This window comes from Paenibacillus sp. VCA1 (assembly GCF_031583795.1).
In the GTDB taxonomy this organism is placed as follows: Bacteria; Bacillota; Bacilli; order Paenibacillales; family Paenibacillaceae; genus Paenibacillus_AQ; species Paenibacillus_AQ albilobatus.
The window spans coordinates 175,515-290,857 of sequence record NZ_JAVLSX010000001.1 but is presented as its reverse complement, the minus strand read 5'-3'; the positions used below and the strand labels follow the sequence as shown (position 1 = coordinate 290,857).

Below are 115,343 nucleotides of genomic sequence, written 5' to 3'. Positions count from 1 at the left end.
CGAGCCGTTCAGATCGTACCGGTACAGGGAGGAGCTGTTTTTCTCGTCGAATTTGCCGACGTACAAGTCTCCGTCCGCTACGGTCGCGTAGGAGGATGCCTTCAGCTTGAAGCCTTTGTTCAGCTTCAGATGGCTGTTGTTTTTGGCGGCTGCGAGATCGCTCAATTTGTAGCGCAGCATGTTGTATTTCGAATCTTTGGCATCCGTGGAGGAAGCGACCCAAAGATACGTTTTGGATACGCCCATCCCGCCCACATGGCCGCTGTGGTATATGTTACCGGATTTTTTCTCGTCGGTCAGGTATACGTTTTTGACGAATTTCCCGGTGCTTGCGTCGACGACGGCGATCAGGCTGTCCTTCACGGCGCTGCTGTTTTTCTTATGGTAATAATACGAAATGAGGATCCAGTTTTTGGCCGGATAATAGGTCATGCCCTGCGGCACGTAATACGTATCGAGATTCGGGATCTTCGGTCCCTTCTTGAACACCTTGTGATAGTCCGGAAACGGATCCGAAGCGGCGGATGCTTGGCCGGGCTGCGCACCGAGCAGCGACGCGCCGGCAATGATGACCGCAGTCATGACGGCAACAAGTTTTCGAAGCAGCGACATAAGCTGCACCTCCTGCTTTTCATAATGGCTAAATGATATTTATTCCGTCCGCCCCAACATGATGCTGCTGCGGATGGCGGCAGGGCAGAACACCCCTTCTTATCATAAGCCGTTATTTCGGCCTGCAGAAGTGAAGCGGTCCCTATTTTTCGGGCAAGCGAAAGTCCCATTTCATCCGTTCCCCCTTAGGAAAAGGGTTATATCCTGCCCCCTCCAGCGGAAACGCCCGGGACTTTAGCCGCGGACCGGGCCGTGTCATACCGAACAAGCGCAGCCGTTCCTTCCAAACGCCTCTCTCCCAGCGCAGGTTCAAACGCATTACCGGGCGTTTTTCCCCGTCTCCTTCCATCGTGCCAGCAGCTCGGACCGGGCCATGGCTGCGACGTCAAACCGGTAGCTGGTCAGCAGTTCTTCGGCTTTGACGCCGGCCAGCAGCGTGTTGGGCTTGATGCCAGGGATCACCGGGAGGGAGTACGCCGCGTTCATGTATGCCGTTTGCGCGCTTTTGGAAAGCACGAAATCGGCGAGTTTTTTCGCCGCGGCTTTGTTGTCCCCGCTTTTGAGGATCGATACCGCCCCGATCTCCCACCCCGCCTGCGGCGGAATCGCGGAATGGATTGCATACCCGGAGCTGACGAAACGCAGCTGGTCGCCCAAAAAGCTGACGCCGGCCGCGACGTCTCCGACAGCCAAACGCTGCGCCGAAGAAATGCCCGAAAAGGTGGTCGAGGAGCTCTGCGACTTCAGCGCATGCATCAGCGCAACCGCCTCATCCGTCCCCCGCTGCTGCGCGAGCGAAGCGAGAAGCGTGTAGCCGGTACCGGACGTCTCCGGATCCGGGATTTCGATTTTCCCCTTCAGCTCCGGACGAAGCAAATCTTCGTAACGCTCGGGAAAGGGCAGCGGCGCTAGCTCGGGGTCTTCCTTCCATACCCGTTCATTGACGCCGATGGCGAGCGCCCCCATGTACATGCCGGTCCAATAACCTTCCTTGTCTTTGTAGGCGTCCGGGATCTTGTCGCTCATGCGCGGAGCATACCGCAGCAGCTTGCCGCTGCTTTTCAGCTGCTCGTGCAAATCGGCCGGTCCGCCAAGCACCACGTCGATCCCGGTTTTGTTCATCGTCAGCAGATGATAGCTGGCTTCGCCGCTGGACATCCGGATCACTTCGTAGGCTTGGCCCGTTTCCTTTTTGAATTTTTCGAGCAGCATGCGCCCTTCGTCCTCCTGGAAAATGACGTACACCTTCAGGGGCGGTTTGGCGGTTTTCCCAGGGTACCCCTTATACATCCATCCCGCGGCTAATACGATGATGGCGGCCAGAACCAAAAACATGCTCCCTTTTTTCATCCCCTCAACTCCCCCTCATGCCCTTACGCCTAAAACAACTTGAAACGAGAAATAGCCCCACAAAGTGGTGCTTTGGCTTCGAAGCCGATTCAGGTACTTTGCGGGGACCCCGGAAATTAAAAATTCGATATTAAAAAGGAAAACGACATTGTTTTCCTTTTTTATCCATGTCAAGATCGAAACGGATCGAATCTGCATGGGGTACAGGTTAAGCTTGATCCCCATCGTCAGGAATGATATGAATTTTGTCGGCCGCCGCCCCAAAAGCAACTTCGCCGTCGTAGGTCGTTTGCCCAACGTCGTAGGCGTCGATGATCCACTCTTTGCCTTCGTCATCCAAAATGAAATACCGCTCCTTCTCGCCCAGGAACATGGAGGATTTCACCTTGCCTTTCATCTGAAACGGATACCCTTCGGGCGGATTCAGCCGCAAAGACTCCGGCCGGATGCTGAGAACCGCCTTTTGGTTCGCAGTCCACGATTCGTCCGTCTTCAAAAGCGCCCGGCGCCCTTTGCCGTAAACGACGGCGGCTTGATCCCCTTCCTGACGTTCGATCGTCGCTTCGATGAAATTGGTGGTGCCGATAAAATCCGCGACGTACCGGGTACGCGGTTTGTAGTATATTTCATGCGGCGTGCCGTATTGATCGATTTTTCCTTTGTTAAACACGACGATATAATCGGACATCGACAACGCCTCAAGCTGGTCATGCGTCACGTAAATGACGGTCAAGCCAAGCTCCAGCTGAATATTGCGCAGCTCGACGCGAACCTCCTCGCGCAGCTTGGCATCGAGGTTGCTCAGCGGCTCGTCGAGCAGGATGATCGGCGAATTCATGACGAGCGCCCGCGCCATCGCCACGCGCTGCTGCTGGCCGCCCGACATTTCATGCGGATAACGCTGCTCCAGACCCGTCAGCTTCACCTGGGCCAAAGCCGCCTGCACCCGCTGCTGCACCTCCGCCTCCGGGCGTTTTTGCATGTCCAGCCCATACGCGACGTTGTCGAAAACGGTCATATGCGGGAACAGGGCGTATTCCTGGAACACCATCGGCGTTCCCCTTTTGTATGGGGGCAAGTCGTTCACCATTTTGCCGTCGATCCATACTTCTCCCTGGTCAACGGTGTAAAATCCGGCGATCGAACGCAAAAGCGTCGTTTTGCCGCAGCCGCTCGGGCCGAGAAAGGTAATGAATTTGCCGCGTTCGATTTGCAGATTGATATGCTTAAGGACGTGATTTTGTCCGAATACCTTGTTGACGTCTTTCAAATCAAGCAGTACCTGTGATTCCACTTTTGTCCACTCCCTGTTTTTCCAGTTTTGCCGCGGGCTCATGCAGCTTAGAAATCGAATATTTTTACCTTCGAGCGGAAAATCAGCTTGATGATGCCTAGCGTGCCAAGTGTCGCGCCCATAAGTCCGACCGCAACGGCCGCCGCCCAGTAGTAGGTCCCCGTCTCCGCATAGTTGAAGATCGACACGGCCGCAACCACCCATTTGGGGGTAATCAGAAAAATGATCGTGCTGAGCGTATTCATGTTTTTCATGAATGCGTACACGAAGTTGGCCACGATCGTTTTTTGCAGCATCGGGAAAATGATCGTTGTCAGCGTCTTGCGGCTGTTCGCCCCGAGATTGGTCGCCGCCTCCTCGATCGATTTGTCCACCTGCTTGAAGGAAGCGGTCAACCCGCGGTAGCCGACGGGCATTTGCTTCAGCAGCATCGCCATGACGATCAGGACGGCGGAACCCTGCAGCACGATCGGGCCTTTGCTGAAGGTAACGATGAGGGCCAGGCCGACGAACGTCCCCGGAAGCGCAATCGGCAGCACCGCGCTGAAATCGAGCAGCTTTTTGCCCGGAAACGGCTTGCGGACGACGATATAAGCGAGGACAAGCGCAAATGCCACCGCCAAAATCGCGCTCACGAGCGAAAGCACCAAGCTGTTCATGACCGCCGGACTGGAGGAGCTGAACACGACCTTCATCAAATGGTCCAGCGTAAACGTATTGTCGCGCCCGAAGTTTTTCGTGAAAGCAAACAACACCGTAATGGCGAACATCGAAATGATGAAAACCGAAATCAGAGCGTTAAAAATAAACAGCAGCACGTCGGTGCTCCGGGAGGTCGTGATCCGCTTCAGCCCGGAAACCGGCTTGCCGGTCACGGTCGAATAGGAACCCTTGGACAGCACTTTGTTTTGGACCCAAAAAACGAGCAGCGCCGGAACGACGAGAATGATCCCCATTACCGAAGCCAGGCCCGGCTCATTGTTGATGATCTCCCCGTAAATCTCGACCGCGAGCAGCGAATAGTTGCCGCCGATCAGCTTCGGGTTCCCGAAGTCGGCGAAGCAGTTGATCGCCACCAGCAAAAAAGCGTTGATGACGCCCGGCAGCGCCAGCTTGAACGTAATGGTCCGGAACAGCCGGAAACCTCTCGCGCCCAGGTTTTGGGCGGCAATTTCGAGATTCGGCGAAATGGAGCGGAGCACGCCCGTAATCGTCATGTATGCCAGCGGGAAATAGGAAATCGTCTGCACGATCCACAGCCCCGGCAGGCCGTATAAATCAAGCTCCACATGGAATACGGAGTTCATCCATTGCGATATCATGCCCCCGCGGCCGAACAACAGCAGAAACGCCAGACCGCTCATGACCGACGGCGCCAGCAGCGGAATAAACGCGATGATGCGGAAAAACTTTTTGCCCGCGATGTTGCTGTAATGAATGGCATACGCGTAAATAAAGCCGATCACCGTCGCCGTCACCGCGGACAGCGTAGAACTGACGACGGTATTCAGCAGCGCCCGGCCGTAGCGGGGTTTGCTGAAAAACGTGCCCCAGTTGTCGAAACCCGAGGTGAACACGACGACGATCAGCGGATAAATAACGAACAGAATCAATACGATAAAACTGGTCAACACCAAAACCAGGGAGGACGGATCCTTCAGGAGCCGGCTGAGCGACTCCCGGGTGCCTTTTTTCTCTTTCATGGGGTAGGGCTCCCACCTTTCTTCTGTCTATCCATGAAGGGGCAGCAATCACCCATGAAGGTGGTGCATGCCCCCGGCGGCTGTTCGATTATCTCAAGCTTTTTAAGGCGTTTTGCAGATCTTTGCGCTGCTCGGCCGCTTTCCAAAGATCGTATGCCGTATTGTACTTGGTCGTTTTGATGTCGATGCCGCCCTGCGGAATAGGCACGGAAGGTTTCACGGAGACGGCGTACGCGGACTGGGTGTACAGCTCGCCCGGCTCGTTCGTGAGCATGAAGTCCATCAGCTTTTTCGCGGCTTTCGTATTCGGTCCGCCCTTCACGATCGACAGGCCGCCCACCTCATATCCGGCTGCTTCCGGAACGATGCTGTGGATCGGGTTGCCCTGGTTTTTGATTTTGAGCTGGTCGCCCAGGAAAGTAACGCCGATCGTGTACTCTCCTTTGGCTGCTTTTTGGATCGGCTCGATGCCGGATTTCGGTCTTTCCTTCAGGTTCGGCAGAAGATCTCGCATGTAGTTCAGCATTTCGTCTTCTCCCCACACCTGCGCAAGCGATGCGACCGCCGTATACGCCGTGCCGGAGGTGGCCGGGTCGGACATGCCGATTTCGCCTTTGAATTTCGGATCGAGCAGGTCCTTGAACGTTTCCGGATACGGGTCGCTACCGTATTTCTCTTTCCAGCGTTCCTCGTTGATGCCGATCGCGACGGGATTCAGATAGAACCCGGTCCAGTAGCCGTCCTTGTCTTTCATGTTGTCCGGCACGTCGGAAGCGTTCGGCGAAACGTAAGCCTCCAGCGCTCCGGCCTTTCGCAGCACCTCATGCGAGTCGGCAGGTCCGCCCATCAGAAAATCCGCCTGCGGGTTCAGCATTTCGTTCTGCACGCGGGAAACCGCTTCGCCGCTCGGTAGTCGCAAAATGTCGTAATCGATGCCCGTTTCTTCCTTGAACTTATCCAAAATCTTTCGCGCTTCTTCCTCCTGGAAGATGGAGTAGACGGTAATTTTCTCTTTGCTTTTGCCGCCGAACACCCCTGCTTTGTATAAGAAAAATCCCCCGACCAAAATGACGATCGCCGCCATCACGATAATAAGCGAGCTATTGCTCTTCCTTCTGGACGCCATACTTCAAACCATCCCTTCACTATGTTCCTGAGGCAACGTTAAGTTTGAAATAGGCTCTTTGGTTCGTCTCATCCAGCAAATCGTACACCACCATGTAAGCGCTGTTAAAGCGGTCGATGTGAAGCCAATGCTTTTTCCCCTGCCCGGAAGCCTGCAGCGAGATGACGAAATGCCTGTCCGGCTGCCTCGTCAGTTCCTCGAAACGGCTGAAGTCGATGACGCGGGCGGCGGTGCGGATCTGCACCGTCAGTGCCGTGCGGTCCGCTTCGGACAGCCGCAGCATGACGCCGTTTTTCAGGGCGTAGACTTCATTGGCCGGATTTTCGACCGCCATGCCGATCGTGGACGGCGTAAATACCTTGTCGATCAGCATGCTTTGCAGCTTGCGAATGTTTGCGCTTACATTCAGCGAATTGACGGATACGTCCCCGAACCGGAACGCGCTCGTCTGCACCTGAAACGGAACATCCTCCTGATCCAGGTAAACGATGCTGCCGCTAAGCAGCAGGCGCGCATCCTTGACGGTGCGTTCCTCGCGGCCGGCGGTCAACAAAGCCGAAAACGCGGACTTCAGAGACAGCAGTTCCTTCGGATCGTCCAAAACGACCTTGCCGAGGCCCGGATAGTTCAAGTCGATCCGCATCGGGATGCCCGCAAAACGCTCCGATTGATCCTGCTGGGGCGAAAGCGTGCGGACCTCGTCCAGCGGAATCCGGAAGGTATAGGAGCAAATGCCGATCAGGATGCAGCCGATGACGGCTTGCACCAGAATGAGGCGGAACCATGAAAGCCCTTTCTTTTCCTCTGGCATTCACTTTAACCTCCTTTTTTCTCAGAAAAATTGAAACTTTGTATCAGTTTTGTAACAGCGTCATACCGGGCATCCGTTTGCTGAATGCGAGCTGCACCTCCGTTCCTTTGCCAAGACGGCTCTTCAGCTCCATTTCCCCGCCCTGAAGCTCCATCAGCTGCTTGCACAGCGGCAAACCAAGCCCATGCGAGTCCCTGGAAACCACGCGGTCCCGTTTTTCCTCCGGTGGAAGAAAAAGCGCCTCCTGATCCTGATCGGATATCCCTTTGCCGTTGTCGATGATGCAGACGAATCCGCGGTCTCCCTGCTCTTTCAGCTCGATATGCAGATGTTTGCATTCGCTGTGCCGGATGGCGTTGTCGATAATGTTGAACAGCACCTGCTGCGTCCGTTTCGGGTCCAGGAACACCTCGAAATGCGAACCCTTCACCGTCGTCGAAATCATCGATTTTTCCAGCGTCGGCTTCAAAATACGGAGGCTATCCGCGATCAGGGCGCCGAGGTCCGCTTTTTCCGGCCGGATGCGCCATGCTTCGTCGCCCTTCAGCGACGTTTGCAACAGCTCCTCCACCATGTTCAGCAGCTTGGTGCTTTCCTTGCGGATGTACTGGTTGCATTCCTGAATGTCCTCCATCCGCTGCATTTTGGAGATCAGTTCGGAGAATCCGATCACCGAGGTGAGCGGCGTTTTGAATTCATGCGTGATGTTGTCGTAAAAAGCCTTCTGCTTCCCCTGCTCGTAATGCAGCAGCTCGATATGATGCTGAAGCGCATGCGACATTTCGTTAAAGCTTGCGGCCAGCTCGCCGACCTCGTCGCGGGTGTTCGCCTCGATTTTGCTGCTGAAATCCCCGACCGAAACGCGTCTTAACGCCCGTTGCAGCGCATGCAAAGGTTTCATGAGGAACGAAGCGAAGGAATAGCTTGCAAGCAGCGAGAGCACGAGGCAGCCGGCCGCTGCTCCGATAAACCAGATGCGCATCTGCCGCAGCGTCTCGACGTTTTGGCTTAAATCGAGCAAATAACGGAAGCCGCCCACGATTTTGCCCTCATACCAAAATGGAGCGGAATACACAAGCGTCTGCATCCCTTCCTTTTCCGTAATGACCGTTGCGCTTTGACCCTGCAGCGCTGCCGCGATATCGCCCCGCTTAAGCAGATTGTCCTTGTCGCTGCTGCTCCCGACGATCGTCTCGTCCGGCGCAAACAGCTGCACCTGAAAATTGCTGTTGGCGGCGAGATGCGAAGCGATAAAAGGCGCATAGGCGCCCGAAAACAGCTGGTCCATGCTTATTTTTTTGTCGCTGACGATTTTGAGCGCCTCGATCCGGTGCAGGGCGAAATATTGGCTCAAGGTTTGCGTATCGCGCTCAATCATGCTTTTGTTCAGCGTGTAATTGACGACAAAATACATCGCCGCCAGCAGCATCACGATCGTGACGGCATGTTGAAGAAACATTTTGTTCCGCAGCCCCATCGCTATACCTCCAGCTTGTAGCCCGTGCCGTGGACGGTTGCCACCAGATGGTCATGCGGCTTCATTTTTTCCCTGAGGCGATTCACCATCATGTCGACGGAACGGGTATGGCCGTAATATTCGTAGCCCCACACGCGATCGAGCAGTTCCTCCCGCGTAAATACCTTTTTCGGATTCGTGCACAGCAGCCAGAGGAAATCGAACTCCTTGCTTGTAGTTTTCAACGGCTTGCCCGCGACCCGGCAGGAGCGCTCCCTCCGGTCGATTTCGATGCAGCCGATCGCGACCGTCTCGGACGGGGGCTGCGACGCCCGCATGCGGCGCATGACGGCTTTGATCCGCTCCACCAGCTCGCGCGTTTCGAACGGCTTCGTCAAATAATCGTCGGCGCCCAGCTGGAACCCGAGGATTTTATCATTCATTTCGTTTTTGGCCGTCAGCACGATGACGGGAATGCTGCGGTACTGCTGCTGAAGCAGCTGGAGCAATTCAAATCCCGACCGGTCCGGCAGCATCAAATCGAGCAAAACGAGATCCGTCCGCCCCTGCGCAAGAACATCCAGGCCTTCGGCGACGCTGCCGGCAATGGCCGGCCGATACCCCTCCACCTCCAGACTCAGCTTCAGCAGCATCTGGATGCTGGCATCGTCTTCGATGATTAAAATATTCACCGCTATGACCCTCCTCCCGCATACATATGGAGATTTTGCATTTTTCGACACCAGATGACTTATTTACAGTTCAACTTAGCTTAAATTGAGCGAGATGTAAATCGGGGTTTTTTGGGGCGTATCGGCATTTGATCTTAAATTACATTGTCACACATAGTAATATGTGATACATTGCAAATACGAGGTGAACGTAAATGGGAGAAAGCAGCATCAGCAGCGATCTGATCCGCGGCAACATCGATACGATCATTCTTCGGGTCTTATGCGAAGGCGACAATTATGGTTACGAAATCATCAAATCCATATCTAAATACAGCCAAGGGCAATATGAACTTAAAGAACCGTCGCTCTACACCAGCCTGAAGCGGCTGGAGTCCCAAGGGAATATCGCATCTTATTGGGGCGATGAAAGCCAGGGTGGACGCCGGAAATATTACACGATCACGACGCAGGGGCGAAAGACGTATCACCACAACGTAAACGCATGGAAAATGGGCAAAAAGTTGATCGATCAACTGATCGGATCCGGGGAGGGAGACGAATGAATCCTTTACGCGAGCATGTAGAGCAGTTATTTGCAGGGTATAAGCAGACTCGCCAGGTGCGCGAATTAAAGGAAGAGATTTTGGGCAATTTGGAAGCCAAGGTCGCCGATTTGACGGCGGAAGGAACGGAATACGGCGAGGCCGTAAAAGCAGCCAAAGCAGGCATGGTCAGCGTCGACGGTTTGATCGAAGGACAAATGCATTACGATGCGGCAAAATATCGGGAAGAACTGATGCAGACGGCGCTGCTGTACTGCCTGATCGCATGGATCGTCACCATCCCGATGCGCCTCGTCGGCGTCGCCGGTCAGCTCAGTTTGCTGCTGCCGCTGATCGCGCTCCTATTGGGCATCATCTACTTGATCGTCCGCGGTTCCGCTACGGGAGAAAACCGCCGGAACGAGACATGGGATCAAGCAGCGGCGGAACGCAGCCGGAAGCTGGCTTGGATCGTATGGGGAATTTTCGTTCTGGTTATGACGGCGTCCACGACCGCGCTTCATATGGGAAGCAATATTTGGTTCGGCAGACCGCTGCATATTTCGGGCCCGTACCAGTTTGGCGTTCTTGCGGCAAATTACGTCTGGCCTTTGGTCACGGTGATCGTTCCGCTGATCTTTAACGCTTCGGTCCGGCTTAAATATAAACACGGGGCAGGTGCCGGATATGTGGACTAAAAACAAAACGATCCTTCTGCTAGCTGCAGCAGGCATCCTGCTGTTCGGCACGGTTCAAGGCGTCATCCTGCCGAAATGGGAGCGGGACCGGCAGGCTTACGAAGCCGCTCAGCAAAACCCGCAGACCCATGATCTGCAAAGCATCGCAAAATATGAAACCAAATATATGGGAAACGCCAGCAACCTGTCCAATTTGATGCACTCGCTTCCCTTAAACGAAGTTCGAAGCACGTTTGAGCTGCACCCGGATACGCTGACGGCGGATATCGTCTATCATGCGAAAACGGCTGAAATCAATCAGGAACGTCTTGATCGTTCCCTGATTTACAACGCTACCGCAGCCTTTGCCTTGATCGGCAATCTGGGCGAAATCCGCTTCAAATTCGACGACCGGACGTATACGGCCAAACGGAGCGACCTTGAACATTGGTACGGCAAAAAACTGTCCTCCCTCACCGACTCACCGAAGATTTGGCAGCCTGTGGTGGAGCAGCCGCTTGACCATCCCGATTACGTCGAAAAAGGAATCGCCAGCTTGTTTACTATCCTATAGGGATAGGCATGATTCAGCAAGCTGCAGAAGACAATGGAGGAATTAAGCAGCAAGTGAGGCCGAGAAACAGATCGCTGCAGCCAAAGGAACAAAACACGGAAGCCCCTAGAGCTATTACTCGCAACAGTTAGATAGCTCTGGAGGCGTTTTGGCTTAGGAGTCCATTTTCGACACGTTGGACTGGTTGCGATTGACTTTGGCGAAAATGCCGGCCACGCGAACAATAATCATTGCACCAGCCATAAGAATGAAAATGGGTCCAAGCACTTCTAGGTCAAAGTGGTGCTGCATCGAGAAACGGTAGGCCTCTTTCCCATGATGCGTAACGAATTCAATTAAAACGATGCGAAAGATAAATACAAAGGCCAATATTGCAATACTTGCAGGGTTAGTGTAAACATAGGTTTTTCCGTTTGTTTGATCATATTCGGCACGGGACAGAAGGACCAGAACTAACCCGATCAGGGCGCCGAGTATGATCGAAGCCGCGAGCAGCAAGCCATTGTTGCCGCCTGTTGGCACATCTTTCAAATAAGTGGCAGCAAAGTAGCCGAGAATTGCAATGGGCAGCAGCGCTCGGATCCAGTTGAACGGTTTCCGTCCGAACGAACTGATCACAAGCACGCCGAAAATAGCGATTGTAGAAATCCAAAGACTTGTTGTCATAGGTTGCCTCCTGGTTTATTAGGTATGTTTCAATCATACCGTTTGCAAGAAGACGCCCGCGTCCATAAAGGGATTGATTCAAATGACGCCGTTTATCCATCTACAGGTGGATAAACGGCGCTGCTTAATAAAGGTACCACGAAAAAACGGAGAGAAACGGGTCTGATATGAGGGGCCGACCGGTTCGCAAGGGATTTTTTAAGAATTCCCTAATAAAAGGAATGTTTGTCTTCATGCCCGAATTATTTATATGATAGGGGCACCATATTTTTCAATTAAGGAGTTTATCCAATGTACGGAATTATGGCTGTTTCCGGCCTGTCCTTTCTGCTGGTGGCGGCGCTGATGCCGCTGTTGATCCGGGCGCTGCGCAGACTGCGGCTGACGCAGCCGATCCGCGCCGAGCTCCCCGCCGACCATCAGGCCAAACGCGGCACGCCGCTGATGGCGGGGCTTATCCTGCTCATCGGGGTAGTGACTTCGCTGCAGTTCCACCCGGTGCCGCTCATGCTGCTGCTGTGCGTGACGTTTTTGCTGTTCAGCTCGGTCGGTTTTCTGGATGATTTCAAAAAGGCCTTCTGGCAGGACCCTTCCGGCATCTCCGGCCGGACGAAGCTGGTGCTTCAATTCCTTTTTACGGGAGGCGTTTTGTATGTGCTGCTTCATTCGTTCGGCTTGACGAGCGACATCGCGTTATTTCAAGGGTACGAGCTTCACCTGCCGGTATACGTGTATGTGGCGGTCATACTGCTGTTTGTGGTCGGTTCCGCGAATGCCATCAATTTTACGGACGGGCTGGATGGGCTGCTGATCAATGTGTCCGTTCCGACGTATTTTTTCTTTTTCATGATTTCGGACAAACCTGAAGTGCAGACCTTTTCGCTTGTCATGATCGGCTGTCTGCTCGGACTTTTTCTTTACAACATTTATCCGGCAAGGGCGTTCATGGGCGATACGGGGTCGATGGCGATCGGCGGTTCCCTCTCCGTACTGGCCGTCATCGAGAAGGTCGAAATTTTGATTCCGATTTTGTTTTCCGTCTATTTGGCGGAACAGCTGTCGGTCATTTTGCAGGTATGGTACTATAAACGGACGAAGCTGCGGCTGTTCCGGATGACCCCGATCCACTTCCATTTCAGCCTGAAATACGGATGGAGCGAAAACAAAATCGTCATGATCTTCGGTTTCATTTCGTGGATATCGGTGCTGGTCTGCTGGCTGATCTGGAAATACCTCATGCATTAAGGCAAAATCTGCGTGCAAGGAAAAGATAGCTTTGAAATAAATACGAGTCTCCACGCGAAGAAAGGCCCGATGAGCTTCAACAGCTGATCGGGCCTTTAAACTATCGTTTCCTCTTCGATAGATTCTTAATACGTCCACCAGTTGCCGGACATCACGATCATCGAAAACAGTTTGATGCTATCTTCATAGTAGCCTTCGTTCGAGCTTCCGGCCGTTTTGGACCATACGGAGTTCAGCCAGCTTTGGTTGGCCGAGGACGTCATGGCGCTGACGCCGAAAGGAGCGTAAAACGCGCCGCTGTTGTAGGAGCCGACGACGCTACCGTTCAGCTTATAACCGTCTTTGATGCTGCTTGGATTGCTGCTTGCTTTGCCTTTGATCCAGGTGTTCATTTGGTTCAGCTGATTCAGCGCGCGGTTATCCCCTGACATCAGGTAGTCGGTCGTAATCCGCCATGGCGTGCGGCAGGAATTGTATTCGTAGTTCCCGTCATTGGCGCCTTCCAGGAAGTCTGCCGGAGCCGGCTTGTACGCTCCTCCGGACAACACCACGAAATCCGGAAGCAGGCCCGTCGACGAGCTGTAGTTGTTGTAAATCGAATTGATGATCGTGTAGGTTTTATCGATGACGTTGTTCCATCTCGAATCCCCGGTTGCGGCCTGGAAAGCCTTCATATGGTTCAGCATGAAATCCGAAGGGCGCGTCGCGTCTTTATATTTGCTGTCCGTCGCCCAATCGCCGAGACGCAAGGTCCATTGGGTTTGGTTGACGTCGCTTTGCATAATCGCGCCAATGATATTTTTGGCCGCCTGGAGATAGTTGATGCTGCCGCTGCTTCCCCACTGCTTGTCCGCAAGGAGCAGCGAATAAGCGATATCCATGTCGCCGTCGGTGGCTGAATCTGCGCCTTCGATGTTCTGGAAGCTGCTGTTTTGTTTCCACGCCATCAGATACGGATTGTTGTCGCTTGGATGTTCCTTGTAATATTTATAAAGTCCGTCAAAATAGGTCTGCGCATTGCTGTCGTACCCGGCCATCAACACGGTTGCCAGCATGCCGTAGCCATGGGCCTCGGACACCGTGTCGCCGTTGGACTGGTATTTCACGTAATATTTTCCGGTTCCGGCCGGCTTCAAATAAGCCGCTTTCCAGCTGTCCCACTTCGATTGGACGGCGCTGTCCATCGCGCTTTGCGTGACGTTGCTCGGTTTGATCGTACCGGATGTATATGTCGTATGCTGCGGAAACGGCTTGTTAGGAGATGCGAAAGCGAAACTTGCGGGAATCAAGAGAAAAGCGAGACAACTCATCATAACAGCTTTGCCGCGAAGCGAAAACTTTCCGTTTTTTCTCATTTTCCTTACTCTCCTTTAAAGTCGATTTTTGGATCCGTGACATAACCTTTATGCCGGATGACATTAGGCAGCATCTTGTTGGAAAGTAATAACGGTTACATCAAAAAAGCCTGTACAAACACCTCCTTTAAGTTAAAGCGCTTTAATTTTAGCGCCTATATTCATTTTAGATGCCATGCTAATATTTGTAAATAGTTCCAGAATAGATTGAATCGAAAGTCCTGATTCGACATGTTTCTAGAAAAACGTATATCGACATGCTTTCACGGAAGACAGACCGCATTTAGCAGAGGTTATTCCTTAGTTCATAAAATTGGTCAACTTCGCTGAAAACTTATAAATTCTATGATCTCCCAAAAAAAACCCGGGGCTAACGCCCCGGTCCTCTGCCCTCATGCGAAAAAACGCTTCTTCATCCACCGTCGCTGCTCACGTCCCCGGCGGGTTCTGCCCGCTGGAAAAAAACCTTGATGCTTTGTTACTCCACCAGCACCTGTTGAATGCCAATCCGCAGCGGTTCATGCCCGGCGATGATGCCCGCGGTTCCCCATGTAAACGGCTTGCCGTCCACGTCCGACACGCTTCCGCCAGCCTCCTCGATCAGCAAGGCACCGGCCATCCAGTCGTAAATTTCACGCCCGAATTCCCAATAAGCATCCATCCGGCCGCAGGCGACATATGCCATTTGGAGCGCGACGGACCCCAGCATGCGCACGGCCGTCGATTCGGGAAGCAGCTTGCCGAGGCTCCAGGAGGTGAAGCGGACGTTTTCCGGTTCGATGTCGACTTTGTTCGGCGGAGCCGTCAGCAGCAGCGCATCCGACAGGTTCGTTTTCCGCGCCACCCCGATCCGCTCTCCGTTCAGGAAAGCCCCTTGGCCCCGCAGCGCATGAAAAAACTCGTCCTGGTTCGCATCATATACAGCGGCAAAGACGGGAGCGCCGTCTTCGATCAGACATAAGGAGGTCGACCAGAACGCCAATCCTTGGTGCAGATGCACCGCGCCGTCGACTGGATCGAGCACCCAATAGGCCCCGCCGAATTCGGGATCGGCCTGTTTGCCGGCATCCAGCTCGGCTTCCGACCAGCGCACGCCGGGATAACGGGACTCCAAAGCCTTTCGAATCTCCCGTTCGGCCCAGCCGTTCGCTTCCACGAAACGTTCGGTCAGAAGCTCCCGGGTTTGCGGCGGCTGCTCGCGGTTGTATTTTTGCAAAAGAAGCTGCCCGGTGCGGGTTAAAACGTCACGAATTTCCTCGACATTCACTTGGATCATCAAAATGCATCTCCTTCGTTTTTTTGATGGTATTTATAAATACTACTATAAAATCCGCAAAAAAGTCGGAGCCGACCCTATGTGAGCAGCTCCCGGTAAGAGGAAACGATCTTTTCGTAATCCTTGCCGTAGTTTTCCTCCAATGCAGCACCAAAGTCCCGTTCGATCCGCTCGCCGATCAAATCATGGTAAAATCCGTTTTTCAAAAGCTCGATGATCGACGGATGGTCCGTTTCCAGCGCGGACAATTTGACGGTTTTGCCAAAGCTTCCGATCAGCGCTGCCTTGCCGTCGGCTAAAATGGAAAATTTCCTGGATATATGCTCTTCCCAATCCGCACTCCGCAGATGAGTGATGACTTCCTTCAGAGGGGTTTGAACCTCGCCGATCGTAATGACGATCACGCGAACGCCCCGCCCTTCGGCATCCAGCAGCGCTTCTTCCATCGCTTGAAAATCTTCGGACCACACATCCACGATCATGCTGTGCTCGCTGTTGGCGATCACCCTCTCCATAGCCTGCCGCAGCGCTTGCTCTCCCTTCCAGGAATAAAAGGACGCCGCTTTTTTCGGAGGCGCATCCAGCTCCTGCAGCAGCAGCCTGGAGGTTTGGTCGAAACGCGTCTTCATCGTGCGGATCAGCTGGGCGATCGGAACGGCATCGTACAAAACGGGCTCGGCCTCAATCGTGCGGCATACCCCTTTGTCCGTAAGCGCGCGCAAAGCGGCATAAACGTTGGTGCGGGATACGGATACCCGTTTAGCGACTTCATATCCGGAAATCTCCGGCTCTTCCAGCAAGGCCAAATAAATTCTCGCCTCCAAATCGGACAAGCCGATGCTTCGCAGTTCCTCGATCATGGGCTGATCTCCTTTCTTTGATTTCATAGTATTATTTATAAATACTACTCACGAAGACACAGCCTGTCAACTCGAAAAAAAAGAAACAACCCGGACCGGAAAGCCGGCAGCGGGCTGTTCTTCTTATATCAAGGATTTGGCCGCCGGCGTTAACCTCAGTTGACGCGGCTGCATCAAATACGCGCCTTCGATTCGCTCGGCATGCAGCCCGATCCGGTATTCGCCCGCTTCCGGAAAATGAAGCGTGCCTGCTTCGAATTCGCGGAAATCATACGGATCTCCGGTCGGCCTGACCTCTTGGCGGAGCGTTTGACCGGAAGGGGAAACCTCTAGCCGGAAAGAACCTCCTCCATCCCCGCCGCATCCGTAAACGAGACCTGCCGTAAACGAGCAGGGACTGGAAGTGCGTATGCTCCAGAACGCAAAATCCGCCGGGTCGGACCAATCCAGCAAGTTATCGCGGTTCTTTTTGCCTGTGTCGTAACGGAGCGTGGCGCCGGATATTTCGCTTTCAAAAACCCCCAGCTCATACATCCGCGGCGCTCCGGCGCCATCCGCCAGCAATCGGATGGGGTTCCCCCGAACCTCCTCCGCGCATAGGGCTGCCAGCACGGTCGGCTTTCCGTCCGCAATCTGCGGCTTATCGTCCAGAAATACGACGATATCCTGTGCGCCCTGGCGCCGGAAAGCCAAATCCTCCCCTCCTGCGAGGGGATAGATCCGTTCGACCCGGCTGAGCAGCCCGGGCACCACCAGCTGCCCGTCCACCGGCCAATCGTAGATGTGCAGGTACAACGTTTGGCCTTTTAAGGTGCATCTTCCCCAAGACGGTTTTGCAGTCGGAGACGCGCCCGCACCGTAAATGCCATCCCCGTTCACCCGCAGCCACTGTCCCACCTCCAGCAGGATGGACTCGGAGACCGGGTCCCACTCGCCCGTGGCCGTTGGTCCAACATTGATGACGAGGTTGCCGTTTTTGCTGACCACATCGACAATCTGGCGAATGATAACATCCGGCCGCTTCCAATTGGAGTCCGATTTTTTATATCCCCAGGAATCGTTCAGCGTGATGATGTTTTCCCAGTCGCGGCGGATCGTCCGCGTTTCGAGCTGATTGTCGGAGGTGTTGGCGTAATCCCCGAGCGGGCTTTTCCAGACGCGGCTGTTCACCAGGCAGTCCTGCTGCAGGGCGTGAACGGTGGTTAGGAACAATTCCCCCTGCTCCCGGGTCAGCTTGCCGCCGCAGTCGAACCACATCAGCCCGACCTTGCCGTATTCGGTCAGCATCTCGCGCACCTGCGGCAGCGATTTGCGGTGAAGATATTGGTCGAACCGGTAACGTTTGTCATCATCGTGAATCCAGCTCTCCACCTCGTCGTAGGCGCCGATATTGCCGGGATAGTCCCATGTGTTCCCCTGCGAGTCCGGGTCATGCCAATCCATGGCATGCGAATAATAAATGCCGAGAACCAGCCCTTCCTCGCGGCACGCTTCCGCCAATTCCCTCAAGGGGTCCCGCCCGAACGGGGTATGCCTCACGATGGAGTAGTCGGAGATTTTCGAGTCGTACATCGCAAACCCGTCATGATGTTTGGCGGTAAAAATGATATATCTCAGCCCGGCCTGCTTGGCGGTTCGCACCCATCTTCCCGCATCGAAAGCGGTCGGATTAAATTGCTCCGCCATTTCCTCGTAGGCCCGCACCGGAATGCGGGCGCGCAGCATAATATGCTCGCTGTAAGAAGCCTCGACTTCTTCTCCGTTCCACTCCCCGGCAGGCATCGCATAAGGCCCCCAATGAATGAACAGGCCAAGTCTGGCTTCGCGCCACCAAGCGATCCTTCGCTCATGGGCCTCGTCCCCGGTGTCCGCGCCGTCGTTCACGGCCTGCAGAGGATCATCCAGAAGATTTTCCTCGCGGACGGCCGATGGATGCTCGTGTCCCGTTTTGTTGATGTCCGTCTGATTCCCCATGGTTCTCCAGATCCCCTTTCCATGTCCCGTGTGTTCAATAGCCGATTCGGACAACCGTTACCAAAAACTGAGCTTGGAACCGCGCAGCCTGGATACGGCCTCCACGAAGAAATAATCCCCGTAAATGAGCGGCGTATCGATATGCACTCCGCCCGGCAGATTGGAGGTGCCCGACAAAATCAAACCTTCCTCGTCCTCACGATCCCAAGCGCCGTAACGCTCATCCAAAGCACGGACAAGCCGTCCGGCGGCGTCCAAATACGTTTGGCCTTCCCCGGCGGGGACATGCGCCGCGAGCTCGATCAGCCCGCAGGCGGCGCAGGCGCCGGCGGAGGTGTCGCGCGGGGTGTCGTCGTTCCGGGGCGCCCGGAAGTCCCAATGCGGGACGTAATCCTCCGGCAGATTGGCCAAAAAGAAATGCGCGGCCCGCTTGGCGCCGGTCAGAAACGCTTCGTTGCCGGTGTACTTATAAGAAAGCGCCATCCCGTATACCGTCCAGGCGCTGCCTCTCGCCCAGGCCGAATCCGCGGCATATCCCTGCCCGGCATCCGCGCCCAGCAGCTCCCCGGTTTCGGCGTCGAAGCGCAAAATGTGATAGCTCGATCCGTCCGGGCGCATGAAATGCTCGAGGACCGTTTCCGCATGCGCGGCGGCGATATGGCGAAAGCGCGGGTCGCCCGTCGTTTCCGACGCCCAGTACAATAGCGGCAGGTTCATCATCGTGTCGATGATCGACCAGCCTGCGCGGTTGACGTTTTCCGCGTCATGCCATGCCCGGATATACCGGCCCTTCAGGTTAAAGCGGCTCGCCAGCTGCGATGCCGCCATCAGCCCGCGCTGCCGGGAGCGCTCGTTCCCCGTGATGCGGTAATCGGCCACGGCGGACAGCAGCCAGATAAACCCTGAATCATGGTGCACCGCCAGCGCGTGCAGCGGTTCGTCCAGACGTTCCTCGCACCGCTCCGCGATGTCTCTGAATTCCGGTTGTCCGCCGTCCGCGGACAGCTGCCATAAAATGCCCGGCCAGAAGCCGGCCGTCCACCAGGATACGCGCATATCGTCGTATACGCCGTTTACGGAGGCATGCGGGCAACTGACGCCGATGCGGCGGCTGGTCCGACCTATTTTTACCCGAATCCGTTCCCACACGCCTTCCGCCCAGGCGTGGACGGAAGCGGGAATTTCCGCAGGTTGATGCGTATTTGCAGCGTTCTTCCGTAAAGTCTGTTCACTCATCGTGTACTCCTCCTCAAATTGCAGGCTCGGTTGATTCCGGCGGCAGGCAGGTCTGCCCGAACCGCCAGCCCGTTATACGGTAACGGCATCCCTGCCCTCCCGATTCCACGGTACCGGAAAAGCTCCCGTCCGCGGCTTTGGCCACCGTCACCTTCCGCCAGCATCCGCCGGTCCGTTCGTAATCAAAGGTTTCTCCGTCATCGTCGTACAGCAGGCTTTCGCCCGGTGCGGATCCAAAATGGATCAGCTCTACCGGAATGTCCCCTTCAGGCACATGGTCCAGGGCAGGCATCATCGGAATGACCGCACCCTCGCGCACAAAAAGCGGCAGGCGTTCCAGCGGGCACTCCGCGCGAATGACGCGCCCGCCTTCGCGGCGCACGCCGGTTTCGGCTTCATACCAAACGCCCTCCGGCAGCAGCACATCCCTTCCGGTTTCGCCCGCAAACATCGGCGCGACAAGCAGATCGCGCCCGATGCAAAACTGGTCATCCCATTCGCGCCTAAGCTGGGTTCCGTAGGCCCCCTCCGAAGTGTCGAGCACACCGAAAGCCCGGCTTGATCCTTTCGGGGAGCCGTCGTTTGCGGCTGCACCGTCCGTCTTTTCTCCGGCGGCAGATGCCGCGCTCTTCTTCGTTCGCTTTTCTTCGTCCAATACGAGCGGCATGGCCGGAAACGGCGGGATTCCCTTCGCCTCGTATTCGGCAAACACGGTGTATAGATAGGGCAGCAGGCGCATCCGCAAACGGATATAATGGCGGATCGTCGCCTCCGCTTCGGGATCGCTCCACGGCTTCACGCCGTCCCCCCAGGCGTTCAGCATCGCCAAAGGCGAGAAACAAACCGTCTGCATCCGCCGCACCCAATCTTCGGTGCCTTCGGTCCGGCGCACCTCCGGACTCCATAGCAGCCCGCAAAACGATGCATTGCACAGCGCTCTGACGAACTGCCTGTGATCGTACAAATCCGAATACAGCACGTACGGAAGCGGGGACGCGCCCGCGTTGGAGGCCCGCGCCAGCCCGTAAGTGCGCCGGTTATTTCTGCGGAAAATGCCGCTTGTCATGTCCTGCAGCAGCAACCCGTACAGCTGCCGCATCTGCTCCCCGTCATGTCCGGACGGAAAGGCGGCATGCGCCGGAAACATCCATGAATTGCGGGTTAGTTCGCTGCCGTCGCATTCGTCCAGCTTGTAGCCGGATATGCCGAGGCTGACATGCTCCCGTTCATGCTGGGCGGCGTACAGCTCCCGCGCGTTTTCCAGCGTATAGTCTGGGGCGAGGCCGCCCCAGACGGAATAATCGCCGGACAGCGCCTTCAGCCAGCCGTACAATCCCGATCGCGGCGATACGTAGGGATGCTCCCACAGATTGAGCCGGAACCCGGCCTGCCGCATGCGGGAAACGAATCCGGCCGGGTCCGGAAAACGGCCCGCATCCCATTCATACGTGACCGGGTAGCTTGCCGAATGCCAACCCGGCTCCAGCCCGATGACGTCGCAAGGAATGTCCCTTGCGCGAAATTCCATCGCCTCCCGCTCGACCTCTTCATCCCGGTACAACGTCGGGACGCGGTGCCAGAAGCCCAGCCCCCAGCGCGGGGGCAGCACGCCGCCGCCGCAGAACAGGTTGTAGCGCCGCACCGCATCCATCATGCCGGGACCGGCAAACAGATATACCGCCGCCCCTTCCGGCGGGAGCCGGATTTCCAGCCGGTCCGATACCGGCGTCGCTTTCCAGCCGCGATCCGTATTGCGGTCGCGGGCTTCGGACGCGGCGCTTTCGCGCTGCCGCAGCGTCGACCCGCAATACAAGGTGACGGCGCGCGCGGTGTCCACCAGCACGCCGTACCCCCGCCCGCTCACCAGGAAAGGGACGGGCGCATGCGTCTCCCCCGTATCCTGCCGGGGATCGCTGTTCACCCGCAGGTACCGGGTACGGCCGCGCTGATTCATCCGCATGAACTGCAGGCCGGCGCCGTACAGCTCCTCGCTTTGGTCGAGCGGAAACGACAGCAGGCTCCCGCCTGCTTTCAGCCCTGTGAATGCGATTTCCTCCCAATCTAGCGGAAGCGAAACATCCGGCATCTCGGTCATCGCTTCCGTTTTCGGCTTCCGGTTCATGCAGGTGAGCGGCGTCAGCCCCTCCGGACTGCCGATGGTCGTCTTCCATACGCCCGGCGCCGCCTGAATCCATTCCGTATGCTGCATCAGCTGTCCCTCCTACAGACCGCCCGGCGGATCTGCCGCAAGCGGTATCACCATATTCCATGTCTGCTGCGCATGACGGAAACCTCCCGGCCCGTCGGCGGTCGCCGCAAACAAATGCGTCGGCCTGCCGTCCTGAAAGAGCAGGAACGGCCGCTCGAAGCTGCCCATCACCCGCTTCCGTCCGTCATCCCATAAGATTTCCCGCGAATAAGCTTTAGGAGCATCGGCTAGCCGCCAATCCGTCCCGTTGTCCGACACGGCCAAAATGCCGCCGTGCTTTTCGCCGCAAAGATGGCCTTCCATGTCTTTGGCGATCATGGCATACCCGCTTTCGGTCCGCCACACGAACGGGTCTTCCACATGCACTTCAGGCGGAAACAACGGCTCCTCGCGGATGACGCGGTAAGGTCCCTCCGGCCCATCCGCCACCGCCGCGCCAAGCGTCATATTGCCGTACGTATGCCCTTCGTATTTCCGCGCTTTATAAATCAGGAGCACCGATCCGTCCTCTCTGATGCAAGGAGCCGGATTCGAAGTCAGGTAGCTGTCGAACTTGCCGGGGCGCACAGGCAAAATCGGAGCGTCAAGCCGCTTCCAAGGTCCGAACACGCTGTCCGATACGGCCAGGCCTACCCGTTTGTTCGCTCTCGCCGCGATCGCGCGGCAGTCGTCCAGTCCAATCGGTTCTTCGGGCGTCACTTCCGCAAACGGATGCGTCGACCCCATGTAGTAGAGAAAGTATTTGCCGCCATGTCGGATGATATGAGGATTATGCGTGCTGCGCCCGTCCCAATACTCCGCGCCCCTGGCGGGAAGCACCGTTTCGGCATAAAGATAAGGTCCCTCCGGCGTATCCGATACGGCTCTGACGACCTCCGAACGGAGCAGCCAGCCCGGATGCATCGGCAGCCAGCCGGGCCATCGGGAAGCAAACATATGATAGCGCCCGTCCTCGCCGCGTACGACCGATCCGCACCATACCCACCAGCCGTCCATCCGAAAGCCGCCGTTAAGCGGCGCGGGCAGCATCCGATCCATAAGCGAAAAATCCATCATGCTCCCTCCCGCCCCTTCAGGCCGTAACGCCTGGCCGCACTCCCATGCAGCCATTCCGCCGCGCAGTAAAGCGCAAATTCGCGGTCCATCCATCCCTTGGCTACCTGTTCATCCAAAAATCCCGCCAACAGCCGCTTCACGAGATGAATCTTTCCGTACGTCCATTCGATGCAGCGGGCATCGGATACGATCAGCGAGCTTTTGGCGGGAGCCAGCGCTTCGAGCCGATACTGCATGCTTTTCGTATAAGTGCTTGCCCGAAAGTTATACCACCACATCCCGCCGACGTGAACATTCGGGAAATTCCATGCCGCCTGCACGACGTCCAGGTTGCTCAACTCCGCGGCGGTGACCAGCTCAATCGGTATGGAGTATTTTTCAAAAAATCCGTACAACCGGACGACGCGGAGCGGATCATTTACCGGAGCCGCGGAAGTGCTGCCCCATCTGCGCTCCACGCCGAGAAACAGCTGCAAAAACATGCCGCGGCGCTCAAGCTCTGCGCACACTTCGTGCAAAAGCATAAACAGCACCTCGTCGGACCGGCTGTCTTCGCTGATTCGGTACGATTCATGCGCCGCCGCCTCAAATTCCGGGAGCGTGGTCATGATGCCGGGGCAGCCCATCTCCTGATATTCGCCCAACTGTTTGCGAACCTGTTCCTTCGCCAGCTCAAACGCTTCTTCCCGCCGATCCGACTGCAATATTTGTCCGACCCGCTTTGGCAGCCAGCCGTCGATCCGCGGAAACAGCAGCGCATCCTGCTCCATTCCTTCAAAGGAGGCATGCTGCGGATGATTGACGGCAAAACGGCGCACATGCAGCCGATCCGCCACGTTTTGCGCCCAGCCGGGACCTTTACGGTTTGCCTTGATCCGCGCATCCGCTTCCCGGACCGATGCCTCGCCCGTCAGCTCCACCTCGTACAAGTCCTTCAAAATCGTGGTGAACGCGATGTTCATCAGCGTGTTGCGCGAAGCATGGTAGGCCTTCAGGAAAGCCTCAATCCGCTTTCCCTCCGGCAAAGCTCCCGCCCCGGGCGGATAACCTGCGGTCTGAAGCTCGCGGTTCAGCCAGAAATAGTCGGCGATTTCCCAAAAGTCCTCCGCGCATAAACGGTCTCCCACCAGATGGGTATGCGTATCGATGACGTCCATCGCCATGATGTCGTCCAGCAAAGATGCCTCTTTCATCCGAAACCCTCCTTTGGTTGCCTGCTTGCTTTATCTTTTCGTCCTTAACGTCCTTCCACGATGGATTGCGGCAGCCGTGGCCGCTACCGGTGGCGCACTCCGTCCCGCACCCGCGACGCCCTTGCCTTAGACCGGCAAATGAATGCAATTCGGCCCGTTTCAACCGACAGGCGTCCCAAATGCGGCTGTAAGGATGACCGCCTTGCCGGCTTTAAGCAGCGACCGAACCTCCGGTTTCTGCTTCGGGCCCGAAGGAGCCTCCATTTTCACCGATTCCTGCCGTATCGTATCGTCCTCCGCTGCCTCACATCCCTCGGGCAAATCTATCGTCACGTGTTGATCGGCCTTTGCCGATAGCAGCTTTACCACCAGCATCTTTCGCTCCAGGTCCCAATCGATATCGACCTCAATTCCGCCGCAGGCCAGCAGCCCCTGCACGCGTCCCCTTCGCCATTTTGAAGGCAGCGCCGGAAGAATCTTCAGCCGCCCGGGCTCGGAATACAACAGCATTTCCTGCACCGCCGCCGTCCAGCCCATATTGGCATCCAGCTGCACCGGAGCCCAATCCATGGAGAGCCCGATCCCCATATGCCGCCAGTCGTTATGAAGCGTAAAAAAGTTGTTGATCACCGACGAGCGGCTCAGCAAATTGAGGCATTCCAGCGCCAAATCCCCCTCGCCCAGGCGGGCGTACAGATTTGCCATATGGGCAAGCGACCAGCCGGTCTGCTCTTTGATCCCGACGACCAGCCTTTTCCGGACAGCCGTCCAAAACGCCTCAAACAAAGCGGGGGCATTCTCCTTCGTAACCTCCTTGCCCGGAAACACCGGGTAAAGATGCGACTGATGGCGGTGATGGTATTCGTCATCGTATGCAGGGTGCATCCATTCCCGGATCGCGCCGTCTTCATTGACCTGGTAATCCGGAATCCGCCGCAGCAGTTCTTTCCACGCCGCAATTTCCCCCGGGTACAGTCCCTCGCTTTCGGCCCCGGCCACCAAACGGCCCAGCACCTCTTTGGCGATGGCAAAATCCATCGTTGCGTTCACCGTCGTCCCTTTCGGACCGCCGGCCCCGTTGCCGGGTTTGTTCTCCGGCGAATTGGACGGGCAGCTGAGCAGCCTGCCGTCCTCCCCGACCACAAAAAAGTCTTCATAAAACAAAGCGACTTCCCTTAAAAACGGCAGCGCCCGATTTCTAAGGAACTCCCGTTCCCCCGTATAAAGATAATAATCGTAATAATGCTGGGCGACCCAGCCCGCCGCACCCGTCCAATGAACGATATGCGGCGCGAGCGTTTTGATGAGCCCCGAATCCGGGGCCGTCGGCGCCGGGATAAAAATCCCCCTGCAGCCAAAGAGACGTTGAGCGTTCAAACGGAAGTCGTCCAGCAGCCGCTCCATGTAATCGAACACCGGCAGCAGCAGCTCCGGCATCCGGCCGCTCAGCGTCTGCCAATACATCATCTGCAAATTTTCATTGGCCATGTTGAACGCCCAAAAGCCCCGGTACTCGCCGCACCACAAGCCGTAGAGATGGCAAGGGCTGCCGCCTTCGCGGGAGCTCGAAATGAGCAGGTACCTGCCGTAAGCCCACATTTTTTCCAGTAAAGCTAGAGGCGCTTCGCCTTGATAGGTTTCAAGCAGCAGTTCTTCATTGGAACGATCGCGGCCTGCCGCATGCAAATCAAGCGTCATCCGGCCGAACAGCTCGCGATGTTCGCGGACATGCGCGGCCAGCAGCTCCCGGTAGCCTCTTTGCTCCGCCGCTAGCTCAGCTTTCAGCCTTGCCCATTCCGCCTCCCGGCTGCCGGAAACGAACATGCGCAGCAAAACAAGCACCTTCCCGGCGCCTTCGACCACCGCCTCTGCCTTATCGGCTATTAAGCTTTCCTCAGCCGGAATGACACGGGCCACGGCCCCGAAATCGCTGCCGTCATCGCTGCGGGCCGCGTACCATACATAAGAGCCGTCCGCCCCCGACTCCGCGTCCGTCGGCAGCGGCGCTTCGGGCCGGCCCGGCGGACGTTTAACATCGGCAGGATCATGCAGTCCGAGCGATAAGCCGACTTTTACGGCCGAAGGCTCTTCCGCCCGCAGCTCCATCACGACCATGTCATCGGAGCGGGATACGAACAGGGCCCGCTCGAAAGCGGCCCCCCTGTCCTGCCAGCGAACGGTGATTTCGCCGGTCTGCATATCCAGCTCGCGGGAATAATGTTTAAACCCTTCGCCGACTTCATAACGGATTGTCAGATCCCCCAGCGGAAGCGGAACGGCCATCACCGGATCATATCCCAGGTCTTGAAGCTCCTGAATCAGCATCGGCTCGGCCTCAGCCTCCCGGCCCGCCAGCATCAGCCGGCGCATTTCCGCAAGCCTGCCGCTGACGTCGGGCAGCTCCGGCGTGCGGCTCTGCCACCATAAGTCGCCATGCGTCAGCATGATGGTCTCTTGATGAACGCCTCCGTATACCGCCGCGCCGAGACGGCCGTTTCCGGCCGGAAGCGCTTCTCGCCATTTCGCCCCCCACCAGGAAGACGGGGTAAGGAGCTTCAGCCTCCATGCTTCCGCGGAACCCGTATCCATGCTGCACACCCCTTTCACCGCTTGCCGCGTTTGTTATTGTTTGCGGCTGGCTTGATTCAATATGCCGTCATTGTTTTTGAAGCGTTCGGTCGCTTCCTTAATGATTTCATTGCCGCCTTTTTGCTTATATTCCTCGATGACCTTCGGCCAATCGGAGATCGGCTCCTTGCCGTAAATCATTTTCACCATGTGGTCGATGATCAGCTTCGGCGCCTGGTCGGGGCGTTTGGATGCCAAATCCGGATATTGGCTGAAGGTTTCCAGGTCCGGCACGAAGCCGATGCCGCCGATGCCTTCGTGGGCCAGCGTTTCGTCCAGCGCCTTCAGCACGTCCGTTCCGCCCGGAAGCAGCTCGGTGCGCTCGCGGTTGATCGTTCCGTCGCCTACCCATCTGAGCATGGAACGGAAGCCTTGTTCGTCATTGCCTTGTTTATCCGTCGGCATCTTATAATCGATCTTGCCGTCTTTCTCGGTGTAGTTTTCCCCCTCGATGCCGAAGCTGAAAAATTTCACGGCCTCCGGCGTCTGCATCCAGTCGAACAGCTTGATGATGCGGATCGCTTTTTCCTTGCTGACCTTGCTGTTGATATACAGGGAGGTGTTGACCGAGCTGTATAGGCCGTAGCCTTTCAAGCCGTTGTCTCCTTCAGGAGACGGGATGATATCGACCTTCGCGTCCGGAACAACCTCCTGGATTTTGGTGCGGAAATCGAGCAATCCGGCCGCATTCGCCGTCCAAACGCCCGCATTTCCCGCCTGGATGTTCTCGGTGTACTGCGGCGGCTGAATCGTGGCAAAATCTTTCTGGATCAAGCCTTCGTCATACATCGTTTTATAAAAGTTGAGCGCTTTTTCCATGTTCTCGGCATTAAAGAACTTCGGAACGACCTCGCCGTCCTTCTCCATGAACTGGTAACCAAGCGCGTCGTAGGCTCCGAAGCCGATATCCGCGTATTTAAAGTTCTCGCGGGCTTGATACGGCGCCGGCACGCCCAGTTTTTTGAATGCGCGCAGAACGTTCAAGAGATCATCCATCGTTTTGGGAACCGGAAGACCCGTTTTTTCGAGCAGGTCGGTCCGAATAAACGTCGCGCGGCGGGAAGGGTTGCTCAGCCACGTCGGTACGCCGTAGATTTTTCCTTTGTAGCTGACTTCGTCCCAAGCTTCCTTCGGAACCGCTTTCATAATATTCGGCGCGTATTCCTTCAGCAGGTCATCGAGAGGCATAAACACCCCGGCTTCAATGGAACCCGACATCGATTTGTCCGTCGCGCCGCCGACGTTTTGCACCACGTCAGGGATATCTCCGCCCGCAAACATGATCGACATCTTCGAGTCGAAATCCTTGAGCGGGATCATCTGGATGTCTAGGTCGATGTTGGCCCTCTTTTCAAATTCCTTAACCCATTTGTCGTTGTTGATATCCTTTGAGCTTTCTGCATAACTGTTTCCACTTGTTGTCAGGGAGATCGAAAATTTGAGCGGCTTGGACTCGTCGGAAGCGTCTGCGGCGTTCGAGCCGCTATTTTTGCCGCAACCTGCGACGCCAACCGTCAGAAGCGCCGATGCCAAAACCAGGCTGATCCATTTCTTCATTAGACTTTTCCCCTTTCCGTTACTGTAGAGACATGCATTCTTTTCCTTGCTTATCCCATGATAAAACGAAAGCCGGGGCGCACCCATGGGGCGGATTATGCTGGTGGTGTGTTTTTTTAGGGTGAGTGTGACCGGCGAAGCGTTGAACATTTCCATGCAAAAAAACAGCCGGTCTCCCGGCTGTCCATTTCTTTCGTTCATTCCATCATCCAACCCGCCATGCGTTCCCATCAGACCGGTTTGGAGGCAGCAAAGCTTCCTCTCCGGCAGCAGCGTCCCTTTCCTGGGCGGCCGCCGCCGTACGCGGCATGCGCATGATCATTTTCGTGCCGCGCCCCGGGCTGCTTTCCACGCTAAGCCCGTATTCCTCGCCGAATACAAGCTGGATGCGCCGGTGCACGTTGGCAACGCCGATGTTGCCATGGATCTGCCCTTCCCCGCCGCCGTCGGCCAGCCGGTTTTCGCGCAGCTTGGCGCGCAGCTCCTCAAGACGTTCCGGCGCCATGCCGCAGCCGTTGTCCTCGACGCTGACCCAAAAGCAGTCCTCCTCCTCGCCCGCATCGATCGCAATCGTATGATGGTCTTCGATCCCGCCGCGGAACGCATGCTGAAACACGTTTTCCACCAGTGGCTGCAGCGTTAAGCGGACCATTTTCCTCAGCAAAAGATCGGGCGCGACCCGCAAGTCGATTTCGAACGCCCGCCCGATGCGGTGGTTGATGATCACCATAAAAAACATAACGTGCTTCAGCTCGTTGGCGACCGTAATTTCCTCCAGATGGGTCCTCACCGAATAATGCAGCATATAGGAAAGCGCCCCGACGATTTCGGAAATTTCCTCCGAGTCCTGAATGACGGCGTAACAGACGACCGTTTCCAGCGTGTTGTACAAAAAATGCGGATTGATTTGCAGCTGCAGCGACTGGAATTCCGCCTTTTGCCGTTCGGCCTGCATCTCCTTGTTTTTCAGCTCGGACTGATACACGATATCCACCAGCTCCGACAGCCGGTTGACCATCAGATTGTACCGGATGATCAGCTCCGTAATTTCGTCGTGCCGTTTCGGGAGGGGAATGAACTCCCAATTCCCTTTTTCGGTTTGGCTCATCCCTTTCATCAGCCGCCGGATCGGATTCGTGATCGCCCTTCCGAAGCGGTTCGCCAGAAACAGCGCGCACAGGAACGTGATTCCCGCCACGATGAAGATAAGCGTGCGCGTCGTTTCGAGCGGCTTTACCAGTTGACTGTCGGGAATGGACACGACCAGATTCCAGTCGGAATAATCGGCCTTGCGGCTGATATAAGCCCGCTTCTCGCCTTCCGCCGCGCTGTGGAACATCGCAACCCCCGCTTGGGAGATTTGGTCCGCCAAGCCTGCGGGGAGCACCTTTCCGGTTTTCTTCGGATCGGCATGGTATTGAATCCGGCCCCCATTATCGACGATAAAAAAATAACTGTCCGTCCCGAGGTCGATCCCTTTCCAAAGCGTCGACAGCTCTTCGGACTTGACCTCGATGCCGACGAACCCTTTCATCTCGGGGGAGCGGAGCCCGCGGATGCGGCGGACCAACGTCAGCATCGGCGCACCCTCGCCCTGAATGCTGTGATTGAGGATCGTCAGCCGCCCGGACGGGTCCGTATGCTTTTTGAAAAAATCGATTTGCTTTGCCGTTTCTTCGGGCCCGAGGGACGGTTCCGTGCCGCCGTTGAAATAATACAGCGCATTGCCGTTATACCCGATGATATACAGCGCGCTGATTTCCGGGTTGCGGATCCAGACCGGATCCACAATGGAATCGCGGATGTCCGTCAGGTAGCGGTAATTTTCGTATTCCTCGCGGTCCGAGGGCAAATCGATATATTTTTTGACGCTCACGTTGGAAAGCAGGGCCACCATCGAGCGCTGGTAGGAGGATAAATACAGGTTGGTATGATGGACGGCGTTGTTGACGATTTGCGTCATCTGATTTTCCGCGCTTTGGGACAGCTGCCTCGCCGATATCGTATAAAAGGCAATGCCGACGGTCGAAAGCGACAGCAAAATGACGACCAAAAAACCGATCAGCAGCCTGACTCGCAAGCGAATTTTCATCATGCGCATCACTCAATGCCAAAAGACGACCGGTATTCCGAAGGCGACATGCCGACGAAATTTTTGAACGTCTTCGTAAAATGGGGGTAATCCTCGTAACCGACCTGAACCGCGATGTCCGTGATGGTCAGCGTCGGGACGGCTAGCAGCTTGCGCGCTTCCTCGATCCGTTTCTTGATGCGGTAATGCACGAAGGTTTCGCCGGTCATTTTTTTAAAAAGCGCGCTGAAATAGGTCCGGGTCAATCCAACCCGCTTGGCGACTTCCTCCAGCGTCACCTCCTCCGACAGATGCAGGTCGATAAACGCCTTCGCCTCTTCGATCGGATCCTTGAATTTGCCTTTGCGCGTCAGCTGCAGCTGGGTGTACATTTGGTCAAGCGCCGCTCCGAAAGCTTCGAACGCTTCCTTTTTGCTGATGTCCGTGCCTTTTATGTCCAAACCGATTTGCGGCTTCCAGCCCCGCTGGGACAGCTTTGCCGCGATCATGCGCAGGCAGTCTTCCAGCACCGATTTCATGCCGAGCGCATGCAGTCCGGCAAACAAACCTTCCTGCCCGCTTTCCGCGAGCAGCCGGTCCATGTCGCCTTTTTGCAGCATCCAAATGCTTTGCTCCAGCTTTTCCGACCACTCCACGTATTTTTGCAGCGGAACGATGTTTTCGTTCATGCCGGCGATGATTTCGCGAAGCGCGTTGTGCACGTCCTGCTGGGTAACCGGCTTGAGCAGGTACCGTTTGACGCCGTATTCGATCGCCCGCTGGGCGTATCCGAAATCGTTGTAGCCGGAAATGACCGCGACCTGCACATGCGCATATTCCCGGTGAATCCGCTCGCACAGCTCCAGGCCGTCCATCCGCTTCATCCTCAGATCGGTCAGCACCAGATGGGGCTCCACGCTTTGGATCATTTCCAGGGCGGACGCCCCGTCGTCTGCCGTATAAATCGCCGAAAACGACGCGGGATACCGCTGCACCATTTTAACAAGCCCTTTCTGAATGACAGGTTCATCTTCCACAATCAGCACACGCATGGATCCAAAACCCCTTTTCTTTGCCGGATTTGAAAAGTAAGCTGCGGCGCTATGCGCCTGTCCGTTAAAACGACCTTTAGCGGGTGGGCAGCACCAAGACGCCCTCATGCGCTTTATAGCGCTGCGTCGCCTCGCGGATAATCGCGTCCCCGCCGCGATCCCTGTACTCCCGAATCACCTTGGGCCAATCGGATATCGGCTCTTTGCCGTAAATCATCCTCACCATATGGTCGACGATCAGCGGCGGCGGCTGGTTCGGATTGTTCGGCGCCAGCTCGGGATAGACGCTGAACGCTTCCAGGTCGGGCACAAAAACGATATTGCCAAGCCCTTCGTCCGTAAGCGTACGATCGATCGCATGAAGCACGTCCCCGCCCCCGGGAAGCAGCTTCGTCCGCTGGCGGTTGATCGTCAAATCATGGGTCAGCCACAGCAGTTCGCGGAAACCTTGCTCATCCTGCTCATCCCGGTTTTGCGGAAACCGGTATTTGATGCTGCCGTTTTCGATGGTGTACGTGTCGCCGGGAATGCCGAAGGAAAAAAAACGCTCGGCCTCGTCGCTCAGCATCCAGTCGAAAAACCGCATGATGCCGATGGCCTTTTCCTTCGATACATTTTTATTGATGTAATAAGAGTTGATGACCGAGCTGTAAAGCCCGTAGCCTTTTGAGCCGCCGGGACCCTCGGGAGAAGGAATGATGTCCACTTCGGCCTCGGGCACCGATTCCTTTACTTTCGTCCGGAACTCGAGCAGTCCTGCGGCATTCGCCGTCCAGACCCCCGCTTGGCCGCTATTGATGTTGCGGCTGTATTCGCTGATGCTGACGGTAGCGAAATTTTTCGCAATCAGGCCTTCGTCAAGCATCGTCTTATAAACGGAGAGCGCCTGCATCATGCGTTTTTCGTCGAAAAACTTCGGCACGACCTCGCCGTTTTTAAGCTCGAACTGGTATCCCAGCACGTCATACGCGCCGAAAATGACATCCGCGTACTTGAAGTTCTCCCGCATTTGGTACGGATTTTCCACGCCCAGCTTTTTGAAGGCGCGCAGCACGTTGAGAAACTCGTCCACCGTTTTCGGCGCCGGAAGCCCCGTTTTTTTCAGCAAATCGGTACGGATGTACGTGCCTCGCCGCGACGGATTGTCGAGCCAGGCCGGAATGCCGTAGATTTTTCCCTGGTAGCTCGTTTCCTGCCACGCTTCCTTCGGAATCCGGGCGAGCAGGCGTGGCGCGTACTCACGGAGCAAATCGTCCAAAGGCATAAACAAGCCGGCCTCGACGGTTCCGGCCATGGCCGCGGAGCTTGCTCCTCCGACGGTCTGGACGACATCCGGAAAATCATCGCCGGTCAGCAGCACCGGCAGCCGTTTGTCGACGTCCTTCAACGGGATCATGGTCATGCGGAGATCGGTATTTGTCAGCGCTTCCAATTGTTTGACCCATTTATCCTGCTGAATGTCGGGCGACTTGGCCGCATAAGGATTCGAGCCGGTGGAAAGAACGATGGAAAACGATAAAGCCCCCGGAGACGCGCCGCTGCCGGCCGCCTGCCCAGGGGAGGATTCGGAGGTGCCCGGAGAATGGGTCATTCCCGGAAAAGAACAGCCTGCAAGCGTCACGATCATGGTCAGGATCAAATACAACCATTTTTTCATGGCCTCCCCCTCTTTCTCATCCGGAGTATCGCTACAGGACGTGATGTCGATTTTCGCGTTGGTGTAGAGCACCTCTATATTATCATATTTCGTATATATGAAACCGCATTCATTTACAAGAAAAGTAGGGAGACTTGCGCGGCTGACAAGGATTCCTCGTCCCGCTTTATAAGCATAGGCTCCAATGACGGTCCTCAAGGTAAATCACGCCGCATTCGGCCTTGAAATCCTAGGTTTTGATCGACCCGATCAGCATCCCTTTAATGAAATACTTTTGCAGGAACGGGTAGACGATGATAATCGGCAGCACCGAAACGATGATGACCGCCATTTGCACGCCTGCGGGCGACACCTCGTTGAAGCCTTCCAGCAGGCTGCCGGCCTGGCCGAGGTCGTTGCTCAGCACGATTTCGCGCAGCCGCATTTGCAGCGGGTACAAGGCGCGGTTGTTGATGTAATACAGGGCCGTGGAATACGAGTTCCAGTGCGATACGGCGTAAAACAATCCCATCGTCGCCATCACCGGCTTGGACAGGGGCAAAATGACGCTCCACATCGTCCGCAGCTCGCCGGCTCCGTCGATTCTGGCGCTGTCGATCAGCTCGGAGGGGAGCCCCACGAAAAAGGATCTCATAATAAACAGGTTGTACGCGCTGATCGCCGAGGGAATAATGAGCGCCCATAACGTGTTCAACAGGTGCAAATTTTTGATGATCAAATAGTTCGGGATCAGCGGGGCCTGGAAAATCATCGTGATCAGGATGAAGATCAGCACCACTTTTCGCATCGTGTACTCCGGACGGGAAAGCGGGTAAGCCAGCGATGCCGTCAGGATCAGGTTGATGGCCGTGCCCCCTACCGTGATGATGACGCTGACCAGAAACGCCCTCCAGATCGAGCTGTCGGACAAGATGACCTGATAGTTGACCAAAGTCCAATCCACCGGAAACAGCTTTACGAGGCCGGCGTTGATCGCTTTGCTGCTGCTGAACGACTTGGCAAGCACATGAAGCAGCGGAAAAACCATGAGGCAGCCGACGAGCGCCAAAAATATCGAGTTGAACCAGTCGAACCAGCGTCCTTTGATGTTCATTGTCGCCATGCTCCTTTCCCTAGTAAAGTCCTTCTCCGCTTGCTTTCCTGCTGAGGGCGTTGCCGATCATGATCAGCATCAGGCCGACCACGGACTTGAACAGGCCGATCGCCGTCGTGTAGCTGTACTGCTGGTCGATCAGGCCGACCCGGTAAATGTACGTATCGAGAATGTCGCCCTTTTGCTCGTTCAGCGAATTGACGAAAACGAAAACCCGTTCGAAGCCAAAATCCAGGAAGTTGCCGATATGCAACAGGAACATGATCGTCACCGTCGGCAAAATCGCCGGGATGGTGATGGACAACGTCTGCCTCCAGCGGTTCGCCCCGTCCATCCGCGCCGCCTCATACAGCTCGGGGTTCACGCTGGCAAGCGCAGCCAGATATACGATCGTCCCCCAACCGCTGTCCTTCCAAATCCCCGTACCGACCAGAATGCTCCGGATGTAGGAATCCTCCCCGAGAAAATAAACCGACTGAAAGCCGAAAAAGTTCAGCACCTGATTGACGATCCCCGTCGTCGGCGACAAAATCCCGATCATAATCCCGCCGATGATGACCCAGGACAGGAAATGGGGCAAATAAACGACCGTCTGCAAAATGCGCTTGTACAGCACCTTTCGCAGCTCGTTAAGCAGCAGCGCAAGAATGATCGGCACCGGAAACGCAAAAATGATGTCGTACAAGCCGATCAGCACCGTGTTTTCCAAAATGCGCAAAAACTCCGTATAGGTGAACATCCGCTTAAACTGATCCAGCCCCACCCACGGGCTGCCGGCAAACCCTTTGAATATGTTGTAATTTTGAAAAGCCATGACCGAGCCCATCAGCGGCAAATATTTAAACACGATAAAATAAAGAATGCCCGGAATCGTTATCAAATAGAGCGCTTTGTATTTGCGGAAATTGCTCATTTGCCTGGCGAACCGGCTGCGTGTTTTGATGCCCGCCCGGCTGGCTGTTGGCGCCTGTCCTGACATGTCCATCGCTCCTTTTTCGCTTTTGAACCGGTTCGGAAAGCCGGGTTGCCCGCTTGGTGTGGCCGGTTCACGGATTTGTTCTGGAAAAGAAAGCGTTATCCAAACCGATCGGCCGAAACTTGCCTGCTCTCCCGTTCGATCGGTTCGGTCGGGCCGGCCCATATTGAGAACGGCCCCTTGCCTTCGTGATTATCTTAACGTTCGCGGTCCTTGCGCCGGAATGGGGATTTGTCGGCTGGCTTGTGTTTTATTATTTTCTTTCGGCCGCTGCAAGAATTTACCGCCGGTTCTGCTTGGAGACGAGCATGACGCTTTTTCCTTCGGCAGCCGCAAGGAGATAGCGGTATCCCGGCGTTTCTCCGCCGCCGCTCTCTTCGCGCCATTCGGTATGCGGATCCTGCACATGGAGCGGCACGGAGGACCAGACCCGGCAGGTTCCGCCGCGCTGCGGATGGAGGATGGCCTCCACGAGCGCTCCATCCCTCCAGTTCAGGTCGACGCTCCAGCCGCCTCTGGCACGCAATCCGCGCACATGTCCCGCGGGCCACTGCGGCGGCAGCGCCGGCAGCAGCCGCAGCTCCCCGGCATGGGATTGCAGCAGCATTTCGGCCACCCCGGCAGCGCCGCCGAAATTGCCGTCAATTTGAAACGGCGGATGGCAGTCCAGCATGTTCGGGTACGTGGAATGCGACAGCAGCTTCTCCAAATGGCCGTGCGCTTCGCCGCCCATCATCAGCCGCGCATAAAAGTTGACGATCCAGGCGCGGCTCCAGCCCGTATGCCCGCCTCCGGACGCCAGCCTGCGGGCCAGCGTCGCCCGGGCCGCTTCCGCCAGCTCCGGGGTTTCCAATGCATCGATCAGCTTGCCCGGATGGAGCGCAAACAACTGCGAGATATGACGGTGCCCGGGATCGGCCTCTTCGTGATCGATGCTCCACTCCATGATTTGCCCGTGACGCCCGACTGACGGTTTCGGTATTCGCTTGATGGCCCGCTCCAGTTCCGCGAGGAAATCGGCTTCCCCTTCCGTCTTGCCGCTGACCCGCATCCCTGCATCGGAAGACGGCTGATCGGTCTGGCCGATGATGTCCGCCGCCTCCCGGCAAGCTTCAAACAAGGTCAGCGCGATTTGCGAATCCATGGACGGCCCCATGCACAGGCTGCCGCTTTGACCGTTCGGAAGCAAGAAGCGGTTCTCCGGCGATACCGACGGGCCGGTCACGAGCATGCCCTCCTCGTCTTCCGTCATGTAATCGAGCAAGAAAAGAGCCGCCTCCTTCATGATGGGGAAGGCGCGCTTTTTCAGGAACGATACGTCCATCCCGTAGCGGTAATGCTCCCACAGATGGAGGCTGAGCCAAGCAGCGCCCATCGGCCAAACGGTGCAGGACATGAGAACGCCCTCGGGCCGGGTTTCCGCCCAAAGGTTGGTATTGTGATGGGCGACGAACCCGCGGCACCCGTACATGTCGCGGGCGGTGGCTTTCCCGTTGGGCTGCATCCGCTCAATCAGGTCGAACAACGGCTCATGGCATTCCTCAAGGTTTAAACTTTCGGCGGGCCAATAATTCATCTGTGTATTGATGTTGATCGTATATTTCGACTCCCAGGGCGGAGTAAAGCTGTCGTTCCAAATGCCCTGCAAGTTTGCGGCCAAAGAACCCGGGCGCGAACAGGATAACAGCAGGTAACGGCCGTACTGCACGTAGAGGGCCATGAGACCGGGATCGGCGGATGCTTTCGCTTGTTCCGGCGGTTCGCTGCCGGAGGCCTTCTCCGCCTCTTTCAGCCGAAGCAGCCGCTGATCGGTCGGGAGCCGTTCCATAGGGTCGCCGCCCGGCGTCAACGACAGCTCGAACCGGTCGAACCTTTGCCGGTATTCCGTTACATGGCGCTGGAACAGCTCCTCGAAAGGACGTTCCGACGCCCGCTGAAGCTGCTCAAGGCAGACAGCCTCCGGATCGTCCACGCGGAAGGACGTCTGCGCGGCCAGCAGTAGCGTCACCGAGGACGAGCCTTCCACGGATAAAAAATCCCCGATGTTCCGCACCGTCCCCCCTTCATGGACGGCGCGGAACGCGGCTCTGAAACGAACGCCGTCCGCCCCGCATTCTCCGTTCATGACGACCGTGCCGTCTGGGAGCGCCCGGCAGCCGCCGTCGAAAGGGCGGCGCATCAAATTCACGGCAAAGGTCAACGCGCCGGGGCGGTCGGCCGTCAGACGGATGACCAGCACCCCGTCCGGTTCGCTGACGAAATACTGCCGGCGGCAATTGACGCCGTCCGCATGATAGGTTACGTTGACGACGGCACGCTCCAGATCCAGTTCCCGCTCATAGTCTTCAACCTGAGCGGCGCCATTCAAAGGCTTCAGCATCAAATCGCCAAGCGGCTGATAAGGTTGCTCGTATTTGGGAGAGGCGGTCATCGCCATGCGGGCGAGATGCTCCGCCTCCGCCTGCCTGCCGTCCCGCAGCAGGCCGCGGATTTCGTCCAGATACGGCCGGGCATCCGGGTTAGCCGCCCGCAAAGGCCCGCCATACCACAGTGAATCTTCGTTCAGGCGGATCGTTTCGAGCCCAGTCGAACCGTACACCATTGCGCCGAGCCGTCCGTTGCCGATCGGCAGCGCTTCTTCCCATCGGGCCGCCGGCGCGGCATACCACAGCCGGAGCGGGCGGCCATGCCGCCCGGTTCCGCCTTTTGCTCCGCTGCCTCCGGCAAGCTCCGCCCGGCCTTCCTCCCTTGCCGCCGCTTGCCGATCCTTCCAATCCCGTTCGTTTGTCCAGCGCACCTCTTGAATCCCCCTCCTCTGCTTAAGCACTGACGCGGCTTCAATGATCAGGCTTTGCCCACCTCGAACACAATCGCCCGGATCGGCTCGCTGCCGTCATTCAGCAGGCCGTGCTTCCACCATGGCTTGTTGACGATGACGTCTCCCGGGCCTACCCGGGTTTCGGTCCCGTTAATCGTCATCAGGCCGGTGCCTTCCAAGATGATATAAACCTCTTCATCCTCGCGATGTCCGTGGTACCCGATCGATGTGCTCGGAGGCAGCACCGAATAATATAAAAACTTAAGCGGCGTCTCGAAGTCCCCTTGGCCGAACAGCCTTGCGCCTTCCACCATCCCGATGCCTCCATGGCTTTGGGACGGCTTCCGTTCGGCCCGCAAAAAATTGCGGATGTCTGCCGGTCCGTATCCCCAGCTTGCCGACGTATCCACCTGCCGCCCCTGCTGAAGAGACAAGCGGGTGTAGTGGGCAAGCGCCTGGTTTTTCAAATATTCCTTCGCATCGGTTTCGCCGCGCCGGTTTTCCGCCAGCGCCGCCAGAAATTCCTGCAGGGCGGTCGGGGCCGGTACATCGCTGAATTCGGTCCAGCGCTGCACGCCCTCCGGCGTCGTCAGCTCAATCTCGCCGTCCTTAAAGGTCAGGCTGCCTTTCGCCCCTTCGATTCGCCAATCGCCCGGCCACTGGGTTTCGCGCCCCGCGCTGTGCAGCGAACACCGAAAGGAGGCCTGAATGCCTTCCTGCAAATCCATCACGATATGGAACACGTGGCGTTTGACTGCATACAGCTTGCCGACCTCCCGCCCTGACAAATGGCGCAGCAGATCGAAATGATGGATGATCACTTCCTCCAGCTCGTCGTTCGGTTCTAGTGCCACCTTTTGGCGCTTCCGGAAAAACTCGCATTCCAGCGACTGCAGCTCCCCGACCGCGCCTGCCTCGATCAGCCGCTTCAGCTTGCGCAAGGGCGCGAAGGTGCGGTAATTTTCCGCGATCATGAACGGAATCCGCTCCTCCTCCGCTCTTTTTACGATTTCAAGGGCTTTCTCGTAGTTCTCGGCAATCGGCTTTTCGCACAACACAGGCAGCTTATAATCGAAAGCCAAATGGTTGATGGCCGTATGCACATGGCGCGGCGTCACGTTGATGACGAAATCGGGTTTTTCCCGTTCGATCGCTTCCTTGGCATCCGTATAAAAAGGAACCCCGTCCACCTGCAGCTGCTCCCGCCTGCTTTCGTTCGGGTCCGAAACGGCCAGCTCCAGTTCCCCGTGCATGCTCCGCACTCTGCGGTACCAGCCGCTTCCGGCTTCACCCATCCCTACTAAGAGCGCTTTCATAATACAATCTCCCCTTTCCCGCGACCCGTCTTTTCTCCATGCTACTACCGGCAGCAGCTCTCCTCCATGGCGAGGGTTGCGTACGGCTTGTGTTTTTTTATGAAACGCAAATTAGCCCGGCACCTTGCCGGGCTTTTCAAATGTGTATTCAAGCCAAGCGATATAAGCCTCCCGCTTAACCATGCATTATGTTATTCAAGCTTACCGTATTGAAACCTGTCATACCCAACGGCTTCTTGTTTGATCGGATCATACTTTACAAACACAGGAAAAAAACGGGGCGAGACGATAAATGAATATTTTTCACCGAGCTTGTTCTCATAGGTAACAAAATAATCTCCGAATTGCGGTACATACTCTATTTTCTCAAAAAATAATTTGTCATGCCCATAGGTGAAATAAACATAAATTCGAGAAACGTTTGCAGCCGTAAAACGCTGCACGCCCGGAATCTGTTCCAACACCAACAAAACAATCAGGACAATACAAACTAAGCCAAAAATCCTCCGAATCCTCACCTTAACTCCTCCTTTGTATACAAAATATCATTCGGACCAACTTCCATATAAAAATACTATTGATAAATATTGGAAAATATAGTTTAATAGGTTTATCCATAAAATACCATATTAAGGAGGCTATTTCAAAATCATGTTTAAGAAAAATTTTTTAACACTTGCTATGAGTTCATTTTTAGCATTGAGTATTATTAGTGCCCCTGCTTATGCAAGTGAAGCAAATCCACCTGTTAGTGAGGACTTAAACGACGTTACATCCATGGATAATTTGAAATTAATTAATCCATACATTGAACAATACCGCAATGAACAAAATGTGACTAATCTCTTGAATTCGAACAGAGATTACTTGGTAAATCCTGCTGAAGAAGGACATATAATTGAGGCGACGCTGGAAACATATTATAAAAAGGATCAACAAGTAGCCCAAATTCTTGAAACAATCTCTGGTGATCAAAGCATTCGTGAGAAAACGTTGTCGCTAGTAAAGGAAGACAAAATTGATATTATGCATGAAATCGAAAAGTATTACCAAAACCTGCCTACTTCGGATCAGGAAGTATTAGTAGGATATTTGGATCGATATGCCGTTTCTTCTGAGGATGGGCAGGCGCAGACTTTCTTGAAGCAAATTACTGAATCTAAGTCGGAAATTTCATTAGCTGCAGCCTACAATGGAACAGCTGCCGGAGATTGGGCATATAACAATTATAATAAGTATAATACAAACTTTCCTGCTTTTAATGCTGGGTGGGGGAGTGATTGTACAAATTTTGTTTCACAAGCCATGCACCTTGGCGGTGGAAAAGCAATGGAAGGAAAATGGTATGTTTATAAGAAAAATTCTACATACCTGTCTCCTAAAAGCGCATCCGAATTAAATTACAGTTGGACGCTTGCAGATCCTAGTCCATGGATTAGCGTACAAGAATTTAGAGACTATTGGAAACCAAAATCAACGGTTCACTCCTATTCGAGAAAAAATTATCAAGACAACCATAGCACGATCTACAACAGTACTATTTATAAGGGAGATGTTGTCGTTTTCCATAAAGGTGTGGCTGGTTGGATTACTACTCCTACACACCTTATGATTATTTCTGCTTATGATACTTCAAACAAAGATTTTAAACTTGCGGGCCATTCTAACGAGAGACAAGCCCTTCCATTGTTAGACGCAATTTCTCCCGCATACGGTGATTACGATTATTTTGAAATTCTCGAAATCCCTTAATTTAATAAGAATTTTTAAACTGCCGGCTTACAGCCGACAGTTTCTTTTTTTTTCGCCAAATAAAAAAGCCCCTTGAAATCAAGGGGCAGTACATGCAGTCACTATGAACCAGCCTCGCAAATCCTGGTGAGTCGTTCCTTATTTAAACTCCGGCAGCCAGCTGCCGTGAGCTTCGATCAAATCGTCGCACAATGCTACGATATCGTCCAGCGACAGCTCGGCGGAGGTGTGCGGATCAAGCATCGCGGCATGGTAGATATGCTCTTTTTTGCCGGTTTTGGCCGCTTCGATCGTGAGCAGCTGCGTATTGATGTTGGTACGGTTCAGCGCGGCAAGCTGCGGCGGCAAATCGCCGACATAGGTCGGAGTGACGCCGGAACGGTCCACGAGGCAAGACACTTCAACGCAAGCTTCCTTCGGCAGGTTCGTGATGAGTCCGGTGTTCATGACGTTGCCGGCAATTTTGAACGGTACGTCGGTTTCGATCGCTTCCATGATGTAGGAGGCGTACTCCCCAGAACGGGTATGCTCGATGTTTTCGCTGGCGAAAATCTTTTCGCGCATCTCTTTCCACCCGTTGATCTGGTTGACGCAGCGGCGCGGATATTCGTCGAGCGGAATATTGTATTTTTCGATCAGCTCAGGGTATGTCTTCTTGATGAAATACGGATGGTATTCGGCGTTATGCTCGGAGGATTCCGTCACGTAATAGCCGAAACGGTTCATCAGCTCGAAGCGTACCATGTCGTGATGTTTTTCCTTCTGCTTCTCGGCGGCGCGGCGTTTGATTTCCGGATACAGGTCAACCCCGTCCTTCTTCACTTCAAGCAGCCAGGCCATATGGTTGATGCCGGCGATCTTCGCTTCGACTCCGGTCGTGTCCATCCCCAGCGATCCGAACAAATGTGGGATGCAGGCCTGCACGCTGTGGCAGAGACCGACGGTGTTGATGCCGCCCGCGGTATTCATCACGTTGGTGAGCACCGCCATCGGGTTCGTATAGTTCAGGAACAGTGCGTCGGGACATACCTCCTGCATGTCTTTCGCGAAATCGAGCATCACCGGTATGGTGCGCAGGTTGCGGAAAATGCCGCCAATACCGACCGTGTCGGCAATCGTTTGGCGCAGGCCGTATTTTTTCGGAATTTCAAAATCGGTAATCGTGCATGGATCATAGCCGCCCACCTGAATGGCGTTGATGACGTATTTGGCGCCTTTCAGCGCCGCTTTGCGGTCGGAATAGGCTTTAATGACGCAAGTGCTGCCAAGTGTTGCCTTGATACTGTTCAGAAGACGCTCGGAATCCTGAAGACGCTCCGGATCGATATCGAACAAGGCAAGCTCGAAGCCCTGCAGCGCAGGCGTTGTCATGACGTCGCCGAGCACGTTTTTAACAAAGACGGTACTTCCCGCACCGATGAACGTAATTTTGGACATGAATGATTCCTCCTTAAGCTATTCGCTTCAACTTGGTTCTAACTATACCTCCCCGCCCGCGGAAGGGACATGGAGCAAACAAAGCAAAACATGTCATAATCCCATTTTCGTATCCGTTTACAATAGGGAAATATGACGATTCACCTGTTATAATATAGAGTAAGTTCCTTATGAAGTAGGAGGGGATGCCGTTTTATGGCCCGCGTTGACGAATACCTTACCGTACCTGCGATCCAGGGACAAATGGATCTAAATCTGCTTTTTTTTGGCTTTGAGGAATGTTTGCCTGGGCATACATGGGGTCCGGGGCTCCGCGATTCGTATATTTTGCATTACGTCCACAGCGGCTGCGGCGTCTTCCGCACAACCGAGAAGGCATATGAGCTGGAGGCGGGGCAGGGTTTCGTCATTTTCCCGGAAATGCTTGTCCATTACAGCGCAGACGAAGCGGACCCCTGGACGTACTCTTGGATCGGTTTCGCCGGACTGAACGCGAAATCGCTGCTGCAGCGTGCGCAAATTAACGCCGGGCATCCGGTATTTACCGAGCTTTCCGAGAACAGTTTCGGCAGCTTCTATCATGACCTGAAGGCAGCGGAAGGCGAACGGGGCAGCGATGTCGTCGGCCATAGCATTCTCTACCGGATTCTTGCCGATCTGATCCGCTGCTCTCCCGAGCCGACCGACGAGCAGAAGCCGCGGCATTCGCGTGAAGGTTATATCCGAAAGGCAATTGAATATATAGAAAGCAGCTACAGCCAAAAAATGTCCGTGCTGGACATCGCCCGTTCGGTCGGCCTCGACCGCACGTATCTGTCCGGATTATTCAAGGAACAGTACGGCGTGTCACTTCAGGCTTTTTTGCTGGAATACCGGATGAAGCGGGCCGCAGATCTGCTGCGCAATCCCGAGCTTTCCGTCAGCGACGTCTCGCGTTCCGTCGGGTATATCGATCCGTTTCTGTTTTCCAAAATGTTCAAGAAGGTCACCGGCGCCTCCCCGCGGCAGTACCGGGAAACGCGGCTGTAACGCGGACTTCCCCGGTTCATTTTTCAAATAAAAAGAGCCTTACCGGCCCGAATTCGATTTCGCTAATTTCCCCATAAACGCGGAGCGTTTAATGGATTGCGGCAGCGCGTAGCTCTGGTTTGCCGCCGTATATGCGGAAAGCTTCACTTTCTTGTCCTGCATCTTGCTTTTTTCCTGGATGCCTTTGATTTCCGGTTTATTTTGCTCGAGCTTGCTGACGTAACGAAGACGGCCTTTTTCAAGGATCTGTTCTGCCTGCTTCGTATAAAGCGACACTTCCAGCCTTGTTCTGGCATCTCTAATTTTTTGCTTCAGCCTGTTGTATTCGTTGATTTCGTCGTTCGTTAACGTGATCTTACCAAGGGTCATGTAAGCTTCTCTCCTTTACGGTCTGGGATAGCAAGTTCAAACGTCACCTCATCGGGACTATCCGTATCAGGAGCACTGGACGCAATGATCGTCGGCAGCTTATCCTGAGAGGATATTTTTTCTTCCGCCGTCAATTTGGCTTGTTTGGCGATAAAGCTGCCGCCGCCGAAGCCTGCGATCATCGCCACGTAAATATATTTCGGGAACTCAAGTCCAAGCGGTAGTGCGGAAATCAGGCCTGCGCCAGCCCCCAAAATGATATCCGAAAGAAAGCCGATGTGATAATTTTTCCTTCTGGATCCGTCGCTAAGTTCCAGTTCAATAATTTTGGGCAGTATAAGGGATCCGTCGTGGATATACAAACTAGACAAAAGACCGCCGAATGAACCTGACGCTATGATCACTGCGAAATCAGTCCAATGCATGATTGGATTCCCCCATATACCTTTCTAATATGTAATGAGAAGCCGATTTGTGATAACGACAAGTGAAAGTTGGGTGACATATCAGAAGGCGTCCTTAGTTCTGCTATTTTATGCATGCTTTTGCTTCAACTTGCAAGTTTTTTAGGTTTGTACCCATTTTTTGGATTATTTTACTAAAATGTTTAGAGTTTTCTCTACGCTTAATAAGGTAAAGGTCCTACTTACCATGCATAAAAATGCAAAATAAACCCGTCAAAAACATGTCCTTAACTACGAGACCGGATCAGGTGCTTTACGGGGGACTCCCGGTGATTTCATGCTTATAAATAAAAAAAGGCGGCTGCCATCCGCAGCCACCCTTGTCCTGGCGTATTCGTTTTTTACCAGCCGAAGTCGAGCGTGTTTCCGGTTTCCGCTACCGTCTTGATGTTGCTCAGAATCATCCACCAATGGCCTTCGGCGTTTTGATAGGATGGATGGTTGTCCGACCACTGGTCGTTCACCAGCATCAGCTTGGTGCATTGGCCTACCGTATCCAGCGTAAACGTCACCCGGGAGGTCAATTCCTCATGATTAGCATGATAAGACGGCCCCGGATGCTCGATATAACTCAGCGTTTTGTTCGGTTCATAAGCCAAAATATTTCCATACACATGCACCGTTTCAGGCCCGTCATTGCCCGGTCCGACGTAAGCGAACGGTTCTCCGGCTTTGAAGCTCGATTGAAGCACGCAGTTGAAAAAGGTTTTTTTCGTGCCTTCCGGCGCCACGAGCAGACTCCATACTTTTTCCGGCTCGGCTCCGATGTAGAACTCATATTTCAGGCTGTTCATATGTTCACGCTCCCTTTGGATTCCTATGGTTTGGTCGATTGCCGCAAAATTCCCCTATCGGAAATTGTATGCTAAACTCATGATACCTTTTGATGGATTGCGATGTATTGTAAAAACGCGACAGGAACGCCTGTTCCTTTAAAAAATTTTAGATGGATGAGGAGCTGATCGAAATGTCCGCCGGTGCAACCAAACCAAGCATGGGGATCCTGAATCTGGAGGGCGGCGAAAAAAGATTCTCGCTTTCCCGCCACGACGCCTCGGAAGCGCTGGGCTTCTTCGTTAAGCATTACTGGATCATACGCTGGGATTGCCGGGAGGAAGAGCCGTATATGCAGCACGTCGTCCCGAATCCTTGCGTCAATCTTGTCGTCGAGCCCGGAAAAACGCTGGTTTATGCGCCTTCTCCCGGGAAGTTCTCCTATCCGATTTACGGAAAAGGTATGGTTTTCGGCGTCAAATTCAAACCCGGCGGTTTTTATCCGTTCCTGCGGCGGCCTGTGTCCAGCCTGCTGGATCGTCCGCTTGAGGTAAGCGGCCTTCTGGATGTGGACGGGTCCGAACTCGAAAAAACCATCCTTACCCTGAACGTCGAACAAGACATGGTCCAAGCCATGGAAAAGCTGCTGCTGTCCAAGCTTCCCCCACAGGACGAAGAGGTGCTGCGAGTCAACCGCATCATTGACTTTATCGCAGGCAAACGGGAAGTATCCAAGGTCGATCAGGTGTGCGAGCATTTCCAAATGCATATACGAAAGCTGCAGCGGCTGTTCGACCAATACGTCGGCATCAGCCCGAAGTGGGTCATCCGCCTCTATCGCCTGCAAAACGCCGCCGAGACGATGGACCGCCGCCTTCCCGTCGATTTATCCCGGCTCGCCGCCGAGCTCGGATACCACGACCAGCCTCATTTTATTAAGGATTTTAAAGCCGTCGTCGGCTACACGCCCGATGAATACCGAAGATGGTTAGAAGAAAAGTAACCCTTGTTGGTCCTGAGCACGGGTCTGCCGCAGCTTATTTTGCAAAAATCGATCATGCCACTCCACCTGCGCATTTATTCTGCATTATGGAGCAAACGGAATCCAGCCCGTCATAAAGCCGATGAAAATCGCCAGCTTGTAAAGAAACGGAGTAAACGATAATACAAGCGCCAGCCAAAGCAGAGCCTTCTTTTCCGACCACCGAAATATTCCGGCTGCAGATAAGATAAACCCGGCCAAAGAGGATATCCCCAGAATGAGGCCACCGTAAAAGGTTCCGCGAAAAACATGCATCCATTCGCCGAACACGCTGCTGAAACAGATGACTCCGAGCGCTAAAGCGATCCAACTGACGAAGCTGTAGCGCCGGACTTGTACTTCACGTATCAACGCCAGCACATCCTTTTATCGTTTTTAGTAGGCCGATGCCACATCTTCCATTCTAACCCGTTTTTGAAGATCTGCGTTCCTTTTCTCATCATTGGAAAAAGACTGTCCTCCCAGGCGGTATATACCACCAGAACAGCCTTCCGTTTTTTTTGCGCTGCCTGCCACCCGCCGATTTATGGGTTATACGCCGGCAAATAAATATCTACGGTCGTCCCTCTTCCCGGTTCGCTGGCGATTTCCAACCGGCCGTGATGGGCGTCGATAATTTTTTTGACGATCATCATGCCAAGGCCGTTTCCTTCCGGTTTGGTCGTATGGAAGGGCTCGCCGATCCGCTGCAGCACCTGTTCGTTCATGCCGACGCCGTCATCTGCAATGCGAATGAGCTGGAAAGTCCCCCGGGCTTCGAGCAGAATACGGATATTTCCGGCATGGGGCAAAGCTTCGATCGCGTTTTTGACGATGTTCATAAACACTTGTTTAATCTGGTTCCGGTCGCATCGGACGGGAAGATCCGCATCGACGTCGCAATTGATGTTGATGAAGTTCAACGCCGCCTGAATTTCAAACAGGTTGAGCACTTCCTGAAGAATCGGGAAACAGCGTTCCTCCCGGAACTGCACCGCCTGCGGTTTGCCCAGAATCAAAAACTCGCCCACGATCATGTTCATCCGCTCCAGCTCCGACATGATCAGGTTATAATGGCGCAGACAGTTGTCTTTGCCGAGAAGCTGAAGCATGCCTTTGACCGTGGTCAACGGATTGCGGATTTCATGGGCGATGCCGACCGCGATCTGACCGGCGAACACAAGCTTCTCGGTGTTGCGGAGGATTTCCTCCGTCTTTTTCATTTCGGTAATGTCCCGGATGGTGCCAACCACGCGCACGATCGAGCGGTCGTTATCGTAAACCGGAAGCACGTCCAGCATATAACAGTGCTCATCGTCCTTCACGGCCAGATTGAGCTCCACGCCGATGCTTTCCTCATGCCGTTTGATGGCCCGTTTAAAATACGAGCCGATCAAGTCGATGTTGAAGACTGACGTCCCGGCATAATCGGTTTGACCGTCCAAATGCAGCATCGAGCGGCAGCGTTCGTTCATTTCAAGGATATTGCCCAAGCCGTTCGTGATGACAACCCCGTAAAAATTCGTGTCCAGCAAAAACTGGTTCAACATTTGAAGCTGGGTGTTTTGCCTTCGCAGCAGCAGCTCGCGCTCCACGGAGTCGGCCATCGTGCAGAGAAGCGCAAGCAAATGCGGGTGGGCAAAATCCAGTTCCGTCATGAGTGAAATCGTGCCCATGACGCGGCCGTCTTCGCTGCGGAAGCAGGTCGAATAACATGCCAGCCGATGCAAAATGGAGTGGTAATGTTCCGTTCCTATAAGCTGAAACGGCCGGCCGTAGGTCAGGCACAGGTCGATGGAGTTGGTGCCCGCATCCTTGTTGAACCGAACGCCTTCTTCGATCCCTAATTGTTTCACCGTATTGATGATCGTCGGATCGCCGGCAAATTCCAGCATATACCCCTGGTCGTCGGTTACCGTAATCGTGATGGGACTGCCTGAAATGGAGGACAAAAATTTGCCGATGAAAAAATGAATGACTTCGATATACTCCCCGTACTTCACCAGCTTGGCCGCAAGTTCCGCAGGGCAATATTTCTGATTAAACCTCGGAGGCTCATCCGGATCTATCCCCGTTTGTCTGCAATACTGTTTGGACACCTCGATGGCGTGTGCATCATTCAATTTATACAAGGGTTCGCCCATGCAGCACACCTCATTTTTGTTATATACTTTACCTAACGTTTCATGCGCTTGGAAGCGCAGCATTTTATATAGTAAGAATTGTCTGGGTCTTCCCTTATCATACCATTCAAATAGGATTCCTTCACTATCCGTTTTTGGCATTTGGAAGCAAATAATAAAACGGGAACAAAACGCGCCGGCCAGGCCGGCCGAAAGGAGAAACGATGCAGCCATTTACCCGAGCCGTGATCGAACAAATCAAATCCATACCTCCCGGAAAAGTCATGACATACGGCGGAGTCGCCGCCGCAGCCGGAAGCCCGCGCGCCGCGCGGCAGGTCGTCCGCATCCTGCATTCCATGAGCGCCAAATACGAGCTTCCTTGGCACAGGGTCGTCAACGCCAAAGGCGAAATCGCCCTTCACGATGACGAATCCCGTTTCCTGCAGCAGTCCCTGCTGGAGGATGAAGGGGTTGAAATCGGTATCGGCGGCCGGATCGACCTGGCCGTGTATGGAATATAGAATCAGCGGCAGTTTCCATCCGGCAATGAAATATAAAAAAACCCCCGCGAAGCGGACGTTTTGCTACGCCCACTTGAGACGCCTCACGGGGGAATCTTCAATAAAATTCTTTTTTATATAGAATGAACTAAAGAAATGAAGGTTATAGGGCCGCATCGGGCCCTTTTAACAGGAAGTTCGATGCAAACTTTAGTTCAATCTATATAGCTTGCAAAAATGCCAGGTTTGCCGCATGGATGCGACCCTACTCGACAGGAATGCCTTTGAGGCCATTCGAAAGGGCCGCGAGCAGGCTTCCCGACTCATCCTGGCTGTATTCCCAGAACATCACTCCGGCAAGCCCGTGATCAAGAACGTATTTCGCTTTGGCCGCTACCGATCGGGGATCGTCATAGGAAATAAAGGTGCTGCCGTTAAACAAGTAGGGCGCTTGAGCCGGATCATCCCAATAACGGACATATCCGTTTTCCTCAGTGTAATTCGTCAAAATATCCGTATAGGTCGGCGTATCGGAAGAACCCTTCGCCTTTTGCCCCAGGCCGCCGTTGTCGGCGTTTTCCACGTCCGTCCACAAATGGCCGTAAAATGCGGCCGCGATCACCAGCTTCTCTGCGGGCACGCCGCTGTTCAAGTACAGCCGGATGGACGCGTCTACGCTGAAGTTTCCGCCGTACAGGTTCGTATGATGCTCCGTGGTACCGCTCCAGCCTCCGGCGAAGTCGAACGTCATCACGTTAATATTGTCGACGTATTTGACGACTTCCCCGATTTCGACGCCGTTTAAGTAGGACTGGCCCGCCCCTGCGGCAATCGTCAGTTCATAATATTTTCCGGTTTCGGCACCCAGCCGGTCCAGCTTTTCCCGCAGCAGCTTGAGCATCAGCGTGAAGTTTTGTTTATCCTCAGGTCTGGCTTTCATCACGCCGTCTGCGCTTTGGGTCGGATATTCCCAGTCAAGGTCGATGCCGTCCAGGTCGTACCGCTTCATATAGTCGATGATGCTGGAAGCGAAGGTCTCGCGGCTTTCTTCCGTCAATACGGCATCCGAAAAGCCGTCCGCCCCCCAGCCGCCGACCGAGTTCAAAATTTTCAGATTCGGGTTTTGAGCTTTCAAGCTTTGCAGGTAAGCGTAATTCGAGTCATCGTCTTGACCTTCCATCGGAACGATTTTATTGTCCTGGATATGTGTGAATGCGTAATTGATATGCGTAAGCTTGCCCGCATTGATCGGCTTGGCGCCGGACCAGGCTACCCAGCCCGGCACGTAAGCGATCACCTTCGGTCCGGCAGGCGGCAGCTCTTTGTTCTTGACGGTAAAATGAACCGTCGTCTTCGCCGTTTTTAAGCTTTTGCCATGGGCCGCGATGACGGTCAGCGTGTAGCTTCCCGCCGCCGTAATCGGGGTGCCTTGTTCATAGACGTCCCCGTTCAGGAACGCCGCGCTGGCGGTTTCGGGCTCATCGGTCCAACTCGGCGCGATTCCCGGATCGTATTCGCCGCCTTCCGCCACCTTGCCGATAACCGGCGCGTTTGGAACGGAGGACGTATCCTTTTCAAAAGGTTTGCCTTTCAGTCCGTCCGCCAGCGCCGCAAGCAGAACGCCTGTCGTATCCTGGCTGTATTCCCAGAACATCGCTCCCCCAAGCCCGCGGTCCAGCACATATTTCGCTTTTTCCGCGAGGGATTCCGGATCGTCATAGGACAGGAACGTGCTGCCGTCGAACAGGTAAGGCGCTTTGGCGTCCTCGTCCCAGTAACGGGTAAAGCCGGTTTCTTCGTTGTAGGTTGCGATCGTCGCGCTGTAGGACGGCGTGTCGCCGCTGCCTTTGGCGCTGCGTCCCACGATCGGTCCTTCGCCGGTCACATCCGTCCACTTATGGCTGTAGAAGCCGGCGCCAAGGACGATTTTATGGGCGGGGACGCCGTTTTTCAGCAGGACGTCGACGCTTAAATCCGTGCTGATGTTTTTGCCGTACAGATGCGTATGATGAGCTGTATTCGGGACCCAGCCTCCGGCGAAATCATACGTCATGACGTTGATGTTATCCAGAAGCGGAGTAATCTTATCGATTTCCACGCCGTTCAAATATCCCCCGCCGGCTCCGGCCGCGATGGTCAGCTCGTAATATTTGTTTTTCTCCAGCCCAAGGGCGTTTAGCTTCTCGCGAATGAGCTTCAGCACCAAGGTGAAGTTTTCCTTGTCTTCCGGTCTTGCTTTCACGATTCCGCCGGCATCCTGGGTCGGGTATTCCCAATCGAGGTCGATGCCGTCCAGATCGTACTTTTTCACGTAATCGATAATGCTGTCCGCAAAAGCATTCCGCGAAGCTTCGGTCAGCGCCGCATCCGAAAATCCGTCCGCGGCCCAGCCGCCGACCGAATTCAAAATTTTCAGGTTCGGATTTTGGGCTTTCAGGCTTTGCAGGTAAGCATAATTCACGTCATCGTTCTGATTTTCGATCGGAACGATTTTATTGTCTTGGATATGCGTGAAGGCATAGTTGATATAGGTCAGCTTGGCTGCATCCACCGGATGCTCGGCGGACCAGTCCTTCCAGCCTGCCACATAGCCGATCAGCTTGGTCTCCGGCTTCATGGTGAAATGGACCGTCGTGCTTGCCGTCTTGCCGCTTTTCTTATGGACGGCGGTGACGACAAGCGCATATTGGCCGGCCTCGATAATGCCGCTGCCTTTCACGTAAGCGGCTCCGTTCAGCGTGGCGCTGCTGGTCGTATCGGCGGCATCGCTCCAGTTCGGAAGCACGCCGGAAGTATACACCGCGCCTTCGGCGACCCCCGTTACGGTCGGCGCCTGCGGAACGCTCGAATCGCCGTCCCCGCCTCCGCTGCCGCCGGAGCCCGAACCTCCGCCGGAACCTCCGGAACCTCCTCCGGAGCTGCTGCCTGAGCCGGTGTTGCCGCTGCCGGATGCCCCTGCCGAAATCGATCCGGCTTGCGGTCCGTCGACGCTAAGCGGAGCGGTTTGGAACGAGGAGCCTTTTGCTCCGTCATTGATGGTGGCTTTTTGGATTTTTCCGGTGCCAACGACCTTCGTCGCCGCATTCAGCACCAAATGGGAGATGCCGGCATCGCTGCCGAGCTGCAGCGTATTGCCCTGTCCGTCTATGACGACGGAACCAAGCTGGCTTCCTTGGATCATAAGCTCCGCGCCCGAAGCGCGAACGATCAGTTTCCCTTCCACTTTCACGTTTTTCAACGTCACGCTGCCGGCGCTGATCGCCTTTTCGACGATCAGATCTCCGCGGATGGTCACGTTCTGCAGGATCACGCCGGAAGCCGTTATAGCAGCGTCCCCGCTAACGGTTTCGGTTCCCCCCGCAGGCCCGTAGGTTCCGGCTTTGTCATAAACCTGGAGCGTCCCGGGCGACGCGTTGACGGGAAGGCGGCTGATCAGTACCGCTCCCTCGGCTCGGGTCAGCTTGGATTTGGGGCGAAGCGTGCCATCCTGATATCCGCCCAGTTTTCCTTCGTGAACCAGAAACGCAAGCGCCTGCCGGCTCCAGGAAGATACGTCCGCATAGTCCTTGAACGCCTTGAGCACGCCCGGATCGTTGTCCGTTCCCGCTTTCAGTACCTTGGCCAGCATCACGGCGGCTTCTTCGCGGGTTACGGGCTGATCCGGATGGATGGAGCCGTCGGCGTAACCTGTAACGTAACCTGCCTGCATCGCTTTGGCGGCCTCCGCATATTGCCACTGCCCGGTTTTCAGATCGGGGAAGGCGGCCGCCTTTTCGTCGGTAAATTGGAAATACCTGTTGATCATGGCCATCAGCTCGATCCGGGTCAGCGCCCGGTCCGGTTTCATGGAGCCGTCGGGGTATCCTTTAAGCAGGCCTTGATTTTCCCAACCGGCGAGAAGCTCCTCCGCCCAATGCCCTTGAAGATCGGAGGAAGCTGCTAAAGCCCGTCCCGCAAAAGCGTATGACGATACGATGATGGCTGCGCAAACGAAACAAATAAACCACTTCCATTCCTTCCTTTTGTGAAGCGCTTTCATATTACACCTCTATCCGGAGATTTTTTGGCCATGCGCCCATCATCCTTCGGCAGCGGCGATTTCACCTCCCTTTGCCCCGGATGCGGCGTATGCGCATGGTTATTAAACCCGGCCGTAAAAAAGCCGGACTTAATAGCTCATGATTCGGTCATTCGGACGAATGAAAAAGATGGATGTCTGCGACATGCAGTCAGGATGCAACAGCTTAATTATGAGGTATCTTGTATTCGGATCCATGCCATGTCGGGAAAATGATCCGTTTCGGAGAAAGGGTTCTCGGGTCAAGTCGTTGAAGGGCGATCATCCGATCGTTAACGTTAGCAGTTCCAAGAGGTGCCTGCGGGCAAACGCCGGCTGCAGCTTCCATCATATCACCCCTTTTTCCGCGCGGAAATCGGTTTTAAGATAAGTATCTTATTTCGTTGATTTGTATCTTTTTCCCGTAAAACAGCCCCCGGCGCACAAAGCCGGAGGCTGAGAACGGATGATTTTTATGGCAATGTGGCCAGGAAAGGCTTCACCGTGCCCGCAAAGTTGTAGTTGCTCGTTTTATCCCAGTTGATGGACCAAGTCATGGCGCCGCGGATCTCCGGATATTTGGCGACAGGCTTGTAGCTTCCGCAGCCGGTGCCGTTGGCGAGACAGCTTAAAGCGTTGTTTACGACGCTCGGCGATACGTACCCGCCTCCTGCGGCTGCCGGAACGGCAGGCACGCCGATGCCCAGCTGCGACGGCGACACCCACTGCAGGGACAGATCGGACAATGCCGTCAGGAAATCGACGGTGCCTTGCGAATAGCATTTGCCGTCGCGGCCCAGCATGCAGCCCGAGTTGTAATATTGAACGTTCATGACGGTCGTGATGTCTTTCAGGTTGTTGTACAGCTGCATGTAGGTCGTGCTTGCGCTCTGCATATCGATCGTCTGCGGGGCCATCGTCAAAATAAAGCCGGAGCCGACCCGCTGCTGCAGCTGCTTGACGGCTGTAGTCAGGTTCGCCACGTTCATGCCGTTCTCGAGGTCGATATCGATGCCGTCAAGGCCATACGTCGTCATAATGTTGTACATGCTGTCGACAAAGTTAGCGACGTTCGGCGATGCGCTGCCAAGGTTCACGTTCCCCTTTTCCCCGCCGATCGAGAGGATGACCTTTTTGCCTTTCGCATGTTTGGCTTGAATGTCGCTGATCAGGTTCGCATTGGTATATCCCCCGAGCGCGTTCGACAGCGAGGAATCGACGTTAAACGTCACGCCGCCGGGCTTCGAAGGATCCATATCGGCAAAAGCCAGCACGATGATATCGTATTGGTCCGGCACATCGCTCAGCTTCAAATTGGCGGAGCCGTTGATGAAGTTATGCCAATAGCCCGTCAGCACATGCTTCGGAAGCTGGCCGCCGCCACCGCCACCGCCGCCGCTGCTTTGCGTTGTGGCCGTTACGGCCGCGCTTTGCGGAGATACGTTCCCGGCCGCGTCTTTCGCCGCGACCTTGAACGTGTAGGACGTGCTTGCAGACAATCCGGCAACCGTCGCCGTCGTTCCCGTCACCGTCATGGCCAGCGTCGTTCCCTGATAGACGTTGTAGCCCGTCACGCCGACATTGTCGGTCGAAGCCGTCCAAGATAAGGACACGCTTGAGGACGTCACGCCGGTGACGGTGAGATTCGTCGGCATCGTCGGCGCCTGCGTATCGGTGCCGCCGCCCCCGCCTCCAGTGACAAGCTGCCAAAGTGCCGGCACGTTCGGCGGCTCCCATCCGACCAGGGAAGTATGCGGTTGAATCGCTTTGTACGTGCTTCCGCCGTACGTTACCGTATCATTGACGGCATATGCGACATTCGGAGCCCATGCTCCGCGGTCTGCCGCAGCGGCCATCGAAGGCACCAATCCCACCATAAGCACCACGATGATGAATAGCGGCAAAAATTTTCGAATCAGCTTGCTTTTTGGAGAAAAAGCTTTTCCCATCGATATCTCCTCCTTCATTTTTTTCATTGCCCATGCTTCTGTTTGACCGGCTTGATCCCGCCGCGCCACCTCCCTTTACTTCAATTTTGAAATTTTATGTGGAATTGCTGTAAGTAGCTATATTGGGCATGACAAACAGACTGGAAAATGAAATGAAACGAAACGAAACGAGCGTGGCCCAAAGCGGGTAACCCAGCGGAATATTGCGGATGTCGAACGCGATGACTCGAAAGCCCGGGAAGAGATAGAGATAGCTTGTCTCACACTACTGATAGCGCTTTCAACAAACCGGGGAACATCATCGCTGCGGGTGCCGTACAGATAACGAAAGCGGGTGTGGATATTTTGCAAGCAGACATGCCGGATCAGGAGCAAAAAAAAGTATCGTCGAGCCGATCGGCTCTGGAGGGAATTTACAATTTGTGGTTAAAAAGTTACATATTCATCATAACACTCCGACTCGCATCTGAAAATCGGTATCCGAGATATGTATCATATTTCGTTGAATTGTATCACCTTCAGTTGGGCGATCGCATACACTACGCTAATTACGAAAGACGGAGGTTATGTTCATGAGCCTTTCCCCGTATTCATCCGGCATGCCGGCGCAGCCCGTGCTCTATCAGGCCGAACCTCATGTTGCGCAAACGGTCAAATCCATCCGCGACCGGGTGAGTCAAATATGCAGGCAATACCGGAACCAGGCGGTCCGGGTCCAAACGCTGGACGGCCAGGTCTATGAAGGCGTTCTGACGCATTGCGAGAAAGGAATGCTGTACATCAGCATCCCTTATCCTTCCGGGCAACAGGGCCAGGCTAGGGGCCTCTACTACAACAACGTCATTTTGCCGCTTGTCCTTTATGAATTGCTGGCGATCACGCTGCTCTATACTTAAGGTCAACCAAAAGGGTCCTTTCGCCAACCGCGATCGGGACCTCTTCTTTTTGCAAGCGCGGCATGTCTACAAAGACTGCACAAACCGCCAAACAAACATGCCCCCGAAATATATCAACGCCAGACCCGCGCATACCGAAATCCGCTTCATCCACCTTCCGTTCATTAGCTTTCTCATGTACGTCACCAGCAGCATCAAGACGATATCATGAATCAAAATGCCGCAAATGACGCCGGCAGCCATAACGAGAAAGCGGTTCTTTTCCGGGCCTCCCAGCTTGTCCGCCAGCAGCGTGCCGAAAACGCTCAGCCAAAACACGATATTCCCCGGCGACACGGCGACCATAAAACCGTTTGCGTAGGATGAAAGCCACGTTTTAGGGACCGCTCCTTCCTCGACAGCGTGAATGGCCGACGCTTCCTTGATGCTGACGATTCCTACATAAAATAAAAAGGCCGCTCCGACGATCCACATCGCTTGCTGAATGACCGGGGTCATCATAAACGCCGAAGCGCCGAAATAAAGCAGGGCCATCAGAAGCACGTCGACCGTCATCCCTCCGAGACCCACGCTCCAGCCATGCAAAAAACCCCTTTTTAAACCTTGACGTATCATTTCAACCGTAATGGGCCCTACCGGAATCGCTACCGACAGCCCCAAAATGATGCTACTCAACCACAACAGTTCCATACACCCCTCGCTTATGTTTTCATGTATAGCCCATACCCTATCGGAAATTTGTCATTTTCGGAAGGTATAGTTTATACTTTTCAAAAATGTCAGATGGGGTGTCATCCTTCATGCGAGAGCTGCTGTTTCATATTGATCCCGAAAGTCCGGTACCGCGATATGTGCAAGTGTACCGGCATCTGAAAAACGAAATCATGCAGGGCAGGCTTCTTCCCGACGCCAAGCTGCCGTCCATCCGGAATTTGGCCGCATCGCTCGATCTGAGCCGGAACACGGCGCAGCTCGCCTACGAGCAATTGCTGGCCGAAGGTTTTATCCGCAGCGTAAACAAAAAGGGCTACTACGTAGAGCCGCTGCCGCTAAACCAAGCCCTGCCCCCCAACCTTCATCAAGTTCGTACTCAGGCGGAGGAGGAGGCTCCGGCCGACTTGATCGATTTTCGTCTGGGGGCCGTCGACCCAAGGCATTTTCCGATCGAAAAATGGCGTCTTTTATCCAACCGCGCGCTCAAAGATCCTTCGATTTATACCTACGGGGATCGCCAAGGGGATCCGCTGTTGAGACAATCCATCGCAGACTATTTGTTCCAATCCCGGGGCGTTCAGGCGACGGCAGCGCAAATGATCGTGGGCAGCAGCACGCAGCAGCTGATGTATTTGCTTGGGGCGATTTTGGGCCGGGAATTTGATTCGGTCGGCTTTGAAGAACCGGGGTACGCGGGGGCCAAGGACGTTTTTCGCGAGCTTTCCTACCACATCGAGCCGGTTCCCGTCGACCCGAACGGTGTGCATCTCCCCAGCCTCCGGCAGATCAAGAGCAGGCTTTTGTACGTCACGCCTTCCCACCAGTTTCCGCTCGGAATGATCATGCCCATTCAACATCGGTTGGCCCTCCTGAATTGGGCGGAAGAACATGACGGTTATATTATCGAGGACGATTACGACAGCGAGTTCCGCTATAAACAAAAGCCGGTTCCGGCCATGTTCAGCTTGAACAACAACGAACGGGTCATTTACGTGGGGACGTTCTCCAAAGCGCTTTTGCCGTCGGTACGCATCGGATATCTGATTTTGCCGCACGCCCTGCTGCCCCGCTACGAGAACAAAAAGCAGCTGTTCGAGCCCTGCGCCTCGGGGATTCATCAGCGGACGCTGCATTATTTTATGGAAGAAGGATATTTCGGAGCCCATATCAAAAAGATGCGCAGCATTTATAAAAACAAAATGGCGGCAATCAAGGAAACGGTGCGCAAGTACGCTCCCCCTTTCGTTCAAGTCAACGACATGACCATGGGGCTGCATGTCATTCTGACGATCCAAACCGACCAAACGGAAGACGAACTCATCAAAAAAGCGGCCCTCCGCCGCTTGAAAGTGTACAAAGCTTCCATGTTCTATGAAACGCCTAAAAACGATGGCTTCGTTCAGCTTCTGCTCGGTTTTGCCGGCTTGGCGGAAGAAGACATCGTGCGGGGATTAAAGATGTTGCTGCAGGAAGTGCTGTAAAAAGCGGCTACCAGCGAATGCTTCTGACGCATGCCATGATGCGTTCCCGTTCCTCCTCCGGCATTGGCCAGCGGTTTATTTCCTCCAGCACGCCCGACCGGTTGGCATATCCCTTGGCCAGACCGTTCAGCCTTGCCGCCAGCGTGGAGCGGTCCATCTCGGCGATGGAGGGATACAGCGTCAGCAATCGTTCCACGGCATGCGAATGCCGTTTCAAATAATATTTCTGGTGCCTCTCTTCCGCTGAATAAAAAACGGTAAACCGATGGATTTCCGTCGCCGGCTCCCCTTTGCCTGCAGCGCCCCGCTTTTGGAGCACACGGCCGATCATTTCCTTTTGTTCCAGGCTCCGGTACAGCAGCATCGACTGGTATTGCCTTCCTTTATAGCCGTTGATATTTTCCGGGCGGTGATGATCCCAAAATACGTTTAATAGGTCTTCGTACGACAAAACCGCCGGGTCGAAATCAACCTCGACGGTCTCGGTATGGTCGCCCATTCGGCGATAGGTAGGCTCGCTTGACGTCCCCCCGGCATAACCCGTCCTTGTCCGGACGACGCCCGGCAAGGAGCCGAAAAGCGCCTCCGGTCCCCAGAAGCAGCCCATGGCAAGCGTGGCGGTTTCAGTAAGAGTTTCGTTCATTGCAGATACCTCCCGGGCTCTTTTAGCCTTTCATTAGGTATCACTATATACCACTCGTGCCGAATCTCCAAACCCGGTCAACCCTTGATCGAACCCGCTACCATGCCTTTCATGATCCGCTCCTGCATTATTAAATAGATCACGATGGTCGGAATGACCGCGATCGCCATCGCGCCCATCGTCAGGCCGTAATCCGTGCCGAAGCCGTCGGAGAACAGGGACAGGCTGAGCGGCAGCGTTTTGAGCGACTGCGAATTGATAAATACGAGCGCGAAGGAAAAATCGTTCCAAAACCTTAAAAAGGCGAGGATGGAGATCGTGGCGACGATCGGCGTGCACAGCGGGAAAATGATCCGTCCGAAAATCCGCCACCAGCCGCTTCCGTCGATCATGGCGGCCTCCTCAATCTCGCGCGGTATGGATGCCATGAACCCGATCGCCAAAAACACCGTAATCGGCAGCTCGAACGCCGTATACGGCAGAATCAAGGCGCCGTACGTATCCAGCAGGCCGATGTTTTTCATCATAAGAAAAAGCGGGACGAGCGTGCTGTGAATCGGGATAAGCATCCCGATCAGGAATAACCCCATCACCAGCTTCTTGAGCCGGAATTCGAACCGGGACAGCACATACCCCGCCAGTATGCCGAGCAAAAGGGTCAAGATGACGGCACTGACGGTCACGAGCCCCGAATTCATCATCGCCCGTCCCATCTTCCCCAGCTCCCACGCCCGAACCATGTTCTCCTTCATCCACACGTGAGGCAAAGCGTAAGGATGCCTGAAAAAATCCTCGTTTGTCTTGAATGCGCTAATAAACAACCAATACAAAGGGTACAGGGTGAGCGCCGCGTATGCGGTCAAAATCAGCCTGCCGAACCCTGACAAGCCTTTCCGCGCCCATCCGCGTTCCCCTGTTTTCCGGCGCCCGCCGGCTGCCATCTCCATGTCCCCACTCCTTTCCCTATCCATTTCTGCGTCTTGTCACGGCATAATTCACGGCAATGAGTATGGCGCTGACCAGCATAATGACCGTGGATACGGCCGAACCGTACCCGTACCTGTAGACGTGAAAGGTATTGTTGTACATGTACGTCGCGAGCAGCTCCGTCGAATGCGCAGGCCCGCCGTTGGTCATAACGATGACATGGTCGAAGGCTTTCAGGCTGCCGGAAATGCACAAGACGAGCGTAACGACGACCGTGCTCCAGATCATGGGCAAGGTCACCGAAATCAGCTTGCGCCAGCCTTTGGCCCCGTCGATGGCGGCCGCGTCGCCGATTTCGGAAGGGATATTTTGCAGCGCGGCGATATAGATGACCATATACGGCCCGATGTTGCTCCAGTTGATCGGCACCGTGATCGCCAGCATGTTGATATGCGGCTCGGACAGCCAGGCCCGGGTCCACGACTCGAGCCCGACCGCCTTTAGGACAAAGTTGGCCAGGCCGAACTGCGGGTGATAGATATAACCCCAAATGAGGCCGACAACGACGGTGGAAAGCACCATCGGCATAAAAACCGCGGAACGGATAAACTTCGAAAATAATGTGTTGCGGCGCAGCACGAGCGCCAGCAGCAGCGCAACCGGAATTTGCCCGACGATCGCCGACGCGACCAGCAGCAGGTTGTTCAGCAGCGCGTTCCAGAAAATCCGGTCGTGAATGATTTCGTTGTAATTGCCAAACCCGATGAATTTGGCCGATCCGAGCCCTTTCCATTCGAAAAATCCGTAATAAGCCGACCAGAAAATCGGAACGATGACGAAGATCAAAAACAAGATCAGGGCAGGCAGCAGGGCAAGGGCGATAAAACCTTTGCTTCTTAGCGCGGTTGACATAGCGTTCTCCCTCCTTGTGCTTCGGTCCGTCCTCCCTTTACGGGGTCACCGATCTGGCCTGCGCCTCCTGCAGCTTTTTGGCGATGTTTTCCGGCGAAGCGCCCGTCATGATTTCCTGCAGCCCGTTGTTGATGACCTCGGCGGCATCCGCCGATAAATACGCGTCATATACCGGCGTGATCGCCGTTTTTTTCACCAGGTTAAACGCTTTGTAATACAGGGAGCTGACCTTGGACTGGTCGATATCCGTGTCGTACATGACCATGGAGTTGCTCTCCGCGATGGCTTTTTGGGCTTCCGGGCCGCTGATGGCGTAAATGAGCTTGAGTGCCGCCTCTTTGGCCGCCCCTTCCGTCCGTTTGCTTAACGCCATGCCGCCGCCCGCTCCGCCGGAGATGGTCTTCGCTTCGCCTTTTCCGCCCGGTATCGCCGGCATGACGGTCACGTCGATATTCTTCAGCTGCTCTTCGCTGGCGGAAGCCGCAAGATTGGTGAGCGTCCAGGCACCGCTGATCATCATCGCTGCATTGCCCTGGACGAAATATTGCTCTGCCTGCGTATTGTCGATGCTGTTCGCGCCATCCTGGAAAGCTTTGCTGTCGACCAGCTGCTTGAAGTAGCCGAGGGCCTTCACGAACTCCGGATCGGTAAACTTGGCGCCTTTTTGGGCGGCCGCGTTTCTGAACCATTCCGTGCCGGTCACATGGTCCGCCAAAGTGCCCAAAATCGTCGACTGCGCGACCCATGGGGCTTTATTGCCCAGAGCGATCGGGGTGATCTTGTTTTCGTTGAACACTTTCACCGCCGTCATCAGCTCGTCCCAGGTTTCCGGCACCTTCACGTTGTATTTTTGAAAGAGAGTGGTGTTATAGTACAAAATCGAAGTCGCGGACATGCCGATCGGGGCGCTGTAAATCTGGTTCGGCTCGAATTGGTAGGGTTCAAAAGCGCCGGGCAGAAACTTTTCCTTCCAGTCCTTATGCTGGTCCGCGATTTCTGTAATCGGTTGCAAAAGTCCGGCTCTGAACAGCTCCGCCGATTGGCTTCCGGCATAAACGAAAAAGATGTCCGGCAGCTCGTTGCCGGCGGCCACGGTGCTCAGACGCTGGCGGTAGCCGTCCGGCGGGATGGCCTGGGCATCCAGCTCCACGTTCGGGTTGTCCTTGGCAAACTGGTCGATGATGCCTCGGACCGTTTTGGCGCGAAGGTCGTCGCCGGAAAAATTATGCCAGATGCTGAGCTTGACCTTTTCGCCCGAGCCTTTGCCGCCTTCGGACGGGCTTGCCTTCTGGCCGCCGCTTTCTCCGCACGCCGCCAAAATCAATGTCATCAGCAGCAAAACAATGCTTAATTTCCGTACTGGTTTCATCGGTCGATCCTCCTTAGGTTTGCGGCATAGGGCGGACTTATGCCTTAGACTGAGCCCCCAACCTTCGCCGCAGCGTCGATTACCATCAGTATAAGAGGAAGGCATGACCGGACACAGGGGACAGAATTCAGCCGATACGGGGAATATTTTCAGCTGTTGTCCCGATATTCCGAAGGCGTCTGGCCCGTAAACCGCTTAAACAAACGGTTGAAATATTTAATGTCCTCGTACCCGATCCGCTTGGCCACCTCGCTGATTTTGGCAGGGGTTTCCCGGAGGAGCTCCATCGCCTTTTGCAGCCTTGCCTCCGTCACGAATTCGATGTAATTTTGCCCCGTTTCCCGTTTGAACACTTCGCTGAAATAATTCGGATTCATATGCACATGCCTCGCGACCTGCGCCAAAGAAAGGTTTTCTTCCAAATGCTCCCGGATATACGTCGCCGCACGTTCTGCGGGAGTCGTATCCGAAACGATCAGCCTGTACTCATCCATGATCGATTTCAAGCGGCGGAACAGCTCCGGCTGCGGATCCGCGGCAAGCGTCATTCGGCTGCTGCCTTCCATATCGGTCAACTGGCCGGCGTACCCGATCGAAGCCGCGGCCCGCTCCAGCCAGCGATGCCCCGCAAGAAGCAGGGATTGCAGATACGCCGCCGCCGTGGCCGGCGTGGCCTCCCCGTTGCGCCGCAGCTCCTCCAGCCGCTGCATGATCCAGTCGTTTAAGGCAGACTCGTCCCCGGATTTCAGCAACGACGCAAGCTCCGCTTCCTCCCCTTGGGTGCAAATGCCGCGGCAGCCTTTGCGGGCATGAATGTCCTCATGCCGGATGATCCGCCGGTCTTGAAGCAGCCAGGCATAGGATCGGGCCGTTTCCGCCGTTTCCAGCGCTTCCCGCAGAATATGCGCGCCGCCTACCGCCTGTCCGCAGGCGGCAAACAACGTGCAGCCGAGTTCGGTTTCCGCATTTCGCAGCAGGGCCTCCATCGGCCTTTTGCCTGGACAATCAACCCGAATAAGAACGAGCAGCAGCAAAGAGCTGTTCCAAGGCAGCCATTCGCAAGGCAGCTTTTGCATGAGCCAATCGCCCAGCGCAGCGTACAGCGCATCCCGGGGATGGGGATTCCCGGAACCGGGGACGCCGTCCGCAGCCGAAATCAGCCATACTTGCAGCCGTTGACCGTCGGCAGGCCGCAGCCGCGGGTATCGTTCGTACAGCTCGCGGACCTCCTCTTCATCCGGCTCGGAGGATGCCGCAAGCAGCCGCCCGAGAAAGCTCCGGTTCAAAAGGCGGTCCTTTTCCCTGCCAAGCTCTTCCCTTTTCCTCCGCTCCGCAAGCCTCTCCTTCGCCCGCAGCGCTGCGCGTACGATCTCGTCCGGCCGGCTCGTTTTCAGCAAATATTCGCTGACCCCTTCACGGATCGCCTGCTGGGCGTAGGAAAACTCATCATAACCGGAAATGACGATCCATTCGGTATCCGGGCAATTGGTTTTGGTTTCGCGGATCAGATCCAGGCCGCTTTTGCCGGTCATGCGGATATCCGTGAAAACAATCTCCGGGCGCTCCGCCGGGATTCGCCGCATCGCTTCCTCGGCCGATGACGCCGGTTCCAAAATGGTAAAGCCGTTTTGCTCCCAATCGATCACCCTGCAAAGGCCCGTGCGGATAATGACTTCATCGTCTACGATGAGCACTTTCATGAGCTTCTCCCCTTTCCGTCATGTGAATCTGGGTTCACCGTAAAACTCGCAGGCTCCAAGCAAATTGAATCTTCCACGTACGGAATGGCGAACGTTATCGTCGTGCCGGCGCCTTCGAGGCTTTCAATATGCAGCCCCGCCTCCTTCCCGTAATGCAGCACCAGCCGGTGTTGAACGTTGCGAAGCCCGTAACCTCCTTTGCGGACAGGCTGCGGGTTCTCCCCGGGCGCTTCCATTAGCTGACGGCGCAGCTGGTCAAGCCGTTCGGCCGGAATGCCCAGCCCGTTATCCGATACGGAAAAATGCATGCCCTGCGGGCCGTTTACGATGCGGACGGATATTTCCCCCGAGCCTTCCCGCTTTAAAATGCCGTGCAGCATGGCGTTTTCGACGAGCGGCTGCAGCAGGAGCTTCAGCATCAGCTTTTCCTGAACCTGTTCGTCCACATGGGCATAAAAAACGAATTTCTCCGGGTAACGGATGGACTGGATGTTGACGTAATGGCGGACATGCATCATTTCCTGCCCGACCTGACAGTATTCCTGGCCGTTGTTCAGGCTGAACCGGAGAAAATCGCTGAGCGAACCGACCATGTCGGCGATTTTGGCGTCCCCGTTCATCAAGGCGAGCCAGTGGATGGAAGAAAGCGTATTGTAGAGGAAATGCGGATTGATCTGCAGCTGCAGCGCCTGCATATCCGCTTCCTTTTTCAGCGATTCATTGCGTTTGACCTCATCGGTCAGCTTTACGATCCGGGAGCTGAGCCTGTTGTAGCTGACGATCAGCTGCCCCACTTCATCGATTGATTTCACGGGAATGGCAGGCAGGGGCTCCTCCGGGCTGGCGCTTTTCAAAAAGGCGGTCAGCGCGGACAGCGGCTTCGTAATCTTTTGGATCAAAAACACGACAAAAAAGATGACAAACAACATCGCGACGCTGACGGCAACGGCCGTTAAAATCAGGAAGTAATGGTTCTGCGATCGGTATGCCTCCGTCGGGATGATGCCGACCAGTTTCCAGTTTACGCTGGACAAGGTGTTATAAAGCACCGTTTTCTTCCCGGCGCCAGACCCGTAATCCAAAAAGCCGCTTTCTCCTTGGAAAGAGCCCATATTCGGGTAGTAGACGGAGAGCGGTACATTCGTCTCCATCTCATCCGGCCCTGCGATAATCCGGTTTTTGTCATCCAGCAGCAGGACGAACCCGCCCTCTTCCAGCGCCGCCTGCCTGATCTGCCGGGTTATGACCCCCTGATCCAAATTGATCTGGACCTTGCCGATCAGCTTGTATTTATCCGTGCTGCGAATCGGCCTTGCGAGCGTGATCACTTTGCGCGCCCCTTCAAACGTCCACTGCCGGTGGACGCCGGACCACCACTTCGGATGCTGCTCGTAATAATCGGGGATCGTCGCCGTAATGTCCGTGAAGTCCGAACCTGCGATCGATTTGTGGGAAATCGGGGGTTTGGTTCCCAGCGGCTCGATGATGATATTCGCAACGTAATCTTTGGAGAAAGCCAAATTCGTAAGAAAATTGATAATCGTGGTTTGCTGCAGCAAATCGCTTTCCGGCGTTTTTAAGTAGTTTTGCACCCCGTTATGGCCGATCAGGAACAACGACATGTTTTCCACGTCCTTCACCATCGTGCTGAGGTATACTTCCACCTGCCGGAGCGTGTTCATCCCCGAGCTCTTGGCTTTTTCTTCGGTTAACCCTTCCGCCGTTTTGTACGAAAACAAACCGAGAAACAGCAGCGGAACGAGCGTCGTCATGATGATCAGCAGCGAAAGCTTATGTTTCAGCGATTTCCCCAGCCATTGTTTCACAGGATCACCCCGCTTTAAGCGTTTTAATTTTTATCGAAAAAGAGAATGGAATATTTCGACATTTGTTTGATATATTACTTGACATTCGACAAGATGTAAACGCTATCAAAAAATGCCGCCTTGGAAAAAGCAAAGAAACCCGCGTCCGAAGGACGGGGTTTCCGCTATTTTACTTCCGTTCGGTGAAGCCAAATGTCTTCCACTGCATTCAGGTTGTGCTGCTTAAGAAAATCAAGCGTACCCGTTTCGATCTCATCCATTTTTTAAATCTGCCGGTACAATGCTGTATCGCTTTGAATCGTCGTCGCAAGCAGCCCCGGCCATCATTGGCCAAGGCTGCCCAAAGTTCATGTCGGACTATTTCATCGCTTCTTCCATCCGCTCTCCCAACAACCGGAAAGCTTCTTCGATTTTTTCCTTCGGCACGTTCCCATACCGATCCCCGATGCTGATCTCAAAGTAACACGCCCCCGCTTCCGTTTCGCGAAGCCACGAGGATAACCCAACCCCCGTAGTCTCGGCGACATTCGTCAGGATCGGGGCAACTTTCGCCTCCGGCAGCTTGAAATGCACATGGAACATATTCGATACCGGCACTTCCGGCCGGGTAGACACGCCCCCACAAGCATTGTACAGGGCAGCAAGCTCCTTCGCTTCCTCGTAATACCGCTTCATGTTGCCGATCCGCCGGTCGAAATAATATTCCGAGCTGACGATATACGGATACAAGCTGATCAGATCGCCGCCGTGGCGTCTTTTCCAAATTTTCGATTGCTCCGTAAACGAGGCGTCACCCGCCAAAATCGCTCCCGCGATGCCGCCGATCCCTTTATAAAAGGAAACGTACACGCTGTCGAACAACGTGCAAATTTCCGCGGCCGATTTGTTGTAATACGGCGTAATCTCGAATAGTCTTGCACCGTCCAAATGCAATCTGATCCCCTTTTCCCGGCAATAGGCCGAGATCGCCTCAAGTTCCTCGTACGGCGGCAGTTGGCCGCCGATTTCGCGCTGCGGCAGCTCCAGAAGCAGGCAGGAAATCTCGCCTTCCAGCTGCCGCACGTCATCCAGCGTAATCAACCGTTCTTTGTCCGCGAGCAGAACCGCTTCAATATGATGAAGCTCCTTCATCCCGTCCTGTTCATGGATTTCCAAATGGCAAAGCGGATGGTAGGCTACGCGCTTCAGCCCTTTCTCGTCGCACCATATGCGGAGCGCGATTTGCTGGGCCATCGTCCCGCTCGGAAAAAATACCGCAGCCTCCTTGCCCAGATAGGACGCCATCTTGCTCTGAAAATCCTCAATCGCTTTCCCCTTGCCATACATATCGCTGCTCATGGAGCCCGGAACTTCTTCAAAAGCTTGCCGGAGCACCTCAACATCGCGCGGTCCGTGGCCACCCAGCGGGTAGGCCGCCTTCTCGAATGCTTCAGTCAGTGTTGTGCTGCCGCTCATTTATTTTTCCTCCTTGGATCAACCTCGTTCTTTTAGCATACTCGATCCGCATCGTTATGAAAAACCAAATTTATGACAGCCGGATAAAAGCGCAAAGACCCCTGCTGCGCCGTGAAGGCCAAGCCAGGGGTTTTTTGCGATCTCCTTGAGTGAGTTACAACATGTATTATCTATTGAGTGGTTTCACAAAGTCTTACTTCGCCGCCGCTTCCTGCGCCGCGATCGCCTGCTTGAACTGCTTCAGCAGGTCGGCCAGCGCTGCCCGGATGGCGTCGGCATCTTTGGATTCTTCGGCTTTGGCCAAAGCGTCCCAGGCTTTCGGGAAAGCGGGGGCGGCTTCTTTGGCCTCCGCGGCCACCATCGTAACGGCCAGGGTGCCGAACTCCGCATTTTCCTTCGAAACTGCCTTCGGATCTTCTGACGACTCGTTCAGCTTGACGGCAGGAATGGCCGCTTCAAAAGCGACGTTTCCGTTTTCAACTTCTTTGATGGCGGTGGTGAGCTTTTCCATCGGAACCGCCGCCTGAAGCGAAGCCGGCTTTTCTCCCGCGTCTTCCATTTTGAATACTTCAATCGCTTTTATCACCGGCTTGCTCATCGTAACTGCCGGTTCAAATTCCCCTGCCGTTTCCCCGGCTTCATCCGCTGCGGACAGCTTTTCGATTTTGACTGCTTTGATGTCTGCCGGAACAAGGGCTTTTTTGAACTGCTCCAGCGTCTTTTGCCAGTCTTCCACCGTTTCGGGAGCATATTGCTTGGCAAGCTCTAACGGATCGGTCATTTTGGAAATGACGATTTTTTGCGATTGATCATCGCCGCCTAACGTAGCCGCAACGGCTTGAATTTTCACTGCAGTCGTTTCGGTTTTCGGCCCGTTGTCGGCGTGGGTGATCGCCGGGGCGGCAACCGCGGACAACATAACGGCGGACATGGCCGTTTTCTTAAGTATGTTTTGCATTTTCATCGTCAATCTCTCCTTCGAATTGGTTTGCAAGGTCCCGGGTAGTTACGGAATATCCAGTACCGGCCGAAACTTTTGAGACGAAACGCGATCACGGGCTATCCGCCGAACCGCTTCCATATCACGTCATAGGCCAGCATCGCGGCTTCCGAGCAGGCGAAAAACACGCACCAGCACAGCAGCATCAGACCGGTCATCCGGCATGTCTTTTTGAGAGCCGCACCTATTTTCCGATCCGGATTCCATGCATCTTTTGCCACCGTGTTTCCTCCTTCGCTTGAGACCGATCATCCGCTTGTCTTTCATGCCCATCGACGCTTGCAGATCCCAGTGTAAAAGGCGTGTGTGTCAAGCCGTTGGTGGATTTGTGGAAAAACGATGGCATTTTCCATCGGAGGTCTGCGCGTTGGTATACTGGATGAAGAGAAACAGGAGGATCTGAACATGAATAACCAATATACCATCGCCGTCGTGGATGACGATACGAATATACGCCTTTTGGTGGAGGCTTTTTTGCAAAAGGAAAACTACCGCACCGTCGGGCTGGGCAGCGCCGAAGAGGCGTGGGAGCTGTGGCGGAGCAGTCCGCCCGATTTGTGGGTACTCGATATCATGCTGCCCGGCATGGACGGATATGAGTTTTGCAGACGCATCCGCAGTGAAGCGGAGGTGCCGATCATCATGATTTCCGCAAGGGACAATGAAGTCGATAAAATTCTGGGCCTCGAGCTCGGCAGCGACGACTATATGGTCAAGCCGTTCAGCCCGCGCGAACTGGTCGCCCGCATCAAAAGACAGCTGCAGCGCTGGTACAAGCTGAACGGTCCGGAAGGGCAGCCGTCATCTTCTCCCGTCCGGATCGAGCTGGGAAACTTGCAGCTGCTGCCGGAGGAGCGACGCGCTTTTTGGGCTGGCGAAGAAGTGGATCTGACCAGCAAAGAGTTTGCCATGCTGCAGGTTTTCGCCGAAAACCCGAACCGCGCCTTTACGAGAGACGATTTGCTCAACTTTGTATGGGGCGAGGATTATTTCGGCAGCGACCGCGCCGTAGACCATTTGATCAAACGGGTGCGCAAAAAAATCGGCCGACTTCCCATCGAGGCGGTGTGGGGTCACGGCTACCGAATGAGATATGAAGGAGGCGATCCATCCCAATGAAACTCGTCCACCAAATCAATCTTGCTTTCGGCATCGCGCTGGTGTTGGTGCTTACCGTTGCCGGATTCGTCCTTCATTATGTGCTGCTGGATCATCTGATCGGCGCGCAAAAAGATGATTTGCAGGCGATGAGCGTGGAAATGACCGATACTTTAAGGCAGGAAGCGATCCCTATGACCAAAAGCATATCCCCTGCCTTGCCGATTTCGGCTTCAAAAGCAGGCATCAGCGCCATCCTGACCGACGATACGGGCAGCATCATCGCGATGTCTCCTTCATCCGATGACATCAAAAACATGAAACCGCTGGCGGCGGCGGTGACGAACGCGGAAGCTATCAGCGTGCAGAAAATCAGCGACGGCAGCGACAAAAACTACATTACGGTCGATCAACTGACGCCCCAAGGCAAATTGACGCTGTATACGCCGATGAGCAAAATCCGCACGATCGAACAGGCCCTGCTCAAGCGGCTGCTGATCATTTTTGGCGCGGCGGGGCTCGCCATGCTTATCTTCAGCCTTTTTATTACGAAAAAGTTCATCAAGCCGCTGATCCGGCTTCGCGATGAGCTGAGCAAGGTCAAGGAACGCCGCTTCGCGGACGTGACCTTTATCAAGGCCGGAGGGGAGATCGGCTCGGTCGCCAAATCGGTCTGCGACATGGCCAAGGAGCTGAACCGTTTTAACCAAGTGCAGAAGCAGTTTTTCCAAAACGCGTCCCATGAATTAAAAACGCCGCTGATGTCTATTTCCGGTTATGCCGAGGGTATCCGCGACGGCGTGTTTGAAGGGGAAAACGTCCGCAAAGGGCTGGATATTATCTTGAATGAAAGCGCCCGCCTCAAAAAGCTCGTGACCGAAATGACGCTGCTGGCCAAGCTGGACAGCGAAGAGGATGTGTTCAAAGAAGAGGAAATTTGCGTACGGGAGCTGCTGACGGAGACGGTGGAACGGATGAACCCGCTGCTTGTCAAAAAGGGCGTCACCCTGCATATGGAGTATGGGGAGCTGCAAACCACACCGTTACGGGCAGACCGCGACAAGCTGCTGCAGGCCATGCTGAACGTCGTCTCCAATGCGGCGCGTTATGCGCGGCAGCATATTGGCATTCATGCCGAGACACGCGAGGGACAAATCGTGATCCGCGTCAGCGATGACGGGCCGGGCATCCCGGAGGACCTGCTGCCCTATCTGTTCCATCGTTTCGTGAAAGGCAAAGACGGCGAATCCGGCCTGGGCCTTGCCATCTCCCGCGCGATCGTCGAGCGGTGCGGCGGCCTGATCCGGGCGGACAACGCCCGCAGGGGCGGCGCGGTGATTTCGCTGCGGTTTCCGGGCGCTTTGTAGCTGGAAGGAGGATGCGCCGGCATCCTCCTTAGTTTTTACACCAAAAGAAACCCGCCTCAGCGGCGGGCTGTCATTTCGCCTATATCGTGCAAGACCCAATCGGCCAAAATCCCGAATAACAACCACGATACAAAATGGATTCCGTATAGGACAAACCGGTATCGCCCGCTTCATCGCAGCAGCCTTACAAGCTTCAACCCGGAACGAATGCGCGGGCGTTTCAAATGCTCCTGAACGTACCGGTAATCGGTTAACTCGACATCGGCATCGCGGAGGGCATAAGCAAAGTCGTCGTCGAAAGGCAGGCGGTACTCCCACACTCTTTTTTCGTAATTCGGGATATGTTCCTGCATCCAGGGATCCGGGACGCCGGGGTGAATGTACGTTTCGCACACGCCTTCCGGCAGCCGGTACAGCTTGGCGATCATCGATTGCTTAAAGCTGTCGTACGTTTCACCGTCCTCGACTCCGAAAGGATGCGACAGCAAGTAGTCGGGAATCGGCACGCCAAAGGTGTCGGCCAAGGCGACGACCTGAGCCACCGGCCGTTCGATGTTTTTCAGGGAACCGAGCAGCGGGTCTTCCTTGTCAATATGGCGAAAAAAACGCATCGGCAGCTTCCAGCGCGATACCTTCCACAATGTCTGCGGAAGCAGGCTGCGCCCGGTCTCCATGCCGTACAGGCTCCCCATGTGATTGTCGGCATGGCTGACCGCAATGCCGGCCTTCCGCGCCAGCTCGTACTGCGCGTCGATTTCTTTCATGACCGCCCTCGTGGCCGCGCCCTGCTCGAACTCCTTCACGGTGCGGTATTGATATCCGCTGTCGTCATGCAGCGACGGGTCGCCCGTCAGGCTGCGCCAGCGCAGCGCCTCGAATTCGCTTGTCATCGTCAGGTGCAGCCCCACGTTGGACTGACGCCGCTTGGCGGTCCAGGCAGCCGCTTCTTCAAAGCCGGGAGCGACCGTCATGATCGTCGCGGAAGACACCTTCCTCTCTTCGAGCAAGGCCATAATCGCCCGGTTCAGGGCAGGGCTTTGCCCGAAATCATCACAGTTGAGGATGAGTTTTTTCCCCATGCGTTACATCCCCTCTCCGATGTGTCGTAAATTCAAACCGGGTCAGCAGCGATATCAAAATCGAGATCAGCAGCAGGCAAAACGGCACCGCGCTGATCAGCACGCGGAACGTCATTTCCGGATTCGGCCCCGGTCTATCGCCGCTTTCATAGCCGAAAAACAGCCCTACGACCAAAAATGCCAGCGCCGAGATCAATCCGCTGGACCGGGTAATAAACCCGGCAACGGCGGTGTAAATCCCTTCCCTGCGCAGCCCCGTTTTTGCCGCGTCTTCATCGATGATCCGCCCGGTAACCATGGCAGGCGTGACCAAAAAGCCCGCCAGACCGAAACCGACGGCGATGCCCGCTAACACCCCGCTGATCAGGTTGAACCCGAACCAAAGCGGCAGTACGGAAACGGCATATACGGCCAGTGATAACCTCCACACCTTCACCCCGTCCAGTTTGCGGCAGATCCAGTACCATACGAATACGAGCGGAATGACTGATACGAACACGGCAGCCATCAGGAGCGTCACTTGTTCGTCGCCGATTTTCAGGACATATTTCGCGTAAAACGGAATGATCGAACTGATCAAGCCGTTGACCGTTTGGGCAAACGAATTCGAAATGTTAAAAAGCCAAAACTTTTTGTTGCCGAGCGTCTCCCGAAACGCCGCCACCAGCTTTAGCGGTTCGCCGGCGCTATATTCCTCGCGCTCTCTTACGCCCAGCACGCAAATCAGCATGGCGATGCCGAACACAAAGGCGTAGATGATCGACATATTGGAAAAATTGAGCGCGTTAAATATGGTTGGCGTCAGCGCCGAGCCGATCAGCAGCGCAACGACCTGAAAGCTTTGCTGGATGGCGGAAGCTTTGGCGCGCAAACGATCGCCGTGATACAGCTCGGGGAACAGCGCCCCGTAATTGACCCACAGCACCGTCGAAACGGCTTCAAACAGGACCAGGGCCGTCAAAAACCAGGTAAACAAGCCGTTCTGCGACAGCCCTCCCGGCGGCGAAAACACCATAATAAACGTCAGCATGAACAGCGGCATGGCGCCGAAGATCCATGGACGCCGCCTGCCGAGCCGGGTATGGGTGCGGTCCGACCAATGCCCGAACAGCGGGTTGTTGACGGCATCCCAAACGAGAAAAATGGTGCGGGCAAGCGTTGCCAGTCCGATGCCGAGACCAAGCTTCTCCACATAAAAAAAGCTGTAATACGAGCTGAACGCCTGGCTAGGCACCATCATGGCGAACATGCCGAGGGCAAAGGTGTACGGCGAATTGACCCATTTGCGCTGCATGCGCGACTCCCCCCATACCGTAAAATAACTTGTTTTATCTTATTCAACGGAAGGGGGATTTTACCTCCCTTGCTTAAAACTCTTTATGTGCCACTAGACTTGGTGTCATGCATTCCGGAGCAAAACGGAATCTCCTTATCAAATTTTCATAAAAACGAAAAAAATGGGCGAATGTCATCAACTGTATATTGCTGGTTAAACCAACCGCGTTATAACATAAAAGTGGATTTATCATCCAGTTTTTTCATCATGAAAAATCATTCCCTGCAAGTTTTGCTGTGTATGGCTTTTCCATCAAACAAAACCATTATGGAGGGACAAATGAAGAAAACCAAAATGAAAGCCTTTTCATCGCTGCTGGCCGCCGCCGTCATGCTGGTGCCTGCCGTTCAACCGGCAGCCGCGCTCGCGAAGCCCGAAGCTCAGAACATGATGATGATTTCCGCTATGGGGTCAAAGGACCTCCCGTCCCAAGCCGGGGAAGAAAATGGCCAAAAGCCTCCAAGCGTCACCGATGCCGTGTATGGCCAGGATGCCGGGGCGCCCCCGAACGGACCGCAGGATGATGAAGCCGGCCTCAACGCGGCATCCGCATTCAGCGGAACCAATCTGGCGCTTCACAAACCCGTTTTCGCTTCCGGCAACGAAGTCGATTATCTGAATCCGGAGTTGGCCGTAGACGGAAAAGGAAACACAAGATGGTCATCCGCCTTGCAGGATGATCAATGGTTTTACGTCGATCTCGGCGAACCCCAGGAAATCGACCGCGTCGTAATCCGTTGGCAAACCCCTGCCGACTCTTATAAAATCCTCGTATCGGTCGACGGCGAAAGCTGGGAGAACGTCAAGGAAAATGACGGTATCATAACATGCAAAGGCGGTGCCGAAACGATCGACTTCTCTGTACGCCAAGCCAGGTACGTGAAGTTCCAAGGGGGCAAGCGGGCTCCCGTCGAAGGCACGCTGTACGGATATTCCTTTTATGAGTTCGAGGTTTACCAATTACATGATTTGCAAACGATTATCGACAAGGTCTCTGCGGCATTAACGATCCAGCCCGGACAAACGAAGCTCGACTGGTCGGCGGCGGGTGTGCCCGAGGGTTATCAAGTCAGTCTGTATGGAAGCGACCGCCAACCTGTCATCGACCTGGACGGCCAAATCCGCACGCCGCTGGTGGATGCCAAAGTCAATCTCATCGTACAAGTGGAAGACGGGAAAGATCCGAACCGGAGCCTGCTTTCGGGGAGCATTCCGGTAGTTGTGCCGGGACTGCATAAGCAGTCTCCGGACCGGAACGCCGAACCGGACGTCATTCCGTCCCTGCAGGAATGGTACGGGGACACCGGACGGTTTACGCTAAAGAAGTCTTCGCGTATCGTCGTGAATCCGCAGGATGAATCCGCTTTGCGGAATGCCGCCGAGCTGACCCGCGAGGATTTGCTCGATGTGACCGGATACGATCTCAAAGTCGTGACCGGCAAAGCGAAGGCCGGCGATTTGTATTTGTCCATCGATCCATCCCTGACGCGGCTCGGCGAAGAAGGCAATCGGTTCAAGGTCGGAGATTACGTTTCGATCTCTTCCGTGTCCGCCAAAGGAACGTTTTACGGCACAAGAACCGCGCTGCAAATTATCAAGCAGCATCCTGACCGGACTATTCCGAAGGGCGAAGCCATGGATTATCCGAAATACGCGCAGCGCGGACTGATGATCGACGTCGCGCGCAAGTTTTATACGATCGATTTTCTCCGCAGTTACGTAAAATTGTTGTCCTGGTACAAAATGAACACGTTCCAAATCCATCTGAACGATGATGTCGGCACGCCGTTCGCGGACGGCACGACGGCCGCTTTCCGGCTCGAAAGCACTACCTATCCGGGGCTGGCGAGTCCAAACGGCCATTATACGAAGCAGGAATTCAAGGATCTGCAGCTGCTGGGCATGGAATACGGCGTCAACGTCATTCCGGAGATCGATACGCCGGGACATTCCCGAGCATTCACTTCCTACAATCCGGCGCTTGGAAATGACCGGGGACTCGATATTACCAAGCCGGAAACCGTTCAGTTCGTTAAATCTTTATGGGATGAATATTTGGACGGGAATGATCCAACGTTTATTGGTCCGGACGTCAACATCGGCACGGACGAATACGGCGGGAATTCCGAAGTGTTTCGCGGATACATGGATACGCTGATCAAGCATATCAACAGCAAAGGCAAACATCCGCAATTATGGGGGGAACTTACGCAACATAACGGCACGACGCCGGTCAGTACCGACGCCACCATGACTATATGGCACGAACCGTACGGTTCTCCGCAGCAGGCGGTGGATCTCGGCTACGACGTTATCAACGCCCAAAACGTATACATGTATATCGTCCCTGCCCTATACGGCGACTATTTGAATTCCCAGTTCATCTACAATGAGTGGGAGCCGATCAAGTGGGAAACGACGACGCTTCCTTACGGCCATCCGCGCGTCAAAGGCGGCATGTTCTGCTTATGGAACGACGTGTCCGAGGCCAACGGCCTGTCGATGGACGATTCGCATGAACGTTTGCTTCCGGGCATTCAAGCGGTCTCGGAGAAAATGTGGACCGGAACGCGGGACGACCGCTCCTTCCACAAATTCGAGCAGCGGGCGAAGGCGATAGCCGATGCGCCAAACGCCGACATGTCCCATAAAATCACCGTAAGCAACGATGAGAACAAAGTCATTTCGTATCTTTTTGAAAACAAATTCAAGGACGAATCCGGCAACCGCTTTGACGGCAAAGGCGTCAACGTCGATATGACCGATGGAAAATACGGGAAAGGCGTGCGACTGAACGGCGGGAAAAGCTACATCCAAACGCCGATTGAATCCTTAGGTTTCGGCTGGACGGTTTCGATGTGGATCAAACCCGACAAAGACAACCCCGATAACGCTGTATTGATGGAGTCTCCGGCCGGAACGCTGAAATTGAAGCAGGGCAGCAGCGGCAAGCTTGGATTCACGAAGGAGCATTACGACAGCACGTTTAACTACGCGGTTCCGGAAGGCAAGTGGACGCATATCACGCTGAAGGGCGACAAAAAAGGCGTGACATTATTCGTGAATTTGGACGAATACGTGGAAAGGCTGGAGGAACAAGCGCCGAAACTAAACACCCTCGTCCTGCCGACGCTCGTGATCGGAAGCGAAACAAATGCGTTTAAGGGCGTACTGGATAACGTCATGATCTACAACACGCCGATCGAGCTGCTGAGCGGCGAAAATTTGGCGCTTCATCAAGCCACGGAGTCGTCCGAAACCGAATTTCCGTATTACTCTTCCGACAAAGCGGTTGACGGGGATACGTCTCCACTCTCCAGATGGTCCAGCGCATATGTTGATGACGCTTGGTTTTTGGTCGATCTTGGAGGCATCAAAGATATCAGCAAGGTGATCATCAAATGGCAAGGCGCCTATGCGGAGAAATACCAGCTGCTCGTATCCACGGACAAAACGAACTGGACCAATGTGTCCGGCGGTGACGGAACGATCGCTTCCAAGGGCACGCTGGATACGATTGCCTTCGATCCCCGGCAGGCAAAGTACGTGAAATTCCAGGGCATCAAGCGCGCCACCGTATTCGGCAACTCCTTCTTTGAATTCGAGGTGTACGGCCCCGATCGTATTCAGGAGTATAAGCAGCTGATTGCGCAGATGGAAGAACTTTTGCAGAAAACGGACAACAACGGAAAGCTGCATAAACTGCTGCTGCAGGTGCTGAACCGTTATCCGTACGATGCGACGCGTGATTTGGGGCCGATGCGGGATTTGATTGCTCAGGCGAAATAACAAGAAGGGGCTGTCCCGAAATCATCCAACAGATGTGAACTGCCCCCCCGTCAAGTAGACAATACAAATATTAAAAGCTGTGAAGCGGCCTTTGTCCTGTTTTTCATTGGACTAAGGCCTTTTAATTTTCCCTGCAGCCTTTCGTAATTGTAAAAGTGAATGTAGTCATTAACAGCCCTTAGCTTTTAATTAATTTCAATGCTTGCTGTAAATCTATATCTTCTTCAATATGTTTAGGCGTCCACTTTATATATATATGTGGCTGAATTCCTTTTCCGTGTATCGGGTCTATTTCCGTTTTCTGTTCAAGTCTTGACATTGGATAACATAGAGAAAATCGGTTGTCCCAATTGAGACAAACGATGTCGCTATAATCATTTATTCCCATGGTGGCACGTCCTACTATTGTTACTTTGGATGATTCCTTGCTCATCTCCACAAATTCCTCTCCGGCACTTGCACAATAACAGTCAGATAATATAATTACATTCTCCGGGTTGTTTTCTCCCTCGAAATTGTTTTCTAATTCTGCAATAAATTCCGAAAAGTCAAAAGCAACAAATCCTTGATTTCGATATGTTTTAAATTGATGTTCAGCGAACTCCAGCATTTTAAGCGTTTCTTCATGATCTGTTGAACTTCGAATTTTCTCGGCCTGTTCTAAAAATAGCTCCACATTGCGGTCAGAACAATTAAATTCTCGTACTTTAGGTTCAGAACTTGGTTTTTCTCCTTTTTTAAAGATATATCTCATTAATAAAGAAAAAGCATGAGAGTTCCCTCCATTATTACGCCGGACATCAACAATTACATTTTTACTTTCAAGCAGGTCATCCTTATGTTTTTCAATTAAATTCACTATGCTATTGGTATCTCCAAAATCAGAAAAGGTTAATAATAAAGTGTTTTCATTGATAAAATCAATAGCATAAGTTGACTTTTTAGGAGTTCGTCTGTATAGTCTCAAGTCCAGTTTTACCAAATCCTCATTCTCGTTCATAAGCTCAAAATACGTAGCTTTGCTTAGGATTTCATCCCATTCTTCTCTCTCAGGATGAGATTCTCTAAGCATTTCACGGTGCAGTGTTCTTATCAAAGAAATGGATTGTCCGTCGATGGAAACAATTTTTGCCCCTTTTCCAAATCTGTTCTCTTCAGAAACCTCTGTTACGTATAAGGTGTCTTCGTAATTCCTTACGGAAAAACCACAAGTTTTAGCTTCCACCTTTTCTGAATGATGTAAGTGAAAATACATATGACGATCTTGGAAACTAATAAGATATTCATTCACAATTTCAGTAAACAGTTGCGGCGTCATTAATTCATTCGTTTCAAGGTACTCTATTTTTTGGGTAAAATAATCAGGATGATCCCAGCCTTTTTTCTCCTCATATCCTGCATAATCCTGATGCATAATAGAAACTATCTCAGCAAATATATTTACGTATTCCAAAATATATTTTCCCTCCGAATCTTTATTAGCTTTAACCGAACAGTTTAGTTGCGCCCGAGTATTTTTCCTGAAAATGACCAAAGGGACCTGATCTTACCCAGCGAACAAACATGTGAAAGTCCAAATGATCTGTGGGGATTATTATTTTGTGGAGGCACTTGTCAAAGTACGCGGTCATATAGGATTGTTCTAAGAGCCGGGATATGAAAAATCCTCTTCGTTCAACAAGGTTAAGCCGATTTTAACGGTGTCTTAGTTCTCTTGTTTACTAAAAGAGGATTATTCCAGGGTTCCGTCCTTATTGAATCTTAGAGGTCTTTCATGAATTGAATGATCTTATCATTCAGCCCCGGCAGCCCCTCATGTCCAAAGTCCGGGAAAATCTCCAGTTGAACGGGCCCGGGTATTTTGTTGATGGCGGCAAACTGCGTGGAAGGCGGGCAAATGGTATCCATCAGCCCAACACCGACGAGGCAATCGGCCTTGATGCGCGGAGCCAGGTTTTGGATATCGATATATCCCAGCTTCGTAAAAATTTCGTCCTCGCGCTGATGCTGCGGATCGAACATGCGGAAATATTTCCCCAGCTCTTCATAAGCGTGTTTGCACAAGTCCATTTCCCAGGTTCTGCGGTAGTCGCTCAGGAACGGATAAACCGGCGCCGCTTTTTTGATCCGCGGTTCAAGCGCCGCGCAAGCGATTGTAAGCGCCCCGCCCTGGGACCAGCCCGTAGCGCCCACGCGATCCGCATCGACCTCCGGCATGTTCATGACGATCGAAGCCAGCTGCGCCGTATCCAGGAAGACGTCCCGGAACAGTAACCGATGCGGGTCCTCGTTGTCCAGCCCGCGGATAATGTGGCCGTGATGCGTGTTTCCGGACACACCGCCGGTATCCTCGGAGAGGCCTCCTTGCCCGCGAACATCCAGCGACGCGATCGAGAACCCGAGCGCAGGATAGACCATTTTGTCCATCCAATCGCCGCTATGTCCGGTGTACCCGTGAAAATGCAGCACGGCCGGATGAGGTTCGGCAGTTCCTTTGGGTCTTACATATTTCGCGTGCACTCTGGCACCGCTTACACCCGTGAAATACAAATGGAAGCATTCCGCGAACGGAAGCTGGAATTCAGCCGGGACCAGCTCGACCTGCGGGTCTACGGAGCGCATCTCCTTGAGCGCTTTTTCCCAATAAGCATCGAAGTCATGCGGTTTGGGATTGATTCCTTGATACTTTTTCAGCTCCGATAGGGGCATATCCACTAGCGGCATTCGTCATCACCCTTTTTTACTTGATTTAAGCAGATTCCGGCTCTCGTTGACAACCCTTTTTTCCAGCACCGACGATTGCGTCGGTATTCATCGACCCCTATTTTTTATGGAAGGCGTTTCTTCCGCAAGCAAAAGCATAATAGATGTGTCATTTCTCGCCCGAATGAATAGGCTATATCATCAAATTAGATCTGGAGGTTCTGTTACATGACGACTAGCAGCTATCCCTTCGGGCCCGGCTTCCAGCATATATATCCGGTTCCTTTCCCCTATTATCCGATGGCCTATACATTCCGCGGCCCATATGCGCCTTCGCCTTATTTCTGGCCGCTGCCGGAACGGGTAGTTCCTTATACGGGTGGATTCCCGGGGTATCCGGGGTATCCGGGGTATTCGGACTATCCAGCCTATCCGGCTTACGCGCCGTTCCCGGCAGCTCCATACCCCGGCATCGCTTATGACGCGCCTTATTCGGCGATGGACCCCACCCGGGTCGAACCGACGCCCAAAGGCTTTCAGATTAAGCTTCAGCCGACGCAGGAAAAGAAATTCGATCACGCCAATGCCGAGAGCGTCAATGTCGAAAACATCAAGGTTGAGAACATCAAAGCCGAAAACGTCAAAGCCGAAAAAAGCCAGCCGGGCGTGAAAATGAACACCGCCATCGAGGTTGGAGGCAAACATGGCGCCGGTTTTCAGGCAGAGACACAGGTAGACAAACACGGAGTAAGCAACCAGGTTGCCAGCCATGTCGGCGCGGAGCAATACGGCTTGAACGTGCAGGGCGGCGCTAGCCTCGACGGCAAAACAAAAGGGCTCCAGTTTGAAACCGAAAGCAAGCTCGGCGGCAAATACGGCATCCAGGTGCATGCCGAAGGCCATGCGGGGCTGCAGCAAGGCATTGGGCTGAACACCGAAGCTCAAGTTTTGGGCGATCACGGCATCGGCGCCCATGTGAAAGGCCAGCTCGGCGGCGGCCAAGGCGCCGCCTTCAGCACGGGAGCGCAAATCGGCGGCGATCATGGCCTTGGCGCTCATGCCGGCGCCCAAGTAGGCGGCGGTCAAGGCGTCAGCTTCAATGTCGGCGGCAACGTCGGCAGCCATGACGGCCAGGTCGGATTCCAGCTCGGTGGCAAGGAGAAGAAAAAGGCCGAGGAGTAAAGGCCGAATCCGCTGCTTCCCTCCCGCCTAACACGGTTTGCCGCCCCGATGCTCAATTAAGGAAGCAAAAAAGGTCACCGGCGTCATCCCTGAAGATGATCCGATGACCTTTTTTCGGCATAACCCGCGTCAGGCGTGCTGCAGCTCCTCTGCTGTGACCTTGGGAAGCGCGGCGATGCCTGCCGTATTCAAAAAGTTCCAAGGCTTGTTGAAATGAGGCTGGAAGAAGAAATCGACAAAGGCCAGCTCGTCGATCGTCATCCCGTTCTGAATGCATACCGACAAGGTGTTCATCGCTTGGGTGAGATCGACCTTGGACATAATTTGCGCCCCCAGCAAGCGGCGGGTTTCTTTGTCAAATACGACCTTCAGCATGACCGTTTCGGCCGTAGGCATGAACTCCGGACGATAAGCGTCGGTGACCAAAGCCGCCTCTGCATTCATTTTCTCTTCGGCAGCCGCTCCCTCGGTTAGTCCCGTCGAAGCCAGGTTGAGGTCATAGATTTTGAGGCCCGACGTTCCCTGCGTGCCCATATATTTCGTCGTTTGGCGCATCAGGTTGCGCGCGACCAGCAACCCCATCCGCACCGCATTGGTAGCAAGCGGAATGTAAGCCGCCTTGCCGGTCGGATTGTAGCGAACCGCGCAGCTGTCGCCGGCCGCAAACACATCCTTTTTGCTTGTTTGCATATATTGATCCACGATGATCGCGCCATTCGGCAGCATATCCACCTGGCCTTTAAGCAGTTCGGTGTTCGGGCGGAATCCGATGCAAAGAATGACCAGGTCGGTTTCGATTTCGCCCTTGTCGGTGATGACGCGGGTGACAGCTCCCTCCTTGCCTTCAAAAGCCTTCACCGTCTGTCCGAGCGCCAGCTCGATGCCTTTGCCGCGGAACGCCTCCTCGATCTGTCCACTGAACTCGGCATCCAAATACCGGTTCAAAATCCGGTCCGCGCTGTCAATGAGCGTCACACGTTTCCCGCTTTGCTCAAACGCCTCTACAAGCTCTACGCCGATGTAGCCCGCGCCGACGACCGTGATATGGTTCGCCTGTTTGGCTTTTTCGATAATCGTGTTCGAATGCTCATAGTTTTTGCATAGCAGAATGTTGCCCAGCTCCATGCCCGGAAGCTTCGGAACGACTGGCCAAGAACCTGTCGTAACAATCAATTTATCATAGCAATCCTTGAATTCCTCTCCGGTCAGCAGGTTGCGCACCTGCATCGTTTTCGCGTCGGTATCGACCGACAGAACCTCATGGCGCATGCGGGTCACGACGCCCAAATCGGCCAGTTGCTGCGGCGACGAATAAAAGAGGCCTTCCGGTTCCTTCACGACGCCGCCTACATACAATGCGATGCCGCAAGATAAAAACGAGATGTTGTCGTTGCGTTCATAAACGGTAATTCTGGCATCGGGGTAAAGCTTGGCGGCGTTAACCACCGCGGCCGTTCCGGCATGGGTACATCCAATCACTGCAATTCTCATCGTATATTCCTCCTTGGAATGTATTCGGGAAAAACCAAATGGTTTAATCTACAGAAGTTGTTCACGTTAAGGGATACTTTCATTTCAAATTTTGGATGATCATCCTTGTTTTTTGTTGTGATTTATTTCACATTTACAGTATACTGTGATTTTTTTCACAAATCAATAGGTGGGGGCATGAAGTTCATAATTTGTTCATTTTTTCACAATGTGTTGCGACGACATATTCAACTTCTCCAAAAGCAAGAAAGCCTTTTGAAAGCAAAACATCGGATATTGAGGGGCGGCGCTACAAAACTAACCTTGACCCTAACCTATAGTAGAGGGTTTAGAATGGCACCAAGGAGGGAATTTCGTATGAGATCATTAAAAAAATCAAATACCGGCATAAGATCAAAAACATGGATGGCGGCAGTCATCCTGGGATGGCTGGCCCTGACAGTCGGCTTATATGCGGCAACGGCGGCTGGCCGCCTGCTTGAGGCAGCAGGCACTCATGAAACCGTCGTCCAATTATGTAAAGGAGGAATCATAAGCTCCATTAGCCTTGCAGCCGTCTACTGCATTCAAACAAAGCTGCTTCGAGGAACTTGGAAGGATATCTTTGCCAATTCCCTGCGAAAAGGAATCATCCATTTTTTAACCGGAGCGGGTCTTGCTATCGGTCTTGCGAGCTTCGGATTTATCATTGCGGGTTGGCAAGGCTGGATCAACATAACGCAATGGCATGCCTCTCCCCAATTCACAGGGAGCCTTGCGACCAATATCATTTTTGCATTTTTTTACGAGGCGCTGCCGGAGGAAACCGTGTTAAGAGGATTTGTGTACGGTACGCTAAAATCAAAACTCCACGCCGCCTTGGCTTTCCTGTGTCAACTGGGAATGTTCCTGCTCGTTCCAATTTCGGTAGCGTGCCTGCAGCTGCTTAGCGGCATAGAAACGGGCAACCTGATAAACGCCGAATATGTCATACTCCTGTTATGTTTCGGAACAACGCTGCAGCTGCTAAGAAACGTTACGCGCAGCCTTTGGGCCCCCATCGGATTCCATCTTGCGTATCTTGAAATTTCGAGGTTCGCCGTGCTGCAGAGGGAACAAAGATTATTTACGTATCATGAATCAATTCCCGGCACAGGTGAATTGTTCGTATTATTTTTTATGACGATCGTTGTTGCTGCCATAATCCTTGCATGCCTGCTTACCGTACGCCGATTTCGTGCGAACCAGCGCAGCCGGCTGCGCCTTCTTTGACAAGCGGAATTTCAACGATAAAATATAAACCAAACGATCGGCGTGAAACTCCTATAAGGCAACATGAATGACATCTTGCAGCATCCTGATTTTAAGGGGTGAACGAAACTTGTATACAGTCGGGCAACTGTCCAAAAAAACCGGGATTTCCATTCGGACGCTCCATTATTATGAGAAGCTGAATCTTTTGAAGCCGCAACGTTCCCCGGACAATCAGTATCGGCTTTACGGACCGGGGGACGTCCTACGTTTGCAGCAAATTACGCTTCTTAAGCGAATGCGGTTTCGACTTCGCGAGATCAAGGATTTTTTTGATCAATATTTGGAGCGGCTTGCGAAAGACGATTACGAAATATGGGTCCGCGTGATAGAGCGCCAGATTGCGGAACTTCAAAGAGAAAAGGAGGAAATGCAAAAAGTCGAGAAACTGCTCCAATCATCGCTTTATGCCATGAGGGCGACAAAGGAAGTCCGGATTGAAGAAATGCTCGGTTTCATCCGCGAAATCGAAAGCCAACCGGACAGAAAGCGGCAATTTCGCAGGCTCGTCTTTACGGAAGAGGAGATAGACAGGCTGCCGTCCGATGACCCTGCCAATCCGTTGATCATGGAATGGGCCGATATACTAAACGAGGTACAGGCACAACGAAACGATTCTCCGGCTTCCGAGCGCTCCCAACGGTTAGCCGCCCGTATAGCGGCATACGCCGAACAATTATTTAAGGACGATGATGATTTGCTTCTAAAATATTGGGATTTCATCAAACCGGAACCTGGTGGACCCGCCAAAATCTACGGCATGAACAGAGAGGCCATGAACTACATTGAACAGATCCTGGAGCAATACTACACAGGAAAAAGCACAAGCTGAGCCATTAACATCCTGCGCGAATGATGGACCAACTCTCCTTACGCTCAAGGATCTTCTCGCTTGTCATATCTTTGGTCGGACACCAGATGGAGAGAAACCTATGACGAACGTAAACTTTTATAGAAACGAACATTTGCCCTTCCTGGAGGCCAAACGATGCGCGCGAAGCGATCTGGCCTATCAGAAGCATTTTCATGAAGAGTATTCGATCGGCTTGATCGACGAAGGCGAAACGGAAGCCTGGTGCGACGGACGCGCGTATCGGGTAGAGACAGTCAGAGCGATCAGTTTTCCGCCAGGCATGCTGCATGCCTGCCGCCCCGCCTCCCTCGAGTCATGGAAATACACAATGTTGTTCATTAAGCCGGAGTGGCTGGAGCAACTGGAGCCGGCAATGTCGGAACCGCTTCGCATCCCGTTTTTATTGGAAGGACGCAAAAATCAATACTGCAGGCGCTTGATCAACCGAGTGGCCGACGCTCTCGCCGGGACGGACGAACCGTTGGCCGCCGAATCCGCCGTCGAACTGATTTATGCGCTCGCCAGCCGAAATACGCTCGATCTGGAGCATCCATCAGGATCCGGGTCGAACAGCCGCACATCCGCCGAATTCAGGAATAACTTCATGCTCACTATCATGAGCGGATTACGCTCCAAAGGCTGGATGAAGCGGTGGGGGTCAGCAAATTCCATCTCATACGCCTTTTCAAGAAAGGCACGCACATGCCGCCTCACGCCTACCAAAACCTGCTGAGGATCAACCATGCCAAGGTTTGCCAACACTCAAACCCAATGACGGATACAGAAACTTGCAGAGCTTAACCCTAAATCTCGATACGATAAATCCGGCCGCCAAAAACCTCACCGAGTTGAAGGCTGCGCAACAAACGCGAAGAAGCACCGCTTAAGCCCAAACAATCGGCTTAAAGCGGTGCGTTTTTTCCAAAACCTGAATCAGGATGCGATTTTTTTAATCGGAAGTTCCCATGCTGCACATTAAGAAATGACCGCGCGGTTGCCGATATGCTCCTTGACCTTTTCGTTCATCCATTCGCGCTTGGACAAAATCCATTCGGCGCCCTTCGGATAGCTGCTGAAGGTCATCGGTTCCTCAAGGCCCTCTTCCAGCGCGGCAAGAACGGCATCACGGCCCATCCATTCTTCCAGCTGGCGCAGCAGGCGCAGGTCCTGCAGCGCTTCCTGCATGACCTCCATGCGGATGGACTCGATCGGCCCTTGCTCACCCGGATATACGAGGAAAGCATCGCCCGAAGGGAAGCCGCCGCCGGCATCGGTTACGCGGAACGGGTCGATGACTTTTTTGGAATATTGCGTGTACCAGAAATTATATCCCCACTGCAAAAATCCGGCGTTGTCGAATTTGTACAATTGGTAGCCAAGGATCCGGTTACGCGCCGAAGGCATGCAGAAAAACCGGTTGGCCACTTTTTTGTACTGCGAACAACAATAGTATGTCCATAGCGGGGTAACGTTATTTTCAAGGAAAGGTTCGATATGGTTGCTGGCCGGGATTGGCGTCTGCACCAAACCTTTTTCGTAAAAATCATAGTCCGACAGCGCATCGATCACCGGGAAACCCGACAGCAGCTCGTTGACCATCTGTTTGGCGCTGGCATAATATTCGATATGCTCCAAGCTCGGCTCGTCGGAAATATGGAAATAGCTGCGGTTTTCAATGCCGTTTTCATGAATCCAGTCTTTCAGCTGCGGCAGCAGCTGCTTCAGAAACGTATGATACTCTTCGCCAGAAGCATCGGTTTCCCAGCCGAAAATGCGTTTCGACTCACCGTTCACGACAGCCATGATTTTCGGGGCATGTTTGGCCCCCCATTGCGTGAACAGATGCGAAAATTCGAAGTGTTCGATGCCGCATTTTTGGCACAGATCCACCCAGCGTTTCAGCCGGTCAAAACTGAAGCGGTATTGGCCTTCGCCCGCCACCTCGACGTCCACCAGCTGCACCGTCGGGCGCTCCCCTCCCACCTCGGTATCAAGCGGCGGGGTAAAAATCGGGGTCAGCAGCATGTTGATGCCGTGATCGGCCGCGGTTTGTATGTACTGCTCCAGCAGTTCCCAATGCCTTTCGCTGAATGCTTCTACGCCATATTGGGTCGCCAAGCAATCGGCATGGAACCACTGCGTATGCAAAAGCTGCTGCTTCGGCAGCTCGGCCCCGATAATCTCCAGCTCGAAGCGTTCTTCCCCCAACGTCTCTCCCGTTTCCGTTGCAAAACGAACCGTGATCGGATATACGCCCGGTTTGGCCATGCCTTTTGGATCGACCGTAACCCACACGGAACGCCATTGCCCGGGATAAGCTCTCAGCTCGCCGTCTGTAAGCGGTAACAAAGGATCGGGATATAAGCCCGGCGTCGAGCGCAGCACATCGTCATCGTGGTCGGAGTAGATAGGCAGCTCGGATGGCACCAAGCCGACGCTCCGGAGGGTTACCAGGTCTCCAAGTTCCGATTCGGCTTTGACCTTCACGGCAGGGATCAGATGTTGCGAGCGATAGGCTACCTGATACGAAAACACTTCGTTCAGGAGCGCAGCGCCTTTGGCCTTGCCGGCCGCCGCTTGCAGCTCCTCGTCCGGAAACACTTTCACTAAAGAATGGAGAATGCGGGTTTCAAGCTTTTGCGTCATACAATCCTTCCTCCCTTAAATTTCTAGGATTTTGCAGATCAGGTTGTTGGAGTCTCTTAGGGGAACCATGCAAAATCCGCGCACTAATGACTTTCAGTTTACCCGATGGCAGAGGACATTCAAGCCCTAATTTGAAATATTAAAAAAATGGCTCAACGGTGTATTGCACTAATTATGCCGTTGAGCCAAATGGTCATCGCATCTACACCACCGACTCCACGGGAGCTCCCGTTTTCGGCTTCGCCATATTGCGCTGCGCGGTGATCAGGTTATAATAAATTCCTTTCCGCTCCATAAGCTCGGTATGGGTGCCGATTTCGGCGATTTTGCCTTTGTCGAGCACGATGAGCCTATCCGCGTGCCGCAAGGTCGACAGCCGGTGCGCGATCGCCAGCGTCGTGCGGTTCCGGGTGACGCGCTGCAGCGCCTCCTGAATGGCGGTTTCCGTATCGATGTCGAGCGAAGCGGTCGCTTCGTCCAAAATGAGAATCCGCGGATCGTTCAGCACCGCCCGGGCAATCGCCAGCCGCTGCCGTTCGCCGCCGGAGAGGTTGCTGCCGTTCTCCTCCAGCCGCGTATCGTATCCATCCGGCAAACGAAGGATAAAATCATGCGCATTGGCGATTTTCGCCGCCTCCAGCACCTCTTCGTACGTGGCGTCCGGCTTGGAATAACGGATATTGTCCAGAATCGTGCCGCCGAACAGGAACGTTTCCTGCAAAACGACGCCGATTTGCGAACGCAGGTGGGCTTGCTCGATCCGGCGGATGTTCACGCCGTCGATCAGAATTTCCCCTTCGTTCACGTCGTAAAAACGGGAGACCAGGTTGATCAGCGTCGATTTGCCCGAACCCGAATGCCCGACAAGGCCGATCATTTCCCCGGGTTTCACCTCGAAGTTCACGTCCTTCAATACCGGCTCATACGATTTGTACCCGAAATAAACGCCGCGGAACGTAATCGTCCCCCGGATCGAATGTTTGACGGAGCTCTCCGAATCGATCACCTCCGGCTGTTCGTCGATGACCGAAAAAATCCGGTCAATGGAAATGATGGCGTTCGATACCCATCTCGGCATAAACATGAGCCACGAGATCGGGCCGTATATCATGGCGGCATAACCGCTGAACTGCACAAGCTCGCCCAGCGTCATGTCTTTGTTCAAAATCATGCCGCAGCCGATCAGGAGCACGAGATACTGCCCCATCTGGATCAAATAGTTCGAGATCGGCGCCAGAATGCTGAACACCTTCTCGCTCTGGACCGTCGCCGCGGCAAACTCGCCGTTGTACTCCCTGAACCGTTTGACCTCCCGCTCTTCCTTGCCGAAAGCCTTCACGACGCGGATGCCGCTCAGCACATCATGCAGGAAGGAGTTGGCCTTATCGTATACCCGCCACTGCTTGCGGAACAGCTTCCACAGCACGCTCTTCCATATGTACCGCTGCAAATAGGCGACAAGCGGAGCCGGCAGCAGCACCACAAACGCAAGCCGCCAATCGGCGGAAAACAGCAGCACGCTGGCGGAGCCGAGGATGATCAGCTGAAATATCGCCGTCGTCGCCAGCTCCTGAACGAGATTGCGGATCCGTTCCGTATCCGACGTAATCCGGTTCATAATATCCCCGGCTCGCTGCGACGTCAAAAACCCGAGCGACAAGCTTTGAATCCGCTCGTACACCAGCTTGCGCAGATCCGTAGCGATTTCCGAGCTGACCCGCGCCATGATCCGGCCCTTGATGATGCCGAGCCCTTCGCCGCCGACCAGCACGAGCAAAAGGCCCGCGATGCCCAGAAGGAACATCGGAACGCTGGGCGACTGACCCGCCGGCGGCTGCAGCGCAGAATTGACCAGCAGCTTTTGAAAATAAGGCCCGGCCATCGATATCGCCGAAGCCGCGACAATGACCGCCAGCCCGATCGCGAACGTTCTGGAATGGGCCAGCGAAACCGACAGCAGCCGTTTGAGGGCTGCGGTTTTGTTCATGCATTTCGGGCACACCCTCGTCCCGGGAACAAGCGACCCGCCGCAGGTGGCGCAGACCGGCTCTTCCTCGTCGTTGTATATCCGGACTTTGCGTTTGCGGGACATGTCATTCAAAATTTGCGCGATATATCCGTATCTGGCCGCATGTTTCATCGACAGCCGGGTCAGGATAAACTTGGTTCCCGCCTCGTCCCCTTCCAGAACGGCGCTGCCGATCAGCGGAACCACCTTATACTCTTCGGCGTCGGATATCGCCCGGCTTTCGATGACAACCCCGTTTTCCAGCAGCGCCCACCGGTGTTCGCCGATGACAAAGTAATTTTCCGTCCGCCTTCCGCCAAACGTCAGATCGGCGGGGACGCAATAAAGGATGGACTCCCCGACGGCCTGCTTTGCGGCAAACAGCTCCTGCTCGGGCAGCGTAAAATTAAGATTCATGGATACCTCCGTCCTCTTGTCGGTTGTGCCGGGCCTTTCAGGCCTACATGCACACTTCGATCATCCGGTATTCCTTATCGCTCAAACGGTCCAGCTCGGGGACGATAAACCGGTTGCCGTCCACGTCGACGACCAGCAGCCGGTTTGGCGTCATCAGCTTGATGTTTCCCCCGCCTCCCCGGACCGTAAACCGGCATAGTCCCGACGTCGTTTCCGTCTCCCAATAGGAATAGCCGAATTCCTCCTTCACCGACAGCACCTTCGTGATTTCCGGGGCGAAATACCGCAGCTGAATCTGTTCCTCCAGCAGTTTTTGCGTTTCGTCCGGAAATTCGTCCAGCGAGCGGATCATGCCGATTTCTTCATTTTCTGCGGTCCGGACCGATAAGTAAATCCGTTTGTTCGTATGGGGAAAAGAGCAATGAATGTACACCCCGCTGTACATCTTGCCCCCTATGTTGACGTTCAGCATATGGCCTTCCGTCCGGGTAAACGCCGCGTCAGCCGGGGACAGGTAGCGGATTTGGGCCGCATCGGCCAGTCCGGTGCCGCTTTTTTCCCGATTCAGCACCGCTCCCGTATCATTTCGGGTCATGCCGTAATCACCTCTTTCATTTTCAGCGCTTCGTCATGTTTTTGCACCAGGCCGTAATACGCCCCTTCTTTCTGCATCAGCTGCTCATGGGATCCTTCCTCCACGATGGTCCCCTGCTCAAGCACGACCAAATAATCGGCGTTTCGCAGCGTCGACAGGCGGTGCGCGATCGCGATCGTCGTCCGGCCCTGAATAAGGGTGTCCAGCGCCTCCTGGATTTGCAACTCCGTTTTCGTATCCAGGGAAGCGGTCGCTTCATCCAGGATCAAAATTTTCGGATTATGCAAAATCGCCCGCGCAATGCTGAGCCGCTGCTTTTCGCCGCCCGACAGGTTATGCCCGCCCGTGCCGACGATCGTGTCGTAGCCTTCCGGCAGCTTTTCGATGAAATCATGCGCTCCGGCGATTTTGGCGGCATGGATCAAATCCTCCAGCGTACAGTCCGGATCGGCGTAAGCGATGTTTTCGGCGATGCTTCCCGACATGACGTACACGTCCTGGGATACGATCCCGATATGCTTGCGCAGCGAAGACATCGACAGATCCTTGATGCGGATGCCGTCGATCCGGATTTCGCCCTCATTGACGTCGTAGAGTCTTGGAATGAGATTGACGAGCGTCGATTTGCCCGCCCCCGAATGCCCTACGACACCGATCATTTGGCCTGGACGCGCATGCAGGGACACTCCCTTCAAAATCGCTTTGTTCGGCTCATAACCGAAGGTGACGTTTTTGATCTCGATTTCGCCCTTCATCTCCGCAAGCTGGATGGCATCCGGCTTTTCGGCGACATCGGGAACCGCGTCGTGGATTTCAAATATCCGCTGCGCGGCCGACATGCAATACGACCACCAGTTGACGATGTTGTTCATAAACTGGATCGGACCGTATAAAAGCAGCATGTAGTTGATAAAGGTCATCACTTTGCCGAACGTAAAATCGCCCTGCATCACCTTCCAGCCGCCAAAGGCCCAAATCATGATGCCGCCGACCTGGGTTAATATGTTTAAAACCGGAAACAACGTAACGCCCATTTTGTTGAACGACTGTTCCGCTTCGGAAAAAGCGCCGCTCGCCCGCCCGAAACGGGCATTCTCCATCTGTTCCTTTCCGAATGCCTTGACGACGCGCGTTCCGCGGACCGTATCGCTGATGATGGCGTTCATCGCAGCGACCCGCTTATGTCTTCGTATCGAGAGTCGCCACAGTCTGGGAAACGCTTTCCGAACAAGCCAAAACACAAGCGGAAGCGGAAGCAGGCACAGCACCGTCAGCTTCCAATCCATGACGAGCAACACCGTCACGATACCCACGATGTTCATCGCATTCACGACGAAATAGGATATGCCGTCCACGAAAAAATACTGCAGCTCGGTCGCGTCATTGTTGACCCGCGTCATGAGCTGCCCGGTCTGTTTTTTCTCGAAAAAGCTCAAGGAAAGCCGCTGCATCGCTTGGAACACGCTCGATTTCAGGTCAAAGGCGATGTTCGCGGCCATCTTCGCGTTAATGACCCCGTAAAGCACCCCGAACAGCAGCGACAACGTCCGAAAAACGACGATCAGTAAAATGACGAGCCCGATTTTGCCTGCAAAAGCCCCTTCTCCGCCGAGCGCCTGGTCAAACAGCAGCGTCCCCTGCAAATAAGGAATGACGAGCCCCGTGCCTGAACCGAGCAGCATAAAAAACACGATCCAGAACATGGAGGCCTTGTATCTGCCCGCAAAAGACAGCAGCCTTCCGAATACCGCATGCTTTTTCATGCATTTGGGGCATACCTTGCGTCCTTCCTCGGGGTAAATCATGCCGCATTTCGGGCAAGCGGCGCGCTCGTCGCCGTCGTCCGGCTCCTGCTCTTCCGGTTCCTCGTTGTTCTTCAGCTTGGCGAACATCCCCGCGAGCCGGGCGGCCCCTTTCATGTGGCCGTTCGTAAAAGCGGCGATTGCCCGCTCTTCCGGCGCCTTTATGACCACCATCCCGGACGCGACCAGATTGACGACCGTTAACGACTCCGTCTCCCCGATCGACACTTGTTCGAACTCCCACCTTCGCTCCCGCGAGGCTGGAGGCCGTTTCGTTCGCGTACCCGCGGCATAACCGCCGTACGTCTTCTCCTGTAAAGGTTCTTCCAAGCTGGTCAGCACCAATACATGCTCACGAGTAAGCAGTACATACGTATCCGAAAATCCTCCGTCAAGCGTTCGGTCGCACAGCATCCAGCACAGCACGCTGTCCGGATCGACATCATGCCGCCGCAGAACCTTTCCGATTTCATCTGGAAGCTTTTCCATTTGTCCTCCGTTTTTTTGGATTAATGTGGATTTCATTTGTTTTAGGTACGAAATATGATACACTCTTTGCCGATTCCAAGAAAGGGAAAATTTTCTTTAAACGAAAATTATTTAAGCAGCCGGTCAAAAGCCCAAAAAAAAGCCTCCCTCAAGCCGATGCCATTCGACTCGAGGGAAGCCTTTTATTTTAGGATTCGCGAAATCCTTACTTATAATATAGCCAGCTTATTTCGTTGCGTTTTTCCAGTCGGCGGCAAACTTCTCGATGCCTTGGTCCGTCAGAGGGTGCTTCGCAAGCTGGGCGATTACGCTGAATGGAACGGTCGCGATATGCGCACCGGCCATCGCTACGCGGGTTACATGGTCCGGATGGCGAACCGATGCGGCGATGATTTGAGAATCCAGGTTGTGAATGCGGAACAGCTCGGCGATTTTCGTTACGAGCAGCACGCCGTCTTCGGAGATGTCGTCGAGGCGGCCCAAGAACGGCGAAACGTAAGTCGCGCCTGCACGTGCAGCAAGAAGGGCTTGGTTCACGGTGAAGATCAGCGTAACGTTCGTTTTCACGCCTTTTTTAGTAAGGTAACGGCAAGCTTCAAGACCGGCAAGCGTCATTGGAAGCTTGATCGTGATATTTTTGTCTCCGCCGTTGATCTTGATCAGCTCTTCGGCTTGGGCGATCATGTCTTCCGCAGTTTCCGCATCCGGCGTTACTTCCGCCGACACGGATTCCACTTCAGGAACGGCCTTCAAAATTTCTTCGATGCGGTCTTCGAACTTCACGCCTTCTTTGGCTACCAGGGAAGGGTTGGTCGTTACGCCGGAAAGAACGCCGATTTTGTAAGCTTTTTTGATGTCCTCAAGATTGGCAGTATCGATAAAAAATTTCATGATGCATAACCTCCATATATTGTTGTTTTTTGCCCAAATTGGATTAGTTCTTCACAACAGCATGGCCGCCGAATTCGTTACGCAGGGCAGCAACGACTTTACCCGTAAACGTGTCGTTCTCCAGGGAACGGTAACGCATCAGCAGGGACATCGCGATGACCGGAGTAGCAGCCTGCAGATCCAGAGCTGTTTCCACCGTCCATTTACCTTCGCCGGAAGATTGCATAATTCCTTTAATTTCATCCAATTTTGCGTCTTTAGCGAATGCTTTTTCCGTCAATTCCATCAGCCAGGAACGGATAACGGAACCGTTGTTCCATACGCGGGCTACTTTTTCGTAGTCAAAATCGAAATCGCTCTTCTCAAGCACTTCGAAACCTTCGCCGATGGCGGCCATAAAGCCGTATTCCACGCCGTTGTGGACCATTTTCAGGAAGTGGCCGCTGCCGGATTTGCCTGCATACAGGTATCCATTTTCAACAGCCGTGTCTTTGAAGATCGGTTCTACATGGTTCCAAGCTTCTTGGTCGCCGCCGATCATGTAGCAAGCGCCGTTGCGTGCGCCTTCCATACCGCCGGAAGTGCCCACATCAAGGAAGCTCACGCCGAATTCCTTGAGCTTGTTGTATCTTGCGATCGATTCTTTATAATGGGAGTTTCCTGCTTCGATGACGATGTCGCCTTTAGCCAGCAGCGGAGTCAGTTCGTCGATGACGGAATCCACGACGGAGTGCGGCACCATGATCCACAGAATTCTTGGCGTTTCCAGAGCTTCGACTAGCTCTTTCAGGCTGGACGTGCCTTTTGCGCCTTTGCTTTCCAATTCTTTAACCGCAGCGGTATTCAGGTCGAAAGCCACGACGTTGTGGTTGTGATCCATCAAGTTTTGTCCCAAGTTCAAACCCATTTTACCTAATCCGATTAATCCGACTTTCATTTTGTATTCCCTCCACACCATGTTTTCTATTTGTTTGGGCTCATGATGAAACCAGCCAATCTTGAGCCCATTTGTTTTTTTGCCTTTTACAGTATGATTTCTAATAAATTAGCGCTGAACGGCCAGTTCTTTTTCTTCGGCTTTTTCGCCTTCGACCGGTTTATCCAGCCACCATTTGAAGCCGTCCGCGGCAACCAATTGATCCGATGCCTCCGGTCCGTTGGAGCCGGCAGGGTAATAAGACAGAGGAATCAAATCTTGTTCGAATGCGTCCAAAATCGGCTGCACATACTGCCAGGAAAGCTCAACCTCGTCCCAATGCGCAAAGAATGTGGAATCCCCGCGAACCGCATCGTGAATCAAGTTTTCGTAAGCTTCCGGCAAATCGGTGCCGCATTCGTAGAAGTTGATCCGCATCGGTTCCAGCTTTTCATTGTTCAGCGGATCTTTTTTATTCAATTGAATAAAGATGCCTTCGTTCGGATTAATTTCGATGACCAGCAGATTAGGATCATTGTTGGTATTTTGTCCTTTTAACGGCTCTTTAAATTCAATGACGATGCGCGTAGATTTTTCCTTCATGCGTTTGCCGGTACGGATGTAGAACGGCACTTCGCTCCAGAAGTAGTTGTCGATCCACAGGCGAAGCGCGATGAACGTATCGTTTTTCGATCCGGCCGGAACGCCGGGCTCGTCGATATATGCCGGAACCTGTTTTCCGTTCATTTCGCCTGCAGCGTATTGGCCGCGCACGACGTTTTGGGCGATGGTATCCATTTGAAGCGGACGCAGCGATTCCATGACGTTTCTCTTTTTCATGCGGACTTCGCTTGCATCCCCTTTGCGTGGAAGACGCATACTAATCATCATCAGGAGCTGAAGCATATGGTTTTGCACCATGTCGCGGATGGCACCGGAATGATCGTAATAACCCGCTCTTTCTTCAACGCCGACCGTTTCGCTCGCGGTGATCTGGACGTTTGCGATATGGTGGTTGGACCAAAGTGCCTTCAAAATCGGGTTTGAAGATTCGAGGATTTCAAGATTTTGTACCATCGGTTTGCCGAGGTAGTGGTCGATGCGGTAAATTTCGCTTTCGTCGAAAGCTTTGCCGAGCTGCTCGTTCAAATGGCGCGCCGATTGCAGGTCCCGTCCGAACGGTTTCTCGATGACCAGGCGCTTCCAGCCTTTTGTGGAGCCCAGGCCGCTGTCTTTAATGTTGAATGCGATCGTTTCGAAAAATTCCGGTGCTACCGAAAGGTAGAACAAACGGTTGTCCGGAATGTTCAGTTCCTGTTCGCGCTGCTCCACCAGCGTCCGCAGTTTGTTGAAATCCTCCAGATTGCCGGCATCCAGCGCCGCGTAACGGATCGTTTCAAGAAAAGCATTCAGAACCGCTTGATCGTTTGCCTTTCTTCTCGAAAAAGTTTCCAGCGATTTGGCTACGACTTGCTGAAACTCCGCATGGGATGTCTCTTTTCTTCCCAAGGCGATAATCGAGAACGTTTCAGGCATTTTTTTATCTATATACAAATTAAATAAGGCCGGATAGATTTTGCGCTTCGCCAAATCTCCCGTCCCGCCAAACAAGACAAATGTCATGTTGTCCATATTCGATTCCTCCATTCCACCCAAATCTTTGCTACCAGCAGCTCTCTCTAATTTTCTCCGTGCACAGTACAGTATGGTTACTTTTAATAACCCGTTTACTTAACATGGCTCATATTAAACCTATTTTGTCGAACTGTCAAACTTTTTTTGTCCAAATTATGAACGGCCCTCTCCCCCCTTTAATGACAGCGCTTTCCGTGATATGATGGTGTTAATTGTCAAGTCGCCACCATGTTTTCGGCTGTCTGTACGATTTGTCACAGCACTGTGAAATGTGTAACCTGATAATGTTTAGTAACCATGTGTGGATCTAAGGGGTGAAGGAGTGAGCGGACAAATGAACGATGAAAAATACGAAACTTTATGCCAAAAAATCGAAATGGCACACCAAATTACGGGGAAAAAGTGGGTTAATCTTATTGTTCATACGTTAATGGAAGAGCCCAAGCGTTTCAGCGAAATTCACGCCTATATTCCGGACCTCAGCAAACGCATGCTTAACGAACGAATCAAGGAGCTGGAGGATAACGGGATCGTCATTCGCAACGTTATATCGGACCGGCCCGTACGAATCGAATATTCCTTGACGAGAAAAGGAACCGAGCTCGGGAGAGCGCTGCAGGCGGTGGAAAAGTGGGCGGAAAAGTGGCTGTAGCGCCTCGACCATTGCAGCGGCGATTGGCAGCGGTTACATCATGCAGATATCCATTCCCGGTTGCCCTCAGAACGTTCCATCCGCGCACAAAAAACAAGCTCTGCACGCCAAGGTGCAGAGCTTTTGCTTGCTCAAGCCAATGTCATCACTTCGTAGGTTTCCGCCAGCTCCATAAAATGCCCCATGCTCGAGATCTCCCCTGCCGCCAGACGCTCCCGCACGCCGTAATAATCGACGCATGTCGCGCAGGCAAGCACCCGGACACCCCGGTCCGCCAGTTCCTTCAAATGAACGGAAGCCAGCGACTGATCGGTTAAGGCAAGCACGCCCCGGTTTGCGCAAAAAATCGCGGCTGGCAGCTGCTCCCGCTGCTTCAGCAGCGTGAAGAAAGTCTCCAAAATTTGCGTGCCCAGCTCTTTTTCCCCGTTTCCAAGGCTGTCGGTCGTCAGAAAAATCACTTTATTTTTCATGCGAATTCCATCCCTTCCGTACCTGAAATGTCGTTTGCATCTCAACGATAGCTTACGGGCATCAAAAGAGCAACTTTCCGGGCGGGATCAAGGAATTTATCCTGCCGGACACTTGCGTTTTCCGGGATCGGAGAGGCCTTCCGAAGCCGCGGCCCGACCTGACGAGACCGGCCCCGGCTTATTGACCAGATAAATGCCGATTCCCGTGCACAATGCCCCGGCCAGCACATACGCATGAAGGGGTTCGCCGAGAATGATCCATCCGGACAATAACCCGAACAACGGAATCAGAAACAGATACACATTTGCTTTCCCGGGGTCGCTGTTCATCAGCACGTAATACCAGGAAATGAACTGGGCGATCGAGCTCATCAGAATCATCCATCCGAAAACGAACAGTTCTTTGCCAAGATGATCCGGATCCCATAGGAAATGCGGCTGCTCCACGAACGGACTGGCTGCCAGCAAAAATACGCCACCAATCAGCATCTGGTAAGCGGCCATTACCCAGGTGTCGTAAGCCTTACCCCAGCGGGAAATAAGCAGCGTCGCCAATCCCCAAGCCATGCCGGCCCCGATCGCGTACCAGAAGCCGCTTTCCAGCTGAACGTGAAAGCCCTGCGCCACGGCCACGCCGAAGAAACCTATCAGCACGCCAGCCCATTGAACGATCCGATACCGGACGCGGTACAACAGGAAGCTGAATATAATAAACCAAATCGGATTCGTGGAAGATAAAATCGAGGAGCTGCCCGAGGGGATGGTCTTCATGCTCAAATAGACGCCGGCCATCACAAGAGCCGACTGCAGCAAACCGGTGACGGCGATTTTGGCCCACTCGACGGCTTTACGGGGATGCGGACGCTTCAAAATGAAGGGCAGCATCAGCAGACCGGCGGCAATGAACCGGATCGATAGCAACAAAAAAGGAGAACCGAACTCCAAAGCCATTTTGCCTATCGGAAAATTAAGGCCGGAAACCAGCATCGTAAACAGCGTAAGCAACATGATGCGCGGATTTCGCATCCGTACAACACCTTCTTTTCTTAAGGATTATGTACAGTGTATGGCAGTCATGGTATCATGTAAAATGATTAAAAAAGATATAAACCATCATAAAAAGTGATTTCATGATAACCATACATCGTGCCGCAAAAAACAGACCGAAGAAAGGAAGAGGCCTCATGGAAAGCGGGGATTTGAAAATTTTCCAAGCGGTTGCAAGGGAAGGCAGCATCACCAAAGCCGCGTTGCGGCTCGGGTACGTGCAGTCCAACGTTACGGCCCGCATCAGGCAGCTTGAAGCGGAGCTGAACACGTCACTGCTTCATCGGCAAAGCCGGGGCGTCTCCCTGACGCCGGCCGGAGAAAATTTGCTGAAGTATGCCGACAAAATCGTTTATCTGCTGGATGAGGCGTTCAAGTCCACCCGGAACTCGGAAACGCCAAGCGGCTCGCTGCGCATCGGCTCCCTTGAAACGACGGCAGCGGTCCAGCTTCCCGGCATGATGCTGGAATATCACCGGAGCTACCCCGAAGTGAAGCTGTCCCTGTCTACCGGACATACATCGGATCTTGTCAAAAAGGTGCTTGATTACGAGCTTGACGCCGCTTTCGTCAACGGGCCGCAGAACCATCCCGATCTGGAGGAGCTGTTCACGTTCGAGGAAGAAATGGTTCTGATCGCGGAGCCGGGCGAGGCTTCGCTGCAGACGGCGCTGACGAAACCGCAGCTGTTTATCGGCAAAGGCTGCTTTCACCGCAAAAAATTGGAACACTGGCTGAAGGAGGATCATCAGCGGACGCTGAACAGCATGGAATTCGGCACGCTGGAGGCGATTTTGGGAGGCGTATCGGCCGGGCTCGGCGTATCGCTGGTCACCCGCTCCTCCGTAAAAACCTGGGAAGAGGCCGGCAAAATCCGCGTCTTCTCCATTCCGGAAAAATATCGGCGCTCCGTGGTCAAATTCGTGTTCCGGCGCGATCTGTTCCGGACCACCGCGTTCGAAAAATTCGTGGAGCAAATCCGACATTTTTCGGAACGGAACGAAACGAGTAAGGCTTTGGGGTGAAAAATGGGCCGGGCTATGCTACAATACTGGCTGGCAAATCGATCAGGGGGGTTTATATTCAAGCCATGCTCATTATAGGTATCGCCGGCGGAACAGGGTCCGGCAAAACGACGGTAGCCCGCTCCGTCATTGACCGTCTGGGTTCGGGCAAAGTCACGTTCATATCCCAGGATAATTATTATAAAGACCACAAGCATCTCACGCTCGAGGAACGGGCGCATATCAATTATGACCACCCGTTCGCCTTCGACAACGAGCTTTTGATAGAACATCTTGCCCTTCTCCGCGACAGCCAGACGGCGTATGCCCCGGTATACGACTTCACCGTCCACGCCCGCTCGGAGACGGAAACGATGGAACTCAAACCGAACAACATCGTCATCATCGAAGGCCTTCATGTGTTGTCCGACGAAAAGCTTCGCGAAATGCTGGATATCAAGGTGTTCGTCGATACCGATCCGGACGTCCGCATTTTGCGCCGCGTCGTGCGCGACATCGAGGAGCGCGGCCGCTCCATCCAGTCGGTTCACCAGCAGTACCTGACAACGGTGAAGCCGATGCACGAGGCCTTTATCGAGCCTTCCAAAAAATACGCCGACCTGATCATCCCCGAAGGCGGGCAAAACGAAGTCGGGATCCAGCTTCTATCGATTCTAACGGAAAAATTCCTTTCGGGTGACAGGGATTGGTCCGATTATTAAACCGCTGTCTGCAAGTTCCCATAGACTTGTGAGCGACAACAGCCCCCGTGCGCTTCCTGAACGCGCCGGGGGCTGTTTGCCGTTACTTGATTTCGTCTTTGATCTTTTAATCGGCAGCCTTAAGCTTAAAGAAGCCGCTTTCGTAATCCGACTGTTTGAACTCCAGCGGCAAACCGGCCTGCATCAAGCGATCGCCTCCCAAGCAGGTCTCCAGGCCGTCTTTGCCCTGCACGACATAATCCAATCCGGGCTCCAGCCCCGCCAACCGCAGGATACTGCGGGCCGGGTTCGGCTCCGCCATTACGCGGAAATAATAAACCACAGCTTCCCGCCGGTCCGCGGAGACGAACATCCATGCCGTTTCGTTGCCTTCGAACGGGCTTTTCAGCCGGTACAGCTCACCCTGCTGCACGAGCCTTCGCACCTGTTTATACTCGTTAACCTGCCGTTTGACGGCCTCCCTCTCTTCATCGGTAAACCGGGTCAAATCCAGCTCGTATCCAAAATTGCCCGACATCGCCACATCGCCGCGGAACTCGAGCGGCGTCATGCGTCCGACCTGATGGTTCGGCACGGCCGAAACATGCGCCCCGATGGCGCTGACCGGGTATACCAGGCTTGTTCCGTATTGGATTTTAAGCCGCTCCACGGCATCGGTGTTGTCGCTTGTCCAGGTCTGGGGCATATAGTACAGCATTCCGGGATCGAAACGCCCTCCGCCGCTGGAACAGCTTTCGAACAAAATGTCCGGAAAAGAAGCGGTCAACCGATCCAACATCTCGTACAGTCCAAGCACGTAGCGGTGCGCGGTCTCTCCCTGACGTTCAGGCGGCAGTTCGGCAGAACCGATCTCGGTCAGGTTCCGGTTCATGTCCCATTTCACGTAGGAGACCGGAACGGTGGAAAAAATGCCGCTGAGCGTGCTTACGATATATTCCCGGACTTCCTTCCGGGTCAAATCCAGAACCAGCTGCCATCTGGCTTCGGTGCGTCTCCGGCCGGGCACGTGCAGGCACCAGTCCGGATGCTCCCGATATAAATCGCTGTCGGGGGACACCATTTCCGGCTCTACCCATAACCCGAATTTCAGACCCAGCTCCTTGATCCGGCCTGCCAAGTCGGCGAGGCCTCCCGGCAGCTTGCGGCGGTCTTCCACCCAATCTCCCAACGAGCAGTTGTCCGAATCCCTTTTGCCGAACCAGCCGTCATCCAGAACGAACAACTCGATGCCAAGCCGGGAGGCCTCATTGGCAATCGCCATAAGCTTCTCCGTATCGAAATTGAAATAGGTGGCTTCCCAATTGTTGACCAGGATCGGCCGCTCGGCATCCCGGTATTTCCCCCTGCACAGCCTCGTGCGGTAGAGCCGGTGATAGGTTCTGGACATTTCCCCCAATCCTTCGGAGGAAAAGACCATGACGGCCTCCGGCGTCTGAAAGGCATCCCCCGGGTTCAATTGCCAGGAGAAATCGAAAGAATTCAGGCCGATGCCAAACCGGGTCGAGCCGAAAGCATCCAATTCCGCCTCCGCTTCGAATCCTCCGCTGTAAACGAGGCTGAAGCCAAACACTTCACCCGACGTTTCCGTCGCATCCGGCCGGACCAAGGCGGCAAACGGATTCAGCTGATGACTGCTTACCCCGCGCTTGCTGTCTATCTTTGTGCCCCCCTGCCGCAGCGGCCGGCGGTTGATAACCCCTTCCCTGGCCCATGCGCCGGAAAGATAAATCAACTCGTAATCGCCCGACTGAAAATCGACGCTCGCGCTGAAGGCGCGCTTCAACTGAAGAACCCGCCCTCCTTCATTGACCAAAACGGTCGAGCGTACAACCGCATCCAGTTCCTCATAAACCGTATAGCGAAGGACGGCCTTGAGACCCGAATAAGCGTCGGACAGTTCCAGCTCCAGCGTCTGAGCCTCGTCGTCCGTCTCGGCATATACGGCCGGCAAGCCTTCGAGCGCCGGTTTTCCCGGTAAAAGCCGGTAGGTTATATAACGAAGCTCCGTAATTCTCGTTCCGTCGGCCAGTTGCACCTGATACGCCGGATTACGGAAATCGCCCGATCCGTATTGGGGATACTCCTGAGGCAGCCGGTCCAGGCCCGCCCCCTCCGGCATCCCGATCATCAAGCCTTGAAGATTGCTTTCCGATCTGAGCTTTTTGCCCCAGTACACGTGCAGCGGGAGCCCGTCGGCGATTTGTATCACGTAACTCATCCGTTTGCTTTGCAGGTGAAACCGTCCTTGCGCTTCATTCACGAAAATGCCCATGGTTTATGCTCTCCTCCTCATTCGTACGTCCCCCGGACGCTCCTGCTAACCGCGCATAGACCCGGGGTTCCCTCTTGCCATGCGATCTCCCCCAACATATCATGGTTGAATGATCATTTCATTGTCATGATATATGTTTAGTTGTACTCTGTTATTGTTTTGTTAGTTTGAATCGCATTAAAGTTATTTCGTTTTGCACAAAAACAGACAATAAATAACAAACGAGTACATTTCAAATCCAGTGAACAAACGTTAAAATAGGCTTGTAAACGCTATCAAACAAAGAAACGGGGAGAACAAGGATGAAGAAACGGTCTTATTTTTTGTTAGCTTTTGTTATTGCCCTATCAACGATTCTATCGGCCTGCGGTTCAGGAGGCGACAGCAAAACGGCCGAAAACGGAAACGGGGCCTCCACTTCTACAGAGGGAACAAAAACAAGTGAGGGGACAAACACCGGAACCGGAGCCGATATCAGCGGAAAAATCACTTTCCTGACCAACCGTACCGACATGATCGGCAAAGAGTATGACGAGTATTTGAAACGCTTCAACGAAAAATATCCGAACATCAAAGTCGAATTTGAAGCCTCCCAGACGGACTACAATCAACAAGCCAAAGTCCGCATGGCCGGCGATGAGCTGCCCGATGTGATGTTTATCCCTAACATTCCGAATTCCGATCTGCCGAAATATTTTTTGCCGCTCGACGACCTGGGTTTGAACGACAAAATGACGTTCAAGGACTTCAAAGCGTTCGAAGGAAAGGTGTACGGCCTCTCCAGCGGAAACTCCACTTCGGGAATCGTGTACAACAAAAAGGCTTTTGCCGATGCGGGGATCACCGAAATTCCAAAAACTTGGGACGAATTCCTGGCCGCTTGCGAGAAGCTGAAACAAAAAGGCATCGTGCCGCTCGCTTCGAACTTTAAAGACAAATGGCCTTTGAACAACTGGGTCTACGACCTGCCTCGCGTCATCGAAAACAATCCGGATTTCCCGAACGAAAAGCTGAACACCGATACGCCGTTTACGATGGACAACGGTTACGGCAAAGCGCTTAGCTTGATCCGGGAACTGAATGAAAAAGGCTATCTTGAAAAAGACATCAACTCCACCAACTGGGAACAGTCCAAGAAAGATATCGCTTCAGGCAAGTTCGCGATGTATTTCCTCGGAAACTGGGTCATCAATCAGGTGATCGGAGCCGGAACGACCTCCGACAACGTCGGGTTTTTCCCTCTCCCTTACGATAATTCCGGAACGGTAAGAGCCGCTCTGAGTCCGGACTTCTTCTATGCGGTCTCCAAAAACAGCAAGTCCCCGGAAGCGGCCAAAGCTTTCGTAAAATGGATGATTGAAGATTCCGGATACGAGGATTTTGCCGGTTTTATTCCGCCGCTGAAGGATAAGGAATCCAAGCTCGCCCAATTGAAAGAATTTAAGGCGACCGGCGTCGAGCTTCAAGAAGGCACTCCGGACGACATGGACGTCGCCAACATTTCAAACAAAGCCCAAATCGATTTGCCGGCCATCGCCCAGGAATTCGTGCTTGCCAAAGATCCGCAAAGCGTGCTCGACAAATGGAACAAAGCATGGGCCAAAGCCAAAAAAGACCTCGGCAAATAAGCATTCGCCAATATCAACCCTGCCCGCTTTAAATAACGGTTCGAAGCAAAATGGATTATCCGTCACGGCGATAATCCATTTTGTTTCCCGTCATTCCGGCGCGGCAGGCGTACAGCAAAAGCTTTTGCGGAAAGAAGGTATGCAAGATGTTTTCATCGCTCTCGTACAACAAACAAAAAACGATCGTGATCGTCTCTTTTCTGCTGATCCCGTTGATCCTCCTGGCGACGTTCACGTATTATCCGGCAATCAAGCTCATTTATTACAGCTTCACCAATTGGGACGGCTACAGCCCGGAAAAACCTTGGGTCGGACTGGACAATTATAAAGAGGTATTTTCCAATCCCGATATTTTTAAAGTTTTTGAACATAATTTCGCTTATTTTGCCATGGGGATCGTGCAAAACGTTATCGCCATTTATTTTGCCGTGGTCTTAAACAGCAAGCTTCGCGGGCGCAACGTGTTTCGCATTCTCCTGTTCCTGCCTTATATCATGAACGGCGTTGCCGTCGCCTTTATGTTCGGTTACGTGTTCGACACGACCAACGGTTCGCTGAACCTGTTCCTGAACGGCCTCGGGCTGAACCGTCTCGGGGAGACGAGCTGGCTCGGCACCGAAGGGCTGGTCAACTACGCGCTGGCTTCGACGGGACTATGGCGTTTTATGGGTTATAACATGGTCATCTATATCGCTTCGCTGCAGGCCATCCCGAAGGATCTGTACGAGGCGGCGAAAATCGACGGGGCCAACTCCTGGCAGACGCTCTGGAAAATTACGCTCCCGAACATGAAACCCGTGATCCAGCTGAATTTGTTCCTTACCGTCACGGGGGCGCTGGAAGTGTTCGACCTTCCGTTCGTGCTCACCAAAGGCGGTCCGGCCGGCGCCAGCCAAACCTACGTGCAGCGGGTCGTCGATACGGCCTTCTCCTACAACAATTACGGGCTTGCATCGGCCATGAGCATCATCCTGCTTGGGTTTGTGGTGGTCGTGCTAGCGGTACAGCAGTTTGTTCTCAGCAGAGGAGGCAATAAGTCATGAAGCGTTCCCCATTTCGTTTGCAGAACCTGTTCAAATACGTCACGCTACTCATCGGCGTTTTTGTCGTGTTATTTCCGCCGTATGTCGTCATCGTCAATGCATTCAAATCGAAGGATGAGTTCAACGCGAGCAGTTCCATCTCCCTGCCCCACAGCTTTTTCAATTTCGAAAATTTCAACATCGTGTTTGAACGCGGCGGACTGCTCAGCGGCTTCGGCAACATCCTATTGATCATCATTGTTTCCCTTGCCCTGAATATTTTGTTCGGCACCATGGTCGCTTACGCACTCGGCCGCTTCTCCTTCAAGCTGAAGCCCGTCGTGTTCGGCGCCTACCTGATCGCTACCATCATACCGAGCATTACGACCCAGGTCGCCACCTTCGGCATCATCAAAGGCCTGGGACTGTACAATACGCTGGCCGCGCCCATTGTGCTGTACATCGGAGCGGACGTGATCCAAATCATTTTGTACCTGCAGTTTATCCGAAACATCCCGTACGATTTGGACGAAAGCGCCATGGTGGAAGGAGCCTCCCTGTTCAAAATCTATCGGTCCATCATTTTTCCGCTCCTGACGCCGGCAACCGCCACGCTGGTCATTCTGAAAACGATCAGCATCTATAACGATATGTACATTCCGTATCTCTACATGCCGAAGCAAAGCTTGGGCGTCGTAACGACCGTCCTGATGCGGTTTCAGGGGGTCAACACGGCGGACTGGAACTTGATCTGCGCAGCCATTTTGCTTATTTTGCTGCCGACGGTCATATTGTACATTTTCCTTCAGCGGTATATCTTTGAAGGAGTCACCAGCGGCGCGGTGAAATAAACCAAAACATCAGGGGGAGAACTCGCATGACACGTTGGATCGGCCGGACGATACGCAAGGGATGGGTTTTTCTTGCCAATCTTTCTTTGGAGAAAAAACTGATTCTTATTTTCGTTTTTCTGCTGTCGCTGCCCATCACCTACGTGAGCTATCTTTCGGCGCGTTCCACCTTCAATTCGGTTCGGCAAAACGCCACGAACAATGCGATCCAGATGGCCGGCAACGCGTCGAACACGACCGACAGGTACGTGGCCGACCTGAAGCGTTCGACCGCCCTTCCCCTCTACAATTCGGACGTCCAATATTATTTGGAGCAGGAGACGACCGATTGGGGAAAAAACGTCGCCATGGGGATGTTCCTCAGCTATTTGAGCCACACCAAAAAAGAGATCGCCGCCGTCTATCTGGTCGACCGGTATGATCATATCTTTTTCGACAAAAGGCCGGATATCACGGATCTGTCCACGACGGATCAGCTGGGCACTTGGAAAAGGCTCGTCGGCCAACAGTCGGGGGCGCATCCCATTCTCATGGGAAGACATTCGATTCAGGTGAACGGCAACAAGCAAAAGGCCGTATTCAGCGTGCTGCGCACGGTCAAATCGGCGAGCACGCTTCAGGACATCGGGATCATCGTGTTCGACATCGACATCGAGCTCTTCAAAGACATCGCGGAGCCGATGGACCGGGTCACCCAAGGCTCCTCCTTAATTCTCGACGATCAGGGAAAGCTCGTTTATGCCAGCGGAGATCCCGGGACCGTCAGCGCCCGGCAATCGGATCTGATGTCGCTGAGGAAAGGCCGGCAAACCGGATATTTCGAATCGGAGATCGACGGAAAGCGCTATTTGACCGTATTTGTGGTGTCGGAACAGACGGGATGGACCACGTCGGTTTCGATTCCCCTGGCCAAAATTTTGTACAAGGTCAAGCAAAACAGCACCACGTTGATCGTCACGACGCTGCTGCTGCTTTGCATCGCCCTGATTGCCGCCACCTTTTTCTCGCATGCGCTGACCAAGCCGCTAAAATCGATGGTCCGTTATATGAGACAGGTGCAGCACGGGAATTTGAACGTTTGGATCACCACCCGGTACGAGGACGAGATCGGCATGCTCGGAAGCCATTTTAACCGGATGATTGTGCGGGTCAAAGAATTGCTGAACGAAATCAAAGCCACGGAAAAACGGAAGCAAATGGCCGACATGCGGGCGCTGCAAAGCCAGATCAACCCTCATTTCATTTACAATACGTTGGAGTCGATCCGCATGCTGGCGGAAATCAACGATGATCCGCAGGTGGCCAAGCTTACTTATCTGCTCGGCATCCAGCTGCGTTACAGCATCGTCCGGAGCGAAGAAACGGTGACCATAGCCCAGGAGCTTGAGCATGTCCAACATTATTTCGATCTGCTGGCCATTCGGTTTCCGGGCAAATTCAAGCTCACGATCGATGTTCCCGAAGCGTTTCGCGGGCTTCCGGTTTTGAAGCTGATATTTCAGCCCATCGTCGAAAACGCGGTATTTCACGGGTTGGAGCGCAAGCCGGGGACGGGCACGGTCGCCATTGACGCCTGGAAGGAACACGAGCACGTCATATTCCGGATCCAGGACGACGGCGTCGGAATGGACGGGCAAAAATTGCTGGCGCTGAATGCCAGCTTGAGAGAAACCGATGCCGGCGGAACGTTCGGAATCGGCATCCATAACGTCAACGAGCGGATCCGGCTGCATTACGGCCACGGATGCGGCCTGCAGGTTTACAGCGAACCGGGGGCCGGAACCAGCGTCTTGATCAAGATTAAGGAAAACCTGCCCGATGACAGGGAATGATCAACCGTTTTCGAGAAGAAAGGAGGGCGAAGCCGCTTGCTTAACATCATGATCGTGGACGATGAAGTGCTCATTCGCGAAGGCCTGGCCAAAATCATCGGCAAGGAAAGTCCTTGCTTTCGGGTGGTCGGCCAATTCCCGGACGGAGAAGATGCGCTTCGGCATCTTCCGGAACTCGAGGTCGATGTGGTCATTACGGACATCCGGATGCCTGTCATTGACGGCCTTGAGCTGATCAAAAGCTTGCGGGCGACCCATCCCCATATTCGTTCCATCCTAATGAGCGGATTTACGGAATTCGAATATGCCCGGGAAGCCATTCGGGTCTCCGCCGTCGATTACCTGCTCAAGCCGATCAACAAGGAGCAGCTGTTTGAACTGCTTTACCGGCTGCACGACGAACAGGAAACGTCCAGGGAAAAAGAGGCGCTTCACCGTCAAAGGCTGATCCACACCTGTCTTCATAGCGAAGCCGTCGCGGAATATGTGTGGGAGGAGCTCTCGCTTCCCCGGCCTTATTTTGTGGCGTTCGTCCAGAGAGCTGGCACGGAGGAATCGGAGCACACGCAGACATGCGGCCGAAGTTTGGACAACTTTGACCCGGAATGGTTATTCGATCGGCTTGCCGTTCAACACCGGCTGCAGGTCTTTATTTTTTATTTTGCCGAAGCTCCCGGAGCGGATGCCGTCCATCGGATCGGCAAGCTTCTGACGGGCGATGCGTTCCATGGCGGGGCCGATGGCCGGGTTCATGCGGGATCCAGCAACGTCTACAATGACGTCAAAAAACTCAAGGCAGCTTATCTGGAGGCCAAGCTTGCCTGTGATACGGGAATTTATGGGCATGCTCTCCGCCATTACGCACCCTACGGCGCAATCGGCGACCGAACATCGCCGCCGCAAGTGCAGGAAATTACCGCCGCGGAATGGGAGTTTTTTACCGAGCAGCTCCACCTCCTTCACTTGGCACCCCTGCAGGAATGGATTCAGCGGCGTTTTGAGCGGCTCAGGTCGGAAGCGGCCTCCCCAGAAGCCATCGTAGAGACTTGCACCACGATCGAAGAGGCGGCCGCTGCGGAAATTCGCGAGCTGAAGGACATCTTCGAATCGCCGGCCTACGCCGGGCGGAAGGAGCGGCTGCTTGCCTGCCTGTCCTTTTCGGAAATGAAGCAGCTGTTTTTGTCTTGTTTCATGGGCGCGTTGTCGGAATTGCAGAAGGCCCGCAAGGAAATGGGCAGCAAAGCCGTCGAAACGGTCAAGCGTTGGATCGCCGAAAACTACAGCCGGCATGTCGAGCTGAATACGCTGGCCAATCTGGTTTTCCTGACCCCGAGTTATTTAAGCAAGTTATTCAAACATGAAACGGGTCTTACGCTGACGGAGTACATCGCCGAGATCAGGTTGAAAAACGCCAAACGGCTCCTTCGCACCGAACCGGGCATGAAGGTGCACCAAATCGGAGCCGAAGTGGGTTATCCGGACCCCGCCTATTTCAATAAATTGTTCAAAAAAATGGTCGGCGTAACGCCCAATGAATATAAAAAAATGTTGTAATCACTGCGGAATGCCGCTTATCCGAGAGTCGAGCCTCTTGGAATAAGCGGCTTTTTTGTATTGTCAAACACCGTTTTCGCGTTTTTTCTCAAGTTTCGGTCGTACTCTTTTGCTTATTAGGTATTGTATTGGCAGCGGTTCCGGTATATATTTAGCATATGGTATTTATTTTGTTATTATTTTTGATAACAAATAATAACAAAACATGTGATTCGAACGATCAAGTCTGTTATTTATACGACATGAGGTGAATAAAGTGAAACTAACAGAACCATTTATCGCAGGAATGACATGGGGATTCATGGGGGTCAGGGGAACGTGGGCTACCGAATACGCCTCCGCCTCAATGGAAGCCATGTCCGAAACGACCGGCATCAATTGGACCGCCATCGCCTTTTCGGCTTATCAAGCGACTCCCTTCTCCACGGAAATCCCTTATTGGGAAGATCCGACGGTAACGGATGCCGAAGTAAAATGGGCTATCGCCAAAGCCAAGTCGTTGGGGCTCAAGGTGTGCCTGAAGCCGATCGTGAACTGCACGGACGGGACGTGGCGGGCCCACATCAACTTTTTCGACAAGGACGTGCCGTGCGAACCGAAGTGGAGCGACTGGTTTGCTTCCTATAACCGCTATATTTTGCATTTTGCGAAAATCGCCGAGGAAACCGGGTGCGAGATGTTCTGCATCGGCTGCGAAATGGTCCAAACCGATCGCCGGGAACGGGAATGGCGCGAGCTGATCTCGCAGGTCAGAGGCGTTTACAGCGGAATCGTCACATATAATTGCGATAAATATCAAGAGGATAACGTGGCTTGGTGGGACGACCTGGACGTGATCAGCTCCAGCGGATACTATCCGATTCACGATTGGGACAACCAATTGGACCGTATTGAAGCCGTCGTCCGGAAGTTCGACAAGCCGTTTATTTTTATGGAGGCCGGTTGTCCGAGCCGAACGGGCTCGGCGTCGATCCCCAATGATTGGACGCTTCAAGGCGCAGTGAATGAAACCGAACAGGCCGATTTTTACCGTACCATGTTCGGCAAGTGCAGCGAGCGGGACTGGGTGCAAGGGTTTATGTTGTGGGACTGGCCGGCCGAGCTGTACCGCCGGGACGAAGCGTCCGCGGATGACGGTTATTGCGTGTACGGCAAAGAGGCCGAGGCCGTCATTCGCGGGCATTATGCCGATCGTTTGAAAAACGAGGCGATCGCCCGTCAAGGAGGATGCTGACATGCTGGATGCCTTGCCATGGATGCGGGAGCTGGATGAAGAGCTGAAAAACAATATTTTGCGATTTTGGGCCGAAAAAGGCGTGGATACCGCGCGCGGCGGCTTTTACGGGGAGATCGATGGGCAGCTGCGCGTGAATGAACACGCCGACAAAGGGCTGGTGCTGAATGCCCGCATCTTGTGGACGTTTTCCGCTGCCTATCGCCATTACAAGGACGAACAATACCTGGAGATCGCCGGCAGAGCCTACGACTACTTGATCGGACACTTTCTCGACAGGGATCACGGAGGATTGTATTGGATGGTGGATGCCGACGGCCATCCTTCCCAGGATAAGAAGCAAATCTACGGACAAGCCTTTGCGATTTACGCTTTGTCCGAATTTTACCTTGCCGATGGGCGGCAGGAAGCCCTGGATGCCTCCATCGAGCTGTACCAGCTGATTGAGCGGCACAGCCACGATCCGATCCATCAAGGATATATCGAAGCTCTGGGACGCGATTGGAGCCATACGGACAACTTCAGCCTCAGCAACAAGGACCTGAATGAGAAAAAATCCATGAACACCCATCTTCACGTGCTGGAGGCTTATACGAACCTGTACCGGGCATGGAAGTCGCCGACGCTGGCTTCAAGTCTGACCCGATTAATCGAGGTGACGCTTGAAAAGATCGTTGACCGGGCCACCGGGCATTTCCGGTTGTTTTTTGACGAGGAATGGAACGCCAAAGGCTCGCATATTTCCTATGGTCACGATATTGAAGGCAGCTGGCTGCTGATGGAAGCCGCCGAAGTTCTTCAGGATCAAACGCTGCTTGAACGCGTGAGAGCCGTTGCCGTCCGGATGGCGGAAGCCGTTCTCGCTAAAGGGGTTGACCATGACGGCGGGATCTGGAACGAGGCGGAGCCTGACGGAGTCACCGATGCCAATAAGGACTGGTGGCCGCAGGCCGAAGCCATGGTCGGCTTTTACAATGCTTATGAACTCACCGGGGAATCCAAATTCAGGGCTGCCGCCATTCACTCCTGGAAGTTCATTCAAACGTACATCGTAGACCGCGAACATGGGGAGTGGCATTGGGGAGTCGACCCGAACGGTTCGCCGCTGCCAGGCGGCACGAAAATCAGCGCATGGAAATGCCCGTACCATAACGGCAGGGCTTGCCTGGAAATGCTGTCCCGTCTTCAAAAAGAAACGAACCTGCAGGAAGTCGATTCACTATGATCGGAGGGGAAACAATGAGCTTGTTTGAACAACGAAAACGGCAGTTGACGGAAAATTACGAATCGCTGATCAACCGAAAAAACGAAAAAATGCCGCCGGGCAACGGCGTTTACGACCGCTACCGATATCCGGTGCTGACGGCGGACCATGCGCCCCTCATCTGGAGGTACGATTTTAATCCCGAGACGAATCCTTATTTTTCGGAACGGCTTGGCGTGAACGGCGTTTTTAATCCCGGAGCCATTTATTTGAACGGCAAATTTTATTTGGTCGCCCGCGTCGAAGGCGTAGACCGCAAATCTTTTTTCGCGGTTGCGGAAAGCGACAACGGGATCGACGGCTTCCGTTTTTGGGATCATCCGGTCGTCATGCCCGAAACCGATGTTCCGGATACTAACGTCTATGACATGCGGCTGGTGCAGCATGAGGACGGCTGGATTTACGGCTTGTTCTGCACCGAGAGGAAGGACCCGAACGCTCCCCTGGGCGATTTGTCGAGCGCGATCGCTCAATGCGGAATCGCCCGCACCAAAGACCTTGTGGCTTGGGAGCGGCTTGATGACCTGAAAACGGGGTCGCCGCAGCAGCGGAACGTCGTATTGCACCCTGAATTCGTCGACGGCAAATATGCCTTCTACACCCGCCCGCAGGACGGGTTCATTGATGCCGGCTCCGGCGGAGGGATCGGTTGGGGATTGTCCGACTCCATCGAACACGCCGTCATCGATCGGGAAATCGTCATCGACGAACGCCATTACCACACCATCAAGGAAGTCAAAAACGGGCAGGGGCCCGCGCCGATCAAAACGGACCGCGGCTGGCTCCACATCGCGCACGGCGTCCGCAATACGGCTGCCGGTTTAAGGTACGTCCTGTATGCTTTCCTTTCCGACCTGGATCGTCCCGATCAAGTTACGCATCGTCCCGGAGGACATTTTATCGCGCCTGAGGGCGAAGAACGGGTGGGCGACGTATCCAATGTCGTGTTCTGCAACGGGGTCATCGCCACCGACGACGGAAACGTATATATTTATTACGCCTCCTCCGATACCCGGGTGCATGTCGCCACCACCACGGTAGACCAACTGCTGGATTACGTGCTGCACACGCCGGAAGACGCCTTGCGCTCCTACGCCTGCGTAGAACAACGAATCCAGCTGATTGACCGCAATCTGGCATTGCATAAGGCACGCATTTAAATGAGGATTTTTCAAAAAATCCTGAAATATCAAAAGGGGACCGTCTGCCGTAAACCGGCTGACCGATCCCCTTTTTTTGCTATAGTGCAAGTTATGGCTGTCGGCTGGCACGGCGGTCGTCTCCGGCGAGTGCTGTCCCCCCCGGTTCGTTTTCGCCGCTCGGCCCCTCTACTGTTTCCTTGGCCCTGACGTAGAGTCCCGGTACACGATGTCCGCAGAGACAAGGATTTTCTCGACGGTAAGCTCCGGATGCTGGATCCTTTCAAGCAGCTTCTTGACCGAGCGCTCGCCCATGGCCTCCTTCGGCACATGGACGGTCGTCAATGCAGGCTGGGACCGGTCGGCGGCATCGATGTTGTCAAAGCCGGTAACGGAGATATCTTCCGGAACCCGAATGCCATGCTTTTGCAGCGTGGACATAACCCCGAACGCGATCGAATCGTTGGCGCAAACGAGCGCCGTCGGCAGCTGCCCTTTTTCTTTCATTTTTGCAAGCCATTTCTCGAATTCACCGGCAAACTCGCCGCTGTCCACCCCATCCAGCGTGACCATCGGATCGATGGGCTTAAGCGCCTCCAGGCCGTTCTGTTCCAGCGCTTTGCGAAAACCGATCCACCGGTCCTGAAAGCTTCGGGAAAAACGAACGTCTCCGACAAATTGAAGACGCGTATGGCCAAGACCGATCAAATGGTTGCAAAGCCGGGCGATTGCGTCCGTATTGTTCACGAAAACCGTATCCGTCGGAATAAGGTCGTCTTCATGATCCACCAGGACCATGGGAATCCCCAGGCGGTGCGTCTCCAGCAGCAGCTCGGAATCGATTTGGCCGACCCCGATCATGCCGAAAATTCCGCTCGGATTCAGCACATGGACAAACGAGTCGACCCGGGATTCCGTGACGATGACCATGCCGAGCCCTTTTTGTTCCAGCTCCCGCGAAATGCCCTCCATAATCTTGCCCCAATACAGAGAGTCCTTGGTCTGAAAGCGGATGTTAGGCATCAAAACGATGACAGATTGCTTGCCGGACGTAGTGACGACGTTTGGTTCCCCTTCGTTATTTTTGATATAGGCATTCTTCTGGGCAAAATATCCGAGCTGGGAAGCGGCCTGAATGACCCGTGATTTCGTATGTTCATTGACGCCGCCCTTCCCCGAGAGCGCCTTGGATACCACGAACTTCGATACGCCCAGATGATCGGCAATCTGCTGCATCGTAACCCTTTTCAACGTAAAACTCCTCCCGCCAGCAAAAACTGTTTGCGTTTTTTATTCATTTTATTATAACAAAGGAACGCAAAGGGATAAACTGAATCGGTGAATCGGGTTACGAACCTAAGATTCGATCAAGCACGGCTTGGTTCCGGTGCCCATCCTCGATCAGAGGCAAATCCGCATCGATTTGGCTGCACTTGATATAATCATATACTTTTTCTAAAAACGGATAGAATGCCGGGTAATAGGCTTGAGCCTCCGCCGAAATGCAGGAAGGCGCCTCCTTTGGGGACGGCAAGGCGATTTCGGTAAGCTGGCCCCCCGCTTCCCCGAATCGAAGAACTGAGTCATCCGTTAACGTGATCGTACCCTTGTTTCCGAATAATTTTAGCTGAGACCCGAAACCATGATGAATCCCGGACAATAATTGAATCGAAAAGGTGAATCCGCTATTCATCATGCCGTGAGCAAAAAAGGCATCGTCTGCGTCCCTTGTTTCTCCGGCCCCGCGGGGTACATGCGTATGCACGGTTCCGTCGACGGTTCGGATTTCATCGTTCCCAAGCCATCTCAAGCAATCGATCATATGCGAGCCGAGGGCCCCGAGCATGCCTCCGAACTTGCGTTTTTCCCCCATCCAGCCTCTTGGGGTGGTTTCCAGTCCAGCATATTGCGGACTCGATATATGATATTCGAAATGAAGGATCCGCCCTATGGCATCGTTGGCGATCAGCTCCTTTATCTTCTGCCGGACGGGCAAATACCGCCATTCAAAATCAATGACCACCTTGGCTTGGCTTTTCTCCGCCAGCTCCAGCAGCTTCCAGGACTCATGGCGATTCATCGTAAAAGGTTTTTCGCAAATGACGGGCAATCCCCTCTCTATGGCTTGTTTGACCATTCGGTAATGATACACAGGCAGGGAACTTACCACTAAAAGATCGAGCTTCTCCCGATCAAGCATTTCCGCCCAGTCTTTATAATGTACCGGAGCTTGATCCCATCGAGGCCACTCATCCGGGAGTTCATGCCTCATCATGGTACTGACGGCGGCGACCTCCATCTCCGGATGAAGCCGAATCAACGGCGCTTGAACCCTTAAACCAAAACCGCCTCCAATGATTCCAACCCGCATTATGACACCTCCAAAAGTGTTTTTACGCCTCCTTCTGATCCTGAAGCGTTGGATTAAACTGGTCCCGGTATTGTCCCGGCGTCATTCCCTCCAATTTCTTGAACATCCGGTTGAAGTACGGAGGCTGGTACCCGACCGCCCGGGCAACATCGCTGATTTTCATGTCGGTCGAAACGAGCAGTTTTTTGCAGTGGCTCATTTTGATGGAAGTCAAATAATCGATGTAGTTCGATCCCGTCATTTGCCGGAATGCCTTGCTCAGTTGGGACACGCTGACCCCGGCTTCCATGGCGAACGTCTCCAGCGAAAGGTCGGCCATGTAATTTTCATGGATCGTCTCCATAATTTGATCCACGATTGCTTTCATCGACGGATGGTAACTCCGGTTCAGCGCCTCGATGTACGGCCGGATCACGTTCGCGCGGAACCACTGGATGCACGCATTGGCGTCCCGGAGCGCCTCCAGCTCCTCCTGCAGCTTGATCCCGTCATAGATGGCGTAAGGGTTATGGTTCGATTGAAGCATGGAACGGAACAGGCTGTTTTTAAGCCGCATCAAGCCTTGATGCACGACCCACTCCGGCGCCCCGTCCCTCTGCAGCGCTTCAACGAACCGGATCAAAATATCCTCGGCTTCTTTTTCCAGCCCCAGGTTGAGCGTATGCGTAAATTCCTGCTCCAGCTCGAAAGGAAATTCCACCTCGACCTTCGATTTTTCCATCACCGCTTCGGCTTCAAGCAGCTGGCTGTCGGACGTAAAGGATCGGTAGCTTAACGATCTTTTGGCCTGCTCCAGCAAATAAGGAACATCGCGCCAAGCCCCGGCGGGGCCGCTCACGGCAATCGTGGCCGGCATGCCCAGCACGTCCCGCAAGGTGTTCAGCATGTCGCCGCCCAACTGCATCAGCGGCCGTTTCAGGTTATCCCCGGACGCCGCGGAAGCGGCAGGCACGCACACGATGACGGCAAACGAGCCGTCCATAAAATCGATGGTGTGCACGTAGGAGCCGATCCGCTCGGACATTTCATGCAGCAAATTGACGGCGGCGTACGTGAGCAGCTGCACGTCTTTGGCCGTAAGCTGTCCGCGGTTCAGCGTCAGGGAATGAAGGCGGCATACCACGATAAAAAACCGATGTTCCGCCAAATCGAGCTGCAGCGCCTGCAGCTTTTCGATGATTTCGGCTTCCGTCAAATGGGCCGCCTGCCCCGTCACGAACTGGTTGATGAGCGCTT

At 54.0% G+C, this 115,343-nt stretch carries 91 protein-coding genes and 1 pseudogene (2 of these 92 cut by a window edge); 28 read left to right on the top strand and 64 right to left on the bottom strand.

Going from position 1 to position 115,343, the window contains the following annotated elements; translation table 11 throughout:
* From RJP21_RS01230 to RJP21_RS01195, 8 genes are all read right to left on the bottom strand, one after another.
* Window positions 1–612 carry the 5' portion of a hypothetical protein gene (locus RJP21_RS01230; protein ID WP_310857749.1) on the bottom strand. It extends 309 nt beyond the left edge of the window, so only the first 612 of its 921 coding nucleotides appear in the window; it begins with the start codon at window positions 610–612; its stop codon lies beyond the left edge, outside the window.
* A gap of 318 nt (window positions 613–930) precedes the next feature.
* Entirely contained in the window at window positions 931–1,962 is a 1,032-nt protein-coding gene (locus tag RJP21_RS01225) for an extracellular solute-binding protein (protein WP_310857748.1), read from the bottom strand.
* 208 nt (window positions 1,963–2,170) lie between these two features.
* Window positions 2,171–3,256, bottom strand: a complete 1,086-nt coding sequence (locus tag RJP21_RS01220; protein WP_310857747.1) for an ABC transporter ATP-binding protein — start codon at window positions 3,254–3,256, stop codon at window positions 2,171–2,173.
* Window positions 3,257–3,303: 47 nt separating this feature from the next.
* Window positions 3,304–4,959 carry an ABC transporter permease gene (locus RJP21_RS01215; protein ID WP_310857746.1) on the bottom strand — a complete coding sequence of 552 codons (1,656 nt, stop codon included), beginning with the start codon at window positions 4,957–4,959 and terminating at the stop codon, window positions 3,304–3,306.
* A gap of 88 nt (window positions 4,960–5,047) precedes the next feature.
* Entirely contained in the window at window positions 5,048–6,085 is a 1,038-nt protein-coding gene (locus RJP21_RS01210; protein ID WP_160039380.1) for an ABC transporter substrate-binding protein, read from the bottom strand.
* A gap of 19 nt (window positions 6,086–6,104) precedes the next feature.
* Window positions 6,105–6,896 (bottom strand): DUF3919 family protein, encoded by a 792-nt coding sequence (locus RJP21_RS01205; protein ID WP_310857745.1) that lies wholly within the window; start codon window positions 6,894–6,896, stop codon window positions 6,105–6,107.
* Between the two features lie 43 nt (window positions 6,897–6,939).
* Entirely contained in the window at window positions 6,940–8,373 is a 1,434-nt protein-coding gene (locus RJP21_RS01200; RefSeq protein ID WP_310857744.1) for a HAMP domain-containing sensor histidine kinase, read from the bottom strand.
* A gap of 2 nt (window positions 8,374–8,375) precedes the next feature.
* The gene (locus RJP21_RS01195) at window positions 8,376–9,044 is read right to left on the bottom strand and encodes a response regulator transcription factor (RefSeq protein WP_160039386.1); all 669 of its coding nucleotides are present in this window, start codon (window positions 9,042–9,044) and stop codon (window positions 8,376–8,378) included.
* A gap of 194 nt (window positions 9,045–9,238) precedes the next feature.
* On the opposite strand from RJP21_RS01195, the gene RJP21_RS01190 reads away from it, so the two are divergent.
* From RJP21_RS01190 to RJP21_RS01180, 3 genes are read left to right on the top strand one after another with little or no spacing between them, the layout of a single operon-like run.
* Window positions 9,239–9,589: a PadR family transcriptional regulator gene (locus RJP21_RS01190; protein ID WP_310857743.1), complete on the top strand. Its 351-nt coding sequence runs from the start codon at window positions 9,239–9,241 to the stop codon at window positions 9,587–9,589.
* Complete coding sequence (locus RJP21_RS01185) at window positions 9,586–10,266, top strand: permease prefix domain 1-containing protein (RefSeq protein ID WP_310857742.1); 681 nt, start codon at window positions 9,586–9,588, stop codon at window positions 10,264–10,266. Before RJP21_RS01190 ends, RJP21_RS01185 begins: the two co-directional genes overlap by 4 nt.
* Window positions 10,256–10,819, top strand: coding sequence for a DUF4825 domain-containing protein (locus tag RJP21_RS01180; protein ID WP_310857741.1), 564 nt, complete (start codon window positions 10,256–10,258; stop codon window positions 10,817–10,819). The genes RJP21_RS01185 and RJP21_RS01180 overlap by 11 nt, the downstream gene beginning before the upstream one ends.
* A gap of 153 nt (window positions 10,820–10,972) precedes the next feature.
* Here the strand turns inward: RJP21_RS01180 and RJP21_RS01175 are convergent, their stop codons facing one another.
* Window positions 10,973–11,485, bottom strand: a complete 513-nt coding sequence (locus tag RJP21_RS01175; protein ID WP_310857740.1) for a CcdC protein domain-containing protein — start codon at window positions 11,483–11,485, stop codon at window positions 10,973–10,975.
* A 291-nt stretch (window positions 11,486–11,776) separates the two neighbouring features.
* Between RJP21_RS01175 and mraY the strand changes: the two genes are divergently transcribed.
* Window positions 11,777–12,730 carry a phospho-N-acetylmuramoyl-pentapeptide-transferase gene (gene mraY, locus RJP21_RS01170; protein WP_310857739.1) on the top strand — a complete coding sequence of 318 codons (954 nt, stop codon included), beginning with the start codon at window positions 11,777–11,779 and terminating at the stop codon, window positions 12,728–12,730.
* 125 nt (window positions 12,731–12,855) lie between these two features.
* Here the strand turns inward: mraY and RJP21_RS01165 are convergent, their stop codons facing one another.
* The 18 genes from RJP21_RS01165 to RJP21_RS01080 all read right to left on the bottom strand — a co-directional run bounded on the left by RJP21_RS01165 (window position 12,856) and on the right by RJP21_RS01080 (window position 39,575).
* Window positions 12,856–14,085: a family 8 glycosyl hydrolase gene (locus tag RJP21_RS01165; RefSeq protein WP_310857738.1), complete on the bottom strand. Its 1,230-nt coding sequence runs from the start codon at window positions 14,083–14,085 to the stop codon at window positions 12,856–12,858.
* Between the two features lie 478 nt (window positions 14,086–14,563).
* Window positions 14,564–15,361, bottom strand: a complete 798-nt coding sequence (locus RJP21_RS01160; RefSeq protein ID WP_310857737.1) for an inositol monophosphatase family protein — start codon at window positions 15,359–15,361, stop codon at window positions 14,564–14,566.
* Between the two features lie 77 nt (window positions 15,362–15,438).
* Entirely contained in the window at window positions 15,439–16,221 is a 783-nt protein-coding gene (locus RJP21_RS01155; protein ID WP_310857736.1) for a TrmB family transcriptional regulator, read from the bottom strand.
* Between the two features lie 123 nt (window positions 16,222–16,344).
* Window positions 16,345–18,195 carry an alpha-L-fucosidase gene (locus RJP21_RS01150; protein WP_310857735.1) on the bottom strand — a complete coding sequence of 617 codons (1,851 nt, stop codon included), beginning with the start codon at window positions 18,193–18,195 and terminating at the stop codon, window positions 16,345–16,347.
* Window positions 18,196–18,252: 57 nt separating this feature from the next.
* The gene (locus RJP21_RS01145) at window positions 18,253–19,431 is read right to left on the bottom strand and encodes a glycoside hydrolase family 88 protein (RefSeq protein ID WP_310857734.1); all 1,179 of its coding nucleotides are present in this window, start codon (window positions 19,429–19,431) and stop codon (window positions 18,253–18,255) included.
* 13 nt (window positions 19,432–19,444) lie between these two features.
* Window positions 19,445–21,640, bottom strand: a complete 2,196-nt coding sequence (locus RJP21_RS01140) for a glycoside hydrolase family 31 protein (RefSeq protein WP_310857733.1) — start codon at window positions 21,638–21,640, stop codon at window positions 19,445–19,447.
* Window positions 21,641–21,652: 12 nt separating this feature from the next.
* On the bottom strand, window positions 21,653–22,696 hold the full coding sequence (locus RJP21_RS01135; RefSeq protein ID WP_310857732.1) for a glycoside hydrolase family protein: 1,044 nt from the start codon (window positions 22,694–22,696) through the stop codon (window positions 21,653–21,655).
* Window positions 22,693–23,889, bottom strand: coding sequence for a glucuronate isomerase (locus RJP21_RS01130; RefSeq protein ID WP_310857731.1), 1,197 nt, complete (start codon window positions 23,887–23,889; stop codon window positions 22,693–22,695). Before RJP21_RS01130 ends, RJP21_RS01135 begins: the two co-directional genes overlap by 4 nt.
* 159 nt (window positions 23,890–24,048) lie before the next feature.
* Window positions 24,049–26,478 (bottom strand): glycosyl hydrolase family 95 catalytic domain-containing protein, encoded by a 2,430-nt coding sequence (locus RJP21_RS01125; protein WP_310857730.1) that lies wholly within the window; start codon window positions 26,476–26,478, stop codon window positions 24,049–24,051.
* Between the two features lie 33 nt (window positions 26,479–26,511).
* Window positions 26,512–28,074: an extracellular solute-binding protein gene (locus RJP21_RS01120; RefSeq protein WP_310857729.1), complete on the bottom strand. Its 1,563-nt coding sequence runs from the start codon at window positions 28,072–28,074 to the stop codon at window positions 26,512–26,514.
* Window positions 28,075–28,279: 205 nt separating this feature from the next.
* Window positions 28,280–30,169 carry a cache domain-containing sensor histidine kinase gene (locus RJP21_RS01115; RefSeq protein ID WP_310857728.1) on the bottom strand — a complete coding sequence of 630 codons (1,890 nt, stop codon included), beginning with the start codon at window positions 30,167–30,169 and terminating at the stop codon, window positions 28,280–28,282.
* A gap of 5 nt (window positions 30,170–30,174) precedes the next feature.
* Window positions 30,175–31,197 carry a response regulator transcription factor gene (locus RJP21_RS01110; RefSeq protein WP_160039416.1) on the bottom strand — a complete coding sequence of 341 codons (1,023 nt, stop codon included), beginning with the start codon at window positions 31,195–31,197 and terminating at the stop codon, window positions 30,175–30,177.
* Between the two features lie 76 nt (window positions 31,198–31,273).
* Window positions 31,274–32,854: an extracellular solute-binding protein gene (locus RJP21_RS01105; RefSeq protein WP_310857727.1), complete on the bottom strand. Its 1,581-nt coding sequence runs from the start codon at window positions 32,852–32,854 to the stop codon at window positions 31,274–31,276.
* Window positions 32,855–33,083: 229 nt separating this feature from the next.
* The gene (locus RJP21_RS01100; protein ID WP_310857726.1) at window positions 33,084–33,947 is read right to left on the bottom strand and encodes a carbohydrate ABC transporter permease; all 864 of its coding nucleotides are present in this window, start codon (window positions 33,945–33,947) and stop codon (window positions 33,084–33,086) included.
* A gap of 19 nt (window positions 33,948–33,966) precedes the next feature.
* Window positions 33,967–34,860: an ABC transporter permease gene (locus tag RJP21_RS01095; RefSeq protein WP_310858107.1), complete on the bottom strand. Its 894-nt coding sequence runs from the start codon at window positions 34,858–34,860 to the stop codon at window positions 33,967–33,969.
* 343 nt (window positions 34,861–35,203) lie between these two features.
* Window positions 35,204–37,720, bottom strand: coding sequence for a glycoside hydrolase family 95 protein (locus RJP21_RS01090; RefSeq protein ID WP_310857725.1), 2,517 nt, complete (start codon window positions 37,718–37,720; stop codon window positions 35,204–35,206).
* A 47-nt stretch (window positions 37,721–37,767) separates the two neighbouring features.
* On the bottom strand, window positions 37,768–39,057 hold the full coding sequence (locus tag RJP21_RS01085; protein WP_310857724.1) for a Gfo/Idh/MocA family oxidoreductase: 1,290 nt from the start codon (window positions 39,055–39,057) through the stop codon (window positions 37,768–37,770).
* Window positions 39,058–39,248: 191 nt separating this feature from the next.
* Window positions 39,249–39,575: a hypothetical protein gene (locus RJP21_RS01080; RefSeq protein WP_310857723.1), complete on the bottom strand. Its 327-nt coding sequence runs from the start codon at window positions 39,573–39,575 to the stop codon at window positions 39,249–39,251.
* Window positions 39,576–39,708: 133 nt separating this feature from the next.
* Here RJP21_RS01080 and RJP21_RS01075 point away from each other — a divergent pair, with 133 nt between their 5' ends.
* Window positions 39,709–40,809: an amidase domain-containing protein gene (locus tag RJP21_RS01075; RefSeq protein WP_212949464.1), complete on the top strand. Its 1,101-nt coding sequence runs from the start codon at window positions 39,709–39,711 to the stop codon at window positions 40,807–40,809.
* A 138-nt stretch (window positions 40,810–40,947) separates the two neighbouring features.
* On the opposite strand, the gene melA is transcribed toward RJP21_RS01075, so the two are convergent.
* On the bottom strand, window positions 40,948–42,246 hold the full coding sequence (gene melA / locus RJP21_RS01070; protein WP_310857722.1) for an alpha-glucosidase/alpha-galactosidase: 1,299 nt from the start codon (window positions 42,244–42,246) through the stop codon (window positions 40,948–40,950).
* Between the two features lie 195 nt (window positions 42,247–42,441).
* Here melA and RJP21_RS01065 point away from each other — a divergent pair, with 195 nt between their 5' ends.
* Complete coding sequence (locus RJP21_RS01065) at window positions 42,442–43,275, top strand: AraC family transcriptional regulator (protein ID WP_310857721.1); 834 nt, start codon at window positions 42,442–42,444, stop codon at window positions 43,273–43,275.
* Window positions 43,276–43,314: 39 nt separating this feature from the next.
* Here the strand turns inward: RJP21_RS01065 and RJP21_RS01060 are convergent, their stop codons facing one another.
* The 3 genes from RJP21_RS01060 to RJP21_RS01050 form a co-directional block, all read right to left on the bottom strand.
* Entirely contained in the window at window positions 43,315–43,644 is a 330-nt protein-coding gene (locus RJP21_RS01060) for a hypothetical protein (protein ID WP_160039434.1), read from the bottom strand.
* Entirely contained in the window at window positions 43,641–44,069 is a 429-nt protein-coding gene (locus RJP21_RS01055) for a hypothetical protein (protein ID WP_160039436.1), read from the bottom strand. The genes RJP21_RS01060 and RJP21_RS01055 overlap by 4 nt, the downstream gene beginning before the upstream one ends.
* Before the next feature lie 380 nt (window positions 44,070–44,449).
* Complete coding sequence (locus RJP21_RS01050) at window positions 44,450–44,902, bottom strand: SRPBCC domain-containing protein (RefSeq protein ID WP_310857720.1); 453 nt, start codon at window positions 44,900–44,902, stop codon at window positions 44,450–44,452.
* Between the two features lie 173 nt (window positions 44,903–45,075).
* Here RJP21_RS01050 and RJP21_RS01045 point away from each other — a divergent pair, with 173 nt between their 5' ends.
* The gene (locus RJP21_RS01045; RefSeq protein ID WP_310857719.1) at window positions 45,076–45,885 is read left to right on the top strand and encodes an AraC family transcriptional regulator; all 810 of its coding nucleotides are present in this window, start codon (window positions 45,076–45,078) and stop codon (window positions 45,883–45,885) included.
* An 84-nt stretch (window positions 45,886–45,969) separates the two neighbouring features.
* On the opposite strand, the gene RJP21_RS01040 is transcribed toward RJP21_RS01045, so the two are convergent.
* Window positions 45,970–46,275, bottom strand: coding sequence for a hypothetical protein (locus tag RJP21_RS01040; protein ID WP_310857718.1), 306 nt, complete (start codon window positions 46,273–46,275; stop codon window positions 45,970–45,972).
* Between the two features lie 173 nt (window positions 46,276–46,448).
* Window positions 46,449–48,047, bottom strand: a complete 1,599-nt coding sequence (locus RJP21_RS01035; RefSeq protein WP_310857717.1) for an ATP-binding protein — start codon at window positions 48,045–48,047, stop codon at window positions 46,449–46,451.
* Between the two features lie 203 nt (window positions 48,048–48,250).
* On the opposite strand from RJP21_RS01035, the gene RJP21_RS01030 reads away from it, so the two are divergent.
* Window positions 48,251–48,550 carry an MGMT family protein gene (locus tag RJP21_RS01030; RefSeq protein WP_160039446.1) on the top strand — a complete coding sequence of 100 codons (300 nt, stop codon included), beginning with the start codon at window positions 48,251–48,253 and terminating at the stop codon, window positions 48,548–48,550.
* 244 nt (window positions 48,551–48,794) lie between these two features.
* Here the strand turns inward: RJP21_RS01030 and RJP21_RS01025 are convergent, their stop codons facing one another.
* Both RJP21_RS01025 and RJP21_RS01020 read right to left on the bottom strand, forming a co-directional pair.
* Complete coding sequence (locus tag RJP21_RS01025) at window positions 48,795–52,568, bottom strand: glycosyl hydrolase family 18 protein (RefSeq protein ID WP_310857716.1); 3,774 nt, start codon at window positions 52,566–52,568, stop codon at window positions 48,795–48,797.
* A gap of 491 nt (window positions 52,569–53,059) precedes the next feature.
* Complete coding sequence (locus RJP21_RS01020) at window positions 53,060–54,535, bottom strand: chitinase (protein ID WP_397386156.1); 1,476 nt, start codon at window positions 54,533–54,535, stop codon at window positions 53,060–53,062.
* 572 nt (window positions 54,536–55,107) lie between these two features.
* On the opposite strand from RJP21_RS01020, the gene RJP21_RS01015 reads away from it, so the two are divergent.
* A complete protein-coding gene (locus RJP21_RS01015) occupies window positions 55,108–55,431 on the top strand; it encodes a hypothetical protein (RefSeq protein ID WP_310857715.1) in 324 nt (107 codons plus the stop codon).
* 66 nt (window positions 55,432–55,497) lie between these two features.
* Here RJP21_RS01015 and RJP21_RS01010 read toward each other — a convergent pair whose 3' ends face one another.
* The gene (locus tag RJP21_RS01010) at window positions 55,498–56,121 is read right to left on the bottom strand and encodes a LysE family translocator (protein WP_310857714.1); all 624 of its coding nucleotides are present in this window, start codon (window positions 56,119–56,121) and stop codon (window positions 55,498–55,500) included.
* 110 nt (window positions 56,122–56,231) lie between these two features.
* Between RJP21_RS01010 and pdxR the strand changes: the two genes are divergently transcribed.
* Complete coding sequence (gene pdxR / locus RJP21_RS01005) at window positions 56,232–57,626, top strand: MocR-like pyridoxine biosynthesis transcription factor PdxR (RefSeq protein ID WP_310857713.1); 1,395 nt, start codon at window positions 56,232–56,234, stop codon at window positions 57,624–57,626.
* Window positions 57,627–57,633: 7 nt separating this feature from the next.
* Here the strand turns inward: pdxR and msrA are convergent, their stop codons facing one another.
* The 9 genes from msrA to RJP21_RS00960 form a co-directional block, all read right to left on the bottom strand.
* Window positions 57,634–58,269: a peptide-methionine (S)-S-oxide reductase MsrA gene (gene msrA / locus RJP21_RS01000; protein WP_310857712.1), complete on the bottom strand. Its 636-nt coding sequence runs from the start codon at window positions 58,267–58,269 to the stop codon at window positions 57,634–57,636.
* A gap of 77 nt (window positions 58,270–58,346) precedes the next feature.
* On the bottom strand, window positions 58,347–59,216 hold the full coding sequence (locus tag RJP21_RS00995) for a carbohydrate ABC transporter permease (protein WP_310857711.1): 870 nt from the start codon (window positions 59,214–59,216) through the stop codon (window positions 58,347–58,349).
* A gap of 16 nt (window positions 59,217–59,232) precedes the next feature.
* Window positions 59,233–60,108 (bottom strand): carbohydrate ABC transporter permease, encoded by an 876-nt coding sequence (locus RJP21_RS00990; RefSeq protein ID WP_310857710.1) that lies wholly within the window; start codon window positions 60,106–60,108, stop codon window positions 59,233–59,235.
* A 37-nt stretch (window positions 60,109–60,145) separates the two neighbouring features.
* On the bottom strand, window positions 60,146–61,477 hold the full coding sequence (locus tag RJP21_RS00985; RefSeq protein WP_310857709.1) for an extracellular solute-binding protein: 1,332 nt from the start codon (window positions 61,475–61,477) through the stop codon (window positions 60,146–60,148).
* A gap of 149 nt (window positions 61,478–61,626) precedes the next feature.
* Window positions 61,627–63,177 carry a response regulator transcription factor gene (locus RJP21_RS00980; RefSeq protein WP_310857708.1) on the bottom strand — a complete coding sequence of 517 codons (1,551 nt, stop codon included), beginning with the start codon at window positions 63,175–63,177 and terminating at the stop codon, window positions 61,627–61,629.
* Window positions 63,174–65,003, bottom strand: a complete 1,830-nt coding sequence (locus RJP21_RS00975; RefSeq protein ID WP_310857707.1) for a cache domain-containing sensor histidine kinase — start codon at window positions 65,001–65,003, stop codon at window positions 63,174–63,176. Before RJP21_RS00975 ends, RJP21_RS00980 begins: the two co-directional genes overlap by 4 nt.
* Before the next feature lie 357 nt (window positions 65,004–65,360).
* A complete protein-coding gene (locus RJP21_RS00970; RefSeq protein WP_310857706.1) occupies window positions 65,361–66,458 on the bottom strand; it encodes a threonine aldolase family protein in 1,098 nt (365 codons plus the stop codon).
* Window positions 66,459–66,651: 193 nt separating this feature from the next.
* Complete coding sequence (locus RJP21_RS00965) at window positions 66,652–67,422, bottom strand: hypothetical protein (protein ID WP_310857705.1); 771 nt, start codon at window positions 67,420–67,422, stop codon at window positions 66,652–66,654.
* Between the two features lie 95 nt (window positions 67,423–67,517).
* Entirely contained in the window at window positions 67,518–67,679 is a 162-nt protein-coding gene (locus RJP21_RS00960; protein ID WP_310857704.1) for a hypothetical protein, read from the bottom strand.
* A gap of 184 nt (window positions 67,680–67,863) precedes the next feature.
* Between RJP21_RS00960 and RJP21_RS00955 the strand changes: the two genes are divergently transcribed.
* Together RJP21_RS00955 and RJP21_RS00950 are read left to right on the top strand one after the other, a co-directional pair.
* Window positions 67,864–68,577 carry a response regulator transcription factor gene (locus tag RJP21_RS00955; protein ID WP_310857703.1) on the top strand — a complete coding sequence of 238 codons (714 nt, stop codon included), beginning with the start codon at window positions 67,864–67,866 and terminating at the stop codon, window positions 68,575–68,577.
* Window positions 68,574–69,923, top strand: coding sequence for a sensor histidine kinase (locus RJP21_RS00950; protein WP_310857702.1), 1,350 nt, complete (start codon window positions 68,574–68,576; stop codon window positions 69,921–69,923). The genes RJP21_RS00955 and RJP21_RS00950 overlap by 4 nt, the downstream gene beginning before the upstream one ends.
* A 170-nt stretch (window positions 69,924–70,093) precedes the next feature.
* Here RJP21_RS00950 and RJP21_RS00945 read toward each other — a convergent pair whose 3' ends face one another.
* Both RJP21_RS00945 and RJP21_RS00940 read right to left on the bottom strand, forming a co-directional pair.
* Window positions 70,094–71,002, bottom strand: a complete 909-nt coding sequence (locus tag RJP21_RS00945) for a polysaccharide deacetylase family protein (RefSeq protein ID WP_310857701.1) — start codon at window positions 71,000–71,002, stop codon at window positions 70,094–70,096.
* The gene (locus tag RJP21_RS00940; protein WP_310857700.1) at window positions 70,974–72,296 is read right to left on the bottom strand and encodes an MFS transporter; all 1,323 of its coding nucleotides are present in this window, start codon (window positions 72,294–72,296) and stop codon (window positions 70,974–70,976) included. Before RJP21_RS00940 ends, RJP21_RS00945 begins: the two co-directional genes overlap by 29 nt.
* Window positions 72,297–72,617: 321 nt before the next feature.
* Here RJP21_RS00940 and RJP21_RS00935 point away from each other — a divergent pair, with 321 nt between their 5' ends.
* Window positions 72,618–76,127 carry a galactose-binding domain-containing protein gene (locus RJP21_RS00935; protein ID WP_310857699.1) on the top strand — a complete coding sequence of 1,170 codons (3,510 nt, stop codon included), beginning with the start codon at window positions 72,618–72,620 and terminating at the stop codon, window positions 76,125–76,127.
* Window positions 76,128–76,177: 50 nt separating this feature from the next.
* Here RJP21_RS00935 and RJP21_RS00930 read toward each other — a convergent pair.
* The 3 genes and pseudogenes from RJP21_RS00930 to RJP21_RS00920 all read right to left on the bottom strand — a co-directional run.
* Window positions 76,178–76,294, bottom strand: a pseudogene (locus RJP21_RS00930) (IS3 family transposase); the annotation flags it as partial.
* Between the two features lie 11 nt (window positions 76,295–76,305).
* Window positions 76,306–77,580 (bottom strand): S41 family peptidase, encoded by a 1,275-nt coding sequence (locus RJP21_RS00925; protein ID WP_310857698.1) that lies wholly within the window; start codon window positions 77,578–77,580, stop codon window positions 76,306–76,308.
* A 308-nt stretch (window positions 77,581–77,888) separates the two neighbouring features.
* Window positions 77,889–78,851, bottom strand: a complete 963-nt coding sequence (locus RJP21_RS00920) for an acetylxylan esterase (protein WP_310857697.1) — start codon at window positions 78,849–78,851, stop codon at window positions 77,889–77,891.
* Window positions 78,852–79,058: 207 nt separating this feature from the next.
* Between RJP21_RS00920 and RJP21_RS00915 the strand changes: the two genes are divergently transcribed.
* On the top strand, window positions 79,059–80,012 hold the full coding sequence (locus RJP21_RS00915) for a hypothetical protein (protein WP_310857696.1): 954 nt from the start codon (window positions 79,059–79,061) through the stop codon (window positions 80,010–80,012).
* Window positions 80,013–80,141: 129 nt separating this feature from the next.
* Here RJP21_RS00915 and RJP21_RS00910 read toward each other — a convergent pair whose 3' ends face one another.
* A complete protein-coding gene (locus tag RJP21_RS00910; protein ID WP_310857695.1) occupies window positions 80,142–81,503 on the bottom strand; it encodes an FAD-dependent oxidoreductase in 1,362 nt (453 codons plus the stop codon).
* A gap of 357 nt (window positions 81,504–81,860) precedes the next feature.
* On the opposite strand from RJP21_RS00910, the gene RJP21_RS00905 reads away from it, so the two are divergent.
* The 3 genes from RJP21_RS00905 (at window position 81,861) to RJP21_RS00895 (ending at window position 84,379) form a co-directional block, all read left to right on the top strand.
* On the top strand, window positions 81,861–82,754 hold the full coding sequence (locus RJP21_RS00905; RefSeq protein WP_310857694.1) for a CPBP family glutamic-type intramembrane protease: 894 nt from the start codon (window positions 81,861–81,863) through the stop codon (window positions 82,752–82,754).
* A gap of 109 nt (window positions 82,755–82,863) precedes the next feature.
* On the top strand, window positions 82,864–83,625 hold the full coding sequence (locus RJP21_RS00900) for a MerR family transcriptional regulator (protein ID WP_310857693.1): 762 nt from the start codon (window positions 82,864–82,866) through the stop codon (window positions 83,623–83,625).
* A gap of 100 nt (window positions 83,626–83,725) precedes the next feature.
* On the top strand, window positions 83,726–84,379 hold the full coding sequence (locus tag RJP21_RS00895; protein WP_310857692.1) for an AraC family ligand binding domain-containing protein: 654 nt from the start codon (window positions 83,726–83,728) through the stop codon (window positions 84,377–84,379).
* Between the two features lie 242 nt (window positions 84,380–84,621).
* Here RJP21_RS00895 and RJP21_RS00890 read toward each other — a convergent pair whose 3' ends face one another.
* From RJP21_RS00890 to zwf, 7 genes are all read right to left on the bottom strand, one after another.
* On the bottom strand, window positions 84,622–86,292 hold the full coding sequence (locus RJP21_RS00890; RefSeq protein ID WP_310857691.1) for a DUF4091 domain-containing protein: 1,671 nt from the start codon (window positions 86,290–86,292) through the stop codon (window positions 84,622–84,624).
* Between the two features lie 202 nt (window positions 86,293–86,494).
* The gene (locus RJP21_RS00885; RefSeq protein WP_310857690.1) at window positions 86,495–88,717 is read right to left on the bottom strand and encodes an ABC transporter ATP-binding protein; all 2,223 of its coding nucleotides are present in this window, start codon (window positions 88,715–88,717) and stop codon (window positions 86,495–86,497) included.
* A 43-nt stretch (window positions 88,718–88,760) separates the two neighbouring features.
* Window positions 88,761–89,312 (bottom strand): DUF1854 domain-containing protein, encoded by a 552-nt coding sequence (locus tag RJP21_RS00880; protein WP_310857689.1) that lies wholly within the window; start codon window positions 89,310–89,312, stop codon window positions 88,761–88,763.
* Window positions 89,309–91,603, bottom strand: coding sequence for an ABC transporter ATP-binding protein (locus RJP21_RS00875; RefSeq protein WP_310857688.1), 2,295 nt, complete (start codon window positions 91,601–91,603; stop codon window positions 89,309–89,311). Before RJP21_RS00875 ends, RJP21_RS00880 begins: the two co-directional genes overlap by 4 nt.
* A 225-nt stretch (window positions 91,604–91,828) precedes the next feature.
* Complete coding sequence (gene fsa, locus RJP21_RS00870) at window positions 91,829–92,494, bottom strand: fructose-6-phosphate aldolase (protein ID WP_160039512.1); 666 nt, start codon at window positions 92,492–92,494, stop codon at window positions 91,829–91,831.
* 43 nt (window positions 92,495–92,537) lie between these two features.
* Window positions 92,538–93,431 (bottom strand): phosphogluconate dehydrogenase (NAD(+)-dependent, decarboxylating), encoded by an 894-nt coding sequence (gene gnd, locus RJP21_RS00865; RefSeq protein WP_310857687.1) that lies wholly within the window; start codon window positions 93,429–93,431, stop codon window positions 92,538–92,540.
* A gap of 108 nt (window positions 93,432–93,539) precedes the next feature.
* Complete coding sequence (zwf, locus tag RJP21_RS00860) at window positions 93,540–95,042, bottom strand: glucose-6-phosphate dehydrogenase (RefSeq protein WP_310857686.1); 1,503 nt, start codon at window positions 95,040–95,042, stop codon at window positions 93,540–93,542.
* A gap of 337 nt (window positions 95,043–95,379) precedes the next feature.
* Between zwf and RJP21_RS00855 the strand changes: the two genes are divergently transcribed.
* Window positions 95,380–95,697, top strand: a complete 318-nt coding sequence (locus tag RJP21_RS00855; protein ID WP_036713341.1) for a winged helix-turn-helix transcriptional regulator — start codon at window positions 95,380–95,382, stop codon at window positions 95,695–95,697.
* A 131-nt stretch (window positions 95,698–95,828) separates the two neighbouring features.
* Here RJP21_RS00855 and RJP21_RS00850 read toward each other — a convergent pair whose 3' ends face one another.
* Window positions 95,829–96,167, bottom strand: a complete 339-nt coding sequence (locus tag RJP21_RS00850) for a DsrE family protein (RefSeq protein WP_310857685.1) — start codon at window positions 96,165–96,167, stop codon at window positions 95,829–95,831.
* Between the two features lie 96 nt (window positions 96,168–96,263).
* Window positions 96,264–97,193, bottom strand: a complete 930-nt coding sequence (locus RJP21_RS00845; RefSeq protein ID WP_310857684.1) for a DMT family transporter — start codon at window positions 97,191–97,193, stop codon at window positions 96,264–96,266.
* A gap of 158 nt (window positions 97,194–97,351) precedes the next feature.
* Here RJP21_RS00845 and RJP21_RS00840 point away from each other — a divergent pair, with 158 nt between their 5' ends.
* Both RJP21_RS00840 and udk read left to right on the top strand, forming a co-directional pair.
* Entirely contained in the window at window positions 97,352–98,239 is an 888-nt protein-coding gene (locus RJP21_RS00840; protein WP_310857683.1) for a LysR family transcriptional regulator, read from the top strand.
* Between the two features lie 65 nt (window positions 98,240–98,304).
* On the top strand, window positions 98,305–98,940 hold the full coding sequence (udk, locus tag RJP21_RS00835) for a uridine kinase (protein WP_160039524.1): 636 nt from the start codon (window positions 98,305–98,307) through the stop codon (window positions 98,938–98,940).
* A 106-nt stretch (window positions 98,941–99,046) separates the two neighbouring features.
* Here udk and RJP21_RS00830 read toward each other — a convergent pair whose 3' ends face one another.
* Window positions 99,047–101,212, bottom strand: coding sequence for an alpha-galactosidase (locus RJP21_RS00830; RefSeq protein WP_310857682.1), 2,166 nt, complete (start codon window positions 101,210–101,212; stop codon window positions 99,047–99,049).
* 302 nt (window positions 101,213–101,514) lie between these two features.
* On the opposite strand from RJP21_RS00830, the gene RJP21_RS00825 reads away from it, so the two are divergent.
* The 8 genes from RJP21_RS00825 (at window position 101,515) to RJP21_RS00790 (ending at window position 111,757) form a co-directional block, all read left to right on the top strand.
* Window positions 101,515–102,840: an ABC transporter substrate-binding protein gene (locus tag RJP21_RS00825; protein ID WP_310857681.1), complete on the top strand. Its 1,326-nt coding sequence runs from the start codon at window positions 101,515–101,517 to the stop codon at window positions 102,838–102,840.
* A gap of 146 nt (window positions 102,841–102,986) precedes the next feature.
* Entirely contained in the window at window positions 102,987–103,883 is an 897-nt protein-coding gene (locus RJP21_RS00820) for a carbohydrate ABC transporter permease (protein ID WP_310857680.1), read from the top strand.
* Window positions 103,880–104,713 (top strand): carbohydrate ABC transporter permease, encoded by an 834-nt coding sequence (locus RJP21_RS00815; RefSeq protein WP_160039530.1) that lies wholly within the window; start codon window positions 103,880–103,882, stop codon window positions 104,711–104,713. The genes RJP21_RS00820 and RJP21_RS00815 overlap by 4 nt, the downstream gene beginning before the upstream one ends.
* A gap of 26 nt (window positions 104,714–104,739) precedes the next feature.
* Window positions 104,740–106,545: a cache domain-containing sensor histidine kinase gene (locus RJP21_RS00810; RefSeq protein WP_310857679.1), complete on the top strand. Its 1,806-nt coding sequence runs from the start codon at window positions 104,740–104,742 to the stop codon at window positions 106,543–106,545.
* Between the two features lie 36 nt (window positions 106,546–106,581).
* Window positions 106,582–108,099 (top strand): response regulator, encoded by a 1,518-nt coding sequence (locus RJP21_RS00805; RefSeq protein ID WP_310857678.1) that lies wholly within the window; start codon window positions 106,582–106,584, stop codon window positions 108,097–108,099.
* A 286-nt stretch (window positions 108,100–108,385) separates the two neighbouring features.
* Window positions 108,386–109,333: a glycoside hydrolase family 113 gene (locus RJP21_RS00800; protein WP_397386164.1), complete on the top strand. Its 948-nt coding sequence runs from the start codon at window positions 108,386–108,388 to the stop codon at window positions 109,331–109,333.
* A gap of 1 nt (window position 109,334) precedes the next feature.
* Window positions 109,335–110,558: an AGE family epimerase/isomerase gene (locus tag RJP21_RS00795; protein WP_310857677.1), complete on the top strand. Its 1,224-nt coding sequence runs from the start codon at window positions 109,335–109,337 to the stop codon at window positions 110,556–110,558.
* A 14-nt stretch (window positions 110,559–110,572) separates the two neighbouring features.
* Complete coding sequence (locus tag RJP21_RS00790) at window positions 110,573–111,757, top strand: glycoside hydrolase family 130 protein (RefSeq protein ID WP_310857676.1); 1,185 nt, start codon at window positions 110,573–110,575, stop codon at window positions 111,755–111,757.
* 168 nt (window positions 111,758–111,925) lie between these two features.
* Here RJP21_RS00790 and RJP21_RS00785 read toward each other — a convergent pair whose 3' ends face one another.
* From RJP21_RS00785 to RJP21_RS00775, 3 genes are all read right to left on the bottom strand, one after another.
* Window positions 111,926–112,987, bottom strand: a complete 1,062-nt coding sequence (locus RJP21_RS00785; RefSeq protein ID WP_310857675.1) for a LacI family DNA-binding transcriptional regulator — start codon at window positions 112,985–112,987, stop codon at window positions 111,926–111,928.
* Window positions 112,988–113,084: 97 nt separating this feature from the next.
* Window positions 113,085–114,107 carry a Gfo/Idh/MocA family protein gene (locus RJP21_RS00780; protein WP_310857674.1) on the bottom strand — a complete coding sequence of 341 codons (1,023 nt, stop codon included), beginning with the start codon at window positions 114,105–114,107 and terminating at the stop codon, window positions 113,085–113,087.
* 22 nt (window positions 114,108–114,129) lie between these two features.
* On the bottom strand, window positions 114,130–115,343 hold the 3' portion of the coding sequence (locus RJP21_RS00775; protein ID WP_310857673.1) for a helix-turn-helix domain-containing protein. The gene runs 1,132 nt beyond the window's last position; the window shows 1,214 of its 2,346 coding nt (coding positions 1,133–2,346); its start codon lies beyond the right edge, outside the window; the stop codon is at window positions 114,130–114,132.

Excerpts from the sequence above, each read along its gene's own strand:
- RJP21_RS00820 (WP_310857680.1), top strand. The coding sequence starts at position 102,987 with ATGTTTTCATCGCTCTCGTACAACAAACAAAAAACGATCGTGATCGTC.
- RJP21_RS00895 (WP_310857692.1), top strand. The coding sequence starts at position 83,726 with ATGACGAACGTAAACTTTTATAGAAACGAACATTTGCCCTTCCTGGAG.
- RJP21_RS01055 (WP_160039436.1), bottom strand. The coding sequence starts at position 44,069 with ATGCATTGGACTGATTTCGCAGTGATCATAGCGTCAGGTTCATTCGGC.
- RJP21_RS01210 (WP_160039380.1), bottom strand. The coding sequence starts at position 6,085 with ATGGCGTCCAGAAGGAAGAGCAATAGCTCGCTTATTATCGTGATGGCG.
- RJP21_RS01075 (WP_212949464.1), top strand. The coding sequence starts at position 39,709 with ATGTTTAAGAAAAATTTTTTAACACTTGCTATGAGTTCATTTTTAGCA.
- RJP21_RS00810 (WP_310857679.1), top strand. The coding sequence starts at position 104,740 with ATGACACGTTGGATCGGCCGGACGATACGCAAGGGATGGGTTTTTCTT.
- RJP21_RS00970 (WP_310857706.1), bottom strand. The coding sequence starts at position 66,458 with ATGAGCGGCAGCACAACACTGACTGAAGCATTCGAGAAGGCGGCCTAC.
- RJP21_RS00880 (WP_310857689.1), bottom strand. The coding sequence starts at position 89,312 with ATGACCCGAAATGATACGGGAGCGGTGCTGAATCGGGAAAAAAGCGGC.
- RJP21_RS00905 (WP_310857694.1), top strand. The coding sequence starts at position 81,861 with ATGAGATCATTAAAAAAATCAAATACCGGCATAAGATCAAAAACATGG.
- RJP21_RS00780 (WP_310857674.1), bottom strand. The coding sequence starts at position 114,107 with ATGCGGGTTGGAATCATTGGAGGCGGTTTTGGTTTAAGGGTTCAAGCG.
- RJP21_RS00830 (WP_310857682.1), bottom strand. The coding sequence starts at position 101,212 with ATGGGCATTTTCGTGAATGAAGCGCAAGGACGGTTTCACCTGCAAAGC.
- RJP21_RS00945 (WP_310857701.1), bottom strand. The coding sequence starts at position 71,002 with ATGGGGAAAAAACTCATCCTCAACTGTGATGATTTCGGGCAAAGCCCT.
- RJP21_RS01095 (WP_310858107.1), bottom strand. The coding sequence starts at position 34,860 with ATGAGCAATTTCCGCAAATACAAAGCGCTCTATTTGATAACGATTCCG.
- udk (WP_160039524.1), top strand. The coding sequence starts at position 98,305 with ATGCTCATTATAGGTATCGCCGGCGGAACAGGGTCCGGCAAAACGACG.
- melA (WP_310857722.1), bottom strand. The coding sequence starts at position 42,246 with ATGTCCAAAATTACGTTCATCGGTGCGGGAAGTACCGTCTTTGTTAAA.
- RJP21_RS00955 (WP_310857703.1), top strand. The coding sequence starts at position 67,864 with ATGAATAACCAATATACCATCGCCGTCGTGGATGACGATACGAATATA.
- RJP21_RS00920 (WP_310857697.1), bottom strand. The coding sequence starts at position 78,851 with ATGCCGCTAGTGGATATGCCCCTATCGGAGCTGAAAAAGTATCAAGGA.
- RJP21_RS01085 (WP_310857724.1), bottom strand. The coding sequence starts at position 39,057 with ATGAAAGCGCTCTTAGTAGGGATGGGTGAAGCCGGAAGCGGCTGGTAC.
- RJP21_RS01160 (WP_310857737.1), bottom strand. The coding sequence starts at position 15,361 with ATGATCCAAGTGAATGTCGAGGAAATTCGTGACGTTTTAACCCGCACC.
- RJP21_RS01045 (WP_310857719.1), top strand. The coding sequence starts at position 45,076 with ATGTCCGCCGGTGCAACCAAACCAAGCATGGGGATCCTGAATCTGGAG.
- RJP21_RS01065 (WP_310857721.1), top strand. The coding sequence starts at position 42,442 with ATGGCCCGCGTTGACGAATACCTTACCGTACCTGCGATCCAGGGACAA.
- RJP21_RS01150 (WP_310857735.1), bottom strand. The coding sequence starts at position 18,195 with ATGGGGAATCAGACGGACATCAACAAAACGGGACACGAGCATCCATCG.
- mraY (WP_310857739.1), top strand. The coding sequence starts at position 11,777 with ATGTACGGAATTATGGCTGTTTCCGGCCTGTCCTTTCTGCTGGTGGCG.
- RJP21_RS01145 (WP_310857734.1), bottom strand. The coding sequence starts at position 19,431 with ATGAGTGAACAGACTTTACGGAAGAACGCTGCAAATACGCATCAACCT.
- RJP21_RS00875 (WP_310857688.1), bottom strand. The coding sequence starts at position 91,603 with ATGGAAAAGCTTCCAGATGAAATCGGAAAGGTTCTGCGGCGGCATGAT.
- RJP21_RS01125 (WP_310857730.1), bottom strand. The coding sequence starts at position 26,478 with ATGGATACGGGTTCCGCGGAAGCATGGAGGCTGAAGCTCCTTACCCCG.
- RJP21_RS01180 (WP_310857741.1), top strand. The coding sequence starts at position 10,256 with ATGTGGACTAAAAACAAAACGATCCTTCTGCTAGCTGCAGCAGGCATC.
- RJP21_RS00885 (WP_310857690.1), bottom strand. The coding sequence starts at position 88,717 with ATGAATCTTAATTTTACGCTGCCCGAGCAGGAGCTGTTTGCCGCAAAG.
- RJP21_RS01010 (WP_310857714.1), bottom strand. The coding sequence starts at position 56,121 with ATGGAACTGTTGTGGTTGAGTAGCATCATTTTGGGGCTGTCGGTAGCG.
- RJP21_RS00850 (WP_310857685.1), bottom strand. The coding sequence starts at position 96,167 with ATGAAAAATAAAGTGATTTTTCTGACGACCGACAGCCTTGGAAACGGG.
- RJP21_RS01130 (WP_310857731.1), bottom strand. The coding sequence starts at position 23,889 with ATGAAAGAGGCATCTTTGCTGGACGACATCATGGCGATGGACGTCATC.
- RJP21_RS01050 (WP_310857720.1), bottom strand. The coding sequence starts at position 44,902 with ATGAACAGCCTGAAATATGAGTTCTACATCGGAGCCGAGCCGGAAAAA.
- RJP21_RS00815 (WP_160039530.1), top strand. The coding sequence starts at position 103,880 with ATGAAGCGTTCCCCATTTCGTTTGCAGAACCTGTTCAAATACGTCACG.
- RJP21_RS00825 (WP_310857681.1), top strand. The coding sequence starts at position 101,515 with ATGAAGAAACGGTCTTATTTTTTGTTAGCTTTTGTTATTGCCCTATCA.
- pdxR (WP_310857713.1), top strand. The coding sequence starts at position 56,232 with ATGCGAGAGCTGCTGTTTCATATTGATCCCGAAAGTCCGGTACCGCGA.
- RJP21_RS01135 (WP_310857732.1), bottom strand. The coding sequence starts at position 22,696 with ATGATGGATTTTTCGCTTATGGATCGGATGCTGCCCGCGCCGCTTAAC.
- RJP21_RS00950 (WP_310857702.1), top strand. The coding sequence starts at position 68,574 with ATGAAACTCGTCCACCAAATCAATCTTGCTTTCGGCATCGCGCTGGTG.
- RJP21_RS00790 (WP_310857676.1), top strand. The coding sequence starts at position 110,573 with ATGAGCTTGTTTGAACAACGAAAACGGCAGTTGACGGAAAATTACGAA.
- RJP21_RS00910 (WP_310857695.1), bottom strand. The coding sequence starts at position 81,503 with ATGAGAATTGCAGTGATTGGATGTACCCATGCCGGAACGGCCGCGGTG.
- RJP21_RS01100 (WP_310857726.1), bottom strand. The coding sequence starts at position 33,947 with ATGAACATCAAAGGACGCTGGTTCGACTGGTTCAACTCGATATTTTTG.
- RJP21_RS00855 (WP_036713341.1), top strand. The coding sequence starts at position 95,380 with ATGAACGATGAAAAATACGAAACTTTATGCCAAAAAATCGAAATGGCA.
- RJP21_RS01155 (WP_310857736.1), bottom strand. The coding sequence starts at position 16,221 with ATGATCGAGGAACTGCGAAGCATCGGCTTGTCCGATTTGGAGGCGAGA.
- RJP21_RS00940 (WP_310857700.1), bottom strand. The coding sequence starts at position 72,296 with ATGCAGCGCAAATGGGTCAATTCGCCGTACACCTTTGCCCTCGGCATG.
- RJP21_RS00890 (WP_310857691.1), bottom strand. The coding sequence starts at position 86,292 with ATGACGCAAAAGCTTGAAACCCGCATTCTCCATTCTTTAGTGAAAGTG.
- RJP21_RS01140 (WP_310857733.1), bottom strand. The coding sequence starts at position 21,640 with ATGCAGCATACGGAATGGATTCAGGCGGCGCCGGGCGTATGGAAGACG.
- RJP21_RS01015 (WP_310857715.1), top strand. The coding sequence starts at position 55,108 with ATGAGCCTTTCCCCGTATTCATCCGGCATGCCGGCGCAGCCCGTGCTC.
- RJP21_RS00800 (WP_397386164.1), top strand. The coding sequence starts at position 108,386 with ATGACATGGGGATTCATGGGGGTCAGGGGAACGTGGGCTACCGAATAC.
- RJP21_RS01115 (WP_310857728.1), bottom strand. The coding sequence starts at position 30,169 with ATGATGAAAATTCGCTTGCGAGTCAGGCTGCTGATCGGTTTTTTGGTC.
- msrA (WP_310857712.1), bottom strand. The coding sequence starts at position 58,269 with ATGAACGAAACTCTTACTGAAACCGCCACGCTTGCCATGGGCTGCTTC.
- zwf (WP_310857686.1), bottom strand. The coding sequence starts at position 95,042 with ATGGACAACATGACATTTGTCTTGTTTGGCGGGACGGGAGATTTGGCG.
- RJP21_RS01110 (WP_160039416.1), bottom strand. The coding sequence starts at position 31,197 with ATGCGTGTGCTGATTGTGGAAGATGAACCTGTCATTCAGAAAGGGCTT.
- RJP21_RS01175 (WP_310857740.1), bottom strand. The coding sequence starts at position 11,485 with ATGACAACAAGTCTTTGGATTTCTACAATCGCTATTTTCGGCGTGCTT.
- RJP21_RS01060 (WP_160039434.1), bottom strand. The coding sequence starts at position 43,644 with ATGACCCTTGGTAAGATCACGTTAACGAACGACGAAATCAACGAATAC.
- RJP21_RS00795 (WP_310857677.1), top strand. The coding sequence starts at position 109,335 with ATGCTGGATGCCTTGCCATGGATGCGGGAGCTGGATGAAGAGCTGAAA.
- RJP21_RS00980 (WP_310857708.1), bottom strand. The coding sequence starts at position 63,177 with ATGAAAGTGCTCATCGTAGACGATGAAGTCATTATCCGCACGGGCCTT.
- gnd (WP_310857687.1), bottom strand. The coding sequence starts at position 93,431 with ATGAAAGTCGGATTAATCGGATTAGGTAAAATGGGTTTGAACTTGGGA.
- RJP21_RS00845 (WP_310857684.1), bottom strand. The coding sequence starts at position 97,193 with ATGCGAAATCCGCGCATCATGTTGCTTACGCTGTTTACGATGCTGGTT.
- RJP21_RS01025 (WP_310857716.1), bottom strand. The coding sequence starts at position 52,568 with ATGAAAGCGCTTCACAAAAGGAAGGAATGGAAGTGGTTTATTTGTTTC.
- RJP21_RS01030 (WP_160039446.1), top strand. The coding sequence starts at position 48,251 with ATGCAGCCATTTACCCGAGCCGTGATCGAACAAATCAAATCCATACCT.
- RJP21_RS01035 (WP_310857717.1), bottom strand. The coding sequence starts at position 48,047 with ATGGGCGAACCCTTGTATAAATTGAATGATGCACACGCCATCGAGGTG.
- RJP21_RS00915 (WP_310857696.1), top strand. The coding sequence starts at position 79,059 with ATGACGACTAGCAGCTATCCCTTCGGGCCCGGCTTCCAGCATATATAT.
- RJP21_RS00995 (WP_310857711.1), bottom strand. The coding sequence starts at position 59,216 with ATGGAGATGGCAGCCGGCGGGCGCCGGAAAACAGGGGAACGCGGATGG.
- RJP21_RS01200 (WP_310857744.1), bottom strand. The coding sequence starts at position 8,373 with ATGGGGCTGCGGAACAAAATGTTTCTTCAACATGCCGTCACGATCGTG.
- RJP21_RS00840 (WP_310857683.1), top strand. The coding sequence starts at position 97,352 with ATGGAAAGCGGGGATTTGAAAATTTTCCAAGCGGTTGCAAGGGAAGGC.
- RJP21_RS00935 (WP_310857699.1), top strand. The coding sequence starts at position 72,618 with ATGAAGAAAACCAAAATGAAAGCCTTTTCATCGCTGCTGGCCGCCGCC.
- RJP21_RS00985 (WP_310857709.1), bottom strand. The coding sequence starts at position 61,477 with ATGAAACCAGTACGGAAATTAAGCATTGTTTTGCTGCTGATGACATTG.
- fsa (WP_160039512.1), bottom strand. The coding sequence starts at position 92,494 with ATGAAATTTTTTATCGATACTGCCAATCTTGAGGACATCAAAAAAGCT.
- RJP21_RS01165 (WP_310857738.1), bottom strand. The coding sequence starts at position 14,085 with ATGAGAAAAAACGGAAAGTTTTCGCTTCGCGGCAAAGCTGTTATGATG.
- RJP21_RS01190 (WP_310857743.1), top strand. The coding sequence starts at position 9,239 with ATGGGAGAAAGCAGCATCAGCAGCGATCTGATCCGCGGCAACATCGAT.
- RJP21_RS01205 (WP_310857745.1), bottom strand. The coding sequence starts at position 6,896 with ATGCCAGAGGAAAAGAAAGGGCTTTCATGGTTCCGCCTCATTCTGGTG.
- RJP21_RS01225 (WP_310857748.1), bottom strand. The coding sequence starts at position 1,962 with ATGAAAAAAGGGAGCATGTTTTTGGTTCTGGCCGCCATCATCGTATTA.
- RJP21_RS00965 (WP_310857705.1), bottom strand. The coding sequence starts at position 67,422 with ATGAAAATGCAAAACATACTTAAGAAAACGGCCATGTCCGCCGTTATG.
- RJP21_RS01185 (WP_310857742.1), top strand. The coding sequence starts at position 9,586 with ATGAATCCTTTACGCGAGCATGTAGAGCAGTTATTTGCAGGGTATAAG.
- RJP21_RS01020 (WP_397386156.1), bottom strand. The coding sequence starts at position 54,535 with ATGGGAAAAGCTTTTTCTCCAAAAAGCAAGCTGATTCGAAAATTTTTG.
- RJP21_RS01120 (WP_310857729.1), bottom strand. The coding sequence starts at position 28,074 with ATGAAGAAATGGATCAGCCTGGTTTTGGCATCGGCGCTTCTGACGGTT.
- RJP21_RS01105 (WP_310857727.1), bottom strand. The coding sequence starts at position 32,854 with ATGAAAAAATGGTTGTATTTGATCCTGACCATGATCGTGACGCTTGCA.
- RJP21_RS00990 (WP_310857710.1), bottom strand. The coding sequence starts at position 60,108 with ATGTCAACCGCGCTAAGAAGCAAAGGTTTTATCGCCCTTGCCCTGCTG.
- RJP21_RS01215 (WP_310857746.1), bottom strand. The coding sequence starts at position 4,959 with ATGAAAGAGAAAAAAGGCACCCGGGAGTCGCTCAGCCGGCTCCTGAAG.